This is a genomic window from Bradyrhizobium sp. UFLA05-153, from assembly GCF_054185185.1.
This window is the reverse complement of sequence record NZ_JBBIAM010000024.1, coordinates 1-106,411: the sequence shown is the minus strand read 5'-3', so window position 1 is coordinate 106,411 and position 106,411 is coordinate 1. Positions and strand designations below refer to the sequence as shown.

Here is a 106,411-nt window from a genome sequence, read left to right as displayed (position 1 = left end):
CGGTCAGCAACCGGTCCCCGGCGATATGGCGTGGTACGAAAGCATCGCGAAAGAGCGAAACGAACAGAATTCAAATGATGCCAAAACCGACGGAGGCGTCCGTCACCTCAATCCTTCGATGAGCGCCCTCCAGCCGAGCGCATCGTCACGCATCAGGAGCGAAACGCTGAGCATCGCCAAGTGGTGTGGCAATTCGCAATCGGGACGGACGTTCATATCGGCAACAAACAAAGTGGCTGCTTTTTTGAGATCGCCTTGGTCGAGATAAGCGAAGGCTCGTTGCTTGCAGCGCTCGACATATTTGTCGCGCGGCATGTCGGTAACCAGGGAGCGTTCCATTTTCGCCAGTGATCCCGGAATCTCGCATAGAACGCGTACAGGATTGAACGGTCGGGTCTGGCCCGTCGGTTCGAAAGGCGACCAACGGACGCCTTTTAACTGTAGTGTGGGAATTGAGACACAGGCGGTGCACCGCGTCCTTTTTTTCGGTCTCACCTGAGATTGAATTGCTTCACGCGGGGCTTGCGCGCCGCCGCCAGGATCCAAGCAAGCGATCGATCAAGTTGCAGCCGCCGCGCGTGATCAAGTGCGCGGTCGCCCTCGACGCGCATGGGTTTCATAATGGAACCGCCGTGTCTAAAGTGTCACACATCTCGCTCAACCAGTGGCGAGCTGCATTTCAATTTACGCGGTCGTCAGCTTGGCAAGATATACACGAGGAGGGGCGCGCGCCTGATGAGGGAGCCAGTATGCCCGATGAGAAAGATCATCCGGACGCGATCAGGTTCGTGTTCAAGGGAATCAAGACCAATGATGTCGATTTCGACGTACTTGGCAGTCTGAGGGCGGCGACATTGGCGGAGGCGCTAGAGCTGGCCCGCCCGATCCTTGCCGAGTTCAGGCGCAAGTATCGGCGGATTAACGTCGAGTTCACGGTTGAGGGGAGCGATGAGTAGGGGGGTCGCCCCTGACCCACAACGTTTCTTGTGCGGCTATCAGAGCGCGGATCGCGTGCCAACAACGGCCGCCAGTATACACGCGTTAGCTTGGCTCAGTCTGTTGCGAGCCGTGTGCTCGCGCCCGCCTTCGATAGCTCAATGGACCGTCAGGTCAAGCAACGGCACTTGTCGCCAGAGCTCTACGCGATGGCTATCCAACCGTCTGGCGCGCTCTTTTGCCTCCTCATCGTCAGCGCACTCAAGGTCGACCGCGCCAACGAGGTGGCCGTGTTCGTCGAGAATGTAGGCGCGGTAGCGCGGCATGACATAGACCCGCGACCATTTCTAAAGTTAGCGCGAGTATTTCTAGTGTAAGTGCCAGCCTCTATGCACTCGAATGGAGGGGTTATTTGGGGTACTACTTTCGTGCCGGATCGCGCCCCGCGCAACTTCCATTAGCTTGCGGGCGCTTGCCCGAGCACGCGGCGATCAAAGCCGAGCTGGCGTGCCAGGCCTTCATCGCGCGTAGACTGCAGCGGCTGGGACTTAACGTCGAAGGGTCAAGCCTGTGGGACGGCAGTTAGGTGGCGGCTTAGGATGGCGCGGCAGCGACTAGATCCGGCCGCCATGCGTTTGTTCAATTCAACCAGATCCGTGGCTAGCCCATCAGGCCGCCAGCCACGACGAACTCCGTAAAGGGATAGATCGCGGGCATTGTCCTGATCGAGCAGATTTCTGCTTTACCCCGAAAAGCCGAAATTTGCGCTGTACGCTCGCTAGCTTTCGTGGAGGTGCGACATGCCCACCACCCAACGCCCGGTCAGAGAAGGAGGAAGAATACAGATATTCACCCACCGAACTCGTACGACGCCATAGCGACGCTCGCGACCTCGTCGATGAACAGACGGTGTCCCGCGTCGCTCGCAGCCGCACCGGCTGCGACCATGAGCGGCAGCAGATGGTCCTCGCGCGGATGGGCAAGGCGCGCGCTCGGCGCGTTCTGCCAGTCAATCAGCATGGCATTGCGCCGCGCAGCGTCCGGCTGGCCGATAGCCTCGCGCAGATAGGCCTCGAACTCGTACGAGACGGGCTTGGATTCCGCGCGCCCGAAGCCGCGCATGTTGTGATAGGTGAGACCACTGCCGATGATCACGACGCCCTCATCGCGCAGCGCTGTCAGCGCCTCTCCTACCCTGATATGCTCGGCCGCATCGTAAGTCGACTTCAGCGACAACAGCACGATCGGCATATCGGCATTCGGATACATCAGGCCGAGCGGCACGAAGGTGCCGTGATCGAAGCCCTGGTTGGCGTCCTCGCGGCAATCGATGCCGGCACGACCCAGAAGCTCATTCACCCGCGTGGCCAGGGCCGGTTCGCCCGGCGCCGGATATTTGAGGTGATAGGTATGCTCGGGGAAACCGTAATAGTCGTAGACCATCGGCGGATGCGCCGAGGTCGAGACCGTGAACTCGTCCGCTTCCCAATGACCGGTGATGACGAGCACCGCCTTCGGTCGCGACGACAGCCGCTGGGGTAGCCGGCTGAGCTCCTCCGCGGTCTTGGCATATTGCACCCGCCTGTCGTCCATGAACGGCCAGGGTCCACCGCCATGCGACAGGAAGAAGGTCGGAAATCGCGTCATCGCCGTCGGCTCATCTCTGTTGCAACAAGTGCGAGGCGTAGCCCTACGCGCTTTTCGGCGGTGAGCATAGGGAAACGCACATGGTTAGCAAGCCGTTAACGATTTGCCTTCCAAAATCCGCAGCCGGTCGAAGCACTCGACCGGTTGGTTTTTGTGGGAAGCAAGATGGCAAAGTTTGCGCTGGGGGATGTCGTCAACAGTGACAAGGGCCGCCGCGGGGTCGTCCGCGCGAAGGCCGGCGGTGCTACGCCGTCGAGAAGGACGGCGCGATGGACTTCCTGGAGGAAGAGAAGCTGACGCCGGCGCCCCGCGTCGAGCTCGCGGCGTAGAGCCTCGGTTCTCAGTCGCCGCGCATCTCCGTCGGCGTCATGCCAAAGCGCTGCCGAAATGCCCGGTTGAAGTAGGAGAGATCGGCAAATCCCGAAAGATACGCCACGTCGATGATCTTGCGCGACCGATTGATGGGGTCGAGCAACAGCTTGCGGGCCAGCATGAGCCGATGCTCCAGCACGAATTCCGTAAAGGTGGTTTCAGCCTGTGCGAAGAAGCGCTGCGCGTGGCGCTGACTGAGGCCGTGCTTCCGGGCGATCGATCCAAGCGACAGGTCGTGGCGGCCGAGACTTGCGAGCATGTCGGCGCGCATCAGATCGAAGCGCGCGGCGGCATGACCGCCGCTCTCACGTTCGGCCTCGGTGCCGAGCAGGAGCCCAACGAGGTCTACCATGTGCTGCGCCATCAGCTGCTGGCCAACCACGTCAAGATGTGGCGCAAGGTTCGTGGACAGGTCGTGATAGCGGGAAATGGTTTCCCGCAATTTGGGCCGGTCTCCCAGAACCTGTGATATGCCGTTCTCGGCCCTCGGATAGGCCGTCAAGAGCGTGGAACGTGGCATTGCGACGGTCTTGAACTGAACTCCGTCCCTCTGGCTGATCTTGCTGAGCAAGCTCATGTCCATCAGGCACATCTGCGATTCCGACAATTCGATTTCGCGTTCCTCCTGCGTGATCAGCACTCGTCCGGCGGTGGCGATAACCAGAACCAGATCATCGTACCCGTCGCGCAGGATCTCGCGCGTGCGCTCGAAATGAGCTGACGACCCGCTCGGAACAGACAACGTCAATCCTCCGAGCAGGCTGACGCGCAGCTGGCAGTCGATGCTGTCACCCTCACTCGGCGAGATGTCGAGTCTGCAGAGAAGCCGGCATGTCTCCTCGCGCCACGCTTCGTACTCTCGTCCGCTAGACGCCCCCTTGTAGGACTTAACGAAGACGTTAGGCGCATTCGCCGAATCCACGTCGATTTTCCCTGGCAACCAAAAAGATCCGTCATACAGCGGGATCGAGTGCCGGCAACGCCGATCGTGCTCGATGTCGCCAAAATCCTCACAATTGTCACCGCAATCCACTCAACGGCGCTGTTCGACAGCAGCCGCGCGACGCGCCGTGACCGTATCGCGCCTTCGCGTTCTCATGGCGCCCTATTCCAGTGGCTTGGCACGCTGGCCCAAGACATCGAACTGGCCGGCACCTCATTCATCCGATGTGCGTCTCCCGATCGGAGCGTACAGCTTTTTTGAGGTTACGCATGCCCAGGACTGCCATCGCTCGTTTCAGCACCGGGCCGATCCGCATCCGTTCTGGTAATTGGGGCACTCTTGGAAAATTGCGTGGCGGGAGCGGTAAGCGTGCGCTGATGGCCTCAGCCTTCCTGCTGCCGATGATCGCGAGCGGGGCGGCGGAGGCTCAGACCGGGCCTTTCCTTTATGTGCCCAACTCTGGCGACAACACCGTCTCGGTACTGGATTCATCCACCGGCAATCCCGTTGGATCCGCCATCGGCGTCGGCAATAGCCCCATAGCTGTAGCCGTGCGAGGCGATGAATCCCTTGCCTATGTCACCAATTATCCTACCGGCACCGTTTCGGTTCTGGACACCGCGACCAATACGATCACGGCCACCATCGGCGGCATATCTTCTCCTCCATATGGTGTCGCGGTCAGTCCCGACGGGACCCACGTCTACGTGACCGAAAGAGGCGGCAATTCGGTTTCCGTCATCGACACCGCGACCAATACGGTCACTGCCAGTATCACCGTCGGGCATGCTCCCGCTGGTGTCGCGTTTAGTCCCGACGGGACCCGCGCCTATGTGACGAACACAATCAGCAATTCGGTTTCCGTGATCGACACCGCGACCAATACGGTCACCGCCATCATCAACGTCGGGTCTGCTCCGCTTGGTGTCGCGTTCAGTCCCGACGGGGCCCGCGCCTATGTAGCTAACCAGGGTAGCAATTCGGTTTCCGTGATCGACGCTGCGACCAATACGGTCACCGCCACCATCAACGTCGGGTCCTCTCCCTATCATGCCGCGTTCAGTCCCGACGGCACCCGTGCCTATGTGACTGACGTAGGCAGCAATTCGGTTTCCGTGATCGACACCGCGACCAATACGGTCACTGCCACCATCGCCGTCGGGTCTTCTCCCCATGGAATCGCGCTCAGTCCCGACGGCACCCGTGCCTATGTGGCTAACCGTTATAGCGATTCGGTTTCCGTGATCGACACCGCGACCAACGCGGTCATTGGGACACTTCCGGCCGGAGCCTTGCCAAATTTGCTCGGCATGTGCTCCAACGGCAACGCATTGTTGGCCCCCGGGTTGACGTTCAAGGCGAACACGTCGGGGGCGCTGGCCTGCACGCTGGCCTCGGGCGCGAGCGGCGCCAGCGGCCCGGTGTTCACCGGTGGGACGATGCAGTTCGCCGGCGCCAATATCGCGAGTTCGCTGCCCATCACGCTGATGAGCCAGGGTGGCACTTTTGACACCGCCAGCAACAACGCCACGCTGTCCGGCACCATCAGCGGGCCGGGCGGGCTGACCAAGACCGGCCTGGGCACGCTCACGCTCTCCGGTGCCGGGAGCTATTCGGGGCCGACCGCGGTGAACGCCGGCACATTGCAGGCCGGCGCCGCGGGCGTCTTCTCGCCGAGCAGCGCCTACACCGTCGCGAGTGGGGCCACGCTCGATCTCAACAATTTCAATCAGACCATCGGCTCGCTCGCCGGCGCGGGCTCCGTGACGCTCGGCTCGGCTACGCTGACGACCGGCAATGATGGCACCAGCACGACGTTTTCAGGCAGCATTTTCGGGACCGGCGGGCTGGCCAAGATCGGCACCGGCACGCTGACGCTCTCCGGCAACAACGCCTACAGCGGCGCGACCACCGTAAGCGGCGGCACGTTGCGGGTGGACGGGTCTATCGCATTATCCAGCCTGACCACGATCAACAGCGGCACCACTCTGACCGGCACTGGCTCGGTGGGAGCGATGCAGGTCAATGCCGGTGGCACATTCGCGCCGGGCAATGGCACCGCGGGTACATCCATGTCGGTTGCCGGTTTGACCTTGTCGCCTGGCTCTCTCTATCAGGTGCAGGTGAATCCCGCGGCCGCGTCCTATGCGACCGTCACGGGCACGGCGCAGCTCGGCGGCGCCACGGTCAACGCGCTGTTCGCCAGCGGCAGCTATGTCAGCAAGACCTACACGATCCTCACCGCCGCGGGCGGCGTCTCCGGCACGTTCGGCTCTCTGGTCGACGCCAATCTGCCGGCGAACTTCCACACGAGCCTCAGCTACGATGCCAACAATGCCTATCTCAATCTCGCCTTGAACTTCGCCATTCCCGGTGGGCTGAACGGCAATCAGCAGGCAGTCGGTAATACACTGACCAACTTCTTCAATGCCAACGGCAGCATTCCATTGGTCTACGGCGCGCTGACACCGGCCGGCCTGGCCCAAGCCTCCGGCGAGCTCGGCACGGCGGCGCAGCAGACGACGTTCAACGCCATGGGCCAGTTCATGGGCCTGCTCACTGATCCCTTCACACGGGGCAATGGCGGGCCGGGCACGGCGGGCGGCGCGGCCGGATTGGCCGAGCAGGATCAAACGAGCGCCTACGCTGCGCGCAAGCGGGCCGACGCCTTTGCGATGGTCGCCAAGGCGCCGCCGCCACGCGCCTTCGAACAGCGCTGGAGCGTGTGGGCCGCGGGCTTTGGCGGATCCCAATCGACGGATGGCAATGCGGTGATCGGCTCGAACGACACGACGAGCCGCGTATTTGGGACCGCCGCCGGGGCCGATTACTGGTTCTCGGCAGATACGCTGGCCGGCTTTGCGCTGGCCGGCGGCGGGACCAATTTTGGTGTCGCCAATGGCGGCTCCGGCCGCTCCGACCTGTTCCAGGCCGGCGCCTTCTTCCGCCATATCATCGGGCCCGCCTACGTCACCGGTGCGCTCGCCTATGGCTGGCAGGACATCATCACCGATCGCACGGTGACCATCGCGGGCGTCGATCGCCTGCGCGCCGAGTTCAATGCCAATGCTTATTCCGGCCGGCTCGAGGGTGGTTATCGCTTCGTCACACAAGGCTTTGGCTGGACACCTTATGCCGCTGCCCAGTTCACGACCTTCGACCTGCCGGCCTATGCCGAGCAGGCGATTGTCGGTAGCAACCTGTTTGCGCTGGCCTACAACGCCAAGAGCGTCACCGACACGCGCACCGAGATCGGCCTGCGCACCGACAAATCCTTCGCCCAGGCCAATGGCATCGTCACCCTCCGCGGCCGCGTCGCATGGGCGCACGACTTCAATCCTGACCACACTGTCGGCGCCACGTTCCAGTCGCTGCCTGGCGCCAGCTTCGTCGTGAACGGCGCAGCGATGGCGGCGGACTCAGCGCTGGTCACGGGATCGATCGAGAAGAAGTGGCTGAGCGGCTGGTCGGCCGCCGGCACGTTCGAAGGCGAGTTCTCCGCAGTCACCCGCAGCTATGCCGGCAAGGCAAGCGTGCGCTATGCGTGGTGACGCTCCAAGAATCCGTCAAGAGTCCGTTCAGGAAGAGGCGGTTCAGGCGCCGCGAATGTCTGACGGCGTGGCCCCGCCCGCCACTCATCCCCGTGGGCTCCGCCGTTCGAGATGATCGAGCGGCCCCGACAGGGGATCGTCGCGGCTTGCCATTCCGTCATTGGAGATCAGCAGCAAGCGCTCACCTTGCGAACTTGCGTCCCAAGGCGGCAGGCCCGGCCCGTTGGGATCGCCGGTCCTTGCGAAATTGGTCCAGTAGCTGCGCAACTGACCCGCAAGCTCGCGGTCGGCGCGCGTAAACGGGCTCGCGCCCGGCACGCCTTGGGCGCCGAAGACGAATTGCAATTCCCGCCCGTGACCGCCATCGCCGTTCGCACGCTGGGCTTCGCCCATGTAGGAAAATCGATAGCGGTAGGTCGGCGCACCAGTCGCCGCGTGCAGACGCGCGAGGTATCGCGCGGGCTCGGTGAAAACCCGGTCCGTGTAGAGCCGGGCGGCAAGCTCCGCAGGCTTGCCGGAGATGCCGGGATAGAGCGCCTTCAATCGATCGGCCGATTCACCGGCGAGGCGGAGCTCCTCCTTCAGGTCGGGCTCGCCGACAAAACTCGTCTCGTCCTCGTTCGAGCCGATGATCACCGGGATGCGGCTTTCATGTGAGGCACCGAAGCCGCTCGCGATGTCCTCCGTCACGAGCCGTCCGTCCAGCACCGGGCCGAAGCTGCGCGCGGATTTGGCGAACAGCAGGGTTTCGGCCGCAAGCAGCATTCTCGTATCCAGCGCACGTGGATCGGACGTACTCCTGTCGCGGGCGACCAGGGAGAACACGCGTTGCCCAATGGCCTCAGCCTCTTGCAGCGACGGCACGCCTTGGCGCGCGGGCAGCGACTGCAAGATCGCCTTGTGAAACAACTCGCGTGCCTGTGGGCAAAGCATCAGAAGGGCAATCGAAGTCGCGCCGGAGCCCGAACCGAACAAGGTGACGTTGCCCGGATCGCCGCCGAACGCGGCGGCATTGTCATGAACCCAGCGCAGCGCCGCGATCTGGTCCATCATGCCGTAATTGGCGCTCGCGCCGTCCGGCGCGTTCACGGCGAGCGAGGGATGCGCAAGCCAGCCGAACACGCCGAGACGATAATTCACCGTCACGACGATGATGCCAGCCTGCGCAAGCTTCGCGCCATCGAGCAAGGGATCATTCGCCGTGCCCGTCACGAAGCCGCCGTCATGGAAGAAAACCATCACCGGCAGCGGTCCATCGACGCCGAAGGGCCGAAAGACGTTCAGCGTCAGGCAATCCTCGCTCGCATGCGGCATCGCCGGCTGCAGGCAGGCCGGACCGAAATCGTAGGCGGTCCGCATTTCCGAGCTCTCGGGAAGCGCCTCTGGCGCGCGCCATCGGAGCAGCCCGAGTGGCGCGGCCGCGTAGGCCAGGCCCTTGAAAGAGGCCACCTCGCCTTCCACAGCGCCGAGCATCTGGCCTTCATGCGTCAGGGCAAACGGAAATTGCACGGCCTGCTGGGCCGCGGCCAAGCCGACCTGTCCCAGGACCACTGAAGAGACCATCGAAGCCGTAGCGAGCGCCAGCAAGGACCGCATCGGCGAAATCTCAATGCGCGAGAAGCTCGACGCCAAGTTACGTCGGTAACATGCGGCTCGGCAAGCCGGCAGTTGCTCGCGGCGCGCGATCCGGACGACCCCACGCTTGCGCTTTAGCCATCCTTGCCGGTCAGCTCCGCGAGCGCGCGGCGCGCGACGATGCCGAGCTCTCCGAGCGTCGAATGGCCGGCTTCTGCCGCCTTGATCAAGCGCTCGGCAATGAACCTGCGGCTGTCGTGGTCGCCGCCATGCGGCAGTTGACGGCAGGTTTCCTCCAGCACCACGTCCATGTTCGCCTTGGTTCGCTCGCTCAGCTTCTTCATGACGTTTCGTGAGAGCCTTGGTCCTTAAGAGCCTTGAGAGCCTTGTCCTCCGAGAGCAACGTCACGGAACTCGGCAATCGACGGAACAACAGCGTGATTGCCTCGAAAAATCAAGCGCTCACGACGATTGTTGCGGCGCGGCGTACGCTGCGCGGGCTGCAGTCCGCAGCATCTCGCGCTACCCAGGATTGAATCTGCGCTGATGACAAACCACCGCCGCGGCGATAGCCTATCCCAAAGCAAAATGCTCGGGAGGATAATCGCATGGCTGAGGCAATGGTTGCAGCACGTGCTTCGGAAGCCACCGGGAAAGCCCAACACGTGGACGTCGCCGTAGTCGGCGCAGGCTTTGCCGGTCTCTATCTTCTGCACCGGCTGCGCAAGGCGGGCCTGACGAGCGTCGCGCTGGAAGAAGCCGACGATGTCGGAGGCACCTGGTACTGGAATCGCTATCCCGGCGCACGTTGCGACATTCAGACCATCGACTACAGCTACACTTTCGATCCGGATCTCGAGACGGCCTGGACCTGGTCGGAAAAATACGCAACCCAACCTGAAATCCTGCGCTATCTCGGCTTCGTGGCCGATCGCTACGACCTGCGGCGCGACATCCGCTTCAAGACCAAGGTCACAGAAGCGCGGTGGGACGAGGCAGCCGGGCGCTGGCAGCTCACGACCAGCAACGGCCCGGCCGTCTCCTGCCGCCACTACATCATGGCGACGGGCTGTCTCTCCGCGCCAAAGCCACCAGAGATCGACGGCGTCAAGGATTTCAAGGGCGAGGTCTATTTCACCGGGCGCTGGCCGCATGACGGTGTCAATCTCGCGGGCAAGCGCGTCGCCGTGATCGGCACGGGCTCTTCAGGCATCCAGTCGATCCCGATGATTGCCGAACAGGCGGCGCAGCTGACCGTGTTCCAGCGCACGCCGAATTTCGCGCTGCCCGCCCATAACGGCCCCGCACCGGCGGACCGGCTCGGCCTCTTGCAAGGCGACCGCGCCGCATATCGCGAGCAGGCGCGCTGGTCGATGGCCGGCGTGCCCTATCCGCAACAGACCTCCGTGAGCTGGCAGCTCAGCGACGCCGAGCGCCGCGCGCGCTTCGAAGAGGCGTGGGGCAAGGGCGATCTCGTCTACATCCTCACCCAGCTCTGGGCTGATCAGGCCGTCGATGTCGACGGCAACGCGCTGATCTGCGACCTGATCCGCGAGAAGATCCGCAGCGTCGTGAAGGATCCCGAAACCGCCGCGGCCCTGATGCCGCAAGACCATCCGTTCGGCGCCAAGCGGCCCTGCCTCGATACCAACTATTATGCGACCTTTAACCGGCCCAACGTGACGCTGGTGAATCTGCGGCAGGAGCCGATCAAGACGATCACCGCTAACGGCATCACCACCGACAAGCGCAGCTTCGAGGTCGATGTCATCGTGTTCGCGACCGGCTTCGATGCCATGACCGGCGCGATCCGGGCCGTGCATCCGATCACCGGCCGCGGCGGCATGTCGCTGTCCGAGGTCTGGGCGGACGGGCCGCAGACCTATCTCGGCCTGACGGTCGCGGGCTTTCCCAACTTTTTCATGATTACGGGACCGGGCAGCCCGTCGGTGCTGTCGAACATGGCGGTATCGATCGAGCAGCACGTCGACTGGGTGGTCGAGCGCCTGGCCGCACTTCGCGACGCCGGCTTCACCACCATCGAGGCGACCGAGACAGCGCAGGCCGGATGGGGTCAGCACATGGCCGACTGCTCGATGCTGACGCTGCATCGGCTTGCCAACACCTGGTACACGGGCGCCAACGTTCCCGGCAAGGTGCAGGGCCTGATGCCCTATAGCGGCGGCGTCGGCCCCTACCGTAGCATCTGCAACGAGATCGTCGCCCGCGGCATGCTCGGCTTCAAGCTCACCGGGCCCAACGTCGCCGCGCAGTGCAATGACGGCGAGGTCGTGCGCCTGCAGCCGGACGTGCGCATCGTGCTGGGCATGCTGGCGCAGCTGAACCTGCCGCCGATCGAATCGATGGGCGCTCTGGGTGCGCGCGCCTTCGTCAACGAGTTCAACAAGGCCCGCCCCGCAGGCCGGCCGGTCGCCGAGGTCATCGATGGCACACTGGAGGGCGCTGACGGCCCGCTGCCCTATCGCCTCTATCGGCCGGCGACGCCGGGGCCACACCCGATCGTGGTCTATTTCCACGGTGGCGGCTGGGTGCTCGGCGACGAGCAGTCCGATGATCCGTTCTGCCGCGACATGTGCCGGCGCACGGACATGATCTTCGTCAGCGTCGGCTACCGGCATGCGCCGGAGCACCGCTTCCCGGCGGCGGCCGAGGACGGCTATGCAGCGACGCGCTGGGTCGCGGCGCATGCGGACGAGCTCGGCGCCACCCCGGGGCCGATGCTGGTCGCGGGCTGGAGTGCCGGCGGCAATATCGCCGCGGTCACCTGTCAGCTCGCGCGCGATCGTGGAGGCCCGCAGATCTCGGGCCAGCTTCTGGTGTGCCCGGTCACCGACTGCACGTTCGACCGTCCATCCTACGAGGAGAATGCGGTCGGCTACTTCCTGACGCGCTCGCTGATGTACTGGTTCTGGGACATCTACTGCTCGCCCGCCGAGCGCACCGATCCGCGCGTCTCGCCGCTGCGCGGCAAGGTCGCCGGCCTGCCGCCGGCGTTCGTGGTGACCTGCGAGTTCGATCCTTTGCGCGACGAAGGCGTCGCCTATGCGGACGCGCTCGCAGCCGCGGGCGTTCCGGTCGAGCAGTTGCAGGCGCGCGGCCATTTCCATTCGTCCTTCACCATGGTCGACGTTGTGATCACGGGCGTCAGTGGACGGGTACAGATGGCGGACGCCTTGCGCCGCTTCGCCGGCCTTCCGCCGGAGGCACGGCGCGGCGATGACGCGAGCCGCGGTCAAGCGCCGCCCGCGCACAAGATCGCGGCCGCCGCGAGCTGACTGCCGGCATCGAGGCTCTCATGACGTGACCTGCGGGCCGGGACCGGCCCAGGGGCCCGCAGATGCGGTCGAGAATGGTTTCGCCGACTGGGAACGAATCTTGGCCGCCGGCGTTGGGAGCGCGTGGCATTGAGATGCAGCGATAGATGTGGGCCCTGGCACACGACCACGTGTGCTGGGGTTCTTTTTGCGTGAGCGCGTAGCAGGGGCAGATGTCTTCCGAATCCCAAGTGAACTTCGGCGCAACCGCGCGCTTGCGCAAATGGCCCTCGCTCGGAAACCAACGGCGCGAGGACCGGGAGACCTACCTCGTGCTCGAAGATACGCTGGACCGATGCATCACGGCCTTCATGGAGAAGCCGCAGGCAACCAGGCACCTCTATCAGATCCATACGTCGCCACAACCGCCGCTGGTGACGGAGATTCTCTCGCCCGAGCACATCGCCGAGCTGTCTCGGCTGCGGGACTATCTCTGACGCCGCGCGACGACGAACGACATCGCGAGGAACATTCTTCTGCTTTTTCCCGTTGACGGTATGCGAAGCGAAAACGTGAGTGCCTACGATGCTCGAAGCCGTTTTGTCATCCCTCGATGTGCCCTATGGCGCGGATCAAACACTGTTCGTCGTGATCGACCGGATCAGTGGCGCCAGGGAAATCCGCATCGAGCGCGTCGATCTCGAACAGACGATCGGCGAGTTCATCGCCGGCTGCTTCAGAGATCCAGTGCGGGTCATTTCGTTCAACACACTTGAGCACTGGGTCAAGGACATCTCGGCCGACGTCGCCCTTGAAATCCAATCCCGCTGCGACATCGACGGCACCGACCTGCCCGACCATCTCCGGGATTTCGTCGAGCGCCACATCTGCGCGAGCTCCCGCACTCCGTCCGGCCTGCACGCGGCACTTCGCGCGCGGATTGCGGCACGCTAGATCGCTTCCGGTGTTCGGTATGATCAGGCCTTCCGGCGCCTGCCGGCCATCGCCTCGATCTCGCGGCGACGGTCGCCCGCGAAGGATAACAATTTCTCGACCGTAAGCGTATCCGTGATCCGTTTCGCCAGCCGCTCGGCGCGCGCAGCCTGGTCCTCAAGATGCTGGATCGTGTTCACGCGTCCTCCCCGAACCGTCGAGATTGTGTGCCCGCCATGGTGCTTCAGCGAGACTAACAGCCGGTTAAGCGCGGTATGCGGATGCGACGTCGCAGAGCTGGACTCCCGCGACGCGGCGGTTACTGCACGACGTCAAGCTTCACGTTGGCGACGCCCTTGTTGACCATGCCGAGCGCCTCGGCGGCCGAATAGGAGACGTCGACGACGCGCCCGCGGACATAAGGTCCGCGGTCGTTGACGCGGACCGTCACCGAGCGGCCGGTGGAGACGTTGGTCACGCGCAGGCGCGTGCCGAACGGCAGCGTAGGATGAGCGGCGGTGAGTTCGTGCTTGTCGAACTTTTCCCCGCTCGCGGTCTCCTGGTCCTCCGAGTAGAAGCTCGCAACGCCATGCGCGGCCGTTGGCTTCTCAGCCGCGTGGGTCGGCGCATGATGGCGCGGCCGGGCGTAGACGCCCGCGAGCCTGCGGGCCTCGTGACGATGCTCGGTCATGGCCTGCCGGCTTGCAGTTGCGAATTCCGCTTTCTGCCGCGCGACCGGCGACTGCGCGCAGGCCGCGAGCGATACGGCAGCAATCAGGCTAAGGACAAGTCGAGTAACCGCTCCGCACAGGGAACCGCGGCTTGCGTGGGTCTGCGGATCAACCGTTTCGGCACATTCGAATCGAGACATGATTGCGCGCCTCCGACCTGCCCCTAGTCCGGCGCTCAATGGAGGCAGAACCTTGTCGGAAAAGGAGCCGCCCTGCGGCCGCTGCGGTTTCGCGCAAGCTGTTGCGATTCCACCACAGTTCCTCATGCGTCTCGAAGCGAGACACAGCGCGTCCGGTCAGGGCGCGTCAGCCGTGGGACTCTCGCCACAAAACGGCGTGCGCCTCGCGCGCCGCGCTCTCCGTGAGAAGCCGCGCGAGCTCACGCCAATAAAGTTTCCGCCATCGCCGTTGCAGGCCGGTCAGAAACTCGATCTCCCGTTGGGTCAGAAAGCACATGACGATCCCAATCGTGATTCCGCGCATCTCGCGCGTCTCGCTTCATCCGCTACCGACAAGTCCACTCATCGGCGCGACATCGGCGCTGTCGGGGAACACGGTGCTGGCAAGCACGGTGTCCTCGACACGCAGATGATCGCGCAGCAGCCCCTTCAGCACGGCGCGCAGATCCGTCGTCGGCTTCAGGTCGCGATCCTCGAACAGCTGTGCCGGCTTCAATCCCGGCCAGTCCGCGATCACGCGGCCGCCCTTCAATGCACCGCCGGTGAGGAATGCGACCGTGCCGGTGCCATGGTCCGTTCCCTCCGTGCCGTTGATCCGCGCGGTGCGACCGAACTCGGTGACGACGGCAACGACGGTGTCGTGCCAGGCCTCGCCCATGTTGGTCTCGATCGAGGCGAGCGCACCGTCGAGCGCGCCAAGCAGGTTGAACAGCTGCCCCGAAGCCGCGCCTTCGGCGATGTGCGTATCCCAACCGACGAAGCCCATGGCGCCAACGCGCGGGCCGTCCGGCCTGGCAAGATAGCGCGCGGCGGTACCGGCGGCCTCGGCGAAGTAGGCGCGCACGCGCGCAATGCCCGGCGGCATCAGCGTAGGATCCTCCGACATCGGATCGCCCATGCCCGCAGGGCCTCCGAGCGAGGCAAGCTTCATGCGCGCCTGGAGCACGGCGGCGAGCTTCGGATCGGTGTGCTGATAGAGATCGAGCAGGCGGTTCTGCGTGTCCTCGCTCGCCGACAGAAGCTTTTGCGGCACCCATGACATCACGGGTGCCGAGCCGCGCACCACCAGCGGCGTCACCGCACCGACGCCGAGCGCACGGCTGCCGCGTGGATCGACGCGACCGCCCGATTCCAGCGCGGCCAGCGACCGGTTGAGCCAGCCGGAGCCGATCGCGCCGGGCTTTGCAATCCCGCTCTCGAGCACGTCCTGGCCGTCGAAATGCGAGCGCTCGCGATAGGGCGTCGCCGTGGCGTGCACGATCAGCGCCTGCTGGCTCTTGTACAGCCGATGCAGATTGGGCATCGCCGGATTGAGCGCGAAGAAGGAATCGAGCGGCAGCGCCGGCGTCTTGCCGTCCAGCACCAGTGCGCGCTCGCCACGCAAGGAGATCCAGTCGGGATCGCCCACGGGCGCGACCGCGCCGAGACCGTCAAGGGCGCCCCTCAGGATGATGACGAGCAGCCGCGGATCGCGCCCTTCTGCGCGAGCGAGCTTCGGCATCTGGCTCCACGCAAACAGCGCGCCCGAGCCGATCAGCAGCTCACGCCGTGTCGGCAGGTGGTTGGCGAAGCTCATGCTCACCTCCTCTGGAAGTCCGCCGACATGAACAGGAGCGCGAGCGCCTGCTGCCGGCTCTCGGCGCGATTGACCGCCTGTTTCACCTCTGGCGAGACCGTTGATGCGAAAACGGTCTCGATGATGTCCTGCGGATCGGCCTGGCCCGCGACGCGCTCGGCGAAATTGTTGGCAATGTCGAGCCGCCGGCCCACGCCGTCGATCCAGCTCGCTTCGTCATCGGGATAGCCCCTCGGCGCCGGCGGCCGCCACAGCGCCTCGCCGAGCAGCTCTTGCCCTCCCGTGAAGCGCGTCGGATCGGCCTGCGTGATGCCAGTCGCGCGCACCATGCCGACGACCCATTCGCCGGGACGCTTGAGCTTGGACGGCGGCTCGCTCCACGCCTCGGGCGCGGACACCATCGTTTTCGCAACCTCCTTGAGGTCGCCGTCGGTCTCACGAAACGTCTTCGCCATTTGCTCGACCAGTGACGGCGGCGGCGTCTCCGCAATGAAGTGGCGCGCGAGCTTGGTCGCGACATGTGTCGCGGTCGCGGGATGAGCCGCGAGGTCGCGCAGCACGGCGCGCCCCTGCTCCACTCCCTCCTGGTCGTAGAGCTTGCCGAGCACGGTCTGCCCGCCGGGCTCGTGGAGCCGCGGGTTGAAGCTGAATTCACCGCCTCGCTCGGGATCGTTGCCGGGCGGAATCAGGGTCCAGCCCGTCAGCACGTTGGCGAAGCTGATGACATCATCCTGCGTATAGCCGCTGCGCACACCGAGCGTGTGCAGCTCCATGATCTCGCGCGCAAAATTCTCGTTCAGGCCGCGGCTTCGATTGATGCCGGCGATCGAGTTCGCGCCCATCGAGCCGAGATTGTCGAGATAGAACAGCATGGCCGGGTGACCTTCGGCCGCCTGCAACAGATCGTTGAAACGGCCGAGCACGTGCGGACGAATGGCCTCGCGCTCATAGGCACCCGACATGCTCTGGATCTTGTTTGCGGAGATGCAGAAGTGGTTCGACCAGAACCACACCAGCCGCTCGGCAAAGCCGATCTCCGCAGCCAGCGCCGCCTCCGTGCGCACCTTCGCCTCCTCGAGATAGATCGGCCGCCCCGGATCGGGAACGGCGTCGGCGGCCTTCTTGGCCGCCATCTCGGCGGTTTCCGCGCCCTGACCCTGCCCTTGAGTCTGTCCTGGCTTTCGCCTCTGGTTGTTTCCTTGGCTTGCGTCCTGGCCTTCGGCCATGACGGGAGCCGCGGCCATCTGCTGCTTCTTGGCTTCCTGCTTGGCTCGCGCCGCACGCTTGGCATTGGCGTCCGCTACCGTGCGGTAGGCCTTGGCGCTGGAGGGAAGGCTCGCTGCGTCTGCCAGTAGCAGGGGCCGGTCGAGCTCGGCGATCAGCGCTGCGCGCGGGTCGGCCTCGATCGCGGCAATCGACCCCGGTCGCGGCCCCATGCCGAAGCGATGGAGCGCCAGCACGGCTTCAGCCTTTGTAGAATTGCTCATGGCGGGTGCCCGATATGTCAGCCAACCGAACCATCGCGCCAAGCCGGTTCGGTCGACCATGACACGTTGTAATGCTACAAATCGTAGCACTTGCGCTTGTCGGCTGCAAGCTCCGATTGAGCGGTCCGCGACGGGTGCTCATCAGCCTCGTGCCGCAAATCAAGGCGTTCAGCCCGTAGGCGAAATCGCCCGCAAGACATCCCTGAAAACGCCGTACTGCAATTGAAACGCTTGCGGGCTGTAGTCCTGGTAGTAACCCGCGGTCACCACGACGACGAGATCGAGCTCCGGGACGATGCGGATCGACTGCCCGCCTCGACCGAGCGCACCAACCCAGTGGACCTCGCGCCCATTGATCTGGGTGCGACCCAGCCACCAGAGATAGCCGTAGAAAAAGGGGCCCGTGGCTTTCAGCTGCGGTGTCATCGAGGCGTCGATCCATGCCTTCGAAACTATCTGGCGACCGTTCCACCGGCCGCCCGCGAGGACGAGCTGGCCGATTTTTGCCATATCGCGTGGCCGCAAGCGCAATCCCCCTCCGGCATCGCTATCCCCCTTGACCCGGGCCCACGCGAGGCGGGTGATGCCCATCGGCTCGAACAAAGCCTCACGCGCAAACTCGTCGAGGGGGCGTCCAGTGGACTTGCGCATGATGGCCGACAGGAGCGTAAGCGCGCCGGTGTTGTAGAAGAATTCCCGTCCTGGCAGAGCCGTCACCGGAAGACTGAGGACGTAGCGACAAGGATCTGGCGCCGTATGCATGCGCACCTCGTCGTTGTCGTCCTCGTTGCTCGGAATCGCTTCCACCCACTTCAGACCCAAAGACATGGTGAGCAGGTGCGACAGCCGGATGCCTTCCTTCTCGGGGGAACGCAAATCGGCCAACTCGGGAAAGAAACTGAAGATGGGTTCATTGACGCCGCCGATGATCCCGCGATCGATTGCGATCCCGACGGCGAGTGACGCGACACTCTTTGAAACCGATTTCACGTTGTGCAGTGTATCGGCATCGAGGGTGACGTTTTCCACCTGGCGGTTGTTGATTTCGTCGGTGCCCTTGAAGTACCGCTCGAACACCAGCCGGCCACTGCGTGCGACCAGAATGCCGTGCACATTGGCCGTGCCGGGGGCCGCGAGGCGATCGGCCATCCTGCGCAGTGCAGCGCTGTCGACAAGCTTGTCCTCATTGACGGCCGCGACGGGCCAGCCGTCGTCTCGCGCGGCCGGAATACCGGAGTCGTCGGGCGGGTCCGGATACACCGGCAACGTGGTGATCGGCACCAGCGCAGCTCCACCGAGAAGTGAAACAAATTGGCGCCGTCTCATTTGATGTTCTCGTTGCGCCTTTTGCAGCCGCGCAGCTCGCTTGCGTGCGTTCCTAGAAATTTGGCCCCAGCGCGATTTTCGTGATGGTGCCGTTCTTGACCCCGATCCGCCATTCCGCCGAGCCGTTGGCGAACTGGGCGATGTAGATGTCGCTGTCGAGCGCGGTGACGCCGCGGAACGACATCGCGCGCAGCGCACCGAGCCGCGTCAGGATCGCCTGGTCGAACGGAAGCTGCTGACGCGTCAGCTCGGCAACCTCCGTGGTCATGTGGTCATAGTCCGGACGGCCCTTGCCGACTCCCTCGATGTACTGCCGCAGCATCTCCTCGCCGTTGGCGATCGGCATGCTCCGCCGGGTCGCGCGCCCCAGCCGCGCACCGGGATGCGGCGCGTCGACGTTGTAGAAGCGCGTCTGCCGTCCCGGCAGCAGGATCTCGCGACATTGTCCCGACCGGTCGGCAATCACCCACGGACTTTTGACTGTGGTGAGGAAGGACGACGTCATGCTGCTGCCGATGGTTGTCTGCATTCGCCGATTGCCGTCCGTATCCAGGTTGAAGACCTGAATGTCGTCACCGGTGTCGTTGTAGAACATGATCCTGATCGGCGAGCCGCCGGCCTGGCCGCGAACGGCGGCTTGTTCCGAACAGGCGACGATGCCGCCGAGTTCGTCGTTGCCGTCGGGACGGAAGGTCACGTCGCCAGTTTTGCCGTCCGGGTCGATCAGCAGGCGAAACTCAGCCGTGCCGTTTTCGAACTTCGCGCCATAGATGTCGTATCCGCCGGGGCCGACGCCGCGGAAGAAGATCGATTCCACTGCGCCCAGCGCCAGGAACGTCGCGTGTAATTCACCGGCCTGCCGATGGATCTTGGCGGCCAGCGGCGCGCTCATGGCGTCGTAGTTCGGCGTACCGCGACGCAAATCTTCGATGCCGCGGAGGATCATCTCCTTGCTGCCCGGCGCCGGGACCTGGTCCCTGAACCGCTCCGGAACTTCCGCGATCCGCCGCAGGAAGTCGGCCTCGATGCTGCCTGCGACGGCCGCATCGATGCGTCCCGCCAGGCGCGGGCCCGACGCCGCGCTGTGCAGGAGGACCCCGCGCCACCTGGGCCTGATCGTCGCGCAGGAAGACCACGAGATCGTCGCCCCTGATCGAGAACGCGTCGGCGCCTTCGGCCATCAGGGCAAAGGCGGGCCGGCCGGTTTCGTGCGCCAGCAGCCGATTGCCATCGCGCTTGACGGTCAGCACGCGGTTGAAGGCGACCTTGTACCAGCCGACATACTGGTCGAGCGAGGCAGGATCGACGGCCGGAGCCGGCATCTCGGCGAGGCGGGTGGCTCGGACGTCGCGACCGTTCACCCGCATCATCAGCTCCGAGGACCGGCGCTCCGCATCGACCGGAAACGCGATGTTGCCGAACGAGGCGACATAGGACGCCATGCCATCCTGCACCGTCAGTCGCAGCTTGCGCTGCCCGGCCCACTGCCCGAACAATTCATCGCCGTCGCGGAAGATGGCGAACACCGACGTCGGGCCAAGCGCGTAGAAATTGACGAACGCGCGATAGTGCTGCCCGCTGCCCGTCTCGCCGGCATCCTCCACGGCCGGGCTCGCCTCCGGCGTGCGATAGGCGATCATGCCGGTCGAGACGATCACGGCCGGCACGATCATGGCCGCGATCCAGACGCGCTTGCGCCAGCCGACCGCAGCGGGCATCGCCGCTGCTGCAATGATGCGCTCGACGCGGGCGCGCACCGTCGATGCCCGGGCCATCGCCAGCTCCATCGGACGCGGCTTCACGGAAGTTGCGACGTCGAGCAGGATCTCCGCGTAGGACAGCCTGTCGTCGATCGCCTCGATCGCCTGAACGTCGCTGATGATCTCGGCAAGCTCCGCCAGATGCGCGAGCTGCCACCACGAGAATGGGCTGAACCAGAACACGGCGCGGTTAAGTGAGGCGAGCAGCAGGACGTAGAAGTCGCGATTGGCGACATGCGCGCCCTCATGGGCGAGCACGGCGAGCCGCTTTTGCGCATCCCAGTCAAGAAACTGCGGCGGCACGAGAATGATCGATCCGAAAGTGACGGGACCGCCGACGTCGCGGCTGACGCGCACCTCGGCATTGACAACCCGGGGGCCGCCCATCGGCCTCGCAGCCCGCGCCAGACGAAAGGTCAGCCAGAGGCCGACGAGGAGCCGCAGCAGCAGGACGCCGGCGATGCCGGCATAGACGATCGTGGCGATGCCCCACCAGTTGATCGGCGCCGGGATTTTCACTGGCGAAGCCAGGGCTGCGCCGTGGTCGGCGGGCAGCACGGGCGACAAGGACTCCCCGATCAGTACCTCAGCCGGCCAGACATCGTCCGGCGCTGCCACCGGCAACGGCAGGCGCGTGATGGTGAGCGTCGGCCAATGCATCACGAACGGCATCGCGAGCGAGGCAAGCAGCACGACGACCCACGCAGTCATGCGCACGTGCGGATTGCGCACGCGAAAGAGATAAAGACCAAACCAGACGACGCCTCCCAGTACAAAGGAGCGCAGCGCCGCCTCTGCCAGAGTTGCGATCATTCTTTCTTCACTCCCCTCACCTTTTTCGCTTTGGCCACCTGGTCAGCCAGCGTGCGCAACTGCTGCTGATCGAGCATCGCATTATCGACCATGCCGACCAGCACCTCCTCGATCGAACCGTTGCAGAACCAGTCGACGATGCGCTGGACCGCCTTGGCGGCGACGCGTGCGCGGGGCTCGACCGCCTGGTAGACATAGGTGCGTCCGTCCACAGTGTGCCGCGCGTAGCCCTTTTCTTCCAGCCGGCGCAGGACAGTGCGGACGGTCGACTCCTTGAGACGGCGCGGCAACCGTTCACGCACGACCTCGGCCGTCACCGGCCCATGAGCCCAAACCAATTGCATGACCTCGCGCTCGAGGTCGCCCAGTTCGGGCAAACGATCGTCCATGGTATCTGACCTTGCGGCTGGAAGTTTCTTGTAACGCTACGGATCGTCGCATATACGGCCGCGCCGCGCAACGGCGTTTCCACCTCAGATAGTGCCGGGGTGCTGACCGATCCGCCCGCGCGGGCGGGCGAAGCCGTCAGTAATGCGGCTCGTACATCTGCGACCGGACGAGGCCCATCACGTCATTGGGCGCGGGCCCGTCCGCAAGGCCGCGTTGATAGGCGACTTGCGCAACTGCCGCGGCGATCTTGGCGGAGACCTCGCGGATGCGTGGCAGCGCCGGGTAGAGGCTGCCCTGATCGAGATCGTCCTTGCCGACGCAATCAGCGAGCGAATGCGCGGCGGCCATGAACATCTCGTCGGTCACGAGGCGCGACCGGCTGGCGATCACGCCGAGGCCGACGCCCGGGAAGATGTAGGAGTTGTTGCCCTGGCGCGGGACGAACGTTCTGCCGTTGAGCGTCACCGGGTCATAGGGACTGCCGCAGGCGAACAGCGCGCGGCCCTCGGTGTAGCGATAGGCGTCCTCGGCCGAGCACTCCGCCTTCGAGGTGGGATTGGAGAGCGCGAACACGATCGGATGCGCGTTGAGCTTCGCGATCGCCTTGAGCACGTCCGGCGTGAACGCGCCCCCGACCGCCGCGACGCCGATGATCGCGGTCGGCTTCAGCGTTTCGATCGCGGCGAGGAAGTCGGCGATCTGCCCATGGTCGTGGGCGTAGCGCAGCTTGTGACCGGACAGGCCGGCCCGCCCCCTGACGACAAGGCCGCGAGAATCCACCAGCCAGTTGCGCATCAGCGCTTCGGCTTCGGAGGCGCCCTCCGCCATCATCGCCGAGACCACGAGATCGGCGATGCCGGTCGCGGCCTCGCCCGCGCCCAGGAACAGGATGCGCTGATCCCTGAGCTTGCCGCCGCTGACGCGCAGCGCCGAGAACAGGCCGGCAAGCGCCACCGCCGCCGTGCCCTGGATGTCGTCGTTGAAGACGCAGGCCTCGTCCCGGTATTTGTGCAACAGCTTGAACGCGGCGTGGTTGGCAAAATCCTCGAACTGGATCAGCACGCCCGGAAACGTCTTGCGCGCAGCCTGCATGAACTCGTCGACGAAACTGTCATAGGCTTCGCCCGTCAGGCGCCGTTCGCGCAAACCGAGATAATAGGGATCGCGCAGCAGCTCCTCATTGTTGGTGCCGACGTCGAGCACGATCGGCAGGCACTGCTCCGGATGCACGCCGGCACAGGCCGAATAGAGCGAGAGCTTGCCGACCGGGATGCCCATGCCGTTGGCACCGAGATCGCCGAGGCCGAGAATCCGTTCGCCGTCGGTCACCACGATCAACTTGCCGGGATAAGGCCAGTTCTTCAAAATCTCGGCGATCTGGCCGCGATCGCGCGAAGAGATGAACATGCCGCGCGGACGCTGGAAGATCAGGCCGTATTTCTGGCAGGCGAGCCCGACCGTCGGCGTGTAGATCAGCGGCTGGATCTCGTCGATATTGTCGCAGACGACGCGAAAGAACAGCGCCTCGTTGCGATCATGCAACGCGTTCAACGCAACATACTTCTCGAGGTCACTCGGCAGATTGCGCAAATTGATCAGGACGCGCTCCGCCTGGTCCTGCATCGTCAGCACGCAAGGCGGCAAAAGGCCACGCAGGCCGAGTGCGGCACGTTCCTGTTCGGTGAAAGCGGTGCCCTTGTTGAGCAAGGGATCGCGGAGCAGCGTCATGCCACGCGTCGAGCTGGAAGGCGTTGAGCTGGAAGGCGTTGAGTGGGCGGTGACCCGGTCAGGTCTATTCACGAATTCCCCCGAGAGTTTCTTTTGTCAGAACAAACATTGTCCGCCACCCCTTGATTGAGATCAAGGACATTGCAGGTCAAGACCCGATTGTGATCTCGCACCGCAGCGATGCACGTGTGATGAAGAATGACGCAGGCTGCATCAGGCCAGCCAAAAAGTTAATGCCGCGCCCTATTCCGCCTTTATGTCGGCGATCTTCACGATACGCCACCACTTGTCGATCTCGGCGCTCTGGAACGCTGCGAGTGCGGCCGGAGCCTGCTGCTCGCGTGGCGGGATCTCCTGACCGAGCTCCGCAAAGCGCTGACGGACCTTTGGATCGGCGAGCGCGGCCACGATTGCCGCGTTGAGCCGCTCGAGGACGTCCCTGGGCGTGTTCTTCGGCGCCCATAATCCGTGCCAGTAGGAAATGTAGAGGCCAGGGAGGCCCGCTTCGTCGACCGTCGGAATATCAGGCGCGGCGGCAAGTCGCGTCGGCGAGGTCACTGCAAACGCCTTGATCGTTCCGTTCTTGATCTGCGGCAACGAATTCGACGCCTGATCGAACATCAGGTCGATCTGCCCGGCTACGAGGTCGATCATGGCCGGACCCGCGCCCCGATAGGGCACGAACTGGAATTCCGTACCGGTCCTCGTCTTGAAGAACACGCCGGCGACGTGCGCGCCGGAGCCAGCGCCGGCCGTCCCGGCTGACGCCTTGTTCGGATTGTCCTTCAGCCAGGCGATCAGCTCCTTGAGACTACCGGCCTCCAGGGTCTTCCTGCCGACGATGAGCTGAGGCCCGCTGGCAACCAGCGCGATCGGTTCGAAATCGGCAAGCACGTCGTAACTGAGCTTGTAGATCGCACCGTTCAGCACGTGCGTGCCCCAATGACCGATGGTGATCGTGGTACCGTCGGGGGTTGCCCGCGCGACGCGCGCGCCTGCGATGCTGCCGGACGCGCCGACCACATTCTCCACCACGATCGTTGCGCGAAGATCGGCCGCCATCCGCTCGGCAAGAATCCGCGCCAGCGTGTCGGTCGGTCCGCCCGCCGCAAACGGCACCACCAGCGTGATCGGCCGCGACGGGAATGACTGGCTCGTCCCCGGTGCGGCGAACGCAACGAGTCCGATCAGTGCGCAAATCACAGTGACAAAGCCGCGCATTCGGGCCGACAATCCACCCATCATTTCCCAGCCTCCCGCTTGCGCCCGCAGTTGACCGGCGGGCTTGTTTGTGGCGAGAAGTGAACGACGTCGCCGTTCAGGAGGCAAGGAAGAAGATCAGCCGGTCGCCCGCCGCAAGGTCAGGTTCGAGGCCGCGTCGGCCGGCGCGGCGATCTGCATCAGAATGGTCTGCGCGGAGGAAGCAATCTCGATTCCGTTTTCCTGGAAGCGCAGCTTCATGCGGCGGTTGAACTCGCGTTGAACCGGCCAGCGGCCGCTGTCGGTGCAACGGATCTGGCCGACGATCGACACCATGGAGCCGTCCACCTTGTCGATGCCCCAGAGCTCCAGATCGCCGCGGATCGCGGCGCGGAACTCCGGCTCCCGACGCATTTCATCGACGATGTCCTTGAGGATTTGCCCGGCGCGATCGGTATCCGCCTTGTAGGCGACATTGACACTGACCGATGCATTGCCCGCGCCACGGCTTGAATTGGTAATGGTGGTCACCGCGCTGAACGGCACGATGTGCACCGAGCCGTCGCCGGCGCGCAGGCGAATGGTGCGGATCGAGACATTTTCGACCACCCCCGTCAGCCCGGATACGCTGACGGTGTCGCCGACCTGCACCGTATTCTCGAGGAGGAGAAACAGGCCGGTGATGAGATCCTGCACCAGCTTTTGCGAGCCGAAGCCGATTGCGATACCGACGATGCCGGCCCCCGCCAGAAGCGGCGCGACATTGACGCCGATCTCGCTCAGCGCGGTGAGACCGACGACGGTCGCAATCAGGCAGAGCAACACCGTCCGCAGCATCGGTTGAAACGTGCGCAGACGCGCCGCGCGGGCGTAGTGGCCCTCGCGCGACAGGGCATTGATCTGTCGATCCATCAGCGCATTGCTGGCCTCCCATATCGCAGCCGCGATTGCGGCGGCAATGCCGATGGTCGCGACGGCGGACACGAGCCTGCTGCCGATCTGGCCACCATAGAACCAGACGATGGCATCAACGCCCCAGACCTCCAGCACGGCCACAAAGCCGATAAAGGCGATGATACCCGAGACGATCTTGCGCAGCAGAGGCAGATAGCGGTTGGCGCGGATCTCGAGGCCGGGAAAGCGCTGGAGGATCTCCGGATTGATGCGGAAGCCGCGGTCGATCAGGCTCAGCGTCACCATGATGGCGACGCGCGTGATCAGCGCAACCGCGATGGTGCCGACGAAATACTGGAGCAGCAGCGAATAGCCGTTTTGGATGTTGAGCGCCCAGACCGCCCACAGCGCCAGATCGAGTGCAATCGCAGGATAGTGCCAGATGCTGGCAACGCGATTACGCACCCTTGCCGCAAGGCCCTGCCGGCCGGCCGGCGCGCGAATGGCCTCGGCGACCTGGCGGCGGCATTGCAGGATGATGACCACGATGAAGAGATGCACGATCAGCATGACCATGCGCAGCAAGGCGGCATAGCCGGCCCGATGCAGGCCGAGCAGCAGCGCCACATTGGCAAAGGCGATGCCGGAAACACCGACGCCGACGATGCGCCGCGCCCAGATCTCGATATAGGCCGCGGTCTCGGCGCGAACCGGAAAGAGGCCGAAGGGCCCCGCCAGCGCCCGGACCAGACAGATCAGTCCTCGCGAGAACGCATAGGCATTGACGACGGCGAGGATGACAAGGCGGACGGTCGCCGGCTCGCCGATCTCGGTTCCCAGCAACGTCGTGGCAATGCCGACAAAGACGAACACCGGGAGCAATTCGATCGCGAGGCGGCCGAGCACGAAAGGCAGACGGAGCAGGAGTTGCCAGGCGCGGGCCAGACTGGCGCGGCGGCGATGCAGCTCAGGCTCGGCAGCCACGGACAATGGCGGCTCGATGATGGGGAGCGCCTGCGTGGGCACGTGCGGAGCCTGCGGCACGCGCGCCTCCAGGAATGCGACCGGACGCCTGATCAGGCGGAAAATCAGCCACTCGGCGCAGAAGGCGCAGCCGAACACCAGCGCCAGCTTCCACGCAATCTCGATCAGCAGATTGTAGGCGGCGGGGTCATTCGCCGTCCGCACGATCCAGTAGTAGAACGCCGGAAAATGCGTGAGTGTCCGCGCCATGTCGGCGACCTGACGCGAGATCTCGCCGATCTCCTCCGAGACCGTCAGCAGAAGCTGTGCGCCGAGCCCGTCGGCTGACAGCGAAGCGGGCGACTTCTGCTCGGGCGCGGGTGTTGCACCCTGCGGCTGATCCGACACACTGGCGATTGCGCGCAGCGTATCGATCATCCGGGCACGCTTCTGATCGTCCTGCAGCGTGTCCAGTGCGCGCCGAGCCTGCTCCGGGGAGAGCGTTGCAGCATTGCCGGTCGCAGGCGGCGGCGCCGGTTCGGCGCGAGCACCGGAAAGAGTTGAGATCGCGAGGAAGATGCAGGCAGCGAGAAGCGCCGAAGACAGCCGTTGCGACACGATTAAGTCCCCAGAAATGGCTAAGGCGGTGTCAGAACCGGCACCGCCTTGTGTACGATTCATGTCGGATCACCGCTATTCGCCCCGGTGCTGTGTCGGAAGTTTGCCGTCGCGGCGACTTTCTCTTGGCATTTGCTGCGACGCATGACACACACAACGTCAACGCGTATGCGACCGGGCTGCCGTCTTCGAGGCAATGTCGACCGCTCGCCACACAATCGTGCCCAGGCTCCGCGACGGAGAGCCGGACTACGATCGATGACTTGGTGATTTGCCCAGAACGCAGGAGAACATCTAACGCTTCGCCGGGCGATGGCTGCGCCATCGTCGCCGACAGAAACCGGAATGCTCAAAATTACAGCGCCGGGCCGGTAAGGGGCCATGCCTCACTGATGCGGCCCACTTAACCTTGACCCGGCGTGCCGTTCGCGGATGTTACCGCTATGCGATAGTCCGAACGAGCTCCATCGCACTTAACGCGGCTGGATCTGCGGAGGTGGTGTCATAGACCTCCCCTTGCTCATGACATGGACGTTACGCGTCGCGCTGGGCGACCGGTGACATGCTCCTCCCGCGACATAAAACTGTCAAGCGGGATCAATGGTGCAGCGAGCAAATGTGAAGTGACGGCGCGCGTGTTCGCGGATCGGAATAAAACGGTTCCACTGGCATTTGCGTCAACGAGGTTATCGACGGACTTGATTCACTATCGTTGTAAAATCGGGAAGCGGCGCCGTCCATTTCGATTTGGCATGGCGCCACGGCAGCGTCACGGCGAAGGGATCGCGACCGCCCACGGTCCACGTTAGAACGTCGCCCTCGATCTCCAGGACGGCGGTCGTCCCGGCTGGCGCGCCCGCAGTCGTAAAGCTCTCGGTCAACGATTGCAGCGTGATGTGCGGCGTGGCGTCCACGGTGCTCACCGAATTCCAGTGGACATGACCTGCGAGCGCGACGATCGGGCACGGAGCAGCGGCAATGACCCGCCGGATGTCAGCGATCTCGGCGTAGGTGGAATGCCCCGGATTGTTTTCGAAATAGTAGTTGCCGATCTGGGCATGCCCGGAGAGCGGCACGTGGCTCACGAGCAAGGTCGGTCGATCATCGGCCTCGAGAATATCCGAAAGCTCGCGCAGATCGCCTGGAGCGAGATGAAAGCCGCGTTCAAGCGTCAGGCTCACATCGGGCTGCCAGAAGACGATCCGCACGTCGCCGACAAGCTGGGAGCGAGACGACGTCGGGGCTCCCAGGATAGCCTCGTTCTCAGCCGCGCTAAGCATCGCGTGATCGTGATTGCCGCTGACGTGGTAACGCGGGATGCGGACGGCCTGAAACAACCGGGCGACGTCGGCCTGAAGCTCGCGGTCGCGTGCGGAACTTTCATCGGAAATGCGATCGCCGAGGTCGATCACGGCGCTGAAATCACCCTTGTCGACATCGCTGATGAAGCGCTCGAGCAACGGGAGCGCGGCCGAGCCCTTCTTGCTAAGGGTGTCCCGGCCGTGGTGAATATCGGAAATGATGGCAAGGCGTGTGCGGGTCATGATCGATCTCTCGCGGACAACCGTCAGCCCTGCTTCCGAGGCAGCAAGGCCTGCACAGTTTTCCCCATGTCGTCGAGCGTTGGGTCAGCGTCGCCCCGCTTCGCCACGATGGTCTGCAGGTGATCATTGATCGTATCGGTGACCCGCAGCGCGTTCGGGCCCGGGAACGCATACCACCCGGTGATCACGTCCTGCTGGCGGATCGAGATCATGTGGTTTGGATTGTCGCGATAGAATTTCGCGAGCAGATCGTCCCGCTGGGCAGGAATCGAAGTTGCCGGCATATATCCGGTCGCGTTCACCATCATGGTTGCGCCGATCGGACCGGTCGCAAATTTGATGAACTCCCATGCCGCCTTCTGCTTGGCGGAATCCTTTGTGAACATCATCGCGACGTTGCCGCCGGCCGGCAGGCGAGCATTCGGTGCAGACAAGGGATAACGGCCACAGGCCAGACGAAAGCGCCCACCGATCTCGCGATTGTAGCGCGCGAGCTGCGCCGTTGATTGCATGGAAATGCCCATGCGACCGGAGAACATGTCCTGGAACATGACCTCGGGCTTCACATCGGGCATCTTGCCGTCGTCGACCAGGCTACGCAGCACGCGGACGCCTTGGCGCCCCGCAGCCTCGGTGAAGCGCACCTTGGTTTCGCTGTCGTCAAGGAAGGCGCCGCCGTGCGACAGCACCAACGCCTGCCAGCCCCAATTGCCTGTGATGGTCCAGTCGTAGAAGATACCGGTGATGGTCTTGGCGGGGGCATGCATCGCCGCGGCGAGCTTGATGACCTCGTCCCAGCTCGTCGGCAGTTTGTCGGGGTCGCCGCCGGCCGCCCTCACCAGATCGGCATTGTAGTAAAGGATCGGCGTCGACAGGGCAAAGCCGATGCCGGTCTGCTTGCCGCCGACCTGGCCGAGCGACAGCAGCGTCGGCGAGAACCCGAGATCCCTGGTCTCGGGGTCGGCCGCCAGAAACGGCGCGAGGTCGACAGGAATGCCGCGCTCGTCGAGGGTGCGCTGGCGGTTGAGGCCCTGGAATGCGACATCAGGCAGCGAGTTGGTCACGGCGTCACGCAGGGTCGCTGCATGATCTCCTCATAGCCGTTCTCCGGCGCACGCAGCGTCACCTTGACCGATGGATTCTTGGCCTGGAATTCCTTCGCTAGGGATTCCATCAAATCCTTGAACAGCACCGGTATCGAGTAGGCGACTCTGATTTCGGTCACACCGGATTGAGCGCGGAGAAAGGACGGCATGGCGACGGTGCCGGCAACCGCGGCGGCGTTAGAGAGGAACTGTCGTCGGGAGCGCTTCATGTTTATTTCCTGTCTCTGGAGCTTGATCGGTCCTTCGCCTTCACTTCACCGCGGACATGGTCATGCTGTCGATGAACCATCGCTGGGCGAACAGGAAGGCGACTGCGAGCGGAGCGTTGACCACGACCGCTGCGGCCATGAGGTAGCCGTAGTTGGTGCCGGCCTCGGCATTGGCGAAGAAGAGAATACCGAGCGGCGGAGGTGCCAGCTGCTCGGACTGGACGACGATCAATGGCCAGAAGAAGTCGTTCCAGTGCCACACCAGCGAGAGGATTCCGAACGACACCAGCGCTGGGATCGCAGTCGGCACCATGATGCGCCAGACGATGGCGAATTCGGAGAGACCGTCGAGCCGCGCCGCATCGAGGAGATCGTCGGGCACGGTGCGAAAGAACTGCCGCATCAGGAAGATGCCGAAGACCGAGATCGAGGGCGGCAGGATCAGCGCAAGATAGCTGTCCAATATGCCGAACTTCCACAGCATGACGTAGATTGGGATCGCGGTGACCTGGGGCGGGACGAGGAGACCGGCCAGTACGAGGACGAAGGTCGTCTCGCGACCGTGCCACCGGAGCTTCGCCAGCGCGTAGGCGCAAGGCAGCGCAAGGGCAACCTGAGCTACAAAGATGCAGACGCCGACGAAGAGACCGTTGAGCAGGTAGCGCCCGAGCGGCTGCCTGGTGAAGGCCGCCAAGTAGTTCGATAGCCCGTTCCAGCCATCCGGCAGCAGATGGAAATGCGGTGCATAGATCTCCCCTTGTGTCTTCAGGCTGATCGACACCATCAGGATGAAAGGTGCGAGCATCAGGATCGCGCCAGCCCCGAGCACGAGATGCCGGAAAAGTCCGAAGCCAAGACCTGCGAGATTCGTTCTACCCTTCATCCGCGTCATCCGTAGTGGGCGCGCTTGTCGAGAAGAGTGGTCTGCACCAGCGTCAGCAGCAGCACGATCCCCAGGAACACGCAGGTGAGCGCGGCCGCGTAGCCTGAGCGCAGGAAGGAGAAGCCCTCCTGGTACATCTGGAAGAGCAGCACGCTGGTGGACTTGTTGGGGCCGCCTTGCGTAAGGACCGCGATAGTGTCGAAGACCTGGAATGACCGGATCGATGTGATCGTCACGACGAACACGGCGGCCGGGCCGAGCAGCGGCCAGGTGACCAGCCGAAAACGCTCCCAGGCGCCGTCGACACCGTCGAGCGCAGCAGCCTCGTAAAGGTCGCGCGGGATGGCTTTCAGGCCGGCAAGGAACAGCACCATATTAAGGCCGACAGCTTGCCAGATTCCGATGACGCCGAGCGCGTAGAGCGCCGTAGACGGCGTCTTCAGCCAGTCGAGCGTCGGCAACCCAAGGACCGCGAAGAGCTGATTGACGACGCCGATCGTCGGATGGAACGCGAACTGGAATACGAAGGCCATCGCCAGCAGCGTCGCGGTGACCGGCAAGAAATAGACTGCGCGGTAAAACCCGCGCAACGACGTCCCCGCCTCGATCAGCAGCGCCACCAGCAATCCAAGCAGTACCGAAAGCGGCACGGAGAACGAGACGTAGAGCAGCGTATTCTTCAGCGAGACCCAGAACGACGGGTCCGCGAGCATCTCGGCGTAATTGCCAAGCCCGACCCAGGCGATCGTCGGCGCACCGAACGTCCAATCGGTGAAGGAGAGAACGACGACTGCTACGGCTGGCCCCAGCAGCAGCAGCCACATCAGCATCACCGCAGGCGATGCGAGTATCCATCCGGCCAGCATCTCTGCCGCCAGGCCTGCGGGGCGCGCCGTTCCAGCATGAGCCGAAGCGCTCGGTGCCTTCAACGTCCCCGCCTCAGCCATGACGCACCTCGGCAAGACGCGGCACGGCGTTGCTCGCCGTTGCCCGAACGCGCCGGCCCGTCGCGTCGAACAGGAGGACACGCGATGGATCCGCCCAAATGCGAACGCGGCGCCCGACCGCGAGCCTAGCCGCATCCACGGGATCAGCGCGCATCACGACGGCGGACGCGAGGTTCTCGACCCCCACATAGACGAGCGTTTCCGAACCCAGCGGCTCGAAATGCCGCACCGTGCCGGTCAGCTCTGCTCCGCGAGCATTCTCGTGTTCGAGCGTCCACGCTTCGGGACGGATCGCGAGTGAAACCGGCGCGCCGGCATCGACCCGCGCCGATATCGGCCAGGAGCGGCCCAGTACTTCGACGCAACCATCGGCGCGCACCGTCGCTGGAATGACGTTGATCTCCGGTGTCCCGATGAAGCGGGCGATCTCGATCGTCGCCGGATCGTCATAGACCTGTTGCGGCGGAGCAACCTGGAGCAGGCGGCCGCCCATCATCACGGCGACACGATCGGACATGGTCATCGCTTCAGCCTGATCGTGGGTCACGTAGATGAACGTCGCCCCGAGGCGATGATGCAGTTCGGCGATCTCCGCACGCGCTTGCAGGCGCATCTTTGCATCGAGATTGGACAGCGGCTCGTCCATCAGGAAGGCAAGCGGCTGGCGCACCATGGCACGCGCGAGTGCGACGCGCTGACGCTGGCCGCCGGAAAGCTGCGATGGCCTGCGATCGTGCAGATGGTCAATGCCAAGCGCCGACGTGACGGCGCACACGTCGGCGGCGATCGCTCGCCGAGCCTCGCCTGCCCCGGGCATTATGCGACCGATCAGCGGCAGCCGCTGCAAGACATTCATGCGGCGCATGGTCAACGGAAGCGCGACGTTCTTCGCAACCGTCATGTGCGGGTACAGCGCATAGGACTGAAACACCATCGCCAGGTCGCGCTGCTTCGGCCGCAAGGCGTCGACGCAGCGATCACCGATCCGAATGCTGCCGCTGTCCTGGTCTTCGAAACCGGCGATGATGCGCAACAACGTGGTCTTGCCGCAACCGGACGGACCGACCAGCGTCAGGAATTCACCATGGGCGATGTCGAGCGACACGTCGTTCAAGACGTCCGCCTGACGGAACGCCTTGCTTATGTTCTCGACCGAAATCCGTGCCATCTGCCGCCTCCATGCCGCCGCATCATTGGCACCGTCGGATGACAGTTTCATGAATTTGTCTCAGTAATTGTCTAGTTACGAACTGAATAAAGCTCAGTCAATAACCCGAGGCGGAAAGGTGGAACGTGGATCAGGAGTGCGGACGCGGAGCTATCTCGTCGATCTGGACGGGACGCTGATCAGCGGTCGCAAACCTTTGCCGCGACAAGCCTCTTAAAGTCGTTCGGCTCATTGACGGCGAGACTAAAGTGGAAAACCAGAGGCTATGCTCACGGCGAGATTGACGATCTTCTCGCTTGAAACTCTGTTGATCAGGTTGGTGAGATCGCCCTTGCTCATCGTCTGATCACCGAATCGCAAGCGCCGACCCAAGCGATGGTCTCGGCATGTTCCTCGCGGATAACGGCATATTCGCCGGCGAGCGGGATCACGAGTCAGCCCCTCCTCGACCCAGCGCGCACGTTCAGCAGGCCCCGGCGTACCCTGGAAGCAGTAGCTCGACTTCATTGGCGTCTTCCGTCTTCTTCCAGCACCTTCTTGCTCGATCCCCTCATCGCCAACCTTGTTCAACGCCGGCAGCCTTCAGCAACTCGGCCAGTTTTTTCCGCGCGTAGAACAAGCGCGTTTTCACGGTGTTCTCCGGAATCCCGACGGTTTCGGCCACCTCTTCCAGGGCTTTCTCGTGGTAGTAGACGAGATCGACAATCTCCCGGTGCTCCGGCGAAAGCCCGCCCAGGCACTTGCGCAACGCTTCGCTGGTATCCTTCTTCGTCGCGGCCACTTCCGGATCGTCGGACGTGTCCTCGATCGCGTGAGCAGCCTCGTCTTCCAACGTAAGGTCCTTCCTGCGCCGCAGCGCCGAGAGGGCCTTGAAGCGCGTAATCGCCAGCAGCCAGGTTGAGACAGCAGATCGGCCTTCAAACTTGCCAGCCCGACGCCAGACGTCGAGAAAGACCTCGCTGATGAGATCTTCCGCAACCTGTTCGTCGTGGACGAGCTGAAGCCCGAAACTGAATACCCTGACATGGTGCCGTCCGTACAGCACCTGCATGGCGCGCCGGTCGCCTTGCGCGATCCACGCGATCAGGACTTCATCCGAAGCCACCCGTTGTCGCTCAAGGTCCGTCTCACAGGATTCGAGCCGACCAACGTCAGGCACTCACCGTCGGCGATGTCGAGCGACACATCCTTCAAGACTCCGTCTGACGGAACGCCTTGCCGATGTTCTCGACCGAAATCCGGGCCATGCCCCGCCTCCATGTTGCCGATCATTGGCACCGTCGGATAATAGTTTGATGAATTTGTCTCAGTCCTAGTTTGCTTATAGACTGAGTAACATTCAATTCAAGGGCGGAGAGGCGGAAGGTGAAGCAGGGATGGAGAGCACGGGGCTATCTCGTCGATCTCGACGGGACACTGATCAGCGACAACAAACCTTTGCCAGGTGCGCGGCGCATGCTGGACGCCTTCGGCGGACAATTCGCCCTGGTTTCCAACGACGCGGAGCACACGCCCGCCGAGCTTGCCCGGCTGCTGCTCCAGATCGGCCTTCCGATTGACCCCGGCCGGATCGTGCTCGCCGGTGCCTGCACGCTCGACATCATCGCGCAAGAGCGGCGCGCTTCGCGCGTGATGCTGCTCGGCAGCCCTGCCCTCCGCGAATATGGCCGCGGCCTGGGTCTGAACATGACAATGCTCGAGCCGGACATCGTCGTGATCGCGCGCGATCGCGCCTTCAACTATGACAAGTTGTCATTCGCGGCAAACCTGGTACGGGACGGCGCCCAACTGATCGTGACGAACCCGGATACCACGCATCCCGGCAGGGCCGGATCGGTCGTACCGGAAACCGGCGCACTGCTTGCGGCGGTCCTGTCTTGTGCCGGCGCCGTCTCATATCGCATCATCGGCAAACCCGAGCCTGCGCTGTTCGAACGAGCATTGACGCGACTCGGCGTCAGTCCATCCGAGGCCGTGATGATCGGTGACAACCCGCACACCGATGGAGCAGGCGCCGGCCGGCTCGGAATCCGCTATCTTAATGTCGAGACGATGCCGCGTCTCGTCCTATCAGGTGATTGACAATGCCCTCAACGACGAAGAAGCGCGGCGTGCAAAAACCACGCATGAAACAGGCGGACCCAGCCGCCAAGCCCGAGCATTCGCCGGCTCTTTCTCCGAGCGGCATGCTCGAACGGATCGCAGCGACCAAGGCCGACCTGCCGCCAACGGCGAGCCGGATCGCGGACTTCATCAGCGCCCATCCTGCGGAAGTCGTGCACATGTCCGTGACGGAGGTTGCCGAACGCGCCGGAGCGAGCGAAGGCAGCGTCGTCGCGTTCTGCCAGCAACTCGGTGCGCGCGGGTTCCAGCAGCTCAAGATCGCGCTCGCGCGCGATCTTGTGCAACCGGTTCAGTTCATCCACGAGGATCTGAAGCGGAACGACGACGTCGCGACTGTCGTCGAGAAGATCTTCCAGTCCAACCTGCAGGCCCTGCAGGACACGCGCAAGGTCGTCGATTCCGCAAAGATGGCTGCTGCCGTGAAGGCCATCCTCCAGGCCGATCGCGTCGAGGTCTACGGAATCGGCAGCGCCGCGCCCGTGGCTGAGGATGCGAACTATCGCCTGCTCCGGATCGGAATCGAATCGAAGGTCGTCCTGGATTCACACGTTCAGGCGATCAGCGCCTCGCTGACCGGGCCGCACGTCGCGGTCCTTACGATTTCGCATTCCGGCAGCACGCATGAGACGATTGCGGCGACACGGCTTGCGAAGGAGGCCGGCGCGACGACGATCTGCATTTCGAACTTCGGCAAGTCGCCCATTCAGCGCTACTGCGACATCATGCTACACACGATGGCCAAGGAAACCAGCTTCCGGACGGAAGCTATGACGAGCCGCATCGCTCAGCTGGCGATAGTTGACGCGCTCGTTTGCTGTGTGGCGCTCGCCAAATATGACAACGCGGTCGCAACAATCACCAAGACCTTTGAAGTGCTCTCAATCAAGCGAGCCTAAGTCTCGCGATGATTGCCAACCTGGGTGCATCTCTTTCTGCCGCCCCGCAAGGCGTCGGGATCGCAAGAGGCAGCTCGAACAGGACAACCCGACCTCAGAGAAACATCTCGGTCAGATCGACCGTCGAGGCATTGCCGATCTGCCCAAAGTGCTTGTCGAGCCAGCTTCGCGCCGCCTCGCGGCCCTCATCGCGCAACCGGCACAACAGGCTCCATTCCGGGTGGAATTGCGTCGCAGTGCCGAGCTGCGACATCAACTGATCGTTGCCGATCCAGTGCATGTACATGCGACTGTGGGTCTCCTTGTCGAGCTCGCCATTGTCGATCAGTTTCGTCGCGAAGGCGATCGCGCGCATCTCGCGCATCAACGATGAGTTGAAGCTGATCTCGTTGATACGGTGGAGCACGTCGGCCGCGCTCGCCGGCAACTCGTCACGCCGGATCGCAGTCACCTGCACGATGATGACGTCGTGGCTGCCCTTGCGATAGATCAGCGGAAAGATCGCAGGGTTGCCGAGATAGCCGCCGTCCCAATAATGCTCGCCGTCGATCTCGACGGCCTGGAAATAGGGCGGCAGGCAGGCCGAGGCGAGCACGGCGTCCGCACTCAAGAGTGGCGTCTGGAACACCTTGATCTTGCCGGTGCGGATATTGGTGGCATTGAGGAAGAGCTGGGGCGCATCCGGCGAGGAATTCAGCCGGTCGAAATCGACGACCCGCTGCAACAGCGCACGCAGCGGGTTGAAGTGGAAGGGATTGAGAACGTTCGGCGGCACCGTGTGGGTCAGGGTGTGGATGAAGGAGTGCACCGGATGATACTCCGGCGGCAGCTTCAGGGCCTGGATCCACTGGTTGAGCGGCGAGAACAGGTCGTACACCATGTCCATGCGCGAAACCTCGTACCAGAACCGGTGCAGGTTCTCGCGCGCCGCTTCGGCACCGCCGAGCGCCATGCCCGAAGCCATCGCCACCGCATTCATCGCACCGGCGCTGGTCGCACTAATCGCCTCGATCGCAAGCCTCCCGTCCTCCAGCACGAGGTCGAGCACGCCCCACACGAACGCGCCGTGCGCTCCGCCACCCTGTAGCGCGAAGTTGACGTTCTTCACGTTCTTGCTGCCGTTGCCCCTCACCTTGCGCGCTTCCTCCCTCCCTTCGCTTCACCCTCCAGGGCCTGCTGCACCGCCTTGAACTCGCGCAGCGAAGCCCTGTCGGCGCGCGGAAATTGCAGGTCGAGCCGCTCGAGTGCGGCGACGATGACGGACCCGATGACGACACGCGCGAACCATTTGTGATCGGCGGGCACGACATACCAGGGTGCATGGGTCATCGCGGTGTGCCGGACGATGTCCTGATACACCGCCTGGTAGCGCGGCCACAGCGCACGCTCCTTGATGTCATCCATCGAGAACTTCCACTGCTTGGAGCGGTCCTCCAACCGGTCGAGAAAGCGTTGGCGCTGCTCCTCCCTGGACAGGTTGAGGAAGAATTTCAGCACGACGGTGCCGTTGCGGACGAGGTAGCGCTCGAAGGCGGAAATGTCCTCGAACCGTTCGCGCCAGATGTTCTTGGTGACGAGCCCGGGCGGCAGCTTCTCCTTGGCGAGGATTTCCGGATGCACGCGCGTCACCAGGCATTCCTCGTAATGGGAGCGGTTGAATATCCCGATAAGACCGCGCGCCGGCAGCGCAACGACATGGCGCCAGAGAAAATCATGATCGAGCTCGTGGCTGGTCGGCGCCTTGAACGCATGGACCTCGCAGCCCTGCGGGTTGATGCCTTCGAACAGCGCCTTGATCGCACTGTCCTTGCCGGCCGCATCCATACCCTGGATGATGATCAGGACCGACCAGCGGTCCTGCGCGTAGAGCTTCTCCTGGAAATCGGCGAGATGCTTCTTGTTGACCTCGAGGATCTTTTGCGCCTCGTCCTTGTCGAGACCGCCCCTTTCGTTCGTCTTGTGATCCTTCAGGTGAAATTTCCCCGAACCGTCGAAACGGTACGGCGTGATGAACCTGGCGAGCTCTGCGGCGAGCGTTTTGGAGGGTTTCTTGTTCATGAGCTCGGAGACGGTTTGCGTTGCGGCTTCAATCGTTCGAGCAGGCTACCAAGAATGCCCCTGGGGAGGAATATGATGAAGAGGACGAGCAGGACGCCGTAGACGAGGTTGTCCCATCCGACGGCCTTGGTTCCAAATCCGATGCGCAGGGATTCGGCGAGCAGGATGGTGATGATGGCGCCGACGGTCGGGCCCAGTGAAACGAACAGGCCGCCGACGATGGCCGCAAAGACCATCTGGAGCGACACGGCGATGCCGCTCACCGTGTCGGGCGTGATGAACATCTGGTACTGGCAGTAGATCGCGCCGGCTAGCGCCGTCATCAGCGCGCTGATCAGCGTGATCTTCAGCTTCTCCGCGGTGACGTCGACGCCGGCGGCGGCCGCAGCGTCCTCGTCCTCCGAGATCGCCTCCAGCGCGAAGCGACTCATGCTGCGATCGACCCAGTGCCAGACCACGAGCCCGGCGAACCAGACCGCAAGCGCGACCAGATACCAGGTCGTCTTGTCATCGAACTGGAGCGCCCAAAGCTTATTGCCCGCCGCCCGGTTGGGCGTATAGCCGAGCGAGCCGCCGGTCCAGTCGCGCGTGGCGGTAATGACCTGGAGCACGATGCCTGACAGCGCCAGGGTGACCAGAACGAAGTAGTGCCCGGTGATCCGGAAGCGGAAACAGGGATAGCCGACCACAAGCGCCAGCGCACCGGCCGCGATCATGCTGATGGGAATGCCGATCCAGGGCGACAAGCCCAGATGGTTCCACAACAGCGCCGTGACATAGGCGCCGATCCCCATGAAGCCGCCATGGCCGAGCGAGACCAGGCCGAACCGCCCCATCATCGACCAGGATGTGTAGGCGAACGACCAGATCAGGATCAGCACCAATATGTGCAGGTGATAGGGATCCCGATAGACAAATGGCAGCGCAACGAGCGCTGCAAGCCCGACTGCCCATGCAACAAGCTGCGCCTGTCTCGTCATCGCCGCCTCGAGAGCAGGCCGGCGGGCCGGATGAACATCATGACGATGAAAAAGGCGAACGCCAGCACGTAGCCCCATTCGAGATCGGAGAACAGGCCGCCGAGCGAGATGATCTCGGCAAAGACGAAGGCGGCGATGAAGCCGCCGATGAAATTGCCGAGGCCGCCGAGCACGCAGATCAGGAAGGTGATCGGCCCAAACGACAGGCCGACAAAGGGATGCACGTCGTATTGCAACACCAGGAGGCAGGCGGCAAGGCCAGCGAGCGCGCCGCCAAGTGCCGAGGTGATGATATACATCCTCTTCGTATCGACGCCCATCAGCGCCATGATCTGGCGGTCCTGCGAGATGGCGCGGATCGCCGTACCGGTGAAGGTACGCGTCATGAAGAGATAGACGGCGACCATGCCGACCAGCGCCGCAATGAAGGACAACAGCCGGGCATAGCTGAAATTCATGTCGCCGAGCGCGAGCACCGGCAATCGGATGCCGAGATTGCGGAAGTCGATGCCGAAAGCGACGGTGGCGAAGCTCTGGAGCACGAACAGCACGCCGCCGGTTGCGAGCAACTGGTTGATCGGCGGCGCGGTCAGGAGCGGAGCGATGACGAGATAATGCAACGCCGCACCGAGCAACGCGACCAGCAGGATGGTGAAGGGCGCGGCGATGAAATAGCTGATGCCGTAATACTGGACCATGAAGTACATGGCGTACATGCCGATCATCACGAGCTCGGCGTAGCAGATCCAGGTGACGTCGATGACGCCGAAGATCAGGTTCAGGCCGAGCGCGAGCAGCGCCAGCACGCCGCCGAGCAGGATGCCGTTGATGACAGCCTCCAGCAGGTAGATGTCGAAGATGTCTAGAAACGCCTGCATGCGCCTGCCCGCCCTCACACCCCGAGATAAGCTTCCTTGACCGTATCGCTCGCCAGCATCTCGGCCGAGCTGCCGGACGCGCGGATCGACCCGGCCTCGATCAGATAGGCGCGATCGACCACGCGCAGCACCTGCTGCACGTTCTGCTCGACGATCAGAACCGTCAGCCCACTCGCACGAATCCGCTTCACGAGCTCGAACACCTGCTGCACGACCACCGGGGCGAGCCCTGCGGAGGGCTCATCGAGCAGCAGGAGCTTTGGATCGGACATCAGCGCGCGGCCGATCGCACACATCTGCTGCTCGCCACCCGACATGGTACCGGCCATCTGGTGGCGGCGCTCCTTCAGGCGCGGGAACAGGTCGAAGACGATCTCCAGACGCTCGGCATATTTGTGGCGTGCCTCCTTCATGAAGGCGCCCATCTTGAGATTGTCATCGACCGACAGTTGCGGGAACAGCCGCCGGTTCTCTGGTACATGCGCGATGCCGAGACCGACGATGCGGTGCGCTGGCGTCGTCACGACGTCGACGCCCTCCATCCGGATCGATCCGCGCACGGGACGGATCAGGCCCGAGATCACCCGCATCAAGGTGGTCTTGCCAGCACCGTTCGGGCCGATCACGCCGACCGCCTCGCCGGGCTTGACCTCGAGATGGACGTCGAACAGCGCCTGGAAGCTGCCATAGCCGGCGTCGACGGATCGAAGCTCCAGCATGGTTGCTAACCTCCGGCGCGGCGCCGCGCTTCGGCAGCCGCGGCTTGTGTGGTCTCGGCGTCGGTGCCGAGATAGACCTCGATGACCCGCACGTCGCTGGCGACTGCGCTCGGCAGCCCCTCCGAGATTTTCTCGCCGTGATCGAGCACCATCACGCGATCGACCACGCGCATCAGGACGCCCATGATGTGCTCGACCCAGATGATGGTGATGCCGAGATCGTCGCGGATCTTTCGCAGCATGTCGGCGGCCTGGTCCATCTCGGCTTCATCAAGGCCACCGAGGCTTTCATCGGCAAGCAGCAGCTTTGGTCCCGTGGCGAGCGCCTTTGCCAGCTCGAGCTTCTTGAGCCCTGCGGCACCCAAGCCGTCGACACCGGCATGCCGATCGGTCGGCAGGCCGACCATGGCGAGCGCGCGCTCGGCGGCCTCCTCTGCCTTGGCGCGGCTGTGGCGGCCTTGCCCGTAGTAGCCGGCGAGCGCGACGTTCTCGAATATCGTCAGGCGGCGAAACGGCCGCGGGATCTGGAAGGTGCGGCCGATGCCGCGATTGATGATCCTATGCGGGGCGAGCCCCGCGATCTCGCTACCTGCGAACACGATCGAGCCGGCGGTCGGGTTGAGCGTGCCCGAGAGCATGTTGAAGATGGTGCTCTTACCCGAGCCATTGGGGCCGATCAGGCCGAGGATCTCCCCCTGATCGACCCTGAAGGATACGTTGTTGACGGCCGTGAAGCCGCCAAAACGTTTCACCAGCCCGCGAACTTCCAGCACCGCATCCCTCCGCCGCGCTACTGGTTGCTGTAGGTGGTGCCCTTCGGCAGCGGCAGCACGGCCTCGCGCTGCATCTGGCTCTTCGGCCACACCACATAGGATTTGTCGTCGAGATATTGGATCACGACAGGAAACGAGCGCTCGTTCTGGCCCGCCATCGGCGTTCCCTCGCCATAGAACTTGACGCCGAAGCCGAGCATGGTGCCGCCTTCGGGGATGTCGGTATCGAGCGCTGCCTGGCGCAGCGCGTCCGGATCGATGCCGCCATACTTCCTGATCGCGCGCGGCAGAACGTCCGCCATGAAGACGTAGGTGTTGGAAGCGCCGATCCCGACATGGGCGGAACGGATGGCGACACCCGGCTTGAACTTGTCGAACTCCTCGCCGACCATCTTGATCACGGGCGCGAGCTTCGGATCCATGGTCTTCTGGTTGGCGAGCCAGATCGAGATCGGATCGGTGTTGAAGATGTAGTTGGCGTCAGCGCCCATGCCCTCCTTCAGCTTCTCATAGACGCCGTAGCCCGCACCATGACCCATCAGCGCGCCGAACTTCAGGCCCTGCTCGCGCGCCTGGCGAAGCAGGAGCGTGATATCGGGATTATAACCGGTGTGGAAAATCACGTCGGGCTTGGCGCGCTTGAGCTTCGTGACCAGCGCGGAAAGGTCGGGCGCGGTCGCCGAATATCCCTCCTTCAGCACGACGTTGAAGCCGGCCTTCCTGGCGCCGGCCTCGTTGCCCTTGGCGACGTCGACGCCGTAGGTGCCGTCCTCGTGGATGATGGCGACGCGCAGGTCCTTCGGCTCCTTGCCGAGCTTCTCCTTCGCGTTCTGCGCGATGAAGTCCATCGTCATCATGCCGAACTGGTCGCCGCTCGCCTGCGGGCGAAACACGTATTTGTAGTTCTTGTCGGAGAATACGGCGGACGAGATGCAGGTCGTCATCCACATGAACTTCTTCAACTGTTCGACGCGGGCCGCGACCGGCACGCATTGCGCCGAGGAGAAGAAGCCGAGCACCATGTCGACCTTCTCCTGCTCGAGCAGGCGGACGGATTCGTTGATGGCGACGTCGGGCTTGCTCTGGGCGTCGGCGTAGACGGCCTCGACCTTGTAGCCCTCGACGCCGGTCTTTGCGAACTGGTCGAGGATGATCTTGGCGCCAATATATTCGAGCTCGGAGCCGCCGCCGGCGAGCGGGCCGGTCAGGTCAAAAATCACGCCGATCTTGATCTTCTTCTCCTGAGCCTGGGCAGATGCCACCAGACCCGACGCCGCGATCGCGACCATCAGCCCAGGTACAAGGCGATGTACTAGGTGATGTACCAAGTGACGTACCAAGCGGGCAGCCATGCGCATGCGCATCAAAACCTCCCTGGACGATTGTGCGTTGCAGTCTTCTTTCTTTTACTTTTTTGCCCATCACATGGGCTGGGAGATGCGATGTCAAGCCGAATAGCGTCGCGGGCTTAACGCGTCAGCGCGCGGCGAACTGCTGCTCGATGAAGGCCGTGACGAACCGCGGCATGGTCGGCGTCAGATCACTGACCCCGCGGACCAGGTGAATGCCGGCAAGCTCCGGATGCTCTTGCGCTGCAAGGTTGGCCTCGATCCGGGCGCGAACCGCTTCACCAGGCAGCTTCATGTCTAGCACCCGGATAAGCGCGATCGCAGGTCCCGACACCACGCAATGCCAATGCGCTTCCGCCTGATAGTCGGCGGCTGTGAGACCGGTCTCCTCCTCGATCTCGCGCTCTACGCTGCCGGGAATGTCGAGCGCGCCGTCCTTGACGTCATCGAGGTCCGGCGTGCCCGACGGAAAATAGATGCGTCCCGCATTCGCCGTATGCTCGCCCATTACGCCCAGCACGAAGGCTCCGTCCGAGGCGCGCAGCGCGCCCATGCCAAAGCCGTTGAACACAGCCTTGTCGGGGAAACCCCAGTCGCGCCAAGCGAGAAAGCTGGCGAAGTCGGTCTCGAAGTAGCTCGCTGCGAAACGATCTTCGGAGAGAACGGGATCGCGGCCGATCAGCACCCGGCCGTTCCATAGCTTTGGCCGTTCGCGCTGCTTCTCGGCGAAATGCGCCACGATCTCGGCGCGCCGCTCTTGCTCGAACGGCCACGCCTCCGATCCTACCGATAGATCAAGCGTCTTGACGCGATGAATGCTCGGAGACGTCATGACGCCTGCATATCAAAGTTTCACGTCATTTGCCTGGCATTATTATTTTGAGTTCATCCCCGTGGTCTTCTTGGCCTGCTCGACGAACTTGTTGGTGAAGGTCTTGCTGACGTCGATCTTGGCATTCGCAACCTCGGGCGATCCGACGCTGAACACCGCAAGCACGGCGTCCGCACCCTTCGGGTCCATCTTGCCGGTCTCCGAGAACATCGGGATCGTGTTCTTCAGCGCGGCGAGATAGAGCTCCTTGTTCTTGCCGACCATTTCCTCCGGCATCTTCGCCATGATGTCTTCCGGCGAGTGCGAATGGATCCAGGCAAGCGTATTCAGCATCGCATTGGTCAGCGCCTGCGTCTCCTTCTCGTGGCCGGCGACCCAGGCCGCCGTCGAATACAGCGCGCCGCCCGGATATTCGCCGCCGAAGGTCTCGAGCGTGTCCTTCTGCGTGCGGGTGTCGCTGAGAATGCGCAGGTCCTTGTGGCTGCCCTGGAGCACGGTGACGGAGGGATCGAGCATCACGGCCGCATCGATCTGGCCCTGCTCCATCGCCGCGACCGCGGTCGCACCTAGGCCGACGCCGATCACCGCGGTGCCGGCGGGATCGAGGCCGTTCTTCTTCAGGAGATATTTCAGGAAGAAGTCGGTCGAGGAGCCGGGCGCGCTGACGCCGACCTTCTTGCCGGCGAGATCCTTCACCGACTTGATCTCGTTGGTATGCGAGGGCGCGACCACCAGCACGAGGCCGGGATAGCGGTCATAGACCACGAAGGCCTGCAACTCCTGCTTCTTGGCGGCGAGGTTGACGCAATGGTCGAAATAGCCGGAGACGACATCGGCGCTGCCGCCGAGCACGGCCTTGAGCGCATCGGAGCCGCCCTTGAGGTCCACTAGGTCGACATTGACGCCGGCCTTCTCGTACTCACCGAGCTGTTTTGCCAGCACCGTCGGCAGATAGCACAGGCAGGAGCCGCCGCCGACCGCGATGGTGACCTTGCTCTGCGCTGCGGCGAAGCCGGTGGTGAGCGTGAGCGCGAGCAGCGCGCCCGCGAGCCTGGCAATCGTGTTCTTCATTAGTTTCCTCCGTTCGGCTGGCGGCACATTAGAGCAGCAGGACTGGCTTGAGAAGCGCTGGCCAGGACACTGGTCATCGGACTTTCGACGCAATAGCATGACGGCATAACAACAACCCTGGATCCGGAGGATCTTCCATGAACCGCATCGCAATCGCCGTCTCGCTCGCCGCCGCCTTCGCCGCAGGGTGCGGCGTGACCTACCTGTTCCAGCCGGCTTGGGCTGCCGAGAACATCACCGCGCAACTCATCCACACCGGCGAGATGCAAGGCGATGCGCTCGGGCCTGCGAACGAGGTCGGCTACCGCTCCAAGATGTTCATGGCCGCAGACGGCGCCACCGTCTCGATCCAGGTCGGCAACGTGCCCAAGCATTTGCATCCCAACACCAACGAGATCCAGTACATCCTGGACGGGACCGGGACGATCTGGCTCGGCGACAAGGAGGTGACGGTAAAGCCGGGTGACCTCGTGATCATTCCCAAGGGGACGCCGCATGGCGGCACCAAGCCGATCAGCGGACAGGTCAAGGCGATCGCGATCAAGACGCCGCCACAGGCCCCCGACGACACCAAGCTTCTGGACTGAGCTCGAGTGGCTCACACAGGTGTCCGGGCCCGCATCCCTGCGCGGGTCCGGCAACGGTCGCACCATCACTAGCCTCGCCCGTCCGCGGCCGTCGGCCGCCACACGAGAAGCCGGCGCTCCACCATCGTCACGCCCATGTCGATCAGGAGGACGAAGGCTGACAGCACGAACATCCCTGCAAACACGCCGGCGACGTCGAACACGCCTTCAGCCTGCTGGATCAAATAGCCGAGGCCTGCGGCCGAGCCGAGATATTCGCCGACGACTGCGCCGACCACGGCAAAGCCGACGGAGGTGTGCAGCGAAGAGAACATCCACGACAGCGCCGAGGGCCAGTAGACGTGCCGCATCAATTGCTGCTCGCTCATGCCGAGCATGCGGCCATTGTCAAGCACGGTGCGGCTGACCTCCTTGACGCCCTGATAGACGTTGAAGAACACGATGAAGAACACAAGCGTCACACCGAGCGCGACCTTGGACCAGATGCCGAGGCCCAGCCACAGCGCGAAGATCGGCGCGAGCACCACGCGCGGCAGCGCATTGACCATCTTGACATAGGGATCGAACACGGCGGCGACCACCGGCTGCCGCGCGAACCAGAAGCCGACCAGCACGCCGCCGAGCGAGCCGATCACGAAGGCGAGGATCGATTCCCAGAGCGTGATCCAGAGATGCTTCCAGATCACGCCGCTCGCGAACCATTTGACGATCTGGCTGAACACGTCGACCGGGTTGGAGAAGAAGAACGGCGGCAACAGGATCTTTCCGAACACCGGAACCGTAGAGAGCACCTGCCACAGCACAATCGCGACCACGGCGACCAGCAATTGCAGCGAAAGCAGCGTGAGGCGCGACATCAGACCGCCTCCGCCTGGGTGGATTGTGCGTAGCCCTTCATCACCTCATCCTTGAGCACGCTCCAGATCTCGCGATGGAGCGCATGGAACTCCTTGTCCAGCCGCACCTCGAAGATGTCGCGCGGGCGTGCCAGCTCGACGCGCCAGTCGCCGATGATGCGCGAGGAAGGGCCCGCCGACATGATCACGACGCGGTCGGCGAGCGCGATCGCCTCTTCCAGATCATGGGTGACGAACAGCACCGCCTTGCGGTCGGCGCTCCAGAGCTCGAGCAGGAGATTGCCCATGACCTGCCGCGTCTGGGCATCGAGCGGGCCGAACGGCTCGTCCATCAGCAGGATTTTTGGATCGCGGATCAGCACCTGCGCCAGCGCCACACGCTTGCGCTGGCCGCCGGAGAGCATATGCGGGTAGCGGCCCGCGAACGCGCCAAGCCCGACCGAGGTCAGCCATTTCTGTGCGCGCGCAAGCGCCTCGGGGCGCGGCGTGCCCCTGATCTCGAGGCCGATCGCGACGTTGTCGATGGCCGTCTTCCAGGGGAACAGCGCATCGGCCTGGAACAAATAGCCGGCATCCTTGTTGAGGCCGGCGAGCGGCCGGTCGAACACCTTGACGCTGCCAGCGGCGGGCTTCAGCAACCCCGCGGCGACGTTGAGCAGGGTGGATTTGCCGCAGCCGGTCGGGCCGACGATGGCAACGAACTCACCTTGGCCGACAGCGAGCTGCGCCTGTTCGACCGCGGTATAGACGCGCCCGTCCCCCAGCCGGAATGCGACTTTCGTATCCTCGAGCGCCACCGCCGTGGGCATTGTCATCTGCCGATTTTCTCCCAGCTCTTGGCTGGATGCCTTAGCCGCTTGCGCCGGCAAGTTCAATCGAGCGGCCAAGCGTGGTACGCATGCGGGGTCGCCTCCATCAAACTCCCCTTGCGGGAGTGCAGGGCTGGGTCGGTACCGATGGCCTCCAAACCCGTGATCGGCTACGCGCAGGTCGCGAAAAACTTCGGCCCGGTCGTGGCCGTGAACGGCATTTCGCTCGACGTCGCCGAGGGCGAGTTTCTGGCCATCGTCGGCGGCTCCGGCTCGGGCAAGACCACCCTGCTGCGGCTGACCAACCGGCTGATCGAGGCCGACCGTGGCACGATCACGGTTGAGGGCGAGGATATCAGCCACGTCGACCCTGTCGCGCTGCGACGGCGCATCGGCTACGTCTTCCAGAGCGGCGGGCTGTTTCCGCATCTGAGCGTCACGGACAATATCGGCATCACGCCGAAGCTGCTGGGCATCCCGGAGAAGGAGATTGCCGCACGCGTGGATGAGCTGCTCGACCTGGTACGGCTCGACCGTACCCAGCATCGCGATCGATTGCCGCAAGACCTGTCCGGCGGACAGCGCCAGCGCGTCGGGGTGGCGCGGGCACTGGCCGCGCGTCCACGCATCGTGCTGATGGACGAGCCGTTCGGCGCGCTCGATCCCCTGACCCGCGACGCGCTCGGCGAAGATTATCGCGCGCTGCATCACAAGCTCCGCCTGACCACGGTCATGATCACCCATGACATGACGGAAGCAATCTTGCTTGCCGACCGCATCGCGGTGATGCGCGCCGGAAAGCTGCTCGCACAGGGCACACCGGCGGAGCTCGGCCGAAGCGACGATGCCTATGTGCTGGAGCTGCTCCGCACGCCGCGGCGCCAGGTCGCGCGACTGAACGAGCGGCTGCCGCAGGGTGGTGCGGCATGAGCCTGATCTCCGATCCACGCTGGGGCGAGGCGCTGTCGCATCTGCCGGACTATCTCGGCAACCATGTGCGGGTGAGCCTTGCCGCGCTCGCGCTCGGGCTCATCGTGAGCCTGCCGCTCGCGATCCTCTGCCGCAATCGCCCGGTGGCGCGCAATATCCTGCTCGCGCTCGCGAGCATCGTGCAGACCGTGCCGGGGCTAGCCCTGCTCGCGCTGTTCTATCCGCTCCTGCTGCTCGCGGCCTCCGTGACACTCGCCTGGTTCGGCGTCGCCTTCTCGGCCTTCGGCTTCCTGCCGGCGATGCTGGCGCTGGCGCTCTATTCCATGCTGCCGGTGCTGCGCAACGGCATCACCGGCTTGAACGGCATCGATCCCGCTTTGCTCGAAGCGGCCCAAGGCGTCGGCATGACGCCGCGGCAATCGCTTGTCATGGTCGAGCTGCCGCTGGCGCTGCCGGTGATGATGGCGGGCATTCGCACCGCCGCCGTCTGGGTGATCGGCACGGCGACTTTGTCGACGCCGATCGGGCAGACCAGCCTCGGCAATTACATCTTCGCCGGCCTGCAAACCCAGAACTGGGTGTTCGTGCTGTTCGGCTGCTTTGCCTCCGCCGTGCTGGCGCTCGCGGTGGATCAATTGCTTGGCCTGATCGAAACCGGCTTGCGCAACCGCAACCGGCTGCGCACGACGCTCGGCGGCGTCGGGATTGCCGCGCTGGTCGCCGCGACGCTGGTGCCATCGCTTGGACGCTCGTCGCCCGCTTACGTCGTCGGCGCCAAGACATTCGCCGAGCAATACGTGCTGTCGGCCCTGATCCGGGACCGCCTGGCGGCGGCTGGCCTGCCCGCGACGACACGCTCGGGCCTCGGCTCGAACGTCGCCTTCGAGGCGCTGAAGGCCGGCGACATCGATCTCTATGTCGACTATTCCGGCACGCTCTGGGCCAATCAGTTGCACCGCACGGATATCAAGCCGCGCACGGAGCTGATCGACGAGCTGAAGACGGCACTCGCCAAACAGAACATCACTCTGCTCGGCGAGCTCGGCTTCGAGAACGCCTATGCGCTGGTGATGCCGCGCAAGCGCGCCGAGGCGCTCGGCATTCACTCCGTCGCCGATCTCGCCGCGCATACGGCAGGCCTCTCGATCGCCGCCGACTACGAGTTCTTCTCGCGCCCGGAATGGGCGGCGTTGCGCGATGCCTACGGGCTCGCGTTCCGCGCCCAGCGCCAGATGCAGCCTGATTTCATGTATGCGGCGGTCGCAAGCGGCGAGGTCGACGTCATCGCGGGCTACACCAGCGACGGCCTGATCGCGAAATACGACCTCGTGACGCTCGACGATCCCAAGAACGCGATCCCGCCCTACGACGCCATTCTGCTACTCGCTCCCAAGCGCGCCGGCGATGACCGGCTCAAGGCCGCCCTGAAACCGCTGCTCGAACGGATCGACATCGCCGACATGCGCGAAGCAAATCTGCGCGCCAGCGGCAACGATGCGAACTCGTCGCCCGATGTGGTGGCGAAGTGGCTGTGGGAGAAGGTGGGGAAGCGGTAGGCGCGGTGGCCTCACGCGCATCTGCCAGACCTGTCACCCTGAGGTGCTCGCGGGGCTCACACCTCAGGGTGACGGCGAGAGAGCGTCGCTCGGGCGAGCAACGCTACAGCCCGTGGATCATGCCGGCGTTGATCAGCAGGCGGTTTAGGCGACGCGCCTCCTGGCCGTCCTTGCAGCCATAGAAGATGCCCTTGCAGCGTAGCATGACGTCCTTCTGCGCGGCGAAGGACGGGTCAAGCGGGATACCGGCGGCCTCCTGGATCACCAGCGGCAAATAGGCGCCGTCGATCGTGTCCATCACGGCGTCGCTGTTCACCGGCTCGAAATTGATGGCGTCGATCGCATAATAGGTGGCGTAGAGACGCGGATCATAGTCGTCGAGCTTCTTGCCGAGACTGCCTTCGTCGAGGCCCGGTTCGAGGATCTGCGGCGCGAATTCCGGCTGATGATCGCCATAGCGCACGATCAGGAACGGCTCGTTCGGAAATTTCTTCTTCAGGCCGGCCAGGAAGGCCTGGTACTGCTCGGCGCTCATCGCCTGCCGGCGCAGATATTCGTCGATCGACGATGTGTTGCCCGGCGCGCGCCAGTTCGGCATCAGGTCGGGACGGAAGCGTGTCTCCCAGGGGAAATGATTGGCGCCGAGATAGATGAAGCTGAACAGCGGCTTGTTCGGCGGCTGCTGGCCCATCAACTCAAGCGCCTTGTCGTAGAAGAAGGAGTCGGGCTCGACGTCCTTGGCGCCGAGATCCTTCGCGTCGTAGAAGCGCTCTATGCCGGTCGTCATCTGGAAGCTGCGCGCGCTCATGAAGGCGCCGTAAGCCGGATAGAGCGACATCGTGTCGTAGCCACAGCGGCGCAAGCTGAGCGGCAGGCCGCGCTCAACGCGCCCCGAGGCGATGCGCGTCACGAAATAGGCAAAACGGCCGAAGGAGCGCGACGACAGGCCGGCGAGCACGTTGTATTCGGTGAACCAGCTCGGTCCGCCATTGCTCTCGGCGAGGAAGGTGCGCTGCTTGCCGTCCCAAGATTTGAAATGGCTGCCATAGTCAGGCGGCACCTTGATGCCTCTCGCGGCGCGGATGTCGAAACTGGATTCATCATGGATCATGATGATGTTCGGCCGCCGCCCCGCGGGGTGGCAGGCATCGACCAGCGGCATGTTGAGATGCTCGCCGGTGGACGCGGCCGACTCCATGAAGCCGTATTGCGCGAAGTCGGAGACCGCGGTGACACCGGAGCGGAAGAATTTTGAGAGATAGCCGTCGTCGTAATAGCCGCGCCAGGCTTCGTCCGGATGATAGAGGGAATAGCCGACCAGCGCGGCGAGGCAGGCGAGCTTGCAGGTGAGCGCCGGCAGGCGGCGGACGCGGAACGGATCGAGACACCACAGTGCATACATCAGCGGCAGGATGACGAGGCAGGCGCCGATCACCGACCAGCGCAGGTTCGGGAAGATCGTGAACAGGAAGGCGACGGTGTCGCGGTCGATCATCATCAAGTCGATGAAGTTCACGGTCATCTGCACGACGTCGTGCTTCAGCCGCGACAGCAGCACCAGCACCACGACCATGGTCAGCGACAGCGCGCCCGACAGCGCGGGGCGGCGGAGCAGCGTGATCCAGAAGAAATTGAGGATGCCCCAACTGAGCGCGAAGCCGAGGCGCGAACTGAAATCGGTCTCGGTCTCGTACATCAGCGCGAGCGCGGCCAGATGCGGCGCCGCGACGGCGAGCAAGCGCCAGATGCCGATCGCGGCAACGCTCGCCAGCACGGCGGTGGCGGCGGAAGGACCTGGGTTGGGCGCGGACGCCATCGACGACACGCTGAACACGATCCGGCGCGGTGATGCCAAGCCATCTGGCCAGCCTGCTGGCGGCCAGGGCGTCCGGCGCCGCCGGGGAGCGCCGTGTCACAAAACTGTAACGGAACAGCCATGGACAGGCAACGCGATGCGCTGTCCGACCTTCGCTTAATGTCAGCGGGCGGCGAATGAAGTGCGCGCCGCGCGCCCTACTCTATCCCCTCACCCAGAGGAGCCTGCGAAGCAGGCGTCTCGAAGGGCGAGGCCCGGACCGGCGGCCGGGCCTCTATGGTTCTCGCGGCGATGCGAAGCATCGTCCGCTAGACGGCTCTGCGCGCCTCCTCACCATGAGGGTTGGACAGGGTCAGCTGCCGCGTTTGGGCTTCGCGATGCCGGAGATGAAGACGTCGATCACCGCTTCGGCCATCGTCTCGATCTCGCCCTCCTCCACACCCCAACGCGGAAAGTGGCCGTCGAGGTTCATGCGGGCGAAACCGTAAACCAGGGCGCGGGCGGCGATCTGGATCGGCTTCAGCTCGCCCTGTCGCAAAAGGCCCTGCGCCGCGGCCTCACGCAGCATCCGCTCGGTCAGCCCGATCAGCTCGGCATTGTCGCGGGTGAGCTCGGGCGAGCTGCCATGCGCGAAGTAGCGCCCTGTCGAGATGATCTCGAAGTGGGCGGGGTTGCGCATCGCCCAGCGCAGGTAGGCAAGGCCGAAGGCGCGCAGGCGGGCGAGCGGATCGCCAGCCGGCGCCTGCGTCAGCACAGCATCGATCTCCACCCGAAACCGGCGCTGCGCTTCTTCGGCGACCGCAGCCATCAGTGCGTCCCGGTTGGGAAAATGCCGGAACGGCGCTCCCGGTGAAACCGCCGCCCGCCGCGCCGCCTCGCGGACGGAGACCTCACCGCCTTCGGCCGCCAGTTGCAGCGCAGCGTCGATCAGCACGCGGCGGAGATCGCCGTGGTGGTAAGGCCGGGCTTCGGCGGCGCGGGAGCGGCGCTTTGGGGGCTCACGGGCGGGCATCGAAAACTCCTAGCATCACCCGAACGTGAATGTAAGCGCCGATTACACCGTTGACCTAGACGAGTCCGCCAAATGTAATCGATGATTACATAACGGAGGAGACCGTCGTCATGTCGCAACGTCAAAGCTGGTTCGAGGGCTGGCGCCTGCTCGTCCTGCTCAGTCTGAACCTGATCGTCCTGTGTATCTGGATCGCCGCGATGCGGCAGTTCGAGGTCGAGGGCGTTCGGATGGTGATCCGCTTCACGGCGCGCAGCTCGCTCCTCCTCTTCTGCCCGGCCTTCAGTGCCGCCGCCCTGGCGCGGCTCTGGCCCAACGCCTGGACCCGCTGGCAGCGCCGCAACCGGCGCTATCTCGGCCTCGGCTTTGCCCTCTCCCACGGCCTCCATGCGGTTGCGATCTTCGCCTTCGCCAGGATGGATCCGGCCGGCTTTGCGGCAGCGACCTCGGCCGCATCCTACCTCTTCGGCGGGATCGGCTACGCCGCCATCATCGCGATGGCGGCGACCTCGTTCGACCGCACGGCCGAGCTGCTCGGCCCCCGCGCCTGGCGCGCCCTGCACCTGACGGGCGGCTACTATCTCTGGTTTCAGTTCATGGTCTCGTTCGGCAAGCGCGTGCCGGCGATGCCGCTCTATGCGGCCTTCCTCGTCCCCCTCCTCGCCGTGATGGCGCTGCGGCTGATCGCGATGGCCGCGAGCTCGCGCCCGAAGCCGGCTGCGGCGGGCTAGGCGCCAGCGCTCGCATCTGCGATGGCCGGCAAGAATATCGATCAGACGTCAGCTCTTAAGATGATGTACTACGCGAAGCCGTCTTCGTGGATTCGCGCGAATGATCACAGCGCAGATGAAGAGCCGAATCTTAGACTCTGAAGTCGCAGGGCTTTTGAGGATTGGGAGGGTGAGGCCAAAGCCTCAGAAATCGCGCGAGATCAAGAATGTGCTTTAAGCGTCAGTTCTTGATCTTCAGACTGCGCTTCAACATCGAAGAATTTGAATGAAGCACCAGCGCTTGGCGCTGAGAGGAAAGCGCGAGATCGCAGCTTGCGATCTCGCGCCGGTTGTAGTTGCGAAGGTTTAAGATTTGGTTTGGCCGTCGAGAGCGCGTCAGTTGCTTGACTCTCGCGTCCCGGACGCGGTGCAGCGCGTAAGCGGTGCACCGTAGAGCCGGGACCCATGGCCCCCGGATCAGCAGCGCATCACTTGCGCGCCGCGCTGGGTCCAGGGAAAGAGGCCTTAGTTCTTGCTCTTGTCGACCAGCGCGCCCTTCTTGATCCAGGGCATCATGTCGCGGAGCTTCGCGCCGACTTCCTCGATCGGGTGGGCCGCGAGCTTGGCGCGGGTCGCCTTGAACGAGGTCTGGTTGACCTTGTTCTCGAGCATCCAGTCGCGCGAGAACTTGCCGGACTGGATGTCGTTGAGAACCCGCTTCATCTCCTTCTTGGTCTCGTCGGTGATGATGCGCGGGCCGGTGACATACTCGCCGTATTCGGCGGTGTTGGAGATCGAGTAGTTCATGTTGGCGATGCCGCCTTCATAGATCAGGTCGACGATCAGCTTCACCTCGTGGAGGCACTCGAAATAGGCCATCTCAGGGGCGTAGCCGGCTTCGACCAGGGTCTCGTAGCCGCCCTTGATCAGTTCGACCAGGCCGCCGCAAAGCACCACCTGCTCGCCGAACAGGTCGGTCTCGCACTCTTCCTTGAAGGTGGTCTCGATGATGCCGGCGCGGCCACCACCGACCGCCGAAGCGTAGGAAAGGCCGAGGTCATGGGCGTTGCCCGAGACGTCCTTGGCGATCGCGATCAGGCAGGGCACGCCGCCGCCGCGCTGATACTCGGAGCGCACGGTGTGGCCGGGGCCCTTCGGGGCGATCATCAGCACGTCGAGGTCGGCGCGCGGGTCGAGCAGGTTGAAGTGGACGTTGAGGCCGTGGGCGAAGACGAGCGCAGCGCCCTTCTTCATGTTGTCGTGCAGGTGCTCGCGATAGATATCGCCCTGGAGCTCGTCGGGGGTCAGCATCATGACGAGGTCGGCCCATTTGGCGGCCTCGGCGACTTCCATCACCTTGAAGCCGGCGTTCTCCGCCTTCTTGGCCGAGGCCGAGCCCTTGCGCAGCGCAATCGCCACCTCCTTGACGCCGGAGTCCTTCAGGTTGAGCGCATGGGCGTGGCCCTGGCTGCCATAGCCGACGATGGCGACCTTCTTGCCCTTGATCAGGTTCATGTCGGCGTCGCGATCGTAATAAACACGCATAGTCGTTTCCTCATTGAGGGCCGAAAATCGGCCAATGGTCAGGGTCCAAAGGTGAAATTTGCGGATTTCGGGGGCTGTCTAGAGCATTTTCCGCCCCGAAGGAAACCCGTTTCTGCATGGAAATCCGCGACATCATGCATCCATGAAAACGGGGTAGAGAGAGGCAAGCAACAGAACCGCCATCAGGATATTGAAGGCGCGGACAAGGCGCTCTGAGGTCAGGACCGGCCGGAGCGCGCTCCCGAACAGGGCCCAGACCACGGTCGAGACCGTGCCTACGATCAGGCTGATCAAGGTCTGGATGGCGATATTGACGGGGAATTGGGCAATGGCCGCATAGGCAGTGATGGTGCCGATCACGATCACCCAGCCCTTGGCATTGATCCACTGGAACATGGCCGCGCCCCAGAAGGTCATCGGGCCCCTGCCCTTCTCCTCGCCCGGCTTGGCCGGGCCGGAAAGGGCGATCGCGGCAGCCAGATAGATCAAATAGGCGGCGCCGGCATATTTCAGGATGGTCTGGAGGATCGGATAGGCCAGGAAGACCGTCCCCAGCCCCAGACCGACCGTTGCGACCATGAAAGCAAAGCCGATGGTGATCCCGGCGATGTGCGGAATGGTGCGGCGGAAGCCGTAGGTCAGGCCCGACGACAGCAGCATGATGTTGTTCGGCCCGGGGGTGAAGTACATCACGACCGCAAAGACGATGAAGGCATAGAGGAGCGACATCTTCACCTCACGCTGTCTTCGGCAGGACTTGTGGGCGCCTGGCCAGCAGCATCACCGCGATACCGCCGATCACAGTCAGCATGCCGGCGAGCCGCAGGGGTCCGAACCGTTCGCCGAACACGATGCTGGACGCAGCCGAGCCGACGAAGGGGACCAGCAGCGCGAACGGCACGACCTGCGCAGCCGGATAGTCGCGCAGCAGCCGGCCCCACAGCCAATAGGCGATGCTGGTCGAGACACCGCCAAGCGCCAGCATGCAGAGGGCTGACGTCAGCGACATGTGCGTCAGCGCTCGCCAGGTCGGCCCGGGACCATTGGCGATCAGCGCCAGCGCGAACAGCGGCACGGCCGACGTCAGGCACAGCCAGGCGAAGAGCTCGAACATCGGCACGCCGCGGGCGCCGCGCAGCAGGAGATTGCCGATCGCGAAGGAAATCGGCGAGATCATCAGCACGACGAAGGCACTGACGCTGAAATCATAGCCGACGGTGCCGCAGATCAAGAGCAGGCCGACCGCGGCAATGGCAACGCCTGATGTCTGGACCGGCGTCGGCCGTTCGCCGAAGGCGAGCACGGCAAAGCCGATGGTGAACAGCGCCTGGCTCTGCACGACGACGCTCGTGAGCCCCACCGGCACGCCATGGGCGATACCGTAGGCCTGAGACAGGAACTGGCCGAGGAAAAGCGTGAAGCTGATCGCGATCAGGAGCGGCCAGGCGATGTCAGGCTTGCGGATGAACAGGCAGGGCACCGCGGCGATCGAAAAGCGCAGTGCAGTCATCAACTCCGGCGACAATTCGTCGAGCGCCAGCCGGCTCGCCACGAAGGCAAGTCCCCAGACGATCGCCACCATGACGGCGATGAGGATGTCGGCCGGCTTCATTGTTCTTCTTCGGGCTCTGTTCTGTTGCGTGTTCTTGTCGTTCAGCCTTGCTCGCCGGCGCTTACGTCGAAGGGGTGGGTTTGCGCAGCAGATAGGTGCCGTGCATGGGGGCGTGGTAGTCGGCCGAGACCAGCGTGAAGCCGACGTCAGTCAGCATCCGCTCCATCACCCAGCCGAAGGTGGAATATTCGTCGCGCATATGCGTGACGACGCTCTCGCGCGAAAACTCGTGGTTCTTGATCTGGAAGTCGGCCCATTGCTCGACGTCGCGCTCTGCCGCATCCGGCATCGAGACGAAGACGATGTCGCGCAGATAGAAGCTCGCGCCCGGCTTCAGCGCGCGATAGATGCGCGACAGCGCCACCACCTTCCAGAAATCCGGCAAATGATGCAGCGTGAATTCGCTGACGATGAGGTCGTAGGAGTGCGGCTGATAGGCGAAGCTGAGCAGGCCGGCCGACTGCGTCGCGACCTTGGCCTTGCGGTCACGGGCATAGATCTCGGCAAGAGCCAGCATCGCCGGCGAGATATCGATGGCGTCGACCTCGGCGCCCATCAGCGCGGCTTCGGTCGCGAGCACGCCGTTGCCGCAGCCGATGTCGGCGATGCGCCAGCCCCGCTGTACGCCGAGCATTTTCAGCGCGGCGCGCGCGCGCAGATCGGCGTCATCGTGATTGTCGTAGATCGAAGCGACCGCGGGCTCGATGCCCATCCGGTTGCGTTCGTTGTAGTACCAGTCGCGCGCCAGCATGGTTCACATCCCTTCAGGCCCGCGACCGATCGCGGCAACGCCCGTGCGCGACACCTCGACCAGGCCGATGGGACGCATCAGGTCGATAAACTGATTGATCTTGTCCGTATTGCCGGTGATCTCGAACACGAAGCTCTCGGTGGTGGCGTCAATCACGCGCGCGCGGAATGCGTCCGCGAGCCGCAGCGCCTCGACGCGATGTTCGCCTTCCCCGCGCACCTTCACCATCGCCAGTTCGCGCTCGATCGAGCGCTTGGTCTGCGTCATGTCGACGACGCGATAGACCGGGATCATGCGGTCGAGCTGGTGCTTGATCTGCTCGATCACCATCGGCGTGCCCGTGGTGACGATGGTGATGCGCGAGAGATGTTTTTGGGCTTCGGTCTCCGAGACCGTGAGGCTCTCGATGTTGTAGCCGCGACCCGAGAACAGGCCGATGACACGGGCGAGCACGCCCGGCTCGTTCTGCACAAGCACCGACAGCGTATGCGTCTCGTTGGGATCGTGGCGGTCCTCGAGGAAATAGGCGGATGCGGGCTGGTTCATTATCGTCCCCTCAAATGTCTCTCTTGTCATGCCCCGCGAAGGCGGGGCATCCAGTAACCACCGACGCCTGAGATTCCCACGCCCGCCGCGGCGTACCGGATCGCCCGGTCAAGCCGGGCGATGACGGCGGTGTTGTTGCTCCGGCTCGCATCATGCGACCACCCTTTGGGTTGTCGGCGCGTCCGTCCCGACCCATCGGCGGAACAGATCGAAATCGATATTGCCGCCCGAGAGCACGAGACCCACTCGTCTGCCCCCGAGCTTGCTCTTCTCCTGCAGCGCAGCGGCAAGCGCGGCCGCGCCGGCGCCTTCGGCGAGATTGTGCGTGTCGGTCCAATAGGCGCGGATCGCCGCGCCGACCTCGTCGTCGGTGACCTGCACAATGCGCGAAGCGCCCTTGCGGATGAGTGCGAGCGCGTCCGCGTCGGGAATGCGCGTCGCCATGCCGTCGGCGAGCGTGTTGCTGGTCTCCGTCGTCACGACCGTGCCCGCCGCAAACGACAGCGCGTATGACGGCGCCTCCGTCGACTGCACGCCGACGATCTCGGTCTTCAGGCCGAGCAAGTCGCGCGCCATGATGCAGCCGCAGATGCCTGAGCCCTGGCCAATCGGCACGTAGAGAATGTCGAGGTCAGGTGCGGCCCGGAACAATTCCAGCGCATAGGTCGCAACGCCCAGCACCAGGTCCGGGTGGAACGACGGCACCATGTGCAGGCCGGCGAACTGCGCACGGCGCTCGGCCTCCTCGCGGGCGGCCTGAAAGTCCTCGCCGTGCTCAACGAGCTCGGCGCCAAAGGCGTTCATCGCGCGGTTCTTCTCGACGGAGTTGCCGCGCGGCACGTAGATCACCGCGGGCACGCCGTGGCGGCTTGCGGCAAACGCCAGGCTCTGCCCGTGATTGCCGCGCGTTGCCGAGATGATGCCGGGCGTGTTCGGCCGCTCGCGCTTCAACCGCTCCAGATAGACGAGCCCGCCGCGCACCTTGAAGGCGCCGATCGGCGTGTGGTTCTCATGCTTGACAACGACGCGGGTACCGAGCCGCTGGCTCAGCAGCGGCCAGGCGTGTGCCGGCGTCGCCGGCACCGCCTGCCCCACGATCGCATGTGCGCGTTCGAGTTCCTTCAGGTCGAACATCGCATCACACCAGCGCCTTGCCGGCGGCGAACGCGACTGCCGTGGCCTCGTCATTGGCCTGCTCCGGCAACAGCATCTCGTTATGCGCCTTGCCGGAGGGGATCATCGGGAAGCAGTTTTCGAGCGCCGCGACGCGACAGTCGAACAGCACCGGACGCTTGACCGAGATCATCTCCTTGATCGCGCCGTCGAGATCGGAGGGCTTGTGCGCCTGGATGCCGACGCCGCCATAGGCTTCCGCGAGCTTGACGAAATCCGGCAGCGCCTCCGAGTACGAATGCGACAGCCGGTTGCCGTGCAGCAGCTGCTGCCACTGCCGCACCATGCCCATGTACTGGTTGTTCAGGATGAAGATCTTGATCGGCAGCTCGTACTGCACGGCCGTCGACATCTCCTGGATCGTCATCTGCACCGAGGCATCGCCGGCGATGTCGATGACGAGGCTGTCCGGGTGGGCCACCTGCACGCCGACCGCGGCCGGCAGGCCGTAACCCATGGTGCCGAGACCGCCGGACGTCATCCAGCGATGCGGCTCCTCGAAGCCGAAGAACTGCGCCGCCCACATCTGGTGCTGGCCGACCTCGGTGGTGATGTAGACGTCCTTGCCGCGCGTCAGCTCGAACAGGCGCTGGATCGCGTGCTGCGGCAGGATGACGTCGTTGTTCTTCTTGAAGTACAGCGAATTGCGCGCGCGCCATTGCGCGATCTGCTGCCACCACGCCTTGATGTCGGGCTTCTTCGCCTCGGCCTTGAACACCTGCAGGATGTCGCCGAGGATGTTGCCGCAGTCCCCGATGATCGGGATATCGACACGGATGTTCTTGTTGATCGAGGACGGATCGATGTCGATGTGGATCTTCTTCGAGTTGGGGGAGAACGCGTCGACGCGGCCGGTGATGCGGTCGTCGAAGCGCGCGCCGACGCACAGCATGACGTCGCAGTCATGCATGGTCATGTTCGCTTCGTAAGTGCCGTGCATGCCGAGCATGCCGAGCCAGTTCTTGCCCGACGCCGGATAGGCGCCCAGGCCCATCAGCGTGGAGGTGATCGGGAAGCCCGTGACCTCGACCAGCTCGCGCAACAGTTTCGAGGCCTCAGGCCCGGAATTGATCACGCCGCCGCCGGAATAGATCACCGGACGCTTGGCATTGGCGAGCAGCGAAACGGCTTTGCGGATCTGCATCGCGTCGCCCTTCACGCGCGGCGCGTAGGAGACGTGCACGTCGGACTTGCGCGGCGGATGGTAGGTGCCGGTCGCGAACTGCACGTCCTTCGGCACGTCGACCAGCACCGGGCCCGGCCGGCCCGAGGTCGCGACGTAGAATGCCTCGTGCAGGACCTTGGCGAGATCGTTGACGTCGCGCACCAGCCAGTTGTGCTTGGTGCAGGGACGCGTGATGCCCACGGTGTCGCATTCCTGGAACGCGTCATTGCCGATCAGATGGGTCGGCACCTGGCCGGTGATGCAGACCAGCGGGATCGAATCCATCAGCGCGTCCGTCAGCGGCGTCACCATGTTGGTGGCGCCGGGGCCGCTCGTCACCAGCACGACGCCAGGCTTGCCGGTCGAGCGCGCATAGCCTTCCCCGGCATGGCCCGCGCCCTGCTCGTGCCGGACCAGGATGTGCTGGATCTCGCTCTGCTGGAATATCTCGTCATAGATCGGAAGCACCGCGCCGCCGGGATAGCCGAAGATGTCGGTCACGCCATGATCGATGAGCGCGCGCACGATCATCGCGGCGCCGGTCATCTGGTTCGGATCGTGGCTGTTCTCGGTCATTGTCTTGCTCCGGATGCGCTGTTGTCAGCGGCTTCTTCGAGGTCTGGTTCGGGAAATAAAAAAGGGCCCCAAGAGGCCCCATGCGCACCGCTCGGTTTTGGATGGCCGCTAGCCATCCCCGGCGATGCGCCTGGGTACGACGACGATAAGGAGTTTGGTAATAATGTTACGCATGAGGTCGGCCCGGCTTCCCAAAGGTTGCGCGAACCATAGCGGCCAAAGCCCGGATGTCAAGGCAATGCGGCCATTTTCGCGCGATTTCGAGAAGTGTAGCGGCGTTCCGGCGGTTCGGCGAGAGGGAATTTATGGCGGAAGCGCAAAAGCTCGTCATTCCGGGGCGCTCGCGCAAGGCGAGCGAGCCCGAAATCCATAACCCCAGGCCGTGATTTGACGCGAAGCGATGGCCGGCAATCATCGCCACTCGCCCGATTGGGGTTATGGGTTCCGGGCTCGCGCTGCGCGCGCCCCGGAACGACGGCTGAGCGAGACGCCTCACCCCGCCCTCACGGCAGCAGCCAGCCACCCCCTCGCCTCCTCGGGCTTCACCCATTCGAACTCGGGCAATTGGTGCCGGAACCAGGTGAACTGGCGTTTGGCGTAATGGCGGGTGTCGGCTTGGCCGATCGCCGCCGCCTCGTCCAGGCTGATCTCGCCACGGAGGTGCCGGATCAGCGTAGGCACGCCGTGGGCCTTCATCGCCGGCAGCAGCGGATCGAGATCGCGCGCGGCGAGCTGCTCGACCTCCTTGAGAGCGCCGGCCCCAAGCATGGCGTCGAAGCGGGCATCGATGCGGGCGTAAAGCTCATCGCGCTCGGGAGCGAGAAACAGCGCGCTGAAACTGTCTTTCGGCAACAGCGGCGGCTGGCCCTCGCGATGCCAGTCGAGCAGCGAGCGTCCGGTCGCCTCGACCACTTCGAGCGCGCGTGCGATGCGGGTGCGGTCGCGCACATTCAGCCGCCCGGCGGCGGCCGGATCGCGGGCAGCGAGTTCCGCATGCAACGCCTCGACGCCGCCCTGCTCGAGCCGCGCACGCACGCTGTCGCGCACCTCGCGCGGGATCGGCGGCACCGTCGAGAGGCCCTTCGTCAGCGCCTTGAAATAGAGCCCGGTGCCGCCGATGAAGATCGGCAGGCGGCCTTGCGCCCGGGCCTCGGCGAGCGCTGCCGCCGCATCCGCGAGCCAGGCACCGGCGGAGAAATTCACGGCCGCGTCGACATGGCCATAGAGACGGTGCGGGACCTGCGCCTCCTCCTCCTGCGTCGGGCGCGCCGTGATGACGCGCAGATCGCGATAGACCTGCATGGAATCGGCATTGATCACCACGCCGCCGGCATTCAGCGCAAGCTCGAGCGCGAGCGCCGACTTGCCGCTGGCGGTCGGGCCTGCGATAAGCACGGCCTTGCTCACTTGCCCCTCGCTCACGAAAACCTCAAATGTCCCTCGTCGCCACGCTGATCTGCAACCCCAATAGTCCCGCGCTCGACTCTACCATCGTCGACGGCGCGCGTGCCGTGCTGCCCTCGGCCGCGCCCGCGCACTGGCTGTTCGACGGGGTCGCGGTCGACATTCCCTTTGGTGCGCAGGATAACCTCGAAGGCGATCGTCACGCCATTGAAGAGCGGTTGCGCGAGCTGCGCGGCGACCTGCCGATCGACATCGTCGTGCAGCCTGTCGGCTTCCGGCGCAAGAGACTTTTGCTCGCCGACATGGATTCTACCATGATCGGCCAGGAGTGCATCGACGAGCTCGCCGATTTCGTCGGGCTCAAGGCGCATGTCGCTGGAATCACCGAGCGCGCGATGCGCGGCGAGATCGAGTTCGAGCCCGCCTTGCGCGAACGCGTCGCGCTGCTGAAGGATCTGCCGGTCGGCGTCGTCGACGACGTCCTCGCCAAGCACATCACGCTGACACCGGGCGGACGCCAACTGGTCGCGACCATGCGCGCCCACGGCGCCTATACCTGTCTCGTGTCCGGCGGCTTCACGCTGTTCACCAACGCGGTCGCCGCGAAAATCGGCTTCCAGGAGAACCGCGCCAACGAGCTGATCGTGCGCGACGGCAAGTTCACCGGCGAAGTGAAGGAGCCGATTTTGGGTCGCGCGGCGAAACTCGCGACGCTGGTCGACCTGATCGAGTCGTTCGATCTCGATGAGATCGATACGCTGGTCGTCGGCGACGGCGCGAACGATCTCGCGATGATCCAGGCTGCTGGGCTGGGTGTCGCCTATCACGCCAAGCCTGCCGTGGCGGCTGCGGCGGCAGCGCGGATCGATCATGGCGATCTCACCGCGCTGCTCTATGCGCAGGGGTACAAGCGCGAGGAGTTTGTCGAAGCTTGACGTCTCCTACGACGTCATCACCCGCGAATGCGGGTGATCCAGTATTCCAGAGACAGCGACGTACACGGAGAGGCCACGGCGTACTGGATGCCCCGCCTTCGCGGAGCATGACAGTGAGTGTGTGGCCGAGAGCGTGCCTTACTGCACGCTCAGCGCTACGAAGCGCAGCTCGCCGTCGCCGTTGGAGACGAGCAGCAGTACCGACTTCTTGCCGTCCTTCTTGAGCTGGTCGATGCGCTTCTGGACGTCGGCGCCGCTGGAGACAGCCTCCTGCGCCACCTCGACGATGACGTCGCCGGCCGAGAGCCGCTTGTCGGCGGCATCCGAATTGGCGTCGACATTGGTGACGACCACGCCTTTGACCGTATCCTTGATCTTGTAGCGCGTGCGCAGGTCCTTGTTCAGCGTCGCCAGATCAAGGCCGAGCGCTTTCTGCGTCACCGGCTTCTCCGGCACCGGCTCGTCGGTCTTCACTGCGGCCTGGACCTTGTCGGGATCCTGCAAGCGGCCGAGCTTGACGCGCTTGGTCTCCTCCTGACCCTTGCGGATGACGACGACGTCGACCTCCTTGTCGACCGCCGTATCGGCGACGACGCGGGAGAGATCCTTCGGGTCCTTGATGTCCTTGCCGTCGAACTTGACGACGACGTCGCCAGGCTCGATGCCGGCGGGCTTGGCCGGGCCCTTCTCGTCGACACCTGCGACCAGCGCGCCGCGCGGCGGCTTGATGTTGAGGCTTTCGGCGATCTCGTCCGTCACGCTCTGAATGCGCACGCCGAGCCAACCGCGCCGCAGCTCGCCGAACTGGCGAAGCTGGTCGACGACGCCGGCTACCGTCTTCGACGGCACGGCGAAGCCGATGCCGATCGAGCCGCCGGAGGGCGAGATGATGAGAGTGTTGACGCCGATGACCTCGCCTTCGAGGTTGAACAGCGGGCCGCCGGAATTGCCGCGGTTGATGGCGGCGTCGGTCTGGATGTAGCTGTCATACGGGCCCGACGAGATGTCGCGGTTTTTGGCCGAGACGATGCCGGCAGTCACCGTGCCGCCGAGGCTGAAGGGATTGCCGATCGCGACCACCCAGTCGCCGAGACGCAGCTTGTCGGAGTCGCCGAACTTCACCGAGACCAGCGTCTTCGGCGGCTTGAACTTCAAGACGGCGAGGTCGGTCTTCTTGTCGACGCCGACGAGCTCGGCCTTGACCTTGGTGCCGTCGTTGAGAATGACGTTGATCTCGTCGGCATCCGCGATGACGTGATTATTGGTCACGACGATACCGGAGGTGTCGATGATGAAACCGGAGCCCAGAGAGTTGGTCTTGCGCGGCGGACCGTTGTCACCCCTGTCGCCACCCTTGCTGCCGCCACCGGGACCGCGGCGGTTCTTGAAGAAGTCGTCGAAGAACTCCTCGAAGGGTGAGCCGGGCGGCAGTTGCGGCATGGTGTTGGTGCCGCCGCCCTTGGCTTCGACGGTCTGCGAGGTCGAGATGTTGACGACCGCGTCGATCACCTTTTCGGCGACGTCGGCGATGCCCTCCGGTCCGCGCGCGTAAGCCGGCGAACCGAACGCGCTGAACGCGCTGATGGCGATCGCAGCCAGCCCAAGTCGCACGCAATGGCGCAAACGGGTCGTGGCAATGGTGGCAGCGGTCATTGTGATCTCCGAAAGAGAATTAAGGATTCGTTCTCCAGACTGCGCTCGAACGGGGTGGCGGCGCAAGCACGGAGGTTAACGGGCCTCAAGACCCGGATAATAAGGCGAAAAACCGGCGGCTTCGCTTCACTTTAGCGTTCGCCTTGCAGGTGCCGGGCTCAGTGGTGCCGGATCCACCAGATCAGGATCAGGCCAGCCACGGCCGAGCAGATGCCCACGGCGCGCAGGATGTGATCGGGAGTTGCAAGCGCGCTCTTCATCGCCTTGCGCATCCAGGCGGGACTTGCCGCGAACATCAAGCCTTCCAGCACAAACAGGATGCCTAAGCCGATGAGGAAGTCGGCAAACGCTATGGACCTCATCGGACTGGAACCTCCCCTTGTGCCGTTCTTGTTCCGCGAAGGGGCGGCTTTGGCGCCGCCCCTTGTATCGTCTTACTGTTTCGGCGCCGCCTGCGCTTCGGCGCCCGCTTTGCCGCTTGGGCTACCGAAGTACCGGAAGAAATCCGAGTTCGGCCGCAGCAGATAGCGGGTGTCGCTCGAGCGCAGCCCGGTCTCATAGGCCGACATCGAACGGAAGAAGGCGAAGAAGTCCTGGTCCTTGCCGTAGGCTTCCGCGAGCAGCCGGGTGCGTTCCGCTTCACCGGCGCCGCGCGTCTGCTCGGCCTGCGACCTGGCTTCTGCCTCGATCACAGTCGCCTCGCGGTCAGCCTTGGCGCGGATTTCCTGCGCCTTCTGGCCGCCCTGCGCACGGAACTCGGCCGCTTCACGCTGGCGCTCGGTCTTCATCCGATCGTAGACCGCCTGGCTGTTCTGCTCGGGCAGGTCGGCGCGGCGAATCCGGACGTCAACGACCGAGATACCGTAGCCGTCGGCCTCGCGGTCGAGCTGCTCGCGGATGCGGCCCATCAGCTTCTCGCGCTCGTCGCGCACCACCGTGATGAAGGTGACCTCGCCGAGCACGCGGCGCAGAGCCGCGTTGAGCAGCGTGGTGAGCTGGAGGTTGGCCGCCTGGATCGAGCCGACGCTCTGATAGAAGCGCAGCGCGTTCTTGATGCGGTAGCGCGCAAAGGCATCGACCACGAGCCGCTTCTGGTCGGAGGCGATCACTTCCTGCGACGGGTTCTCCAGATCGAGGATGCGATTGTCGATGCTGATCACGCTATCGACGAACGGCGCCTTGAAGTTCAGCCCGGGCTCGGTGACGACCTTCACGGGTTCGCCGAGCCGGACCACGAGCGCCTGCTCGGTCTGCTGCACCGTGAAGACCGAGCTGTAGGCCACGATCAGGATGAGCAAGAGGACGATCAGCGAGACGATGCCTGTAACCGGAGACCTCATCGGGTGCCTCCGCTCTGCTGGCCGGAGGTGGCCGGCGGCCGCTTCGGCGTCAGCTCGTTGAGCGGGAGGAACGGCACGACACCGCCTTGGCCCGTCGCGGCGCCGTCATAGACGAGCTTTTCCGAGCCGCCGAGCACGCGCTCCATCGTCTCCAGATAGATCCGTTCACGCGTCACGTCCGGCGCCTTCTTGTATTCCTCGTACACTTTCAAAAAGCGCGCGCTCTGACCCTTGGCGTCGGCGACCGTCTGCTGACTGTAGCCTTCCGCGGCCTGGAGGATCTGCGCGGCGCGGCCGCGCGCTTCCGGCACGACACGGTTGGCATAGGTCTGGGCCTCGTTCTGCAACCGCTCGAGGTCGGCGCGCGCCGCCTGCACGTCGCGGAAGGCGTCGATGACCTGCGCCGGCGGGTCGACCTTCTGCATCTGCACCTGGGTGATCAGAATGCCGGAACCGTAGCCGTCGAGCGTCCTCTGCATCAATTCCTGCACGCCCTGCTCGGTGGTGTTGCGGGCGCCGGTCAGGATCGGCTGGATCTGCGAGCGGCCGATCACCTCGCGCATCGCGCTTTCGGCGACCGCCTTCACGGTACCCTCGGGATTTTGGATGTTGAACAGGAAGTCGCCGACGCCGTCGGGCTTGATACGCCAGAGCACGGTGAAGTCGACGTCGACGATATTCTCGTCGCCGGTCAGCATCAGGCTCTCTTCCGGCACGTCGCGGATGGTGCGGCCGCGCCGTGACGGATCGTCGATCAGCGTCATGCCGATGGAAATGGTCGAGACACGCAGCGCCTTGGGCAGCAGCACCGTCTCGATCGGATAGGGCAGATGGTAGTTCAGGCCCGGCTGCACGGTGCGCACATGCTTGCCGAAGCGCAGGACGACGCCGAGCTCTTCCGACTGCACACGGAAGAAGCCGGAGGCGAGCCAGATCGCGACGATGAACAGCACGATGACGGTGATGCCGATGCCGCTGAAATATCCGCCGGGCAGGAGCTGCTGGAGCCGGTCCTGGCCGCGTCGCAGAAGGTCTTCCAGATCCGGCGGCCTCGGCCCGACCGGTTGCGGGCCTGTGCCCCATGGCCCTTTCGAGCCCGAGCCCCACGGGCCACCGCCCTGATTCTTCCACGGCATTCGACAGTCTCCTCGGCAGGGTCTGGAATTGCCCCCGCCCGCTTTGTCCGGTCCGGCTTTATAGGGGACGCCTTGCCCCCTTACAACGCACGCCTGACCGCCTCCGAGCTATGCCGCGCTGGGGAAATGTCAATGTAAACATTGGTCAAAGCGGTTAATGTTGCTGCCGCCGACGATATGTCACATAGGAGAAGTCGGCGCTGTCGTCGCCTGCCGCCGGATGACGGACGCGCGCGACCTCCTTCCAATCTACGTTGCTGATCTCAAAAACAGTGTCGCCCTCGGGCCGCGCGTGCACCTCGGTGACTTCGAGCCGGTCGGCGCGATCGAGCCATTGCCGGTAGATCTCGGCGCCGCCGATCACGGCGATCTCGGCGACCGAGCGCCGCAGGGCATCGCCGCGCGCGATCGCATAGGCATCAGCCGAGGACGTGGTCACGACGGCGCCAGCCGCACGGAAGCTCGCATCGCGGGTGATGACGATGTTGGTGCGGCCCGGCAGCGGCCGGGGCAGCGACTCGAAGGTCTTGCGGCCCATCACCACGGGCTTGCCGATGGTGAGCGCCTTGAAGCGCTGCATGTCGGATTTCAGCCGCCATGGAATCGCGTTGCCCGCGCCGATGACGCCGTTCTCCGCGATGGCGACGATGAAGACGATCTCCATCAGCGCGCCCTCCCCGCAAGCCGCGTCAATGCATCACCGGTGACGCGGCACAGCGTCCAGTCATCCATCATGACGGCGCCAAGGGACTTGTAGAAAGCGATCGACGGCGCGTTCCAGTCCAGCACTGCCCATTGCAGCCGTGACCAGCCGTTGTCGACGCATTCCTTCGCAAGATAGTTGAGCAGTGCCTTGCCGATGCCCTTGCCGCGATGCGAGGGCCGCACATAGAGATCCTCGAGATAGATGCCGTGGCGGCCGCTGAAGGTGGAGAAATTTGTAAACCACGCAGCGAAGCCGACCGCCTCGCCGTTCCATTCGGTGAGCGCGCAATAGAGCCGAGGATTCGCGCCGAACAGCGCCTCCGCAATCATCGCTTCCGTCGCTTCGACCTCGTGCGTGAGCTTCTCGTACTCGGCGAGTTCGCGGATGAAGGAGAGAACGAGCCCGGCCTCGCCCGGGCGCGCGCGGCGGATGTTGAGCGACATTTATACCGCGACTTCCGCCTTGATATGCGGATGCGGGTCGTAGCCGACGAGCTCGAAATCCTCAAAGCGGAAGGAGAAGATATCCTTCACGTCCGGATTGATCCGCATCACCGGCAGTGGACGTGGCGTCCGCGTCAGTTGCAGCCGCGCCTGCTCCAGATGATTGGAGTAGAGATGCGTGTCGCCGAGCGAGTGCACGAAGTCGCCGGGCTTCAAGCCCGTGACCTGCGCGACCATCATCGTGAGCAGCGCGTAGGAGGCGATGTTGAAGGGGACGCCGAGGAAGACGTCAGCCGAGCGCTGATAGAGCTGGCACGACAGTTTGCCGTTCGCGACATAGAACTGGAACAGCAGGTGGCAGGGCGGCAGCGCCATCTTCTCGACGTCAGCCGGATTCCAGGCGGTGACGATCAGCCGGCGCGAATCCGGGTTTTTCTTGATCATCTCGACGACATTGGCGATCTGGTCGATGCTGCGCCCGTCGGCCGTAGGCCAGGAGCGCCATTGATGGCCGTAGACCGGCCCGAGATCGCCATTGGCGTCAGCCCATTCGTCCCAGATGGTGACGCCGTTGTCGCGCAGATATTTGATGTTGGTGTCGCCTTTGAGGAACCACAACAACTCGTGAACGATCGCCTTCAGCGGCAACCGCTTGGTGGTCAGCATCGGAAAGCCGGCCGCAAGGTTGAAGCGCATCTGATGGCCGAACACCGACAGCGTGCCGGTGCCGGTCCGGTCGCGCTTCTCGACGCCGTCTGAGAGAATCCGCTCGAGCAGGTCCTGATACTGGTGCATGTGCGTGCGCTATGGGCCTTTTGGGAGGTCGGCGAACTTAGCGGCCGACCCCGTCCTGCAACAGCAGCGATTCGCTGCCTCGCACAGATTATACCCGGAAAAGTGAGCGTTCCGCCGGCAAACGACAAGGGGCGGAACTTGAGTCCCGCCCCTACCCTACCCTCTTGATAGTACTGGCCAAGTTGGCAAACGTCGGCCTCAGTTCTCCGATTCAGTGAACACCTCGTCGCGCTTGGCGCGCAACACCGGCAGAACCGTGAGTACCAGGAGGGCGGCGGCGACCGCGAGCAGCACGGCGGAGAGCGGACGCGTCACGAACACGCTCCAGTCGCCGCGCGAGATCAGCAGCGCGCGGCGCAGGTTCTCCTCCATCAGCGGTCCGAGCACCATGCCGAGCAGCAGCGGTGCCGGCTCGAAATCGTGCTTGATCAGCCAGTAGCCGACGAGGCCGAACACACCTGCGAGAATGACGTCGACCGGCGCGTTGTTCACCGAGTAGATGCCGATCGCGCAGAAGATCACGATCGAGGGGAACATCAGCCGGTAGGGCACGCGCAGCAGGCGCACCCAGATGCCGACCAGCGGCAGGTTGATGATGATCAGCATGAGGTTGCCGATCCACATCGAGGCGATCATGCCCCAGACGAGGTCCGGCTGTTTCTGCATCACCTGCGGGCCCGGCACGATACCGTGAATTGTCATCGCGCCGACCATCAACGCCATCACCGCGTTCGGCGGGATGCCGAGCGTCAGCAGCGGGATGAAGGAGGTCTGCGCCGCAGCGTTGTTGGCGCTCTCCGGCGAAGCCACGCCTTCGATCGCGCCGCGGCCGAACCGCGACGGATTCCTCGCAATCTTCTTCTCCAGCGTATAGGCGGCGAAGGACGCGATGACCGCGCCGCCGCCGGGGAGGATGCCGAGGATCGATCCGAGGATGGTGCCGCGTCCGATCGCGGGCGCCGAGTCGATCAGGTCTTTCCTGGTCGGCATCAACCCCGTGATCTTCTGCTGCACGAGATCGCGGTTCATCTCCGCGCCGGCGTCGAGGTTGCGGATGATCTCGGCAAAGCCGAACACGCCCATCGCCACCGTCGCAAAGCCGAGGCCGTCGGCGAGTTCGGGGATGTTGAAGGCCATGCGCGAGGCACCGGTCTCGATGTCGGAGCCGACCATCGACAGCAAAAGGCCGAACACGATCATGGCAATCGCCTTGAGCACCGAACCTTTCGCCAGCACCACTGCGAAGATCAGGCCGAGCACCATCAGCGAGAAGTATTCGGCCGGACCGAACGCCAGCGCGAGTTTTGTGAGCGGCGCGCCGAGAACGGCGATCAGGACGGTCGCCACGCAGCCGGCGAAGAACGAGCCGATCGCCGCAATCGCCAGCGCCGGACCGGCACGGCCCTGCTTGGCCATCTGATGGCCGTCGATGGCCGTGACGACGGAGGTCGCTTCACCGGGGATATTGACCAGGATCGAGGTGGTCGAGCCGCCATATTGGGCGCCGTAATAGATGCCGGCGAGCATGATCAGCGCGCCGACCGGCGGCAGCCCGAACGTGATCGGCAGCAGCATCGCAACCGTTGCAACCGTGCCGATGCCCGGCAGCACGCCGACCAGCGTGCCGACGAGGGCCCCGATCAGGCACATCAGGATATTGATCGAGATCGGAAGCGACAGGCCGAAGAGCCACCAGGGTGACCACCAGCTGACTTGGAACACGACGCCGAAGCCGAGGCCCAGATTGTGAAAGAGATCGACCATCACGCCCTCACTGGACCAGGAATCGCGGGAACATCGGCATCGGCAATCCCAGCACGTAAGGGAATAGCAGCGCGCAGCCGAGCGTCAGGCAGGCGCCGACGATGGCGGCTTCGATCCAGCGTGTCTCGTGCGAGCCGGTCGCCGCGATCAGGAAGCTCACGAAGGCTGTGACCACGAGGCCGAGCGGCCGGATCGCCAGGGCGAAGAAGACAATCGCCGCCATCACGAACAGCGGCCCGCGCCAGGAATAATGCGACAGCCCCGCTCCTTCGCTCAGCAGTCCCGTCAGCGCGATGGCCGCGGACAGCGCGACCAGCAGCCCGCCAAACATGCGCGGCGCGGTGCCCGCACCGAACTTGAAGCCCTGCATGCCGTGCAGATCGCTCGAGGCCCACAGCGCGAACAGGGCCACCGCCATCAACACGATGCCGCCGATATAGTCCTGCGGCGCGCGGATGATCATGAAGAGCGTGAGGATCGCGACCACGATCAGAGGATAGGAGTAGATCAGCGCCAGCAGGACGTCGGAAGACAGTGTCTTCTTGGCATCGGCAGCAAAAGATCCCAGCATCGCGCCGGGAGCTCCGCCAAACAACGCTGTCGCATGGCTGATCAGGACGGTTGCCGGGCCAGGCCCGCTACCCCATCCGAAGATCGTGCCGATCGACCAGATGAATTCGAATATCTGCGGCGCGAACGCCAGCAGGACGATGCCGATCGCGACCGATGTGTTTCGCGTCGTTGTCGCCGAGTGGCCCATCGTGTCGGCCATGCATGTCTCCTCCGCGACCCCTAAGTCACGAGCCTTGTTGTTCTATTGGATGGAATTGGACCCCCACCACCAGCATCATTGCCTAGCGACTTTCATTACACAACGCCAGCAAAACCCAAGATGCCCCCGGCGAGCAACAGCCAGAGCGGATTGACGCGCGACACCGAGGCAAGCACCGCAACGGCCGCCATCAGCAGCGCGGCAATCAGCGTGTGCGAGGTGGATCGAGCTAGGATCAGGGCGCTTGCCGCCATCAGGCCGATAGACAGCGGAACCAGTGCAGCCTGGATCATGGCGGGCCAGCGTGATTGGCTGGGATGGTTGAGGAGGCGGCTCACATAGTAGGCAAGCAGGGCCGTCGGCAGGCACATCGCGAGCGTTGCCGCGAGCGCGCCGGGAATCCCGGCAACCGCATAGCCGATCAGCGTGACGATCAGGACGTTCGGGCCGGGCGAGAGCTGCGAGATCGCAAAGGCGTCGGCGAACTGCTTGTCGGTCATCCAGTGATGCACGTCGACGGCGATGCGGTGCATCTCCGGCACCGCGGCAGCCGCGCCGCCGACCGCGAACAGCGACATCAGGCCGAAGGTCGAGATCAGCGCCCAGATCGGGTTGTCGCTGTTCATGCTGCTACCTTCCGTCGCAGGGCAACCGTGATCGCGATGCTGGTGGGGATCGCGACCAGCAGCACAGCCTGGAGCGGCAGCCGAGCTACGCCGATCGCGACGAACACGGCGGCCATCAGGACGAGGGCGATGGCGTCGGCCCGCTTCAAGAGCGGCGTCATCATGCGAAAGACCACCGCAATCAGCAGCCCGACCGCCGCGCAGGACACCCCGGCAAGGGTGCGGCGCAAAACCTCCAGCTCGCCGAAATGGGCATAGAGCACGGCCAGAGCCGCCATGATCAGCGTCGGCGGCACCAATAGCCCGGCGAAGGCAGCGATACCGCCGGCCAGCCCGCGCAGGCGAGAGCCGAACACCATCGACAGGTTGACGATGTTGGGACCGGGGAGGAAGTGGCAAAGCGCAAAGGTCTCGTTGAACTCGTCCGCCGTCATCCAGCGGTGGTCGTCTACGATCGCGCGCCGCGCGAACACCAGGACGCCGCCGAAACCGGCCAGCGACATCCTTGCGAAGGCCATGAACAGGGCGAAGAGGCCCGGCGGGACGGTCTTGGCGGGACTATCCGGCTCTTGAACGGCCGGTGCGGAATCCGAGGACATGGCGGCAGCTTAAGGGGGCGATTATCCCGGCGCCAAGGCCGGCCTTGCGGGCGGCCGGCACCTATCCAAAGGAACTCACATCAAACCTCTGTCTTTCCCGACCTTTGCCCCCTATATTGGGGATGCCGGCTTGCCGGCTATGGAAATAAACGGTCGTCGCAATAAACCATTCGGACCCGGGGGCGGTACCCGGCGCCTCCACCAAAGCCCACTAGAGCTACCCGAGAAGCGGGCTTTGGCGGGGGCGAAATAGGATCGACGAGGGCGTAAAGGGCGTACTTTTTCCCGGTATTGTTCCGCCGTTATCGGGCTACTGCAATAGTTGCCAACGACAACGTTGCTCAGGTTGCTCAGGCTGCGTAACGCAGTTTGAAAGACCACTTTAAAGTCCTAGCGGGTTAAGCTCCGCTAGGCGGGGTTCGGAGGCACCTGGCAACAGAAGCCTCCACTTCCATTTTTCTCCCGCCCATTTTTTCTCGCGGGCGGGGACTCCTGTTGGCCGGTCGGGCGCGGTACCATTGCGGCTTGGCGAGTCGGCGCGGCACCGGCTAGGGAAATACGACAGGACCGATAGTCAGGATCCATAATGGCGACCGATCATATCCGATACGACGTCCTGGCACGCGACGCATTGCGCGGCGTGCTGCGGAAGGTGCTGAGCGATGCCGCAGCGCACGGATTGCCGGGCGAGCATCACTTCTTCATCACCTTCGTGTCGAAGGCGGAGGGCGCAAAGCTGTCGCCGCGGCTGCTCGCGCAATACCCCGACGAAATGACGATCATCCTACAGCACCAGTTCTGGGATCTGACCGTGCTCGAGGACCGCTTCGAGGTTGGCCTGTCCTTTGGCGGCATCCCGGAGCGCCTGGTTGTGCCGTTCAGCGCGATCAAGAGCTTCCTCGACCCGTCGGTGAAATTCGGCCTCCAGTTCGACACCTCCGATGTCGCCGAAGTGCCGCCCGCGGCACTCCCTGCGGCCCCTGCTCCGTCGGCCGTGTCGGTCCCCGCGCCGGCTGCCGAGAAGGCGGAAGCCGAGGACGAGCCGACCGCGCCCAACCAAGGCGGCGCCGAGGTCGTGCGGCTGGATCGCTTCCGCAAGAAATGATTGAGGTCGCGGCGCGCGAGAGCGCAAGCGCGGCCAAACCATCTATATAGATGAGCATCGAGAAGCCGCGCGCATTCTGCGCGGCGGAATGGATGTGCTCATGGACAAGACGACCCGCCCCTCACGCCGCTCTTCCACCCGGATCGAGACCGACAGTTTTGGTCCCATCGAGGTCCCCGCCGACCGTTACTGGGGCGCGCAGACCGAACGCTCGCGGCAGAATTTCCGCATCGGGGAAGACCGCATGCCGATTTCGCTCGTGCATGCGCTCGGCATCGTCAAGCTGGCCGCAGCCCAGACCAATCGCGAGCTCGGCCTCATCGACCAGCGCCGTGCGAATGCCATCATCCGCGCTGCGCGCGAGGTGGTCGAGGGCAAGCTCGACGACCACTTTCCGCTGGTGGTCTGGCAGACCGGCTCGGGCACCCAGAGCAACATGAACCTCAACGAGGTGATCGCCAACCGCGCCAACGAGCTGCTCGGCGGTGAGCTCGGCACCAAGAAGCCGGTTCATCCCAACGACCACGTCAACATGAGCCAGTCGTCGAACGACTCTTTTCCCACCGCGATGCATATCGCGGCCGCCGGCCGGATCACGGCCGATCTCATTCCCGCGCTGTCCGAGCTGCTCGGCGCGCTGCGCAAGAAGGAGAAGGCATTCGCGGAGATCGTCAAGATCGGCCGCACTCATACCCAGGACGCGACGCCCCTGACGCTCGGCCAGGAATTTTCCGGCTATGCCGCACAGGTCGAAAGCGGCATCGCGCGATTGAAGGTCGCGGTGAAGGATCTCTATCCGCTCGCGCAAGGCGGTACCGCAGTCGGCACCGGTCTCAATTCAAAGCCGCGCTTTGCAAAGCTGTTCGCCAAGCATGTCGCCGGGATCACGAAACTGCCCTTCACCAGCGCCGCCAACAAGTTCGAGGCGCTGGCGTCGAACGATGCCTACGTGCTGGTGCACGGCGCAATCAATTCGGTGGCCACGGGGCTGTTCAAGATCGCCAACGACATCCGCCTGCTGGGATCGGGCCCGCGCTCGGGGCTGGGCGAACTGATCCTCCCTGAGAACGAGCCGGGATCCTCGATCATGCCCGGCAAGGTCAACCCGACCCAGTGCGAGGCGATGACCATGGTGTGCTGCCAGGTGTTCGGCAATCACACCGCGATCACGGTGGCCGGCAGCCAGGGCCATTTCGAGCTCAACGTCTTCAAGCCCGTGCTCGCCTACAACATGCTGCATTCGATCCGGCTGATGGCCGACGCCGCGCGCTCCTTCACCGAGCATTGCGTCACGGGCATCCGCGCCGACGAGAAGCGGATCCGCGAGCTGATGGAGCGCTCGCTGATGCTGGTCACGGCACTGGCGCCGAAGATCGGCTACGACAATGCGGCCAAGGTGGCGAAAACGGCGCATGCCAACGGTACCACGTTAAAGGAAGAGGCGCTCCGGCTCGGCTTGGTGTCGTCCGACGAGTTCGAGCGGCTGGTCCAGCCCGAGAAGATGACCCGTCCCGGTTGAATTGCCGAATTTCGCTAGACCTCCGTAAAGATACGGAGGAAAAAATGGCAAGAAATATAAGATCCGGGCAAGGGGATTTGATTACCGTCAATGTTCTGGCCTTGGCGCATGCTAGGCGGGTGTTTGCCCACGACCGGGCGAAATTGATTGTTTGATGGTATCAGAGGCCGATTGACGAGGACCAAATGGCGATCAAGTCTCATGGGACGCAACGCAGCGCATCATTTCTGAAGATTTCATCCTCCCTGCCGAGGACCGGCTGATGGAGACGCGGCATGGGGAACGTCATCAACCTGAACCGCTTCCGGAAGCGCGCCGAGCGGGAAGCCTCGGAGAAGCAGGCGGAGGCCAACCGGGCGAAGTTCGGCCGCACCAAGGCCGAGCGATCGGCGGAGGAGAAGCGCGAGGCCCAAGCGAAGGAGCGCCTGGATCAGCATCGGATCGAGCGCGAGGAACAGCCATGAAATCGCCCGTCGTCAAGCGATCGATCGTCGTCGCCGGCCACAAGACCAGCGTCAGCCTGGAAGAGGCCTTCTGGAACGGCATGAAGGAGATCTCCGGCCTGCGCAACATGACGCTGTCGGAACTGGTCGGCGAGATCGACAACAACCGCCAGCAGGGCAACCTGTCGTCCGCGATCCGCCTGTTCGTGCTGGATTACTTCAAGGCCCGCGCCATGGCCGTCCTGCCCGAGCAGAAGGTCCCGGCGCAATAGAGCGCGAAGGCGCTCGACAAAACCCGTCGCGAGACCCGCACTTTATAATCACTCTAAGGTGCGGGCGCGGCTGCGTGAGCGCGCTTGACCTGTCCCGCTGCCGTTGAAAATACAGGGCATGACCGACGACAAGATCACGCGCCCGCAAATATCCACGCACATGCCCTCGGGTTCACCCTCGAGTTTGCCCTTGGGGCTGGCCGAACGCGGCTATTCGGGCGTCATCCAGCATCTTTCCGCCAGCGATGCGGGCTCGGCCCTGTCGGACGTCGAGCTGGAAAGCCGCCTGATCGAGCTCGGCTTCGTCGAGGGTGCCAAGGTCGAGATCCTGCACGAGGGCATCGTCGGCCGTGACCCGATCGCCGTGCGCGTCGACAACGTCACCATCGCGGTGCGCCGTCGCGAAGCCATGGCCATCATCGTCGCGTAGATAGCGACCGGACCTTGATCCCATGGAAGCTCCCCTGCTGCATCTGGCCCTCGTAGGCACGCCGAACAGCGGCAAGACCTCGCTGTTCAATGCGCTGACCGGCAGCCGGCAGAAGGTCGCGAACTATCCCGGCGTCACCGTCGAGCGCAAGGAAGGCTTCTTCGTCACTCCCTTGGGACGCCAGGTCTCGGTGGTCGACCTGCCCGGCACCTATTCGCTGCGCGGCCGCAGCCCGGACGAGGAGATCACCCGCGACATCGTACTCGGCAAGGCGTCGGGCGAGACGCAGCCCGATCTCGTGCTGTGCGTGGCCGATTCCACCAATCTGCGCCTGACCATCCGCCTTCTGCTCGAGCTCAAGCGTACCGGACGGCCGATCGTGCTGGTGCTCAACATGTTCGACATCGCGACCCGCCGCGGCATCACGGTGGACGTGGCGCAGATGGCCAACGCGCTCGACGTGCCCGTGGTCACCTCGATCGCGGTGCGCAAGGGCGGCACCGCCGACCTGCTCAAGCTGACCGACGAGATCTCGGCGCAGATTCAGCCCGAGCCGCAAGAGAACACGTGGCGGCCGCTCAGCGTCGCCGAGCTACGCGCCACGCAGCGCGAGGCCGACCGCATCATCGCTTCCACAGTGAGCCTGCCGAGCCGGCCCGACACCTGGACCGCGCGGATCGACGCCGTGGTGCTGCATCCCGTCGGCGGCCTCATCGTGCTCGCCCTCATCCTGTTCGTGATGTTCCAGGCGGTGTTCGCCTGGGCGCAGCCGCTGATGGAGCTGCTGTCGTCCTCGTTCGACGCGCTCGGGCAGTTCGTGCACGACACCCTGCCCGCCGGCCTGTTGCAGAGCTTCCTGCAGAACGGCGTAATCTCCGGCGTCGGCAGCGTCATCGTGTTCCTGCCGCAGATCATCATCATCTTCCTGTTCATCCTGCTGCTTGAAGATTTCGGCTACATGGCGCGCGCGGCCTTCCTGATGGACCGCATCATGGGCGGCGCCGGCCTGCACGGCCGCGCCTTCATTCCGCTGCTGTCGAGCTTTGCCTGCGCGATTCCCGGCATCATGGCGACGCGCGTGATCGACAACAGGCGCGACCGCCTGACCACGATCCTGATCGCACCGCTGATGACCTGCTCGGCGCGCATTCCCGTCTACACGCTGATCATCTCCGCCTTCATTCCGGCCAAGCAGGTCTGGGGCTTCGTCAATCTCCAGGGCCTCGTGATGTTCGGGCTCTACGCCGCCGGCATCACCAGCGCGCTTCTCGTCTCGTTCCTGATCAAGTTCTTCATGCTGCGAGACTACGCGCCGGCGCCGTTCATGCTGGAGCTGCCCGACTACAAGATGCCGCGGCTCAAATCGATCGCGATCGGCATTTTCACGCGCGCAAAGATGTTTTTGCAGCGCGCCGGCACCACGATCTTCTCGATGATGGTCCTGATCTGGTTCCTGGCCTCGTTCCCGCAGCCGCCGGTGGGCGCCGCGGACCCCGCCATCAACTACAGCCTCGCCGCGATCCTCGGCAAGGCGATCGCGCCGCTGCTCGCGCCCGTCGGTTTCAACTGGCAGATCGCGGTGGCGCTGATCCCGGGCATGGCGGCGCGCGAGGTCGCGGTGGCAGCCCTCGGCACCGTCTATGCGATCGAGGGCGGCAAGGAAGCGGCCGAGCAGATCGGCCAGGTGCTGGCGACGAAATGGTCGCTGGCAACCGCCCTGTCGCTGCTCGCCTGGTACATCTTTGCCCCGCAATGCGCCTCCACGCTCGCGGTGATCCGGCGCGAGACCGGAAGCTGGAAATGGATGGCGACCACTTTCGCCTACATGCTGGCGCTGGCCTATGCCGCGAGCCTTGCGACCTACAACATCGCAGTGGCGCTGGGCGCCGGCTAACACTTCACGTTACGTTCGGCGGGCTCGCTTTCGCGGAGCCTCCGGCCCCCAAAACCAAAATCTCGAAAACAACCCCATGCAAAGTAGCCGGCGGCGGCCGACGCCGCCCCTGCATATTCGGAAAATCCGTTGACACGTCGGGCAAATCACCGGCACTGAGTCGCGCCCAGCTTGCAACATCAAGGCTCGTCAACCCCGACCGATCGCCGGTTCCGCATTGATTTCGATCAATGGCGGGACCCGGTCGCATGTCACGTCTTCTCATCGTCCTGCAAGGAGAGAGCAAATGACTGGACATGCCAGGTTTCTTGGACTGATCGTGAGTGCCGCGCTCTTAACGGCAGCCCCTCTGTCGTTCAGTTATTCGCCGACGGAGGCGCTGTCGGTGTCCGTCGATCGCGCCGAGGCGCGCGTTGGGCGGCCACTGACGCCCATGAGCGTTGCAGGCGTCAACCGCAGAGTACATCGTCGCGCCTATTACGGTGCGGCGGCGGCAGGAGCCGCAGCCTATGGTGCCTACGGCTATCGCCGGGCTTGTGGCTACTATCCGTATCCGCCCTGCTATTGAGGCTCGCGCGAGGCTCGTTGCTTGGCCGCGACGAGCCTCGTCGCTTCTTTCCTCATCCTCTCGGTCAGCGGGACGTTTGCGGTGCGGCTTCTGCCCGGGCACGCCATCCGCGGTCTTTCGAAAACGCCTCTCAACCATGGTCGCGCCGCACGAAGACGTTCGTCACATCGGACGCGAATTCACCTTTTCACGCATCCTGTGACAAAAGGCTTCCAACTGACGCTGGATGGCCTCGAAATTCGCGAGCAACTTGTCGGCTTGTTCGCGATCCGCTGACCCCGCAACAAAGCTATTTCGCAGAATTGTAAGGTAGGTTACGCGGTTTCGGCCATTGGCCGCCCTACGCTCGGCGAATTCAAGCTGCTCGAGATCATGGCTCAGCATGTCCTCGTTGGCGAGCAGCAGCTTCATGATCGTGTCGCGATTTTTCTCGCTGAGATCAGCGCTGTTCAGGAGGCTGAGATAGTGGTCGATGTTGGCCTGGGCGATATACCGGTCCGTCCTGTCCATCGCGCCCTCCTTGGGACGCCCGATGCTATTCGGGAATGTTTGCCGACGCCACCTCTCCGAAGGGCCCTCACAAGCCATTGAGCTAGATCAATGCCCGGCCGGTTCCCGCCGTCAGCGCCCAAGTTTGACTGGCGATGGTCCACAAAAAACCATCAGAGCCCGCGAGCCAAATTGAAGAAACCGATTGCTCAGGGCATTCTGCTGCCATGGCTTTGACCCTGGCACTTGTGACGACCATCTGCGCCGTTGCGCTGACAGAGCGCAGCGTTGAGCACCTGCTGTTTGCGATCGCAGCGCTCTTCCTGAACGCAGCTCTGCTGCTGGTTTTCGTTGCCGATCTCGAGAGAGCGATCCTGCTGTCCGGCGTGCTGGCAGTCGCAATCGCCGGTGTATCGATCGTCAAATTCAAGCACAGCGCACTCAAACTGATCGTTTCCGATCTGCCGCTTGCGTTTGCAGGCACAGTCCCATTCTTTGTGTTGCAATACCCACGCATGATGCTGGGTGTCCTGTTCGCCGGCATCCTGCTCGCTCTCGCTTCGATCGCGGTTCTGGTCTACGCCGCCGGATCTCCGATTTCTGTGGCCTTTCGAATTCCCTTGTTCTGCCTTGCACTCATCGGCTTTGCGAAGGCTTCCGCCATAAAGGGCGCCACGTCCCTGCGGCTTACGCTGACGCAAGGGCGGTGCTTTTATTCCACCTTCATGGCCTCGCTCATCGACCCCGCGTCCTGGCGGCAGTTCAATGGGCTGGCTCTGAGCGATATCGCAAACGAACCGCTGACGCTGAAGGAGGCGATTCCCGAGCGCTCCGGCGACCGTCCGGACATCATCGTCATCCAGCACGAGTCGATCTTCGACCCGCGCATCTTTGGACTGCCCATCGAGCCGGTCGTCGAAGCGTTCCTGTCTCCGGCAGAGGGGGAATTCGGGCGCCTCAACGTGGACATCTACGGTGGCGGCTCGTGGCAGTCGGAATTCAGCCTGCTGACCGGTCTTTCGAGCGCCAGCTTCGGTTCAAGCGCCTACTACCTCTTCAGGAAAGGCGCCGGCCGGTTCCACAGCAGCCTGCCGCGCTCGTTGGCCTCGCTCGGCTACAAGACGACACTCACATCGAGCTGTCGTCGCGACTTTCTCGACTACGACGAGTTTTACGGCTCGATCGGCATCGACGAACGCATCTTCATCGACGATTTTCCGCCACCCTTTGATATCAGGCGTTTCGACGCGACAAATTCGGACGCGACGTTTCTGGAAGCGGTGATCGATGCTCATGCCAAGAGGATTGTCGACGACCCATCACCTCGATTTCTCTACGTGCTGACCAACTTCAATCACGGTCCGCATAATCGGCGGCTTGTGCCGCCCGGACAGCTTGAGCGTGAGCGCGCCTTTGCCATGGCCAGCCTCGCCGATGCCGAATATGCCGAATACTACGCGCGGCTCGTCGAGACCGCCTCGACCTGGCAAAAGCTCAGAGAGAAGCTGGCAAACAGGTTTCCGGGGCGCCCTGTCCTCGTGATGCACTATGGAGACCACCAACCCGTATTGACGAGACGGATCGATCGCCACCTGGAAGGTCCGGGAGACGGCCGGCGTCCGTTTCGCACGTTCTACGCGATCGAGGCTTTGAATATCCCCCAGTTCGACCCCGGACGGGGCGCGGACCTCGATATCGCTTTTCTTGGAACCGTCGCGTTGCAACGTGCGGGCCTCCCGCTTGACCCAATATTCGCCACGCGTGCGAGCTTGCTTGACGATTGCGGAGAAACCTACTTTGCATCGGCCTCCGAACGGAAACGCCGATTCCACCGCACGCTTGTGGATCGGGGCTTGATAGACTTGAAGCCGCGCGTTCAGCACGCCCGCTAGCGTGGCGCTTTCTTCCATGCTTTGCTCGGCGCCCCCATGCAGGAGGCTCATATGGATGACCGGACCGTGCGGCTTGCGCTGGAGCGTCACTGGAATGCGTCGGATGCCGGCGATTTCGACGTCGAGCATGACATCTACCGCGAGGATGCCGTGCTGGATTATCCGCAGTCCGGCGAGCGGATCCGTGGCCGGCATAACATCAGGGAGAGCCGGTTCGTGCAGCCGAACAGGAAGCGCTTTGCGGTCCGGCGAATTGTTGGCGGCGGCGATCTCTGGGTGACTGAATTCACGCTCAGCTATGATGACATCCCCTCTTATGCCGTGAGCATCATGGAATTCCGCGAGGGACTGGTGGCGCACGAAACGCAATATTTCGCAGACGAATTCGAGCCCGCGCCCTCGCGTGCGCATCTCGTCGCGCGCGCTTGAATGGACAGTCTTTTGGACCAGCACGCGTAGCCCGGATGGAGCGAAGCGAAATCCGGGATCCCGCACCAGCGACCACAGCCGCCCCGGATTGCGCTTCGCTCCATCCGGGCTACGGCATCATCGGATCTGGCGCGTCGCCGGGATGCCGTTCGCGCCTGAACCGGTCCCGCGCTATCGACGACTAATCCCACTACAGCGTTCGAAGTGGCGGTCCATGCGGGGGGCATGCCAGGTTATCCATCCTTCCGCAGGGATTAAATCAATGCAGCCACGCAAGGAGCCACGCCAATGGACGCCGCCGGCGCCTCCGCCCCCACGCGTCCCGGCGGCCGGCCCTTCGAAAGCATCGGCACAGCCATCCGGCTCCGAATGGGCTGCCCCCGAATATTTCGTGTCGTTCATCTTTCATGTGCTGTTCTTCGGCCTCATCGCAGGCTTGTTGCGGACGCGATTTCCGCTCGATCTCGGCCTGTTCATCTTCTTCACCAGTGAGAGGATGACCGAGTGGGCGTTGCGCAAGGTCGGGATACGGCTCGTTCCCGACTCGCTCGGCGAGACGTTCGTGCATTCCTTTGTGTGGGGGACCGGCGCATCCATCCTGCTCACGCATTGGAGGGCAGCCGCGCCCACCTGGCTGGTGCCGCCCGGTCTCGTCGATCCGCCCTGGTCCATGCTTGTTGCCATGGCCGTCGGATGCGCCCTGCTCACGGCCGCCTCGACGTCGATCGTCAGGCGCGTGCTGCCGTGGCTCGGGATCAAGCTCGCGCGTGACAGCCTGGCATGGACGATCACCTATGGCCTGGTCGGATTTACCATCCTGGGTCTCGTGCTTCTCGTCCTCGCCGCCCTTTGAGGAATTCGCAGCGCCTCGCCTCGGCGAGGCTACGCGGGCGACCCCGTCGTTGCGGCGTTCTTGTCGGTCAGAATGCTGACGCTGATCAGGAGAACCCAAATTGGGAATACCACGATGCTCCAATCGAAATAGTAGCTGCCAATCAAAAGGATCGCTGCGATCAGGTATCCGCCAAGCGCCAGCCAGCGCGGCGTAAGGCCGGTGTAGACGCCGATCGTCGACGTCGTGATCATGAAGACGGATGCTGTTTTCACCACGTAGATGTTGATCATTCCGTAGGCCAGTGCGCGTCCGAAATGGAACGTCGCCGAATTGACCAGGACTTCCGGGGCGGCGTGAAACGCGAGTATGATCGCTCCCACGACGGCCGCTGCCGCAAACAGCATCGCCAGGAGCAGAAGACCGCTGCCGAAAAATACGGTTGCGAAGAACTGGTCCTCGCGCTGCCCAAGCCTGTCGCGGAGTGCACCGACGAACCAGAGAAAGGCTATTCCCGCAAAAGGCACCAGATTCAACGCGATCACGACGTTGGTCGTTCCGGTGTGCAGCCAGGCGCCCGTTTCCATGGGATCCCGCGGCACCGAATGCCGCATCAGCAGGAAGACTGCAAAGAGCAGGATCGAGAACACGACACCCGCGATGGCGGCGGCTCGCGGGGTTCGCAAATGGGCGTGCATCACGCTCGGCCGGTCAGCAGAATCGCGCATGGCAGTGCTCCCCTCTCAAGAAAATGGCCCGCGGGGACCATCACCGCCCAAAAGCGCGATACCTGTGAGGCACAGAAACGAGGCCGGGAATCGCCACGATCGATCTGCCCGCGGACGAAGCAGGTCATTGCATGTGGTTCTCAGCCCAAACTATTGATCAAGATCAACGCCGCCCTCGGTAGCCGGAGCAAGGGACGATGACAGAGGTGTGCCTGATCAGGGGAGGAATGATGGGTTTCGCTTCGCTCTACCCATCCTACAGTCTTAGCGGACGCTCTTTTGCTGCGCTCGGTGAGCGCGACTTGCCAATGAGTCTACGCGGCGGTCAGCAGACTTACCCCTAGCGGAAATAATCCAGCACCAGATCGAGGTCGGAGCGGCCGGCGGCGGCGCCGTTGAGGTCGGCGTCGATCACCCGGCGGCAGGCTTCCACGGCGGCGTGGTCGCCGAGATCGTTGGCGGCCTCGAGCACGAGCCAGGCCGCATCGACCGAGGCCTTGTCCGGTTTCGCTCCGCCGGCATCGGCACTCAGCGGCTTGTTGAGGGTCTTGTTGAGATTCTTGCGGGCTGCGGTGCCGAATTGAGGCAACATGGCAAATACTCCCCTGCCAATTCCCTGTTCAGTGCATCTGGAGTTCGGCGCTGCGGCCTGCCGCCGGATCGGCAGCGGTGCTGTTCTTGCGCGACTGGTAGAACTTCAGGATGCTGCGTGACGTCTCGATCTTGAGCCGGCCGAAGTCGCGCTCATTGTCCTTGAGGTCGCGCGCGGTGATCAGATGATCCTTGGCGCCGAGGAACAGCAGCGACATGGTCGTATCCCACGAGAAATTCAGCGCCTTGCACAGCACCAGCAGCATCTCGCGATTGCGGTCCATCAGCGCGCGCTCGATCACGTCGACCGGCAGCGCCGAGAGCAGCGACAGGCCGATCTGCACCTCATCGAAACGGTGCTGGCGCGCATAGTTCGAGATCGAATCCTGGTTGAGGTTGCCCTGGCGGTGCTGCGTCGTCACCACGCGCTTGGCGACGAAATAGGTCCGCGAGGACGGTCCGAATTTCGATTGCAGGTCGCCGGTGACGCCAGTCACCGAGCTCTGGATCTGCGACATCATCTCCGGCCGCTCGCTCTCGAGCCGGCGGCGGACGTCCTCCGACGCTTTCGCAATGAGCTGCTGGAAGATGTGCCGGGGCACGTCCTTGCGGAGGCCAAGCTGCTCGGCGAGGATCGAATCGCCGTCGGCGCGCCTCACCATGTGCAACAGGCTGGAGCCCGAGAAGCGCGCGCCCTCGTTCCTGGCGACCGAGGTCACGACCTCCTGGTTGCCGCGCTTGACCAGCACGTCGGTCACGGCTTCGCCGATCGACTTGCGCTGGGAGATTGCCAGCAGATGATCCTGCCCCTTGCGCAGGGCGTTCTCGATCAGCGTCTTCTCGTCGAGCCGGTCGGACTCGCGCAGAACGGGGCCGGCGACCGCAATCTCGTCGTCGAAGGCGAGCTGATGCAACACGTTGAGCGGGGCGTGGTCGCAGGCGACCATCAGATCGGAGAGCTGCGCCCGCGCCGCCACCTCGATCTCGTCAGCGAGCTTGCCGATCACCTCGCCGAACATGCTGATCTCGTCGGCGCTGTAGCGGCCGGTGATCAATAGGTCGGTCGCATGCCACAACGCACGTGCACGGCTTTCGTCGGTGCCGCGCGCGATCGCGTCATCCAGATCCTGCAGAAGCGATTTCGCTTCGTTCATGGCGAATGTCCCCAGTTCTTGGCAGGCCGCCCTGTCCGCTTGGCAGGACGCCGAACTCCTCTGGGAACCACGCTAGCCGTAAAACGCGAGAATTCGGTAAAATCGGCAAATCAGTTTTTCCGAGCAAAATTCCCTAAAATTTGCGCTGATAGCTTTACGCCAGCGTAAGAGCGCAAGGCAGGCGGATTAAGGTCAAACGCAACAAACGCGCTGCGCATTGCTGTGCCCTCTCCCCTTGTGGGAGAGGGCAACTCCGCAGGCAGATGCGTGCTCATTCAGGTGAGGGGTCTCTCTCCGCGCACACATCTCTCGCGGTGAATTCGCGGAGAGAACCCCTCATCCGGCGCTTCGCGCCACCTTCTCCCACAAGGGGAGAAGGTACACTCCATAGCGCTCCATACAGCTCCATGCAACTCCACTAAATGATTGTAGTTGCTGAATTTATCTCCACTGCGCTACAGTGGGGTCCATACTCCTCCACTCCCATTCTGGGGACATTTTGAGGGACACGATGGCCCGCCGTACCCGCTCTGCTTTTCTGGAAAACCGTACTGCACGTTTGAAGCTCGCGGCACGGAAGAAACCCTACACGGCGCTGATCGCGCCCGGCATCTTTCTCGCCTATCGCCGCAATGCAGGCCCTGGCACGTGGAGCGTGAAAGCCCATGGTTGGTTGAAGCGCTTTGCTCTCGCCGACGACCACGAGGACGCGAACGGTGAGAGCGTCATGACGTATTGGCAGGCGCTGGAGCGCGCCAAGACGCTGGCGCGTGCCGGCGAAGGCAACAGTGACCAGCCGATCAGTGTCGCTGCGGCAGTTGACGCCTACGAAGCCGATCTCGAAACGCGTGGCGGCAACAAATACAACGCCACGCAACTACGCTTGCACTTGACCGATGCCTTGAAGAGCAAGGCGGTCGCGCTGCTCACCGAACGAGAACTGAGAGATTGGCGCGCCGGTCTGGTCAAGGGCGGGTTGAAGCCATCATCTGCGGATCGCATCGGGCGTGCGCTCAAAGCGGCGCTCGCTCTCGCCGCTCGCACTGACAAGCGCATCACCAACACGGCCGCGTGGCAGAACGGATTGAAGAAACTGCCCGACAGCGAGGTCGCGCGCAACGTCATCCTGCCCGATCACACCGTCAGGGAGCTTGTCAGCGGATCGTATGATGAGGACGGTGGCTTCGGGCTTCTGATCGACGTTTTGGCCGAGACAGGCGCTCGCGAAAGCCAGGTCTTCCGGCTAACTCCCGCTGATCTGCAAGATCATCTGACCGCTCCGCGCTTGATGATGCCAACCAGCCGAAAGGGCAAGAACCGCAAGATCGAGTATCGGCCGTTGCCGATCTCGACGCGGCTGGCGAAGGCGCTGCGGCAACAGGCGAACGGCCGGGCCGCGCACTCGCCGCTGTTCGGCAAGATGTGGAACTTGGCCAAGACCTTCCGTTCGGTCGTCGAACGTATCGGGCTTGGGCCCGAGGTGACGCCGTACGCGCTGCGGCATTCGTCAATCGTCCGGCAATTGCTGAACTTGGTGCCAACTCGCGTTGTCGCCGCGCATCACGATACGTCGATTGCGATGATCGAGCGAAACTACAGTCGTTACATTCTTGGCGATTCAACCGAGGCGCTTACGCGTGCGGCGTTGCTCGATCTCGGTGCGCCGGGGAACTTGGCAGACGTTGTTCCGCTGGCACGGCTCGCGTCATAACCCTTTGCACTGTCCACGTTGGACACTTTGACCGAATTGATCTCTCATTGCATCCTGGTGCACGAGGTCTCGCTCGCGCAGGGTAACGTCATCCAATGACCTCATCCCCAAGAAGAAGCCCCCTCGTCCTGATCCGCTATGGGTCCCTCACAAGGAAGCTCGGTGGTTCGTTGGAGCCGCCTAGCGCTTTTAAGCGGCAAGGCAAAGATCCTTGAAAGTGTGCTGAAGAAATTGAAGCAGCGGGGTCGACCCGTAAATTCGCACACAAGCCTAAAAATCTAAAACTCGCCGAAAGAGCCGCGCGTCTCAGAAAGCACGGCAAGACCTGGGAGGATGTTGCCCAGGAGCTGTATGGGCACAGAAGCGAACCGCCGTCCGCACGGCACATTCAAATCCTCGTTAAGCGCTTGGCAATCTTCAATAAACTTTGCCGGCGGCTGCGTGTGAGAAGCCAGACGCCGATGGCTAAAAAAGAAAGACTAGCGCGAGGCGACATCCGCGACGGCCCGGGTGCCCTGCACACCGGACTATGTGACCGGGTTGGAAGCAAGGTGTACGGGAGGTAAGCTGACCATCGGCGCGGATAGGAGGCATCCGACAAGCCGGCTCGCACCGCCGGTTTCCGCGCGCCTCACAGGTGCTCGCTCGCGAGGTGCACGCGATGAGCAAAAAAGGCAAGCGAAATAAGCCTCCCTATACCGGAGAACTCGCTACTCCGATCTACGAGCCGATCCCCGTTGGTCCGGGAGGGCTAGGCGGGGAGAGGGCCGAAGCGGAGCATCGAGCGTTCGAACGATTAATTCTCAAATTTGATGAATTGTTTCACTGGTACTCGATCGATCCGGAAGAACCTAGTGCGGGGATTGAACTGGCCGCAATACTTGCATTGGCGCATATCCCGGGAATGCAAGTCCTTTACGAACCCCCGAAGCAGCGCGGACGAAAGCGGACCTGGAAGAACGGCTTAGATCGTGAACTCCTACGCGACGTCGATACGCTGCGGCAAACCAAGGAAATGAACTACGAGCAGGCCATCGAGGAGCTTCAAAAGGATGAGATGAAGCCCTGGCGGAACTACTCGCGGCCTAACCTCATCACGCGTCATCGAGAAGCACGCAAGGCGGAACAACATCGCCGTCGCCTCACCGAACAACTCAAGGCATCACCAATTTCGCAAGCCATGGGGGCGGTGTTGGGGGTCGGTCTGACCGACGAAAATTCAAGCGATCAAAATTAGTCGGCGACGAAAATTGTCCGCGCGATTTTTGTGTCGGCGCCGCACGCATACTCTCCGGTTGTCCATGTGACCGATCGTGGACGGCAACGGAGAATACAAATGCTAAATGCAGCCATAGAGTTACAACGTGAAGGGCTTTCGGTTCGCGAGGCCTGCATGGTTGCCGGCATCGGCCGCACCCGACTCTACGACGCCATCGCGAGAGGCATTCTTAAAGCCCGCAAACATGGCAAGCGGACTTTGATACTCCGCAGTGATCTGCTCGAATTTCTGAAGGCGCTTCCAACCGGGAGCGAATGAATGACCGACGCCGCAGAGCAGCGCCGGTCGGAATTGGATTACGTCGAGACAGCCGAAATCTAGTCCTGATCAACGCAGTTGCCAAGCGGCGCCGGCCCCTCAACCCCAGAGGAGTCGAGCATGCCGAAATTCCGCACCCAGTTCGCTGCTGTCGGGCCGCCTCCACTGCCAACGCCACGCCTGGCGCTCAGTATTCCGGAGTTTTGCAAGGCCCACGGCATCAGCGAGGGATTTTTCTACAAGCTGAAAAAGCAAGGTGAAGGCCCACGCGAGATGAAAGTTGGAGCCCGCACGCTGATCTCGTTTGAGTCTGCGGCGGAATGGCGTCGCGCGCGGGAAGCCAAGCACACCGAGATCATCGTGAGTCCGCGCGAGCAGTCCGATGAGGCACATGGCCGAACAAAGAAGGACCGCCGCGGGGGGACATCCGCGACGGCGCCATGCAAGGCGGATGAAGCCAAGCGAGTACCTGGAGAAGTTCCGAAAACCAAGGGAGGCGCCCTGGCTGTCATCACTGGCAGGCCGCGGAAGGCGGTGAATACGCCGTCGGGTTCGAAGGGTTAATCGAAATGACAGCCACCCCTTCATTTTGCTGGCCGCTGCCACTGCACAGCTATGACCTGGTGGTGATCGATCCGCCTTGGCACTTCGAAACGTGGAGTCAGGCCGGCCAGACCAGTAAATCGGCGTCGAAACAGTATCGCACCATGCCGCTTGCCGCGATCATGGCTTTGCCGGTGCGCGAATTGTTGAAGCCTGACGCCATCGTGTATCTCTGGGCGACCGGGGCCATGCTGCTGCATGCGCTAGCAACTCTGCGGGCGTGGGGAATCGTCTACAAGACCAGCTTTGTGTGGCGCAAAATCACTCGCAACGGCAAAGTTCGCTGGGGCACAGGGCGTTGGGCACAGAGCGGTCACGAGCTTCTCCTGCTGGGCGTGGTCGGCAGGCCGCGCTGTTTTCTCCTGCCGTCGATCTTCGATGGGCTCGCGCGCGAGCACAGCCGCAAACCAGATGAGTTTTATCGGATGGTCACCGAACGCACGCCCGGTCTGCGGCGAGCGGATCTATTCGCGCGCGAGCGACGCGAAGGCTGGGACGTGTGGGGAGATGAGGTAGGGCGATTTCCTACCGGCGATCCTCAATCGACTGTTGCTTTTTCAGAGCGCCCCAGCGGCCATGGCGGGCTCTATCTACCCGTATCGCGCGGCTATACCGGCAAGACCGAAATTCATCGCATCTCGCGGAAGCGAGGTGTGTCATGACCTTTCCCCGCCAGGGCGGCGCAATGAGCGCGCTTCGGCTTACCGGAGCTCAGCGCCTGGCGGGGCGCGTTGACCGCGTAACGCGGGTCGACGGTTGTTCTTTGAGCACTGGCCTGACCGACAGCGCCGTAAGCGGCCGCCGATTCCGCCCGGCTCATCGTACCGAACGCGCGACGGAATCCGATGATCACGCTCGGCGCACCATCGCAGGCCCTGCGGACCTTTGGTCCGCCGCGGCATGGGATGCCGATGATCGGCGAGGCGTACCGGGCGAATTGCGTCGGGGTCGCCAAGGGAGAGGACTGAGATACGAAAACGGCGACCCGTGAGGTCGCCGCTCGCTGGAACGTCTTGCGGCGAGGGATGTCGATCCGAACGCCAGAAGTGTCACACACGGCTCTTCCAATACCCTGACATCCCGTCGCTGGCAACATTCGCAAGCAGCCGATGATCCCGGCTGCCTGCGAGCAACAGGCAAACAGGAAACAGGAAAGGAGAACACAAACGCGGCCGCGAGCCGCACAGGGGAGTCATATGGACAGCACGGTCACGCTTTCACCTGTGAGCCGCCGTCGGCTTCAGCACCGACGTCGGGCCGAAACATTCGACCTGCTGTTCCGCAACCAGATGATCACGGTCACCGCCGGCTTTTACGCCGACGACACGCTCGGCGAAGTGTTCATCAGCATCGGCAAGTCTGGGACAGACATTGCGAGTGTCGCGCGTGACGCGGGCGTGCTGCTCAGCCTTGCGCTCCAGCACGGCGTTGACGTCGTAACCATCGCTCACGCAATCACGCGCGACAGCTCGGGGGCAGCGGCGTCGATCCTCGGTGCGATTGTCGACGCCATTGCAGACGGCGATGGTCGAGGTGGCGATCATGACCGTGCATGAGCCGACCACCGAGGTCATCGAGTTGGAGGCCGTCGAGGTCATCGAGATCACTGAGCTGTCGCCATACGACGACGCCTTCATCGGCAAACGCATCGAGCGCGACGGGAGCATCACGCCGTATCCGAAGGTCAAGTACTGGCGGCAGTACGTGAAGCGTATCCCTGCCACGACCGTCGCACTGTTTGACTATCTGCGCGAGGCGCGCACGCGCAACATCTGCCTGATCCGCGGCGCGCCTGCCAATCTGTCGCGGGAGATGACGCGACGGCAAAACGCAGGCGTGAAGGAGCGCGGCGATCACGGCTTCCTCGACGAGCCTACCAGGCTGTTCTTCCTCGACATCGACGGCGTCGAGACCAAGTGGCGCGCCGACCCTGAAGGCGCGATCCGGCGCATCGTCGACCGGCTCGGCGAACCGTTCGCCTCGGCTTCGCTAGTATGGTTCTTCTCGGCCACGCACGGGCTGGAACGCGACGAACAGAAACGCTGGACCGGCCGGATCGGCGACGGCTCAGTGCGCGTGCGGCTCGCATTCCTCGCCGACCGCGCATTGAACTGGAACGAGGCGGTGGCGCTCACCCGCGTCCTGAAGGCCGCGAGCGGTCTCCCGCTCGACGAGGCAATTTCGCGGCCAGTGCAGCCGAACTACATCCAGCGCGCACACTGGGACGAGCACCCCGGCCGCGACGTGCTCGGCGACTGCCCCACGATCGGCTGGATCAGGGGCAGCGTCGAGACCATCGCCGTGCCCGACGATCTCGCGCACAAGGCGCGGTGGGCGAAGGCGCAGGGGCAAGGCAGCGAGATCGCCGATCATCCCGACGCGGCGAGCGCGGTGCGCGGCGTCGGCAGCGACGGCGAGGTGCGCTCGCACCTGAAGGCGGCGGTGCTGCATCTGCTGAGGGCCAATCCGCCGCCCGACCATGTCAGCTTCCTCGACCACGCGGTCACGATCACCGGGAAGCTGCAACACATGGTCACGCTGGCGGAGCCCGAGATCCAAGCCAACCTCGCGGGCTGCGACCGCCAATGGGGCGACGTGCTGCAATATCTCCCGGACAACATGATGGACTGGGCGCTCTGGCTGCTGGAGCGCCCGAACGCATTCAGGCGCAAGACGGTCAAGCTCGCCCGAAAGGACTGGGCGAACGCGCGCGCGCCGCCAAGCGCGCGGGAGATTTACGACCGCGTCAAGCGCAGCATCGAGCGGGCGAATGACGGCGTTACACTGGTGATCGCGCCGACCGGCAGCCGCAAGTCAACCCTGACGCGCACCGCCGCCGTGCGTTACGTGACCGAGCATCCCGACGAGAGCGTGGTGATCCTGGTGCCGCGGCACCGGCTCGGCGACGAGCAGGTGGCAGCGATGCTGAAAGAGCATCCCGAGTCTGTCGCCGCGGTGTGGCGCGGCCGGCATCGTGACGATCCTGAAGCCCCCGATCCAGCACGCCCCGGCAAATTCAAGCCGATGTGCTGGCGCAGCGATGAGGCCAGGGAGCTGGAGGCGGCGCTGGTCAACGTCGAAAAACACCTCTGCAAACAGGGGCGCGGCGCAAAGGCGGTGCGGTGCCCGCATTTCGAGGTCTGCGGTTACCAGCGGCAGAAACGGATCAAGGCCAATATCTGGTTCGCCGCGCACGAGATGATGGTGCACGAGATGCCGAAGGCGTTCGGCCATGTTGGGCGGGTGATGATCGACGAGTCACCGCTCGACGCGTTCATCTTCGGTACTGACGTCACCGACGAGTTCACGCTCGAACTCGACGCGCTGAAAGTGGAACCGCGGCGCGATTTCAAGGGCCGCGAGCAACTGATGGGAGGCCGCAAGGCGCTGTATGCCGCACTGGACCGGCTGCAACCGCCAGCCGATCCCCACAAGGGCGCGCCGACCACGCGCGAGATCCTGGCCGAGTTCATCGAACGCCGAGCCACATACGTGTACGCTGCCAACTTCCCGCTGGAAGCGGGGTCGGGCGTAAACGAGTTTCTGGCCGCCATCTTCCGCAGCCGCATTCGCGTCGCCGATACCGAAGTTTGCAAGGCAAGGTGGATGTGCACGCTGGAATGGCGCGACAAGGTCGACCCCGACATCCGCCCGGACATGAGCGCGCGCGAGGTGCGCGAGTTGCTGGAGCTGGCCAACGACAACATCCGCATCAAAAAGCTGGTGACCCTGTGGGGGCTGCTCGGGGCCGGCGGGCGGGTGCAGATCCACCGCGGCAAAGAAGGGCGCATGATCCGGATGGCGGGCCTGCGCGAGCTTGCCAAGGGATGGGAGGTGCCGACGCTAATCTGTGATGCCACCGGAGATGCGGAGCTGTTGCGGGCGATCTGGCCGCAGCTGAAGTGCGAGGTGGAGACGTGGCAACAGCTGCCGCGGCCCGCCAGTGTGCGGCTGATTCAGTGCATCGACCGGCCGCTCTCGAAATATGCGGTCGCGGTCGAGGGTGAGGGAGAGGAGCTGAAGCGGCGGGAAGCCGCGGCGCGGCGGCTCTATGCGGCGGTGCTGGCGAAGGCACTGGAATACGGCGGCGCCGAGGTTGGCGTCATCACCTACAAGTCGACCCGGGAATGGATCGAGCAGAACTGCTTCGTGCCCCCCTGGCTGAAGCTGTTCCACCATGGCGACGTCACCGGCTCCAACGCGCTTTCGAACGTGCGAGCGTTATTTGTGATCGGCCGGCCGCTAGCGTCAGCCGAGGCTGTCACACGGATGACCGAGGCGCTGTTCGGCCACTACATCGCCGAGCGGGGGTATCGGGTCCAGCCGAAGCAGGGGCGAATACCCATCGTGCCGGATGTGGCTGGCAACAACACGGTGCTGGTCGACGTCTGGGAGCACCCGGACCCGCGGGCCGAGCGGGTGCGGCGCCAGATCACCGAGGCAGCCTTGATCCAGGCGATCGGGCGAGCACGCGCAGGGCTGCGCGAGGCCGACGACCCGCTGGACATCCATCTCTGGACCGATGTGCCGTTGCCCGAACTGGGTCCGGTGGAGCCGGTGCTCTGGAGCGAGCTGGATGTCGGGCTGGACGGGCTGATGCTGGCTACCGGCGGGGTGTGGCTGGAGAACGTCACCGACGCGGCCACGGCCTACAAGGAGCTGTTTACGGCCAACACGCTGAAGCAGGCCCGCAAACGCGCCCGGGCTGCGGGCTGCGCGGCACAAGGTCAGGGCGGCGATGCAGGATCGCCAGCGTTTTTCAGTACGCAATACTCTCAGTCGCCGTTTCTATGGGTGCAGTACCAACGCCCCGGCAGCGGAAAACATCTCGCGCATGCTGTGAGCCTGCTGGGATCGAACGAGACTATGGCGTGGCTGGAAGCGAAGCTCGGACGGCTGGTACGGTTTTACGCTACTCCGTGGCAACAGATCGCGTCAGCGAAACCGGGGCTTCAGTCCGACAACGACGATAGCCGGCGTGACGATGCTTTCGCCATGGAGGGCGAGGTCCTCTGGCGCTCGTTCGCCGAGATGGGCGCGAAGCTCAAGGCCGCAGGCCTTCCTGAAGCGGGTGCCGCAGTTCAGGCCCGGCCTCAAGAAGGCGGGCGCGCCAGGGGGACGGAAGGGTAAGGGTTACCGTCGACCGGTGCCGTGAACAGGCAAGGCGCCGGCCCGCCCTGCCGAGGTTAGGGTACATTCTCTATAAGAACTCTAATAGAGAATGTACCCCAACCTCCGCTGGAAATCCCCACCCCGCGCCGCGCCGTCATCAAGTCAGACCTCACTGTCTTTCGCTGCCGCTGCCGCCGCCTTTGCCTGCCGTCGAGGGAGTCCCCTCCGCGACGACAAAATGGGCCTGAGCGTTGCCTGGACCGTTCGGGCGGGTCTCGCCCCTTACCGCGCACGATGCATTCGCCGGTCGGGACAAATTGCGTTATGGTGGCTCACCCCCAATGAACCGGTCGGATGTCATTGACCCAGAAACCAAAAGCCGAGGTGCTACCCCCTCGTAATGCGGTGGCGCTGGACACGCTTGCCGGGGTGCGGGGCGAAATGGCCCGGCTCTACCGGCTTGGCTTGAACGGCAGGATCCGATCGGACGAAATGACCCGGTTCATCTATGCGCTGAAGGAAATTCGCGCCTGCCTTGAGGCGGAGATCCTGACCGACGTTCAACAGCGACTGGTATTACTGTCGCGAGATATGGACACCCACAATGGTCAACGCATCCCTCATCAGCCGGCTCTCTCACGCAGTTGACCTGATCGAGGAGCGGATCCAGCAGAACCGTCCGCTGAAGGTCGTGACGGTTCGTCGCGGCTTTAAAGAGGATCCGGACGCAGCGCGAGATCGCCACTTCGCGGCCCATCCCGAGGATCGGGACGCGAATATAGTGATCTTCGAGTTTTACAAAGATGAGGGAAGGGCCTGGAGTACCGACTGATCAACGAACAGGAGGTCAAATTTCTGGCCGGCTTCGGGATTGACGGTCGGCCGTTGCCGCAGATCACTGTCGATGACGACATCGTTGAAGTGCCGCCCAAGCCCGACGTCGCCTGAACGCCACCGCCGCCGGCGGTGAGCGGGACTCACTGGTGCGTTGGATCACCCCCGCCGGCAATCCACTCCCGCGAGGGGCTGCGCCGCTCCAGCGCCTCCGCTACGCTTCCAGTAGCGGTCGCGAGCGACTGAGATCCCAGTAATAGTCCCGGATTGGCCTGATCAGATCCTGCACCGAGTTCAGGATTGTTGCTGCCAACGCCTTGCGCTTCCTTATGACGAAGGTTATCTGTCTCCGTATAGGAGACAGAATGATCGAACATCGCGGCAAATTCGTTAGCTATCTCCGCGTCAGTACCAAGCGGCAGGGCGCAAGCGGCCTCGGCCTTGAAGCGCAGCGCGCCGCTGTTACGACCTTTCTCAACGGCGGGCGCTGGAAGCTGGTCGAGGAGCACGTCGAGATCGAGAGCGGCAAGGACGATCACAATCGCCCGGCGCTGCTTCAGGCGCTGGCCGCCTGCAAGGTCTACGGCGCGACGCTGATCATAGCCAAGCTCGACCGCCTGAGCCGCGACGCGCACTTCCTGCTCGGTTTGCAGAAGGCCGGCGTCAAGTTCGTCGCCGCCGACATGCCGGAAGCCAACGAGATGGTCGTCGGCATGATGGCGCTCGTGGCGCAGGCCGAGCGGCGCATGATCAGCCAACGCACCAAGGAGGCGCTGGCGGCGGCCAAGGCCCGCGGCAAACGCCTCGGACAGCCGAAGGGGTACCAAATTCCGTCCAATCACGCGACGCGCGCCAAGGGTTCTGCCGCCAACGCGGCCAATTCCAAGGCTTTTGCCGAACGTCTGCGTCCCGCGCTTACCGAACTTGAAGGTCTGTCAGCCAATGCGGCGGCCAAGGAGCTGGATCGCCGCGGCATCGTCACCGCGCGCGGCGGCAAGTGGTCGGCGCGCTCGATCATCAGCGTTCGCGCCCGGCTGAAGGATTGATCGCGATGACACATCCGCGCGCCGCCGAGTGTCGCTTCATCAGGCGCACCACTTTATCTCTCAGCCCAGGTGAAAACATGAGTGGAAAAGCGCGAGAGTTCATCGACTATTGGATCGAGAACAGCGTTCACGCCGCAGAGCAGTATGGAACGCCGGGGGCGTCCCAAGACGTGGCCGAGCTGACGCGACGCTGCATCGAAATGGCCAAAGGCCAAGGCGTCACCGAACAGGCCATGCGCGACGAGATCGGTGATGCCGCGGAATATATCCAAGGGAAATTAAGGACGGCGAACAAGGCCGCGTCTGATCGCCACACGTAGCTATTTCGGCGCTTGTAGACCAGGCGATCGGGCTCGGAATGCCGCTGTCGCTCTTCGGACCACCGGCATCGCCTTCGGATGGATCGGCTATGACTCGGTGCCACGGCCGATCGGTGGGTTCGGTCCCGTCGCGCCGGTGTTGGAGAAATTGGTCGGCGGCGTCGGGCTCGCCACCGTCACCGTCAATGCACTCTGAGCCATTTTCGCCTCCTATCGCGTTTTGTTCAGTCTCGTTCCCGATATGTTATCGGGCCTCATCGTGCTGGTCCTGGCGCGCCAGGGCGCCCATCATGGCTCCGCTGATGCCCAACGCTGGCGAGGACCACAGCTCGTTCTCCAACATCTTCGCCAATGCCTATACTCAGGTGATCGAACTGATGGCTGGCCGAGCCGCTGAGCGCATGTTGCTGGACGGTGAGCCTGCGTCGCCGGCAGATGATCTTCGGCAGGCGCGCGAGCTTGCCCCGCTGTTCTCTAAGAACGAGGAGGCGATCGAGTGCTTCATCTCGCACTGTGATGTCGCCGCGCGCGATCTCTGCTGCCGTATGGCGATCTCCTGATGGTGCTGTCCACCCTCTTGCGCATCAAGAGAACGCTGAACGGCGCCGAGATCGACAAGATCATCTGGGATTTTGAGGCACACAAGGCGTTGGCGATGGAGCGCCGGCGCCGCGCAGAGTGGCGCAAGGGCGAGCTGGCTGCGAGCCGCTTTCGCGCGGAATGTGATCAGCTCGATACCGCGCGGTTGCCATATCTTGCCCCAGATCAGGTGCCGTCATCGGCCGAGGTCTAGATCGGAAGGCCACTAGTGCCAGTGCCCGACGGGGCCAGTGCCGACAGTGCAAGCGTCCTAGCGGCCAGAGAAAGCGAGCATCAACCTCCGCGCCCCACGCGGCGTAAGCGCTTGCGCTCGCGAGTGGGCGCGGTCCTTGTTGAGGTTAAAGACGGCTAACGAGGCTCCGGCGGTTCTGGCTTGTCAGTTACTTCGAGCGCGGCCAGGCGAAGTTCAAGGTCTCTGAACTGCTCGATCAGTAAGTCCACGATTTCTTCGTAGTCAGAAGAAGTCAGCGAATGGACGCCGCGCAAAGCCATCTGGTTCTGGAGGATCGTCACCATCATGGCTTTGACGCTCAATGAGCCGCCCCTCGTCTGAAAATTAGGTCGTCATAAAAATTCAATTTGAAGTAGATGCCAAACAATGCCGATGCGCAACGCCCGTTAAACTACGGACAAGGCGAGAACAGCGATGACCTTCGCGGCGCACAATGAGACGTGAGTGCCGTGCCGCCACTTAATCCTGAGCAGGCGTAGAGCTTATCCGCTGGCAAGGAAGGCACTTGTACACCCGCACAGCTCTCCGGTCTCCAATCGGAGGCAATTCTCCGAGGAGCATCATTTCGCGCTCGCATTTCTCGCAAGCAGGATGTCGCTGGAGTGGCTCGCCATTTGCATGCCCCTCGGCGTGCCCCCCGGTGGCCCTCATATGCCGATGGGGCGCATCGGCCATGGCAAAGCCGAATGATCTATCGCGACGAGCTTCAGGTCAGCAACGGTGAACCCGCGATTGGTGTCGGCGCAAACTCTGCTTGAAAGTGTCCTATTGCTCTGGAATTCTCATTTAACCCGAGATCGCGTCCACATTTCCAACCGTCAAGTTTCCATTTGAAGGTAGTTCGATGCAGGAAGTTGCCTACGGACCAATCAGAACTGTGCCCTTCTTTGGTGCTCGCGCATTTGCCCGCAAACTCCTGGAAGAGGTAGATCAACTTAACTCAAAGCTTCGATCGGCCGAGCGCGAGCGCAAGGAAATCGCGTCGAAGAGCGCTGATCTCACCGCTGCTGCCGAGCGACTGAGCGCCCAGGTTGAGCAACTTCGAGCGGAGCGCGATCTCGGACGGCAGCAACTTGAGGCGATCGGAGCTGCTCCGCTCCTCGACATCGGCGCGCGGCGACGAGAACTAGAGGCGCAGGTGGACGCGCTGAACAAACAGCTCGTGCAAGCTCGCGCTGACATTGAAGCTGAACAAGCCGCCGTGCGGAAGGAAGTCGAAGAAGCGCGCAGGACTGTCGTCGAAACAAGGGAGACTGCCCTTCTTCAAGAAATTGGTATCTATGAGTATCGGCATCCTCTCACAGATGCTATGGCTTACGAGAAGGCATTGGATCGACTCCAAGACACCATCAAGGCAACTGCGAAGAAGGACGGCGGCGCGGTACTTGCCGCAACCAGCTGGACAGTCGGCGGCTCCGAAGTCGAAGGCCGCAAGATGACCCGAGAAATTTCCAAGCTCATGTTGCGAGCTTTCAATGCCGAGGCCGACAACCTTGTTCGGAGCTTGAAGCCGTACAAGCTGCAAAGTGCAATCGAGCGTTTGAGGAAGGTCGAGGAGACTATTAGGAAGCTGGGCAACACATTGCAGGTGAGTATCTCGCCCGCATACGTTCAACTGCGGATCGATGAGTTAGAACTCACTGCCGATTTCCTCCAGAAACAGGCTGGAGAGAAAGAGGCCGAACGGCAGGAACGTGAGCGGATGCGAGATGAGCGGAAAGCTCAGCAAGAGATCGAGCGCGAGCGCGCAAAACTGGTTAAAGAGAAGCAGCATTACCAGAATGCGCTTGAAGCAGTTACCGCAAATGGCGATGAGGGCGGTATGCTGCGGCTTCGGGAGCAGATCGCCGACGTAGATAAGGCAATTGAGAGCGTTGAAGCTCGCGCAGCGAATACGCGCGCGGGTTATGTGTACGTGATCTCGAACGTCGGGTCATTCGGGGAGAAGATGGTGAAGATTGGAATGACGAGGCGCCTTGATCCAATGGAACGCATTCGAGAGCTGAGTGATGCGTCAGTTCCGTTCAATTTCGACGTCCATGCGCTCTTCTTCTCTAACGATGCCGTCGGCATTGAAATGTCCATGCATGATCGGCTGTCTGGATGCCGTGTCAACGAGGTTAATCGAAGGCGAGAGTTTTTTCGAGCTGCCCCCTTAGAGGTGAAAGCGCATCTTGGTCAGCTAGCGGGAGAGCTGCTGGAATTCAGGGAAGTGCCTGAAGCCATCGAGTATAGACAGACTATGCGACTGCGAACATTCACTAGCGGATCAGCTGCGAGCTAGATCGGCGACCCTGACGAGAGCCCAGGTTTTCGGATCATCCCGCCGGCCCGATGCATTTGGCATGTCATCTGCCGGCCTCAGCGCGCCAGTGCGGGGATGACCGATCGCGGGCTGCCCGCGCGGCGCGGCGGGGCTATACCCCAGCGCATCAGGGCCATCTCAGTTCCTGCCTCCGTGTTGCGGATCACGGGCGACGGATACTCAGCGAAGACGCCGCGCATCGGCTGCAAGGTTGCCGACGTTGCGGTTGACCACGCGGAAGAGTGCGAGTATGGCGGCTTCGTTGGTGGTGATGCTGTAGAGAACACCGGCCGCCGACCTGCTCAACCTAGATCGTGCGCTCCTTGGTGGCCCGCAAGCTGCGGACGTAATAGCCGTGTCTCTGAACGGCTGACCTGATCTCGTCGCTGACTCTGAAAACTCTTTTTCTGCTCTTCCGCCACTTATTCTGGAGCTGAGCATTGGTATCGCAGAGCCTTTGCTTAGAACTAGCAACTCGCGCTTATCATTGCGATAGACAACAAACACCTTTCGCCCCCGCTGATAATATTGAAATAGACATGAAATAAGTTTCGGTCCTAGACGGACCAGCTTACTATCTCTAAGGGCTGCGCGGGTTGTAAATCTGCAACGCTCGCCAGTTTCTGCTTCACCGCGTTCCGGATTGGGAATGAGCTGATACGCTTCCGGACAGATTGGTCGGCCTAGGCGATTACCTCAGCGATGCTGTTGAACGGCACGAGGCGGCGGATGTTGGTGACCGGCGGGCCGCCAGTGCGCGGCGGTGGTGGCATGTCCGAGCGCATCAGCGTCATCTCGGTCCTGGCGCCGGCGGCGTCAAATGTCGGCACCTTTGTTTGGATCACCATTCTGTTCTGTGCTCTGCAATTCCCTCTGGGCTTGTTGCCAAAACTCGTCTTCGCGTCCTTCCGGTTTGCCTGCCTGCTCCCACAGTTCGAACGCGCGTTTCCGTATCTGCTCTTCTGTTGGGTGAGCCATGATGAATTCTCCCAGAGCGCAGGTCCCGCCTTGGGCAGGAGGCACAAAGGGGTGGGGACCTCGCGCCAATCTTTCTTGTGGCCCAGAGAGCCAATTCGGGCTTACGAGAGTTGTTCCAGCTATGCCGCTGCCCGATCTTCCTTTTCCGCTCCACGCATCACGACATTGAGCACATCATCCGGCAATGGCCGTTGCAGCGCCTTCGCCTCATCCCACGGCGCGCGCATCCAGACATCGCGCTCCTCGTCGGTCGTCAGGATCACCGGCATTGCCTTGGGATGGATCGGCTCGACCACTGCATTCGGCGCGGTCGTGAGAAAGCAATAGACCAGATGCGGACCCGAGATCGGTTTGGACCTGTTGCCAGCCAGCGACGCGCATCAAGCCCGATTCGGGCCGCCGGAGCGGGCCGGGGTCGGCTTTAGCGTCGCCACAGTTCTCGAATGCCCGCGAGAACGATAGCGGCATCCAAAGGCTTGTCGAACCTTTTCACGTCACGAAAGCGTTCGGGGATAGCGCCTGCGCCATAACCGGTAGCGAATGCGAATGGTCTGCCTTGTCGAGCGAGTTGGTCAGCGATGCCGTAGGTGCTCTCGCCACGAAGATTGACGTCAACAATTGCAAAGTCGAAATGATCGCGGGTGACCTGACGCTCCGCATCGATCAAATCGCCCAGCGGGCCTACGATTGTCGCCCCGTGAGATTTGAGGATTTCGCTCAGGTCGTCAGCGATGAAATATTCATCTTCCAAGATGAGGACACGGCAACCCTCTAGAGATCGGCCACCATCCGTCGTTGTCATCAGTCCGCGCTGCCTCCGTCGGAGTTCGCTCGTCGGGAGCAACCACGTTGAGCACCGACCCACCACGGATGTTGATCTAGCGCAAAGACCATTGAAACTAGATCATCCCCTTCTTGGAATACCCTTGTCTCTGAACGGCTGACCTGATCTCATCACTGACTTTGAAAACTCTTTGTCTGCTCTTGCGCCACTTATACCTGGAGGTAAGCACGGGTATCTCAGAGCCAGTGCTTAGAACGAGCAAGTCGCGCTTATCATTGCGATAGACATCAAACACTTTTCGCCCCCCGCTGATCATATCGAAGTAAACACGAAATATGTTTCGGTCGTCTAGATCGACCAGCTTAGTATCTCGAACGGCTGCGCGGGTGTAAATGTGCAACGCTCGTTATTTTCTCCTTCAGCGCGTTCCGGATTGGGAAGGAGCGGGATGCATCCGGACTTGGGCGGCCTAAGCAATTACCTCAGCGATACCGTTGAACGGCGCGAGGCTACGGATGTTAGTGACCGGCGGGCCGCCCGTGCGCGGCGGTGGTGGCATGCCCCAGCGCATCAGGTCATTTCAGTCCCGGCTTCCGTGTTGCGGATCACTGGAACTGGATAGTCGGGGAAGACGCGGGGCATTGGCTGTTTTTCAGGGCAGTCATCATTTGCCTAAGCGCTTCGTGCGAGTTTTACTTTGGCAATCATTTCCAGTTCGATCTCGGCTCTATTCTTCCCGAAGTGGGCTTCACGATGGTCGCGAGCGCAGATCGCAATCACGTTGGTCATCTTATCCGAGCCATCTTTCGCTAAAGCAAGGATATGGTGACATTCCAAATACGGCATCCCATTGTCGCATTGGAAACCGACCTCACCACAATATTCACACTTACCGGCAGCGCGCAGTTTGACAGCGTCGCGCACCTTCTTATCTCGCGCGTAACGTTTTCCCGTATACGGAATATACGCTGGATTGTCCGTCCCGAGATCGTCGATTTCCCAGCCGCCACGTCGAGGGCGGGTTGCTGGCTGAAATCTAGTACGCCTAAGCACCAAGGCAGGAGCCTGCGATTGCTGGGAAGCCGCACCCTCCGCATCAAATGCATGTATTTTTTAGACGCTAATTCACCGCATTGATCTACGCAGCGGCAATTGCTCGCCAACCCTACTTTCCGGCGGCTTTGGCGCGAAGATCGAAGACCTTGGTCACAGCCTGATATTGGAAGCTCTGCTGTGCGGCGTCCATTAGATAGACACTGGACGGCAGCGGCGCTGGGCAAGATGATGGGCCTAACTTGTCGATGCAGTTTTTATACACTTCTTGGCGTGCCGGATCTGCGTCTATTTGCTTACCAAGAGGCTCAACGGCTTGGCTCCATTTGTCAGAGCATTTCCGAAAAGCCATTTCAGCAATTTTTTCGGCGGGTTCGGCGCTGGACAAGGCGTAGCTGGTCAAGGCGGCTTCGCTGCATTGTTTGGCGTCGGCAAACAGGTCTAGCCAAGGTGGATGTCTTACATCTTCGGCGGTCGCCAAACAAACGAGCCCTGTAATCGCTAGCAAAGTCATCATGGCGAAACTTAGTCGCATGAGATTCTCTCCCGGTAACGCCAACATACCCGCCCCCCGTCCCCATCACCGCGCGCACTATCGTCACCACAGCCGACGCGCGAGACAGCGGCCACGCCAGCATCGCCGTCAAACAAACCCAATTGCGGAGGTCGGCGCAGCGTCTCCTTGAGGGCGTCACGGCCCGTCCAATAAGGACAAGTCGATCTCCTGGCCGCGCCGAGCAAGGTTCATCATCGGGTCAAGGTCGGCAAGGCCGCACTTTCCACATAAAGGCTAGAGGACAGTCGGCTTTGGGTGTCTAAGCGGAAAAATTTGACCCCAAGTTTCAGCTTCCACTAGCACTCAGATTTCTGAGTTGGAACAGCTAGATGCCCCAGCGGCATTCTCTCGTCTTTTTAGCGCTTCGTCGGACCCGCAAAGACCACCGACTGATCCTCAATTTCCTGATCTGGGAGCTTGTTTGCGTTGGCCCGATCGTGGAGTTCTCGCACCGACGGCATTGGGTTTGTTCCGGCCGCTATCTTCGTTGAAGGCACATGCCACATGAGCATGCTGGCCGCTGCTGCGAGTACGGCAAGAGCTGCAATTGCATTAATCATCGGATGCTTCATGAGAAAGCCTCTTGTTCGATTTCGATAGGCTGGCTTGCAGCATCTTGATTAGATCGAACCGCGACGCGCGAATGTGAATTGCGTCACATCCCACTCGATCGTGTTGCCCAATGCCCCAAATTCTGGGCTAACGCCGTTCCAGCCCACGCCCTGCCGTAAGCAGGTGTGAAGCTCCCCGCCACGACGGATCACGGGCAAGTATGTTCGGCGCATTCTTGCACCCCCGTCGGTCGTGTTCCCATGCGAGGCAATCTATCCGCCTTCGGCACCGGCGCAGCCATTGGCACTTTGGGCGGCCTCATAGGACTGGGCGGCGCCGAGTTTCGCCTGCCTCTGCTTATCAGGATGTTCAAGTTTCGCGGCCTTGAAGCAGTGATCCTGAATAAGGCAACCGGCCTAATCCTGGTGGCTACTGCGCTGCCATTTCGCGCTCGCACCGTTGCGGGCGACCCATCCCGTGGTCGTGTCGAGCCTTCCTGCCAATTTCCGCATTCGCCGCTTCGATACCAAACCCTCCAACCCCATCCGGCAGCCGGCGCGGAATAGGTCGGGACCGATCTCGCCCCGCTCGAACGGCGCGACAAAGATGCCGTCAGGTCGCCGCGCCAGCAGCCGCGCGAGATTGGTCTTGCGCATCGATAGTGGGAGACCACGCAGGTCCTCGCCGTCGAGCGCCATGATGTCGAAGGCATAGAGCTGGACTTCGTCGTTACACTTGCCGCTGTGCTGGGCGTCGAAGTCGGAAACGCCATCGACGCCGAGCACCACAGCCTCACCGTCGATGATGAACTGCTTCACGCGGTTCTTGCGCGCCGCCTCGACGATCCACGGATAGCGCTTGGCCTTGGCGGCCTTGAGGGCTGCATTGTTTTTAAAAGTTAGGTGGCCGTTGGCTAACCAGCGAACCTTCCGCGCCGTCCAGAAAATAGCCGTGTTCACTCTCGGCTCGGCTGTGCGGATGTGGGCCGTTGGGTGCAACCAACATCACAGCGGTAACCAACTTCCGTTCTTGGTCGTCCTCGTCCACGATACCACCAAGCGTTCGGGCGTAGTTCAGGAACGCCGCCTCGTCGAACACGGCAAAGCGCTGGATGAACTCCAGATATTTGATCCTCATGATTGATCCCCACGCTTCCACGCAATGAGGGTCGGCCCGTGCCGAGACCTCCCGGGTCGGCTGGCGCGCGTGACGAAAAGGCTACACCTCAAGGGGTTTGCGGTGAAGGGCGTTTGTGCCGGGGGGCCATCCGGGCCCCGGTGTTTTGTTCGAGCGGCTGGGCGATGGCAGCGGTAGCTATTCCGCCATGCGACGGCCGCCGGTGGACCCAAGGGGAGATACCGGAAAAATAGTGGGCCTGATTCCTGCGCGGGCAAATCATCAGCTGCCGTCATCATATCATATGTGACGCCTTGCTGTAATTTCACTGAAGAGGGCTCGGGTTCATGATAGGCGCAGTGCCCAAGTCGAACGGCTTGAGGTGGTGGACACGGGCCGGCGGCGGCGCTGGTCCGAGGATGAGAAGCTCAAGATCGTCCTGGAGAGCTTGCAGGCGCCGCGCCAGGTCGCGGCAACAGCGCGGCGGTATGGCGTTTCGCGCTCATTGCTGCTGCGATGGCGCCGGTCGTTTCGGCCCGAGCCGAAGAATGCCGCCGATCAACCTAGCTTCGTACCGGCGATAGTGGTCGCGGAATCAGGGCCGACGCCTTGTCCAGCCACGCCGGCCAGCAGCGCCGGGTCGATCGAGATCGAGTTTGCTGCCGGGGCTCGGATGCGGATCACCGGCGCGGTCGACGCGGCGACGCTGAAGGCCGCCGTGGCGGCGCTGGCAGATGGACGCTTACGGTGATCCCCATTGCGTCGGGCGTGCGGGTGTGGATTGCGACCGGCCACACCGATATGCGTCGCGGCATGAACTCGCTGGCCTTGCTGGTGCAGGAGGCGTTCACGCGAGACCCGCACGGCGGCGATCTCTACGTGTTCCGTGGCAAAAGCGGCAAGCTGATTAAGATCCTTTGGCACGATGGACTGGGCATGTCGCTTTATGCCAAGCGGCTGGAGCGCGGCCGCTTCCTGTGGCCGTCGTCGGCTGATGGCGTGGTGACGATCACCCCCGCCCAGCTTGGCTACCTGCTGGAGGGCATCGTGGAATAGGTCCGGCCCGATCTCGCCGCGCTCGAAAGGCGCCACGGTGATGCCGTCCGGCCGCGCGCCAGCAGCCGCTCCAAATTCCAGGGCCTTCGCTTCCTGAACAGCGGGTTACGTCGGAGAGCATGCAGCGTGGGAAATGGCGAACGCGCTCTACGACGGCATTCTGTGTATGCGGACTCAATGGTTCGCTCGCGAGAACGAGGCGCCGTCGCCATACGAGGGCGATGCTGGTGACCAATCCGCGGTTTTGGCAATGGTGGTCTTCGCCGCTGTCTGCGAAGCAGGTCGAGCGTTCTTCTAAGAGAACAGCCAACTTATTAAGTTATATGTCCCTGTACCGAGAGCGTAAAGCCAACCCGCCGTGAGCGCGAGTGCGACTAACAAAAAAACAGCTTCGGGGACCCGTCCAGATACGGCAGTGGGCTCGGCCGCGACTTGATTCGGCACTCGCAGCTGATTGAGGATAGCGAACAGGAGCTCCTGCTTGGGCATGGTGCTGGCGTTCTCGACCCCGTTCTCTTCCGCAAATGAGACAAGCTCGGCCGGAGTCTTGGATTTGAGGTTTATGCATTTACTGATATCCCAGGAAAAGTCGACCACCGGGCGTCGCAGCAGAAGTTCGATAAGGCCGAGTGCCACGACCACCATCACGCCGACCAATACCGCCAAGGGATGTAGCGGCTCTTGCCAGAATCCGGCTGCCGTGCCGACCGTTAGTAAGGCTGTGCGCTCGAGGTCATCCAGCGTGCGATTTACCGGTGACCCGGTTGTTGGCGCGTCCTCGTGTTCGATGTGTTCGATGACGGGGGGCGGGCTAACCTGAGCGACATCCGCCGAGGGATTTGGCGGCTCGCGCCCGTCTACCGCGCCGATCGTTCGTTCGGCTTGACGCTCGATGCCATCCGGCCTGCGATTTACCAGTGGCTCGCCGGCCGTCGCATCATCATTTCCGCGGGGGCGGGCGTCCAGTAACGTTCGCGCCCCAAACGACTGCACAGATTCCTGATCAGGCAACTCCTTCAGCATTACTTCGCGCGGCTTGAGCGAGTCGTTTGTTCGCTGAGCCTTATGAAATCTGCGGAAATCGCGCTCGAGCGTCGCGTTCTTCCGGCTATGCCACCGAGTCTGGGCAGCGCGCTGCTGGACCGGGATAGACGTAACATAACCAAATCCGCCACCGCCAAACCAAGCCTTATGGCGCCTTTGGCCTAATTGGTTGGGGTACGACCAACTGTATGCAGTGGGATAAGGATTTCCCCCACCATAACCGCCACCACCACTGATGCCGGCTCCCACACCACCACCGGATCCAGCGCCAACGCCTATTCCGGCACCAGCTCCCGCTCCACCGCCACCACCACTGCCAGCTCCTGCTCCGCCGGCACCACCACCTGCCCCGCCTCCGCCGCCTCCAGCACCAC

At 63.2% G+C, this 106,411-nt stretch carries 107 protein-coding genes, 1 other RNA gene and 7 pseudogenes; 41 read left to right on the top strand and 74 right to left on the bottom strand.

All coding sequences use genetic code 11. The annotated features are described in order from the left end of the window. Positions 1-102: 102 nt before the first annotated feature. Positions 103-315 (bottom strand): hypothetical protein, encoded by a 213-nt coding sequence (locus Q2941_RS17090; protein ID WP_254111289.1) that lies wholly within the window; start codon positions 313-315, stop codon positions 103-105. Between the two features lie 191 nt (positions 316-506). Here Q2941_RS17090 and Q2941_RS17085 point away from each other — a divergent pair, with 191 nt between their 5' ends. Further along, on the top strand, positions 507-956 hold the full coding sequence (locus Q2941_RS17085; protein WP_027524481.1) for a hypothetical protein: 450 nt from the start codon (positions 507-509) through the stop codon (positions 954-956). An 829-nt stretch (positions 957-1,785) separates the two neighbouring features. On the opposite strand, the gene Q2941_RS17080 is transcribed toward Q2941_RS17085, so the two are convergent. Together Q2941_RS17080 and Q2941_RS17075 are read right to left on the bottom strand one after the other, a co-directional pair. Next, the gene (locus Q2941_RS17080) at positions 1,786-2,583 is read right to left on the bottom strand and encodes a DODA-type extradiol aromatic ring-opening family dioxygenase (RefSeq protein ID WP_458193189.1); all 798 of its coding nucleotides are present in this window, start codon (positions 2,581-2,583) and stop codon (positions 1,786-1,788) included. A gap of 340 nt (positions 2,584-2,923) precedes the next feature. Beyond that, positions 2,924-3,877: a helix-turn-helix transcriptional regulator gene (locus Q2941_RS17075; RefSeq protein ID WP_027524477.1), complete on the bottom strand. Its 954-nt coding sequence runs from the start codon at positions 3,875-3,877 to the stop codon at positions 2,924-2,926. A gap of 66 nt (positions 3,878-3,943) precedes the next feature. Here Q2941_RS17075 and Q2941_RS17070 point away from each other — a divergent pair, with 66 nt between their 5' ends. Further along, complete coding sequence (locus Q2941_RS17070; protein ID WP_198031802.1) at positions 3,944-4,159, top strand: hypothetical protein; 216 nt, start codon at positions 3,944-3,946, stop codon at positions 4,157-4,159. A gap of 8 nt (positions 4,160-4,167) precedes the next feature. Next, entirely contained in the window at positions 4,168-7,449 is a 3,282-nt protein-coding gene (locus Q2941_RS17065) for an autotransporter domain-containing protein (protein ID WP_458193188.1), read from the top strand. Between the two features lie 84 nt (positions 7,450-7,533). Here the strand turns inward: Q2941_RS17065 and Q2941_RS17060 are convergent, their stop codons facing one another. Both Q2941_RS17060 and Q2941_RS17055 read right to left on the bottom strand, forming a co-directional pair. After that, the gene (locus tag Q2941_RS17060; protein ID WP_458193187.1) at positions 7,534-9,045 is read right to left on the bottom strand and encodes a carboxylesterase/lipase family protein; all 1,512 of its coding nucleotides are present in this window, start codon (positions 9,043-9,045) and stop codon (positions 7,534-7,536) included. A gap of 113 nt (positions 9,046-9,158) precedes the next feature. Then, positions 9,159-9,368, bottom strand: a complete 210-nt coding sequence (locus Q2941_RS17055) for a hypothetical protein (protein WP_035663059.1) — start codon at positions 9,366-9,368, stop codon at positions 9,159-9,161. 264 nt (positions 9,369-9,632) lie between these two features. Here Q2941_RS17055 and Q2941_RS17050 point away from each other — a divergent pair, with 264 nt between their 5' ends. From Q2941_RS17050 to Q2941_RS17040, 3 genes are all read left to right on the top strand, one after another. Further along, complete coding sequence (locus tag Q2941_RS17050; RefSeq protein ID WP_458193186.1) at positions 9,633-12,320, top strand: flavin-containing monooxygenase; 2,688 nt, start codon at positions 9,633-9,635, stop codon at positions 12,318-12,320. 212 nt (positions 12,321-12,532) lie between these two features. After that, positions 12,533-12,796 carry a hypothetical protein gene (locus tag Q2941_RS17045; protein ID WP_027524472.1) on the top strand — a complete coding sequence of 88 codons (264 nt, stop codon included), beginning with the start codon at positions 12,533-12,535 and terminating at the stop codon, positions 12,794-12,796. Positions 12,797-12,884: 88 nt separating this feature from the next. Next, positions 12,885-13,253, top strand: coding sequence for a hypothetical protein (locus Q2941_RS17040; RefSeq protein ID WP_245288072.1), 369 nt, complete (start codon positions 12,885-12,887; stop codon positions 13,251-13,253). A gap of 23 nt (positions 13,254-13,276) precedes the next feature. Here the strand turns inward: Q2941_RS17040 and Q2941_RS17035 are convergent, their stop codons facing one another. The 18 genes from Q2941_RS17035 to Q2941_RS16950 all read right to left on the bottom strand — a co-directional run bounded on the left by Q2941_RS17035 (position 13,277) and on the right by Q2941_RS16950 (position 33,859). Then, positions 13,277-13,432 (bottom strand): hypothetical protein, encoded by a 156-nt coding sequence (locus tag Q2941_RS17035; RefSeq protein ID WP_198031801.1) that lies wholly within the window; start codon positions 13,430-13,432, stop codon positions 13,277-13,279. 119 nt (positions 13,433-13,551) lie between these two features. Continuing rightward, the gene (locus Q2941_RS17030; RefSeq protein ID WP_027524471.1) at positions 13,552-14,103 is read right to left on the bottom strand and encodes a septal ring lytic transglycosylase RlpA family protein; all 552 of its coding nucleotides are present in this window, start codon (positions 14,101-14,103) and stop codon (positions 13,552-13,554) included. Between the two features lie 358 nt (positions 14,104-14,461). Beyond that, positions 14,462-15,718: a DUF1501 domain-containing protein gene (locus tag Q2941_RS17025; protein WP_027524470.1), complete on the bottom strand. Its 1,257-nt coding sequence runs from the start codon at positions 15,716-15,718 to the stop codon at positions 14,462-14,464. A gap of 2 nt (positions 15,719-15,720) precedes the next feature. Further along, complete coding sequence (locus tag Q2941_RS17020) at positions 15,721-17,205, bottom strand: DUF1800 domain-containing protein (RefSeq protein WP_458193185.1); 1,485 nt, start codon at positions 17,203-17,205, stop codon at positions 15,721-15,723. A 168-nt stretch (positions 17,206-17,373) separates the two neighbouring features. Further along, positions 17,374-18,486 (bottom strand): serine hydrolase domain-containing protein, encoded by a 1,113-nt coding sequence (locus Q2941_RS17015; protein ID WP_458193184.1) that lies wholly within the window; start codon positions 18,484-18,486, stop codon positions 17,374-17,376. Between the two features lie 97 nt (positions 18,487-18,583). Continuing rightward, positions 18,584-19,423 carry a hypothetical protein gene (locus Q2941_RS17010; RefSeq protein WP_458193183.1) on the bottom strand — a complete coding sequence of 280 codons (840 nt, stop codon included), beginning with the start codon at positions 19,421-19,423 and terminating at the stop codon, positions 18,584-18,586. Beyond that, positions 19,380-21,104 carry a M56 family metallopeptidase gene (locus Q2941_RS17005; RefSeq protein WP_458193182.1) on the bottom strand — a complete coding sequence of 575 codons (1,725 nt, stop codon included), beginning with the start codon at positions 21,102-21,104 and terminating at the stop codon, positions 19,380-19,382. Before Q2941_RS17005 ends, Q2941_RS17010 begins: the two co-directional genes overlap by 44 nt. Further along, the gene (locus Q2941_RS17000) at positions 21,101-21,493 is read right to left on the bottom strand and encodes a BlaI/MecI/CopY family transcriptional regulator (protein WP_027524466.1); all 393 of its coding nucleotides are present in this window, start codon (positions 21,491-21,493) and stop codon (positions 21,101-21,103) included. The genes Q2941_RS17005 and Q2941_RS17000 overlap by 4 nt, the downstream gene beginning before the upstream one ends. A gap of 136 nt (positions 21,494-21,629) precedes the next feature. Then, positions 21,630-23,294, bottom strand: coding sequence for an NAD-dependent malic enzyme (locus Q2941_RS16995; RefSeq protein ID WP_458193181.1), 1,665 nt, complete (start codon positions 23,292-23,294; stop codon positions 21,630-21,632). A 171-nt stretch (positions 23,295-23,465) separates the two neighbouring features. Continuing rightward, positions 23,466-24,464 carry a tripartite tricarboxylate transporter substrate-binding protein gene (locus Q2941_RS16990; protein ID WP_458193192.1) on the bottom strand — a complete coding sequence of 333 codons (999 nt, stop codon included), beginning with the start codon at positions 24,462-24,464 and terminating at the stop codon, positions 23,466-23,468. A gap of 96 nt (positions 24,465-24,560) precedes the next feature. Further along, complete coding sequence (locus tag Q2941_RS16985; RefSeq protein WP_458193180.1) at positions 24,561-26,897, bottom strand: mechanosensitive ion channel domain-containing protein; 2,337 nt, start codon at positions 26,895-26,897, stop codon at positions 24,561-24,563. Positions 26,898-27,583: 686 nt separating this feature from the next. After that, a complete protein-coding gene (locus tag Q2941_RS16980; RefSeq protein WP_458193179.1) occupies positions 27,584-28,441 on the bottom strand; it encodes a metallophosphoesterase family protein in 858 nt (285 codons plus the stop codon). A 23-nt stretch (positions 28,442-28,464) separates the two neighbouring features. Further along, the gene (locus Q2941_RS16975) at positions 28,465-29,505 is read right to left on the bottom strand and encodes an extracellular solute-binding protein (RefSeq protein WP_458193178.1); all 1,041 of its coding nucleotides are present in this window, start codon (positions 29,503-29,505) and stop codon (positions 28,465-28,467) included. Continuing rightward, entirely contained in the window at positions 29,502-29,756 is a 255-nt protein-coding gene (locus Q2941_RS16970; protein ID WP_458193177.1) for a hypothetical protein, read from the bottom strand. Before Q2941_RS16970 ends, Q2941_RS16975 begins: the two co-directional genes overlap by 4 nt. A gap of 40 nt (positions 29,757-29,796) precedes the next feature. Next, a complete protein-coding gene (locus Q2941_RS16965) occupies positions 29,797-30,639 on the bottom strand; it encodes a carbohydrate ABC transporter permease (protein WP_458193176.1) in 843 nt (280 codons plus the stop codon). A gap of 5 nt (positions 30,640-30,644) precedes the next feature. Continuing rightward, a complete protein-coding gene (locus Q2941_RS16960; RefSeq protein WP_458193175.1) occupies positions 30,645-31,586 on the bottom strand; it encodes a carbohydrate ABC transporter permease in 942 nt (313 codons plus the stop codon). Further along, the gene (locus Q2941_RS16955) at positions 31,579-32,754 is read right to left on the bottom strand and encodes an ABC transporter ATP-binding protein (RefSeq protein ID WP_458193174.1); all 1,176 of its coding nucleotides are present in this window, start codon (positions 32,752-32,754) and stop codon (positions 31,579-31,581) included. Before Q2941_RS16955 ends, Q2941_RS16960 begins: the two co-directional genes overlap by 8 nt. 550 nt (positions 32,755-33,304) lie before the next feature. Continuing rightward, positions 33,305-33,859, bottom strand: a complete 555-nt coding sequence (locus Q2941_RS16950) for a sigma-70 family RNA polymerase sigma factor (RefSeq protein ID WP_458193173.1) — start codon at positions 33,857-33,859, stop codon at positions 33,305-33,307. Between the two features lie 260 nt (positions 33,860-34,119). Between Q2941_RS16950 and Q2941_RS16945 the strand changes: the two genes are divergently transcribed. After that, complete coding sequence (locus Q2941_RS16945; protein WP_458193172.1) at positions 34,120-34,836, top strand: HAD-IIA family hydrolase; 717 nt, start codon at positions 34,120-34,122, stop codon at positions 34,834-34,836. Between the two features lie 2 nt (positions 34,837-34,838). Next, positions 34,839-35,774: a MurR/RpiR family transcriptional regulator gene (locus Q2941_RS16940; protein ID WP_458193171.1), complete on the top strand. Its 936-nt coding sequence runs from the start codon at positions 34,839-34,841 to the stop codon at positions 35,772-35,774. A gap of 94 nt (positions 35,775-35,868) precedes the next feature. Here Q2941_RS16940 and Q2941_RS16935 read toward each other — a convergent pair whose 3' ends face one another. The 9 genes and pseudogenes from Q2941_RS16935 to Q2941_RS16895 form a co-directional block, all read right to left on the bottom strand. After that, entirely contained in the window at positions 35,869-36,906 is a 1,038-nt protein-coding gene (locus Q2941_RS16935) for a patatin-like phospholipase family protein (RefSeq protein ID WP_458193170.1), read from the bottom strand. Continuing rightward, the gene (locus Q2941_RS16930) at positions 36,903-37,832 is read right to left on the bottom strand and encodes a polyphosphate kinase 2 family protein (RefSeq protein ID WP_458193169.1); all 930 of its coding nucleotides are present in this window, start codon (positions 37,830-37,832) and stop codon (positions 36,903-36,905) included. Before Q2941_RS16930 ends, Q2941_RS16935 begins: the two co-directional genes overlap by 4 nt. Next, positions 37,804-38,812: pseudogene (locus Q2941_RS16925) on the bottom strand (branched-chain amino acid ABC transporter permease); the annotation flags it as partial. The pseudogene Q2941_RS16925 and the gene Q2941_RS16930, both read right to left, overlap by 29 nt. After that, positions 38,809-39,690, bottom strand: a complete 882-nt coding sequence (locus tag Q2941_RS16920) for a branched-chain amino acid ABC transporter permease (RefSeq protein ID WP_254103815.1) — start codon at positions 39,688-39,690, stop codon at positions 38,809-38,811. The gene Q2941_RS16920 and the pseudogene Q2941_RS16925, both read right to left, overlap by 4 nt. Before the next feature lie 14 nt (positions 39,691-39,704). Then, positions 39,705-40,409, bottom strand: a complete 705-nt coding sequence (locus tag Q2941_RS16915; RefSeq protein ID WP_254111269.1) for an ABC transporter ATP-binding protein — start codon at positions 40,407-40,409, stop codon at positions 39,705-39,707. Between the two features lie 5 nt (positions 40,410-40,414). Then, positions 40,415-41,182 (bottom strand): ABC transporter ATP-binding protein, encoded by a 768-nt coding sequence (locus Q2941_RS16910; RefSeq protein WP_027524452.1) that lies wholly within the window; start codon positions 41,180-41,182, stop codon positions 40,415-40,417. A gap of 17 nt (positions 41,183-41,199) precedes the next feature. Continuing rightward, positions 41,200-42,546 carry an ABC transporter substrate-binding protein gene (locus tag Q2941_RS16905; protein ID WP_027524451.1) on the bottom strand — a complete coding sequence of 449 codons (1,347 nt, stop codon included), beginning with the start codon at positions 42,544-42,546 and terminating at the stop codon, positions 41,200-41,202. A 112-nt stretch (positions 42,547-42,658) separates the two neighbouring features. Then, the gene (locus tag Q2941_RS16900) at positions 42,659-43,363 is read right to left on the bottom strand and encodes a hypothetical protein (protein WP_027524450.1); all 705 of its coding nucleotides are present in this window, start codon (positions 43,361-43,363) and stop codon (positions 42,659-42,661) included. Between the two features lie 42 nt (positions 43,364-43,405). Beyond that, positions 43,406-44,434: an ABC transporter substrate-binding protein gene (locus Q2941_RS16895; protein ID WP_027524449.1), complete on the bottom strand. Its 1,029-nt coding sequence runs from the start codon at positions 44,432-44,434 to the stop codon at positions 43,406-43,408. A 137-nt stretch (positions 44,435-44,571) separates the two neighbouring features. Here Q2941_RS16895 and Q2941_RS16890 point away from each other — a divergent pair, with 137 nt between their 5' ends. Continuing rightward, positions 44,572-45,021, top strand: a complete 450-nt coding sequence (locus Q2941_RS16890; protein ID WP_027524448.1) for a cupin domain-containing protein — start codon at positions 44,572-44,574, stop codon at positions 45,019-45,021. A 68-nt stretch (positions 45,022-45,089) separates the two neighbouring features. On the opposite strand, the gene Q2941_RS16885 is transcribed toward Q2941_RS16890, so the two are convergent. Next, positions 45,090-45,878 (bottom strand): ABC transporter permease, encoded by a 789-nt coding sequence (locus Q2941_RS16885; protein WP_254111267.1) that lies wholly within the window; start codon positions 45,876-45,878, stop codon positions 45,090-45,092. Continuing rightward, on the bottom strand, positions 45,878-46,693 hold the full coding sequence (locus tag Q2941_RS16880) for an ABC transporter ATP-binding protein (protein ID WP_458193168.1): 816 nt from the start codon (positions 46,691-46,693) through the stop codon (positions 45,878-45,880). Before Q2941_RS16880 ends, Q2941_RS16885 begins: the two co-directional genes overlap by 1 nt. A gap of 141 nt (positions 46,694-46,834) precedes the next feature. On the opposite strand from Q2941_RS16880, the gene Q2941_RS16875 reads away from it, so the two are divergent. Together Q2941_RS16875 and Q2941_RS16870 are read left to right on the top strand one after the other, a co-directional pair. Next, the gene (locus tag Q2941_RS16875; RefSeq protein ID WP_458193167.1) at positions 46,835-47,617 is read left to right on the top strand and encodes an ATP-binding cassette domain-containing protein; all 783 of its coding nucleotides are present in this window, start codon (positions 46,835-46,837) and stop codon (positions 47,615-47,617) included. Further along, a complete protein-coding gene (locus Q2941_RS16870; protein WP_458193166.1) occupies positions 47,614-49,173 on the top strand; it encodes an ABC transporter permease/substrate-binding protein in 1,560 nt (519 codons plus the stop codon). Before Q2941_RS16875 ends, Q2941_RS16870 begins: the two co-directional genes overlap by 4 nt. 103 nt (positions 49,174-49,276) lie before the next feature. Here the strand turns inward: Q2941_RS16870 and Q2941_RS16865 are convergent, their stop codons facing one another. Both Q2941_RS16865 and Q2941_RS16860 read right to left on the bottom strand, forming a co-directional pair. After that, on the bottom strand, positions 49,277-50,989 hold the full coding sequence (locus Q2941_RS16865; protein WP_027524443.1) for a sulfatase-like hydrolase/transferase: 1,713 nt from the start codon (positions 50,987-50,989) through the stop codon (positions 49,277-49,279). Positions 50,990-51,341: 352 nt separating this feature from the next. Next, positions 51,342-52,001 carry a TetR/AcrR family transcriptional regulator gene (locus Q2941_RS16860; protein ID WP_254111264.1) on the bottom strand — a complete coding sequence of 220 codons (660 nt, stop codon included), beginning with the start codon at positions 51,999-52,001 and terminating at the stop codon, positions 51,342-51,344. A 110-nt stretch (positions 52,002-52,111) separates the two neighbouring features. Here Q2941_RS16860 and Q2941_RS16855 point away from each other — a divergent pair, with 110 nt between their 5' ends. Further along, the gene (locus tag Q2941_RS16855) at positions 52,112-52,732 is read left to right on the top strand and encodes a hypothetical protein (RefSeq protein WP_458193165.1); all 621 of its coding nucleotides are present in this window, start codon (positions 52,112-52,114) and stop codon (positions 52,730-52,732) included. A gap of 504 nt (positions 52,733-53,236) precedes the next feature. On the opposite strand, the gene ilvC is transcribed toward Q2941_RS16855, so the two are convergent. The 8 genes from ilvC to miaA form a co-directional block, all read right to left on the bottom strand. Further along, positions 53,237-54,256, bottom strand: a complete 1,020-nt coding sequence (ilvC, locus tag Q2941_RS16850; RefSeq protein WP_458193164.1) for a ketol-acid reductoisomerase — start codon at positions 54,254-54,256, stop codon at positions 53,237-53,239. 132 nt (positions 54,257-54,388) lie between these two features. Beyond that, positions 54,389-54,985 (bottom strand): LysE family translocator, encoded by a 597-nt coding sequence (locus tag Q2941_RS16845; protein WP_371933041.1) that lies wholly within the window; start codon positions 54,983-54,985, stop codon positions 54,389-54,391. A 7-nt stretch (positions 54,986-54,992) separates the two neighbouring features. Next, positions 54,993-55,868 carry an EamA family transporter gene (locus Q2941_RS16840; RefSeq protein WP_458193163.1) on the bottom strand — a complete coding sequence of 292 codons (876 nt, stop codon included), beginning with the start codon at positions 55,866-55,868 and terminating at the stop codon, positions 54,993-54,995. A gap of 61 nt (positions 55,869-55,929) precedes the next feature. Beyond that, positions 55,930-56,619, bottom strand: coding sequence for a class I SAM-dependent methyltransferase (locus tag Q2941_RS16835; RefSeq protein WP_458193162.1), 690 nt, complete (start codon positions 56,617-56,619; stop codon positions 55,930-55,932). 3 nt (positions 56,620-56,622) lie between these two features. Beyond that, positions 56,623-57,165, bottom strand: coding sequence for an acetolactate synthase small subunit (ilvN, locus tag Q2941_RS16830; RefSeq protein ID WP_027524437.1), 543 nt, complete (start codon positions 57,163-57,165; stop codon positions 56,623-56,625). 150 nt (positions 57,166-57,315) lie between these two features. Further along, positions 57,316-58,299: a threonine dehydratase gene (locus tag Q2941_RS16825; RefSeq protein WP_458193191.1), complete on the bottom strand. Its 984-nt coding sequence runs from the start codon at positions 58,297-58,299 to the stop codon at positions 57,316-57,318. Positions 58,300-58,303: 4 nt separating this feature from the next. Then, a complete protein-coding gene (locus Q2941_RS16820) occupies positions 58,304-60,079 on the bottom strand; it encodes an acetolactate synthase 3 large subunit (protein WP_254111261.1) in 1,776 nt (591 codons plus the stop codon). Between the two features lie 492 nt (positions 60,080-60,571). Then, positions 60,572-61,501, bottom strand: a complete 930-nt coding sequence (miaA, locus tag Q2941_RS16815; RefSeq protein ID WP_458193161.1) for a tRNA (adenosine(37)-N6)-dimethylallyltransferase MiaA — start codon at positions 61,499-61,501, stop codon at positions 60,572-60,574. 11 nt (positions 61,502-61,512) lie between these two features. Here miaA and serB point away from each other — a divergent pair, with 11 nt between their 5' ends. After that, the gene (serB, locus tag Q2941_RS16810; RefSeq protein WP_458193160.1) at positions 61,513-62,418 is read left to right on the top strand and encodes a phosphoserine phosphatase SerB; all 906 of its coding nucleotides are present in this window, start codon (positions 61,513-61,515) and stop codon (positions 62,416-62,418) included. A 138-nt stretch (positions 62,419-62,556) separates the two neighbouring features. Here the strand turns inward: serB and Q2941_RS16805 are convergent, their stop codons facing one another. The 11 genes from Q2941_RS16805 to Q2941_RS16755 all read right to left on the bottom strand — a co-directional run bounded on the left by Q2941_RS16805 (position 62,557) and on the right by Q2941_RS16755 (position 72,252). Next, the gene (locus Q2941_RS16805) at positions 62,557-64,071 is read right to left on the bottom strand and encodes a Do family serine endopeptidase (RefSeq protein ID WP_027524432.1); all 1,515 of its coding nucleotides are present in this window, start codon (positions 64,069-64,071) and stop codon (positions 62,557-62,559) included. A 158-nt stretch (positions 64,072-64,229) separates the two neighbouring features. Beyond that, the gene (locus tag Q2941_RS16800; protein WP_027524431.1) at positions 64,230-64,433 is read right to left on the bottom strand and encodes a DUF2065 domain-containing protein; all 204 of its coding nucleotides are present in this window, start codon (positions 64,431-64,433) and stop codon (positions 64,230-64,232) included. A 72-nt stretch (positions 64,434-64,505) separates the two neighbouring features. Next, the gene (gene hflC / locus Q2941_RS16795) at positions 64,506-65,411 is read right to left on the bottom strand and encodes a protease modulator HflC (RefSeq protein WP_458193159.1); all 906 of its coding nucleotides are present in this window, start codon (positions 65,409-65,411) and stop codon (positions 64,506-64,508) included. After that, positions 65,408-66,547 carry an FtsH protease activity modulator HflK gene (gene hflK / locus Q2941_RS16790; RefSeq protein WP_027524429.1) on the bottom strand — a complete coding sequence of 380 codons (1,140 nt, stop codon included), beginning with the start codon at positions 66,545-66,547 and terminating at the stop codon, positions 65,408-65,410. Before hflK ends, hflC begins: the two co-directional genes overlap by 4 nt. 154 nt (positions 66,548-66,701) lie before the next feature. After that, complete coding sequence (locus Q2941_RS16785) at positions 66,702-67,211, bottom strand: dihydrofolate reductase (protein WP_458193158.1); 510 nt, start codon at positions 67,209-67,211, stop codon at positions 66,702-66,704. Then, positions 67,211-67,696 carry a GNAT family N-acetyltransferase gene (locus Q2941_RS16780; protein ID WP_027524427.1) on the bottom strand — a complete coding sequence of 162 codons (486 nt, stop codon included), beginning with the start codon at positions 67,694-67,696 and terminating at the stop codon, positions 67,211-67,213. Before Q2941_RS16780 ends, Q2941_RS16785 begins: the two co-directional genes overlap by 1 nt. Then, positions 67,697-68,491: a thymidylate synthase gene (locus Q2941_RS16775; protein ID WP_458193157.1), complete on the bottom strand. Its 795-nt coding sequence runs from the start codon at positions 68,489-68,491 to the stop codon at positions 67,697-67,699. Between the two features lie 198 nt (positions 68,492-68,689). Then, positions 68,690-70,255, bottom strand: coding sequence for a tripartite tricarboxylate transporter permease (locus tag Q2941_RS16770; RefSeq protein WP_458193156.1), 1,566 nt, complete (start codon positions 70,253-70,255; stop codon positions 68,690-68,692). Between the two features lie 7 nt (positions 70,256-70,262). Then, positions 70,263-71,027, bottom strand: coding sequence for a tripartite tricarboxylate transporter TctB family protein (locus Q2941_RS16765; RefSeq protein WP_027524424.1), 765 nt, complete (start codon positions 71,025-71,027; stop codon positions 70,263-70,265). 95 nt (positions 71,028-71,122) lie between these two features. Next, complete coding sequence (locus Q2941_RS16760; protein WP_027524423.1) at positions 71,123-71,653, bottom strand: chromate transporter; 531 nt, start codon at positions 71,651-71,653, stop codon at positions 71,123-71,125. Further along, positions 71,650-72,252 (bottom strand): chromate transporter, encoded by a 603-nt coding sequence (locus tag Q2941_RS16755; RefSeq protein ID WP_458193155.1) that lies wholly within the window; start codon positions 72,250-72,252, stop codon positions 71,650-71,652. The genes Q2941_RS16760 and Q2941_RS16755 overlap by 4 nt, the downstream gene beginning before the upstream one ends. An 85-nt stretch (positions 72,253-72,337) precedes the next feature. On the opposite strand from Q2941_RS16755, the gene ssrA reads away from it, so the two are divergent. The 8 genes from ssrA (at position 72,338) to Q2941_RS16715 (ending at position 78,483) form a co-directional block, all read left to right on the top strand. Beyond that, positions 72,338-72,702: a transfer-messenger RNA gene (gene ssrA, locus Q2941_RS16750) on the top strand. 136 nt (positions 72,703-72,838) lie between these two features. Then, the gene (locus Q2941_RS16745; RefSeq protein WP_027524421.1) at positions 72,839-73,357 is read left to right on the top strand and encodes an SspB family protein; all 519 of its coding nucleotides are present in this window, start codon (positions 72,839-72,841) and stop codon (positions 73,355-73,357) included. Positions 73,358-73,445: 88 nt separating this feature from the next. Then, positions 73,446-74,876 carry a class II fumarate hydratase gene (fumC, locus tag Q2941_RS16740; RefSeq protein ID WP_458193154.1) on the top strand — a complete coding sequence of 477 codons (1,431 nt, stop codon included), beginning with the start codon at positions 73,446-73,448 and terminating at the stop codon, positions 74,874-74,876. Between the two features lie 275 nt (positions 74,877-75,151). Then, positions 75,152-75,340, top strand: coding sequence for a DUF4169 family protein (locus tag Q2941_RS16735; RefSeq protein ID WP_027524419.1), 189 nt, complete (start codon positions 75,152-75,154; stop codon positions 75,338-75,340). Continuing rightward, positions 75,337-75,591 (top strand): ribbon-helix-helix domain-containing protein, encoded by a 255-nt coding sequence (locus Q2941_RS16730; protein ID WP_027524418.1) that lies wholly within the window; start codon positions 75,337-75,339, stop codon positions 75,589-75,591. The genes Q2941_RS16735 and Q2941_RS16730 overlap by 4 nt, the downstream gene beginning before the upstream one ends. Before the next feature lie 118 nt (positions 75,592-75,709). Continuing rightward, positions 75,710-76,021: a FeoA family protein gene (locus tag Q2941_RS16725; RefSeq protein WP_027524417.1), complete on the top strand. Its 312-nt coding sequence runs from the start codon at positions 75,710-75,712 to the stop codon at positions 76,019-76,021. A gap of 22 nt (positions 76,022-76,043) precedes the next feature. Continuing rightward, positions 76,044-77,915 (top strand): ferrous iron transporter B, encoded by a 1,872-nt coding sequence (gene feoB / locus Q2941_RS16720; protein ID WP_458193153.1) that lies wholly within the window; start codon positions 76,044-76,046, stop codon positions 77,913-77,915. 286 nt (positions 77,916-78,201) lie between these two features. Beyond that, positions 78,202-78,483, top strand: a complete 282-nt coding sequence (locus Q2941_RS16715; RefSeq protein ID WP_458193152.1) for a hypothetical protein — start codon at positions 78,202-78,204, stop codon at positions 78,481-78,483. Between the two features lie 162 nt (positions 78,484-78,645). On the opposite strand, the gene Q2941_RS16710 is transcribed toward Q2941_RS16715, so the two are convergent. Further along, positions 78,646-78,993 (bottom strand): hypothetical protein, encoded by a 348-nt coding sequence (locus tag Q2941_RS16710; RefSeq protein ID WP_027524414.1) that lies wholly within the window; start codon positions 78,991-78,993, stop codon positions 78,646-78,648. 134 nt (positions 78,994-79,127) lie between these two features. Between Q2941_RS16710 and Q2941_RS16705 the strand changes: the two genes are divergently transcribed. From Q2941_RS16705 to Q2941_RS16695, 3 genes are all read left to right on the top strand, one after another. Then, a complete protein-coding gene (locus Q2941_RS16705; RefSeq protein ID WP_458193151.1) occupies positions 79,128-80,864 on the top strand; it encodes a sulfatase-like hydrolase/transferase in 1,737 nt (578 codons plus the stop codon). A gap of 51 nt (positions 80,865-80,915) precedes the next feature. Next, positions 80,916-81,293 (top strand): nuclear transport factor 2 family protein, encoded by a 378-nt coding sequence (locus Q2941_RS16700; protein ID WP_027524412.1) that lies wholly within the window; start codon positions 80,916-80,918, stop codon positions 81,291-81,293. 262 nt (positions 81,294-81,555) lie between these two features. After that, positions 81,556-82,146, top strand: a complete 591-nt coding sequence (locus Q2941_RS16695) for a hypothetical protein (RefSeq protein ID WP_458193150.1) — start codon at positions 81,556-81,558, stop codon at positions 82,144-82,146. A gap of 29 nt (positions 82,147-82,175) precedes the next feature. Here the strand turns inward: Q2941_RS16695 and Q2941_RS16690 are convergent, their stop codons facing one another. From Q2941_RS16690 to Q2941_RS16680, 3 genes are all read right to left on the bottom strand, one after another. Next, positions 82,176-82,853, bottom strand: a complete 678-nt coding sequence (locus Q2941_RS16690) for a hypothetical protein (RefSeq protein ID WP_458193149.1) — start codon at positions 82,851-82,853, stop codon at positions 82,176-82,178. 340 nt (positions 82,854-83,193) lie between these two features. Next, on the bottom strand, positions 83,194-83,445 hold the full coding sequence (locus Q2941_RS16685) for a hypothetical protein (RefSeq protein WP_027524410.1): 252 nt from the start codon (positions 83,443-83,445) through the stop codon (positions 83,194-83,196). A gap of 28 nt (positions 83,446-83,473) precedes the next feature. Then, positions 83,474-84,598, bottom strand: a complete 1,125-nt coding sequence (locus tag Q2941_RS16680; protein ID WP_027524409.1) for a DUF2336 domain-containing protein — start codon at positions 84,596-84,598, stop codon at positions 83,474-83,476. A gap of 511 nt (positions 84,599-85,109) precedes the next feature. Here Q2941_RS16680 and Q2941_RS16675 point away from each other — a divergent pair. From Q2941_RS16675 to Q2941_RS16615, 13 genes are all read left to right on the top strand, one after another. Further along, positions 85,110-86,309 (top strand): site-specific integrase, encoded by a 1,200-nt coding sequence (locus Q2941_RS16675; RefSeq protein ID WP_458193148.1) that lies wholly within the window; start codon positions 85,110-85,112, stop codon positions 86,307-86,309. Positions 86,310-86,970: 661 nt separating this feature from the next. Then, positions 86,971-87,546 (top strand): hypothetical protein, encoded by a 576-nt coding sequence (locus Q2941_RS16670; protein ID WP_458193147.1) that lies wholly within the window; start codon positions 86,971-86,973, stop codon positions 87,544-87,546. Between the two features lie 99 nt (positions 87,547-87,645). Beyond that, on the top strand, positions 87,646-87,846 hold the full coding sequence (locus Q2941_RS16665) for a helix-turn-helix domain-containing protein (RefSeq protein WP_458193146.1): 201 nt from the start codon (positions 87,646-87,648) through the stop codon (positions 87,844-87,846). 120 nt (positions 87,847-87,966) lie between these two features. Further along, a complete protein-coding gene (locus Q2941_RS16660; RefSeq protein WP_458193145.1) occupies positions 87,967-88,410 on the top strand; it encodes a helix-turn-helix transcriptional regulator in 444 nt (147 codons plus the stop codon). A 5-nt stretch (positions 88,411-88,415) separates the two neighbouring features. Further along, positions 88,416-89,111 (top strand): MT-A70 family methyltransferase, encoded by a 696-nt coding sequence (locus Q2941_RS16655; protein ID WP_458193144.1) that lies wholly within the window; start codon positions 88,416-88,418, stop codon positions 89,109-89,111. A 534-nt stretch (positions 89,112-89,645) separates the two neighbouring features. Continuing rightward, positions 89,646-90,005 carry a TSCPD domain-containing protein gene (locus tag Q2941_RS16650; protein ID WP_458193143.1) on the top strand — a complete coding sequence of 120 codons (360 nt, stop codon included), beginning with the start codon at positions 89,646-89,648 and terminating at the stop codon, positions 90,003-90,005. Continuing rightward, on the top strand, positions 89,974-93,579 hold the full coding sequence (locus Q2941_RS16645; RefSeq protein WP_458193142.1) for a hypothetical protein: 3,606 nt from the start codon (positions 89,974-89,976) through the stop codon (positions 93,577-93,579). Before Q2941_RS16650 ends, Q2941_RS16645 begins: the two co-directional genes overlap by 32 nt. 336 nt (positions 93,580-93,915) lie before the next feature. Then, a complete protein-coding gene (locus Q2941_RS16640; RefSeq protein WP_458193141.1) occupies positions 93,916-94,209 on the top strand; it encodes a hypothetical protein in 294 nt (97 codons plus the stop codon). After that, positions 94,166-94,393, top strand: coding sequence for a hypothetical protein (locus tag Q2941_RS16635; RefSeq protein WP_458193140.1), 228 nt, complete (start codon positions 94,166-94,168; stop codon positions 94,391-94,393). The genes Q2941_RS16640 and Q2941_RS16635 overlap by 44 nt, the downstream gene beginning before the upstream one ends. Before the next feature lie 367 nt (positions 94,394-94,760). After that, positions 94,761-95,441: a recombinase family protein gene (locus Q2941_RS16630; RefSeq protein WP_458193139.1), complete on the top strand. Its 681-nt coding sequence runs from the start codon at positions 94,761-94,763 to the stop codon at positions 95,439-95,441. Positions 95,442-95,446: 5 nt separating this feature from the next. Continuing rightward, positions 95,447-95,761 carry a hypothetical protein gene (locus tag Q2941_RS16625; RefSeq protein WP_458193138.1) on the top strand — a complete coding sequence of 105 codons (315 nt, stop codon included), beginning with the start codon at positions 95,447-95,449 and terminating at the stop codon, positions 95,759-95,761. A 290-nt stretch (positions 95,762-96,051) separates the two neighbouring features. Beyond that, positions 96,052-96,321: a hypothetical protein gene (locus Q2941_RS16620; RefSeq protein WP_458193137.1), complete on the top strand. Its 270-nt coding sequence runs from the start codon at positions 96,052-96,054 to the stop codon at positions 96,319-96,321. Continuing rightward, on the top strand, positions 96,321-96,554 hold the full coding sequence (locus Q2941_RS16615; protein WP_458193136.1) for a hypothetical protein: 234 nt from the start codon (positions 96,321-96,323) through the stop codon (positions 96,552-96,554). The genes Q2941_RS16620 and Q2941_RS16615 overlap by 1 nt, the downstream gene beginning before the upstream one ends. Before the next feature lie 155 nt (positions 96,555-96,709). On the opposite strand, the gene Q2941_RS16610 is transcribed toward Q2941_RS16615, so the two are convergent. Beyond that, entirely contained in the window at positions 96,710-96,895 is a 186-nt protein-coding gene (locus tag Q2941_RS16610) for a hypothetical protein (RefSeq protein ID WP_458193135.1), read from the bottom strand. A 542-nt stretch (positions 96,896-97,437) separates the two neighbouring features. Here Q2941_RS16610 and Q2941_RS16605 point away from each other — a divergent pair. Beyond that, positions 97,438-98,877 carry an SNIPE associated domain-containing protein gene (locus tag Q2941_RS16605; protein WP_458193134.1) on the top strand — a complete coding sequence of 480 codons (1,440 nt, stop codon included), beginning with the start codon at positions 97,438-97,440 and terminating at the stop codon, positions 98,875-98,877. Between the two features lie 82 nt (positions 98,878-98,959). Here Q2941_RS16605 and Q2941_RS16600 read toward each other — a convergent pair. The 11 genes and pseudogenes from Q2941_RS16600 to Q2941_RS16550 form a co-directional block, all read right to left on the bottom strand. Further along, positions 98,960-99,204: pseudogene (locus Q2941_RS16600) on the bottom strand (SOS response-associated peptidase); the annotation flags it as partial. A 1-nt stretch (position 99,205) separates the two neighbouring features. After that, positions 99,206-99,405 (bottom strand): annotated as a pseudogene (locus Q2941_RS16595) (hypothetical protein). Positions 99,406-99,581: 176 nt separating this feature from the next. Next, the gene (locus Q2941_RS16590) at positions 99,582-99,746 is read right to left on the bottom strand and encodes a hypothetical protein (protein WP_458193133.1); all 165 of its coding nucleotides are present in this window, start codon (positions 99,744-99,746) and stop codon (positions 99,582-99,584) included. Continuing rightward, positions 99,715-99,876 (bottom strand): DUF2934 domain-containing protein, encoded by a 162-nt coding sequence (locus Q2941_RS16585; RefSeq protein ID WP_458193132.1) that lies wholly within the window; start codon positions 99,874-99,876, stop codon positions 99,715-99,717. The genes Q2941_RS16590 and Q2941_RS16585 overlap by 32 nt, the downstream gene beginning before the upstream one ends. 119 nt (positions 99,877-99,995) lie before the next feature. Beyond that, positions 99,996-100,241: pseudogene (locus tag Q2941_RS16580) on the bottom strand (SOS response-associated peptidase); the annotation flags it as partial. 56 nt (positions 100,242-100,297) lie between these two features. After that, positions 100,298-100,678: a response regulator gene (locus Q2941_RS16575; protein ID WP_458193131.1), complete on the bottom strand. Its 381-nt coding sequence runs from the start codon at positions 100,676-100,678 to the stop codon at positions 100,298-100,300. A gap of 97 nt (positions 100,679-100,775) precedes the next feature. Next, entirely contained in the window at positions 100,776-100,955 is a 180-nt protein-coding gene (locus Q2941_RS16570) for a hypothetical protein (protein ID WP_458193190.1), read from the bottom strand. Positions 100,956-101,168: 213 nt separating this feature from the next. After that, a pseudogene (locus Q2941_RS16565) lies at positions 101,169-101,302 on the bottom strand (SOS response-associated peptidase); the annotation flags it as partial. A gap of 30 nt (positions 101,303-101,332) precedes the next feature. Further along, positions 101,333-101,584 (bottom strand): HNH endonuclease, encoded by a 252-nt coding sequence (locus tag Q2941_RS16560; protein ID WP_458193130.1) that lies wholly within the window; start codon positions 101,582-101,584, stop codon positions 101,333-101,335. Between the two features lie 241 nt (positions 101,585-101,825). Continuing rightward, a complete protein-coding gene (locus Q2941_RS16555; RefSeq protein ID WP_458193129.1) occupies positions 101,826-102,248 on the bottom strand; it encodes a hypothetical protein in 423 nt (140 codons plus the stop codon). A gap of 377 nt (positions 102,249-102,625) precedes the next feature. Continuing rightward, the gene (locus Q2941_RS16550) at positions 102,626-102,841 is read right to left on the bottom strand and encodes a hypothetical protein (RefSeq protein ID WP_458193128.1); all 216 of its coding nucleotides are present in this window, start codon (positions 102,839-102,841) and stop codon (positions 102,626-102,628) included. Between the two features lie 240 nt (positions 102,842-103,081). Here Q2941_RS16550 and Q2941_RS16545 point away from each other — a divergent pair. Then, a pseudogene (locus Q2941_RS16545) lies at positions 103,082-103,282 on the top strand (sulfite exporter TauE/SafE family protein); the annotation flags it as partial. Here the strand turns inward: Q2941_RS16545 and Q2941_RS16540 are convergent. Further along, positions 103,238-103,780: an ATP-dependent DNA ligase gene (locus Q2941_RS16540; RefSeq protein WP_458193127.1), complete on the bottom strand. Its 543-nt coding sequence runs from the start codon at positions 103,778-103,780 to the stop codon at positions 103,238-103,240. The pseudogene Q2941_RS16545 and the gene Q2941_RS16540 overlap by 45 nt on opposite strands. Next, positions 103,713-103,958, bottom strand: coding sequence for a hypothetical protein (locus tag Q2941_RS16535; RefSeq protein WP_458193126.1), 246 nt, complete (start codon positions 103,956-103,958; stop codon positions 103,713-103,715). The genes Q2941_RS16540 and Q2941_RS16535 overlap by 68 nt, the downstream gene beginning before the upstream one ends. A 361-nt stretch (positions 103,959-104,319) precedes the next feature. On the opposite strand from Q2941_RS16535, the gene tnpA reads away from it, so the two are divergent. Both tnpA and tnpB read left to right on the top strand, forming a co-directional pair. Next, positions 104,320-104,688: an IS66-like element accessory protein TnpA gene (gene tnpA / locus Q2941_RS16530; protein WP_458193125.1), complete on the top strand. Its 369-nt coding sequence runs from the start codon at positions 104,320-104,322 to the stop codon at positions 104,686-104,688. Next, a complete protein-coding gene (gene tnpB / locus Q2941_RS16525; RefSeq protein ID WP_458193124.1) occupies positions 104,685-104,993 on the top strand; it encodes an IS66 family insertion sequence element accessory protein TnpB in 309 nt (102 codons plus the stop codon). The genes tnpA and tnpB overlap by 4 nt, the downstream gene beginning before the upstream one ends. A gap of 447 nt (positions 104,994-105,440) precedes the next feature. Here tnpB and Q2941_RS16520 read toward each other — a convergent pair. After that, positions 105,441-105,569, bottom strand: a pseudogene (locus Q2941_RS16520) (Rho termination factor N-terminal domain-containing protein); the annotation flags it as partial. Between the last annotated feature and the right edge of the window lie 842 nt (positions 105,570-106,411).

Coding starts and splice junctions, on each gene's coding strand:
- Q2941_RS16645 (WP_458193142.1), top strand. CDS start 89,974: ATGGTCGAGGTGGCGATCATGACCGTGCATGAGCCGACCACCGAGGTC.
- Q2941_RS16895 (WP_027524449.1), bottom strand. CDS start 44,434: ATGAAGAACACGATTGCCAGGCTCGCGGGCGCGCTGCTCGCGCTCACG.
- ilvC (WP_458193164.1), bottom strand. CDS start 54,256: ATGCGTGTTTATTACGATCGCGACGCCGACATGAACCTGATCAAGGGC.
- Q2941_RS17010 (WP_458193183.1), bottom strand. CDS start 19,423: ATGAGCGCGCCGCTGGCCGCCAAGATCCATCGGCAGGCCGGTGAATTA.
- Q2941_RS16755 (WP_458193155.1), bottom strand. CDS start 72,252: ATGTCCTCGGATTCCGCACCGGCCGTTCAAGAGCCGGATAGTCCCGCC.
- Q2941_RS16690 (WP_458193149.1), bottom strand. CDS start 82,853: ATGCGCGATTCTGCTGACCGGCCGAGCGTGATGCACGCCCATTTGCGA.
- Q2941_RS17045 (WP_027524472.1), top strand. CDS start 12,533: ATGTCTTCCGAATCCCAAGTGAACTTCGGCGCAACCGCGCGCTTGCGC.
- Q2941_RS17090 (WP_254111289.1), bottom strand. CDS start 315: ATGCCGCGCGACAAATATGTCGAGCGCTGCAAGCAACGAGCCTTCGCT.
- Q2941_RS16725 (WP_027524417.1), top strand. CDS start 75,710: ATGACCGACGACAAGATCACGCGCCCGCAAATATCCACGCACATGCCC.
- Q2941_RS16840 (WP_458193163.1), bottom strand. CDS start 55,868: ATGAAGCCGGCCGACATCCTCATCGCCGTCATGGTGGCGATCGTCTGG.
- Q2941_RS16670 (WP_458193147.1), top strand. CDS start 86,971: ATGAGCAAAAAAGGCAAGCGAAATAAGCCTCCCTATACCGGAGAACTC.
- Q2941_RS16860 (WP_254111264.1), bottom strand. CDS start 52,001: ATGCCCGCCCGTGAGCCCCCAAAGCGCCGCTCCCGCGCCGCCGAAGCC.
- Q2941_RS16920 (WP_254103815.1), bottom strand. CDS start 39,690: ATGCAGGCGTTTCTAGACATCTTCGACATCTACCTGCTGGAGGCTGTC.
- Q2941_RS16765 (WP_027524424.1), bottom strand. CDS start 71,027: ATGGCCGACACGATGGGCCACTCGGCGACAACGACGCGAAACACATCG.
- Q2941_RS16980 (WP_458193179.1), bottom strand. CDS start 28,441: ATGACCCGCACACGCCTTGCCATCATTTCCGATATTCACCACGGCCGG.
- Q2941_RS16640 (WP_458193141.1), top strand. CDS start 93,916: ATGTCATTGACCCAGAAACCAAAAGCCGAGGTGCTACCCCCTCGTAAT.
- Q2941_RS16865 (WP_027524443.1), bottom strand. CDS start 50,989: ATGGCGTCCGCGCCCAACCCAGGTCCTTCCGCCGCCACCGCCGTGCTG.
- Q2941_RS16655 (WP_458193144.1), top strand. CDS start 88,416: ATGACAGCCACCCCTTCATTTTGCTGGCCGCTGCCACTGCACAGCTAT.
- Q2941_RS16885 (WP_254111267.1), bottom strand. CDS start 45,878: ATGTCGCGCCTCACGCTGCTTTCGCTGCAATTGCTGGTCGCCGTGGTC.
- Q2941_RS16845 (WP_371933041.1), bottom strand. CDS start 54,985: ATGTCGCTCCTCTATGCCTTCATCGTCTTTGCGGTCGTGATGTACTTC.
- Q2941_RS16535 (WP_458193126.1), bottom strand. CDS start 103,958: ATGAGGATCAAATATCTGGAGTTCATCCAGCGCTTTGCCGTGTTCGAC.
- Q2941_RS16665 (WP_458193146.1), top strand. CDS start 87,646: ATGCTAAATGCAGCCATAGAGTTACAACGTGAAGGGCTTTCGGTTCGC.
- Q2941_RS16730 (WP_027524418.1), top strand. CDS start 75,337: ATGAAATCGCCCGTCGTCAAGCGATCGATCGTCGTCGCCGGCCACAAG.
- Q2941_RS16780 (WP_027524427.1), bottom strand. CDS start 67,696: ATGTCGCTCAACATCCGCCGCGCGCGCCCGGGCGAGGCCGGGCTCGTT.
- hflC (WP_458193159.1), bottom strand. CDS start 65,411: ATGAGGTCTCCGGTTACAGGCATCGTCTCGCTGATCGTCCTCTTGCTC.
- Q2941_RS17025 (WP_027524470.1), bottom strand. CDS start 15,718: ATGAGCTTCGCCAACCACCTGCCGACACGGCGTGAGCTGCTGATCGGC.
- Q2941_RS16680 (WP_027524409.1), bottom strand. CDS start 84,598: ATGAACGAAGCGAAATCGCTTCTGCAGGATCTGGATGACGCGATCGCG.
- Q2941_RS16630 (WP_458193139.1), top strand. CDS start 94,761: ATGATCGAACATCGCGGCAAATTCGTTAGCTATCTCCGCGTCAGTACC.
- Q2941_RS17020 (WP_458193185.1), bottom strand. CDS start 17,205: ATGAGCAATTCTACAAAGGCTGAAGCCGTGCTGGCGCTCCATCGCTTC.
- feoB (WP_458193153.1), top strand. CDS start 76,044: ATGGAAGCTCCCCTGCTGCATCTGGCCCTCGTAGGCACGCCGAACAGC.
- Q2941_RS16770 (WP_458193156.1), bottom strand. CDS start 70,255: ATGGTCGATCTCTTTCACAATCTGGGCCTCGGCTTCGGCGTCGTGTTC.
- Q2941_RS16915 (WP_254111269.1), bottom strand. CDS start 40,409: ATGCTGGAGCTTCGATCCGTCGACGCCGGCTATGGCAGCTTCCAGGCG.
- Q2941_RS16685 (WP_027524410.1), bottom strand. CDS start 83,445: ATGTTGCCTCAATTCGGCACCGCAGCCCGCAAGAATCTCAACAAGACC.
- Q2941_RS16900 (WP_027524450.1), bottom strand. CDS start 43,363: ATGACGTCTCCGAGCATTCATCGCGTCAAGACGCTTGATCTATCGGTA.
- Q2941_RS16620 (WP_458193137.1), top strand. CDS start 96,052: ATGGCTCCGCTGATGCCCAACGCTGGCGAGGACCACAGCTCGTTCTCC.
- Q2941_RS16660 (WP_458193145.1), top strand. CDS start 87,967: ATGCCGAAATTCCGCACCCAGTTCGCTGCTGTCGGGCCGCCTCCACTG.
- Q2941_RS16700 (WP_027524412.1), top strand. CDS start 80,916: ATGGATGACCGGACCGTGCGGCTTGCGCTGGAGCGTCACTGGAATGCG.
- Q2941_RS16785 (WP_458193158.1), bottom strand. CDS start 67,211: ATGGAGATCGTCTTCATCGTCGCCATCGCGGAGAACGGCGTCATCGGC.
- Q2941_RS16960 (WP_458193175.1), bottom strand. CDS start 31,586: ATGGCTGAGGCGGGGACGTTGAAGGCACCGAGCGCTTCGGCTCATGCT.
- Q2941_RS16875 (WP_458193167.1), top strand. CDS start 46,835: ATGGCCTCCAAACCCGTGATCGGCTACGCGCAGGTCGCGAAAAACTTC.
- Q2941_RS17040 (WP_245288072.1), top strand. CDS start 12,885: ATGCTCGAAGCCGTTTTGTCATCCCTCGATGTGCCCTATGGCGCGGAT.
- Q2941_RS17005 (WP_458193182.1), bottom strand. CDS start 21,104: ATGATCGCAACTCTGGCAGAGGCGGCGCTGCGCTCCTTTGTACTGGGA.
- Q2941_RS16585 (WP_458193132.1), bottom strand. CDS start 99,876: ATGGCTCACCCAACAGAAGAGCAGATACGGAAACGCGCGTTCGAACTG.
- hflK (WP_027524429.1), bottom strand. CDS start 66,547: ATGCCGTGGAAGAATCAGGGCGGTGGCCCGTGGGGCTCGGGCTCGAAA.
- Q2941_RS16990 (WP_458193192.1), bottom strand. CDS start 24,464: ATGGGTGGATTGTCGGCCCGAATGCGCGGCTTTGTCACTGTGATTTGC.
- Q2941_RS16710 (WP_027524414.1), bottom strand. CDS start 78,993: ATGGACAGGACGGACCGGTATATCGCCCAGGCCAACATCGACCACTAT.
- Q2941_RS16735 (WP_027524419.1), top strand. CDS start 75,152: ATGGGGAACGTCATCAACCTGAACCGCTTCCGGAAGCGCGCCGAGCGG.
- Q2941_RS17060 (WP_458193187.1), bottom strand. CDS start 9,045: ATGCGGTCCTTGCTGGCGCTCGCTACGGCTTCGATGGTCTCTTCAGTG.
- Q2941_RS16970 (WP_458193177.1), bottom strand. CDS start 29,756: ATGAAGCGCTCCCGACGACAGTTCCTCTCTAACGCCGCCGCGGTTGCC.
- Q2941_RS16705 (WP_458193151.1), top strand. CDS start 79,128: ATGGTCCACAAAAAACCATCAGAGCCCGCGAGCCAAATTGAAGAAACC.
- Q2941_RS16820 (WP_254111261.1), bottom strand. CDS start 60,079: ATGACCGAGAACAGCCACGATCCGAACCAGATGACCGGCGCCGCGATG.
- serB (WP_458193160.1), top strand. CDS start 61,513: ATGTCCCTCGTCGCCACGCTGATCTGCAACCCCAATAGTCCCGCGCTC.
- Q2941_RS16715 (WP_458193152.1), top strand. CDS start 78,202: ATGACTGGACATGCCAGGTTTCTTGGACTGATCGTGAGTGCCGCGCTC.
- Q2941_RS16550 (WP_458193128.1), bottom strand. CDS start 102,841: ATGAAGCATCCGATGATTAATGCAATTGCAGCTCTTGCCGTACTCGCA.
- Q2941_RS16635 (WP_458193140.1), top strand. CDS start 94,166: ATGGTCAACGCATCCCTCATCAGCCGGCTCTCTCACGCAGTTGACCTG.
- Q2941_RS16605 (WP_458193134.1), top strand. CDS start 97,438: ATGCAGGAAGTTGCCTACGGACCAATCAGAACTGTGCCCTTCTTTGGT.
- Q2941_RS16745 (WP_027524421.1), top strand. CDS start 72,839: ATGGCGACCGATCATATCCGATACGACGTCCTGGCACGCGACGCATTG.
- Q2941_RS16955 (WP_458193174.1), bottom strand. CDS start 32,754: ATGGCACGGATTTCGGTCGAGAACATAAGCAAGGCGTTCCGTCAGGCG.
- Q2941_RS16590 (WP_458193133.1), bottom strand. CDS start 99,746: ATGGTGATCCAAACAAAGGTGCCGACATTTGACGCCGCCGGCGCCAGG.
- Q2941_RS16650 (WP_458193143.1), top strand. CDS start 89,646: ATGGACAGCACGGTCACGCTTTCACCTGTGAGCCGCCGTCGGCTTCAG.
- Q2941_RS17055 (WP_035663059.1), bottom strand. CDS start 9,368: ATGAAGAAGCTGAGCGAGCGAACCAAGGCGAACATGGACGTGGTGCTG.
- Q2941_RS16760 (WP_027524423.1), bottom strand. CDS start 71,653: ATGAACAGCGACAACCCGATCTGGGCGCTGATCTCGACCTTCGGCCTG.
- Q2941_RS16835 (WP_458193162.1), bottom strand. CDS start 56,619: ATGCTGGCGCGCGACTGGTACTACAACGAACGCAACCGGATGGGCATC.
- Q2941_RS16855 (WP_458193165.1), top strand. CDS start 52,112: ATGTCGCAACGTCAAAGCTGGTTCGAGGGCTGGCGCCTGCTCGTCCTG.
- Q2941_RS16575 (WP_458193131.1), bottom strand. CDS start 100,678: ATGACAACGACGGATGGTGGCCGATCTCTAGAGGGTTGCCGTGTCCTC.
- Q2941_RS17080 (WP_458193189.1), bottom strand. CDS start 2,583: ATGACGCGATTTCCGACCTTCTTCCTGTCGCATGGCGGTGGACCCTGG.
- Q2941_RS16695 (WP_458193150.1), top strand. CDS start 81,556: ATGCAGCCACGCAAGGAGCCACGCCAATGGACGCCGCCGGCGCCTCCG.
- Q2941_RS16905 (WP_027524451.1), bottom strand. CDS start 42,546: ATGCGCATGCGCATGGCTGCCCGCTTGGTACGTCACTTGGTACATCAC.
- ilvN (WP_027524437.1), bottom strand. CDS start 57,165: ATGAACCAGCCCGCATCCGCCTATTTCCTCGAGGACCGCCACGATCCC.
- Q2941_RS16625 (WP_458193138.1), top strand. CDS start 95,447: ATGACACATCCGCGCGCCGCCGAGTGTCGCTTCATCAGGCGCACCACT.
- Q2941_RS16800 (WP_027524431.1), bottom strand. CDS start 64,433: ATGAGGTCCATAGCGTTTGCCGACTTCCTCATCGGCTTAGGCATCCTG.
- Q2941_RS16880 (WP_458193168.1), bottom strand. CDS start 46,693: ATGACAATGCCCACGGCGGTGGCGCTCGAGGATACGAAAGTCGCATTC.
- Q2941_RS16890 (WP_027524448.1), top strand. CDS start 44,572: ATGAACCGCATCGCAATCGCCGTCTCGCTCGCCGCCGCCTTCGCCGCA.
- fumC (WP_458193154.1), top strand. CDS start 73,446: ATGGATGTGCTCATGGACAAGACGACCCGCCCCTCACGCCGCTCTTCC.
- Q2941_RS17000 (WP_027524466.1), bottom strand. CDS start 21,493: ATGGACGATCGTTTGCCCGAACTGGGCGACCTCGAGCGCGAGGTCATG.
- Q2941_RS16825 (WP_458193191.1), bottom strand. CDS start 58,299: ATGTTCGACCTGAAGGAACTCGAACGCGCACATGCGATCGTGGGGCAG.
- Q2941_RS16870 (WP_458193166.1), top strand. CDS start 47,614: ATGAGCCTGATCTCCGATCCACGCTGGGGCGAGGCGCTGTCGCATCTG.
- Q2941_RS17030 (WP_027524471.1), bottom strand. CDS start 14,103: ATGTCTCGATTCGAATGTGCCGAAACGGTTGATCCGCAGACCCACGCA.
- Q2941_RS16805 (WP_027524432.1), bottom strand. CDS start 64,071: ATGACCGCTGCCACCATTGCCACGACCCGTTTGCGCCATTGCGTGCGA.
- Q2941_RS16555 (WP_458193129.1), bottom strand. CDS start 102,248: ATGCGACTAAGTTTCGCCATGATGACTTTGCTAGCGATTACAGGGCTC.
- Q2941_RS16965 (WP_458193176.1), bottom strand. CDS start 30,639: ATGAAGGGTAGAACGAATCTCGCAGGTCTTGGCTTCGGACTTTTCCGG.
- Q2941_RS17065 (WP_458193188.1), top strand. CDS start 4,168: ATGCCCAGGACTGCCATCGCTCGTTTCAGCACCGGGCCGATCCGCATC.
- Q2941_RS16675 (WP_458193148.1), top strand. CDS start 85,110: ATGGCCCGCCGTACCCGCTCTGCTTTTCTGGAAAACCGTACTGCACGT.
- Q2941_RS16940 (WP_458193171.1), top strand. CDS start 34,839: ATGCCCTCAACGACGAAGAAGCGCGGCGTGCAAAAACCACGCATGAAA.
- Q2941_RS16930 (WP_458193169.1), bottom strand. CDS start 37,832: ATGAACAAGAAACCCTCCAAAACGCTCGCCGCAGAGCTCGCCAGGTTC.
- Q2941_RS16615 (WP_458193136.1), top strand. CDS start 96,321: ATGGTGCTGTCCACCCTCTTGCGCATCAAGAGAACGCTGAACGGCGCC.
- Q2941_RS17050 (WP_458193186.1), top strand. CDS start 9,633: ATGGCTGAGGCAATGGTTGCAGCACGTGCTTCGGAAGCCACCGGGAAA.
- Q2941_RS16775 (WP_458193157.1), bottom strand. CDS start 68,491: ATGCACCAGTATCAGGACCTGCTCGAGCGGATTCTCTCAGACGGCGTC.